General features: G+C 71.5%; 100 protein-coding genes, 2 pseudogenes and 1 riboswitch (2 of these 103 only partly in view). Of the genes and pseudogenes, 50 read left to right on the top strand and 52 right to left on the bottom strand.

From position 1 onward, the window contains the following. The 14 genes and pseudogenes from gap to ACIQPR_RS33725 all read right to left on the bottom strand — a co-directional run. A protein-coding gene (gene gap / locus ACIQPR_RS33790) for a type I glyceraldehyde-3-phosphate dehydrogenase (RefSeq protein ID WP_403656039.1) crosses the window boundary here: on the bottom strand, positions 1-174 show its beginning. 840 nt of this gene lie to the left of the window's left edge; the window shows 174 of its 1014 coding nt (coding positions 1-174); it begins with the start codon at positions 172-174; the stop codon falls past the left edge of the window. 31 nt (positions 175-205) lie between these two features. After that, positions 206-2587, bottom strand: coding sequence for a phosphoketolase (locus ACIQPR_RS33785; RefSeq protein WP_403656036.1), 2382 nt, complete (start codon positions 2585-2587; stop codon positions 206-208). 90 nt (positions 2588-2677) lie between these two features. Continuing rightward, the gene (locus ACIQPR_RS33780) at positions 2678-3550 is read right to left on the bottom strand and encodes a universal stress protein (RefSeq protein WP_403656033.1); all 873 of its coding nucleotides are present in this window, start codon (positions 3548-3550) and stop codon (positions 2678-2680) included. A gap of 8 nt (positions 3551-3558) precedes the next feature. Then, positions 3559-4578: pseudogene (locus ACIQPR_RS33775) on the bottom strand (zinc-dependent alcohol dehydrogenase); the annotation flags it as partial. A gap of 23 nt (positions 4579-4601) precedes the next feature. Next, positions 4602-5507 carry a universal stress protein gene (locus ACIQPR_RS33770; RefSeq protein ID WP_403656030.1) on the bottom strand — a complete coding sequence of 302 codons (906 nt, stop codon included), beginning with the start codon at positions 5505-5507 and terminating at the stop codon, positions 4602-4604. 152 nt (positions 5508-5659) lie between these two features. Further along, positions 5660-6289, bottom strand: coding sequence for a hypothetical protein (locus tag ACIQPR_RS33765; protein WP_403656027.1), 630 nt, complete (start codon positions 6287-6289; stop codon positions 5660-5662). A gap of 112 nt (positions 6290-6401) precedes the next feature. Beyond that, positions 6402-7524 (bottom strand): annotated as a pseudogene (locus ACIQPR_RS33760) (APC family permease). Between the two features lie 27 nt (positions 7525-7551). Then, positions 7552-8280 (bottom strand): pyruvate formate-lyase-activating protein, encoded by a 729-nt coding sequence (gene pflA / locus ACIQPR_RS33755; RefSeq protein ID WP_403656024.1) that lies wholly within the window; start codon positions 8278-8280, stop codon positions 7552-7554. Positions 8281-8285: 5 nt separating this feature from the next. Continuing rightward, entirely contained in the window at positions 8286-10544 is a 2259-nt protein-coding gene (gene pflB, locus ACIQPR_RS33750) for a formate C-acetyltransferase (protein ID WP_403656021.1), read from the bottom strand. Positions 10545-10693: 149 nt separating this feature from the next. Continuing rightward, positions 10694-11617: a carbamate kinase gene (locus ACIQPR_RS33745; RefSeq protein WP_403656018.1), complete on the bottom strand. Its 924-nt coding sequence runs from the start codon at positions 11615-11617 to the stop codon at positions 10694-10696. Between the two features lie 4 nt (positions 11618-11621). Further along, positions 11622-12623 (bottom strand): ornithine carbamoyltransferase, encoded by a 1002-nt coding sequence (argF, locus tag ACIQPR_RS33740; protein WP_403656015.1) that lies wholly within the window; start codon positions 12621-12623, stop codon positions 11622-11624. 19 nt (positions 12624-12642) lie between these two features. Further along, the gene (locus ACIQPR_RS33735) at positions 12643-13857 is read right to left on the bottom strand and encodes an arginine deiminase (protein ID WP_403656012.1); all 1215 of its coding nucleotides are present in this window, start codon (positions 13855-13857) and stop codon (positions 12643-12645) included. Positions 13858-13893: 36 nt separating this feature from the next. After that, entirely contained in the window at positions 13894-15387 is a 1494-nt protein-coding gene (locus tag ACIQPR_RS33730; protein WP_403656009.1) for an APC family permease, read from the bottom strand. A gap of 201 nt (positions 15388-15588) precedes the next feature. After that, complete coding sequence (locus ACIQPR_RS33725; RefSeq protein WP_403656006.1) at positions 15589-16491, bottom strand: universal stress protein; 903 nt, start codon at positions 16489-16491, stop codon at positions 15589-15591. A gap of 138 nt (positions 16492-16629) precedes the next feature. On the opposite strand from ACIQPR_RS33725, the gene ACIQPR_RS33720 reads away from it, so the two are divergent. From ACIQPR_RS33720 to hypE, 11 genes are all read left to right on the top strand, one after another. Continuing rightward, entirely contained in the window at positions 16630-17118 is a 489-nt protein-coding gene (locus tag ACIQPR_RS33720; RefSeq protein WP_403656003.1) for a hydrogenase maturation protease, read from the top strand. Next, positions 17115-19400, top strand: a complete 2286-nt coding sequence (hypF, locus tag ACIQPR_RS33715) for a carbamoyltransferase HypF (RefSeq protein WP_403656000.1) — start codon at positions 17115-17117, stop codon at positions 19398-19400. The genes ACIQPR_RS33720 and hypF overlap by 4 nt, the downstream gene beginning before the upstream one ends. 6 nt (positions 19401-19406) lie before the next feature. Next, entirely contained in the window at positions 19407-19664 is a 258-nt protein-coding gene (locus ACIQPR_RS33710; RefSeq protein WP_403655997.1) for a HypC/HybG/HupF family hydrogenase formation chaperone, read from the top strand. A 157-nt stretch (positions 19665-19821) separates the two neighbouring features. Further along, entirely contained in the window at positions 19822-20958 is a 1137-nt protein-coding gene (locus tag ACIQPR_RS33705; RefSeq protein WP_403655994.1) for a 4Fe-4S dicluster domain-containing protein, read from the top strand. Continuing rightward, positions 20958-21422 (top strand): Crp/Fnr family transcriptional regulator, encoded by a 465-nt coding sequence (locus tag ACIQPR_RS33700; RefSeq protein ID WP_403655992.1) that lies wholly within the window; start codon positions 20958-20960, stop codon positions 21420-21422. Before ACIQPR_RS33705 ends, ACIQPR_RS33700 begins: the two co-directional genes overlap by 1 nt. Beyond that, entirely contained in the window at positions 21419-22225 is an 807-nt protein-coding gene (locus ACIQPR_RS33695; protein WP_403655989.1) for an FAD/NAD(P)-binding protein, read from the top strand. The genes ACIQPR_RS33700 and ACIQPR_RS33695 overlap by 4 nt, the downstream gene beginning before the upstream one ends. 1 nt (position 22226) lies before the next feature. Beyond that, positions 22227-22985 (top strand): oxidoreductase, encoded by a 759-nt coding sequence (locus tag ACIQPR_RS33690; protein ID WP_403655986.1) that lies wholly within the window; start codon positions 22227-22229, stop codon positions 22983-22985. Beyond that, positions 22982-24343 carry a Ni/Fe hydrogenase subunit alpha gene (locus ACIQPR_RS33685; protein WP_403655984.1) on the top strand — a complete coding sequence of 454 codons (1362 nt, stop codon included), beginning with the start codon at positions 22982-22984 and terminating at the stop codon, positions 24341-24343. The genes ACIQPR_RS33690 and ACIQPR_RS33685 overlap by 4 nt, the downstream gene beginning before the upstream one ends. After that, entirely contained in the window at positions 24336-24956 is a 621-nt protein-coding gene (locus tag ACIQPR_RS33680; protein ID WP_403655982.1) for a CBS domain-containing protein, read from the top strand. Before ACIQPR_RS33685 ends, ACIQPR_RS33680 begins: the two co-directional genes overlap by 8 nt. Beyond that, entirely contained in the window at positions 24953-26068 is a 1116-nt protein-coding gene (gene hypD / locus ACIQPR_RS33675; protein ID WP_403655980.1) for a hydrogenase formation protein HypD, read from the top strand. Before ACIQPR_RS33680 ends, hypD begins: the two co-directional genes overlap by 4 nt. Continuing rightward, complete coding sequence (gene hypE, locus ACIQPR_RS33670) at positions 26065-27099, top strand: hydrogenase expression/formation protein HypE (RefSeq protein ID WP_403655978.1); 1035 nt, start codon at positions 26065-26067, stop codon at positions 27097-27099. Before hypD ends, hypE begins: the two co-directional genes overlap by 4 nt. Positions 27100-27139: 40 nt before the next feature. Here hypE and ACIQPR_RS33665 read toward each other — a convergent pair whose 3' ends face one another. Next, a complete protein-coding gene (locus tag ACIQPR_RS33665; protein WP_403655975.1) occupies positions 27140-28129 on the bottom strand; it encodes an Acg family FMN-binding oxidoreductase in 990 nt (329 codons plus the stop codon). A 275-nt stretch (positions 28130-28404) separates the two neighbouring features. On the opposite strand from ACIQPR_RS33665, the gene ACIQPR_RS33660 reads away from it, so the two are divergent. After that, entirely contained in the window at positions 28405-29376 is a 972-nt protein-coding gene (locus tag ACIQPR_RS33660; RefSeq protein WP_403655973.1) for a GerMN domain-containing protein, read from the top strand. Positions 29377-29478: 102 nt separating this feature from the next. Here the strand turns inward: ACIQPR_RS33660 and ACIQPR_RS33655 are convergent, their stop codons facing one another. Genes ACIQPR_RS33655 through ACIQPR_RS33645 form a run of 3 tightly spaced genes read right to left on the bottom strand, consistent with a single transcriptional unit; the run spans position 29479 to position 33455 of the window. Continuing rightward, entirely contained in the window at positions 29479-29997 is a 519-nt protein-coding gene (locus tag ACIQPR_RS33655) for a flavodoxin domain-containing protein (RefSeq protein WP_403655970.1), read from the bottom strand. A 21-nt stretch (positions 29998-30018) separates the two neighbouring features. Next, entirely contained in the window at positions 30019-30750 is a 732-nt protein-coding gene (locus tag ACIQPR_RS33650) for a CBS domain-containing protein (RefSeq protein WP_403655968.1), read from the bottom strand. 11 nt (positions 30751-30761) lie between these two features. Next, positions 30762-33455: a GNAT family N-acetyltransferase gene (locus tag ACIQPR_RS33645; protein WP_403655965.1), complete on the bottom strand. Its 2694-nt coding sequence runs from the start codon at positions 33453-33455 to the stop codon at positions 30762-30764. Between the two features lie 258 nt (positions 33456-33713). Here ACIQPR_RS33645 and ACIQPR_RS33640 point away from each other — a divergent pair, with 258 nt between their 5' ends. From ACIQPR_RS33640 to ACIQPR_RS33620, 5 genes are all read left to right on the top strand, one after another. Further along, positions 33714-34178 carry a cyclic nucleotide-binding domain-containing protein gene (locus ACIQPR_RS33640; RefSeq protein ID WP_403655963.1) on the top strand — a complete coding sequence of 155 codons (465 nt, stop codon included), beginning with the start codon at positions 33714-33716 and terminating at the stop codon, positions 34176-34178. Next, positions 34175-34837 carry a CBS domain-containing protein gene (locus ACIQPR_RS33635; protein ID WP_403655960.1) on the top strand — a complete coding sequence of 221 codons (663 nt, stop codon included), beginning with the start codon at positions 34175-34177 and terminating at the stop codon, positions 34835-34837. Before ACIQPR_RS33640 ends, ACIQPR_RS33635 begins: the two co-directional genes overlap by 4 nt. Before the next feature lie 133 nt (positions 34838-34970). Next, complete coding sequence (locus ACIQPR_RS33630; RefSeq protein WP_403655957.1) at positions 34971-35672, top strand: response regulator; 702 nt, start codon at positions 34971-34973, stop codon at positions 35670-35672. Between the two features lie 383 nt (positions 35673-36055). Further along, on the top strand, positions 36056-36568 hold the full coding sequence (locus tag ACIQPR_RS33625; protein ID WP_403655954.1) for a hypothetical protein: 513 nt from the start codon (positions 36056-36058) through the stop codon (positions 36566-36568). A gap of 398 nt (positions 36569-36966) precedes the next feature. Next, on the top strand, positions 36967-37152 hold the full coding sequence (locus tag ACIQPR_RS33620; RefSeq protein ID WP_403655951.1) for a dsRBD fold-containing protein: 186 nt from the start codon (positions 36967-36969) through the stop codon (positions 37150-37152). Between the two features lie 24 nt (positions 37153-37176). On the opposite strand, the gene ACIQPR_RS33615 is transcribed toward ACIQPR_RS33620, so the two are convergent. The 4 genes from ACIQPR_RS33615 to ACIQPR_RS33600 all read right to left on the bottom strand — a co-directional run bounded on the left by ACIQPR_RS33615 (position 37177) and on the right by ACIQPR_RS33600 (position 42440). Continuing rightward, positions 37177-37833, bottom strand: a complete 657-nt coding sequence (locus tag ACIQPR_RS33615; RefSeq protein ID WP_403655948.1) for a potassium channel family protein — start codon at positions 37831-37833, stop codon at positions 37177-37179. Further along, a complete protein-coding gene (locus tag ACIQPR_RS33610) occupies positions 37830-38489 on the bottom strand; it encodes a potassium channel family protein (RefSeq protein ID WP_403655945.1) in 660 nt (219 codons plus the stop codon). The genes ACIQPR_RS33615 and ACIQPR_RS33610 overlap by 4 nt, the downstream gene beginning before the upstream one ends. Then, positions 38486-41275, bottom strand: coding sequence for a cation-translocating P-type ATPase (locus ACIQPR_RS33605; protein ID WP_403655943.1), 2790 nt, complete (start codon positions 41273-41275; stop codon positions 38486-38488). The genes ACIQPR_RS33610 and ACIQPR_RS33605 overlap by 4 nt, the downstream gene beginning before the upstream one ends. Positions 41276-41450: 175 nt before the next feature. Then, entirely contained in the window at positions 41451-42440 is a 990-nt protein-coding gene (locus ACIQPR_RS33600; protein WP_403655941.1) for an Acg family FMN-binding oxidoreductase, read from the bottom strand. A 579-nt stretch (positions 42441-43019) separates the two neighbouring features. Between ACIQPR_RS33600 and ACIQPR_RS33595 the strand changes: the two genes are divergently transcribed. Continuing rightward, entirely contained in the window at positions 43020-43247 is a 228-nt protein-coding gene (locus tag ACIQPR_RS33595; RefSeq protein ID WP_403655939.1) for a hypothetical protein, read from the top strand. A gap of 104 nt (positions 43248-43351) precedes the next feature. Next, positions 43352-43861 (top strand): universal stress protein, encoded by a 510-nt coding sequence (locus ACIQPR_RS33590; protein ID WP_403655937.1) that lies wholly within the window; start codon positions 43352-43354, stop codon positions 43859-43861. Between the two features lie 55 nt (positions 43862-43916). On the opposite strand, the gene ACIQPR_RS33585 is transcribed toward ACIQPR_RS33590, so the two are convergent. From ACIQPR_RS33585 to ACIQPR_RS33575, 3 genes are all read right to left on the bottom strand, one after another. Then, a complete protein-coding gene (locus tag ACIQPR_RS33585; RefSeq protein WP_403655935.1) occupies positions 43917-45353 on the bottom strand; it encodes an MBL fold metallo-hydrolase RNA specificity domain-containing protein in 1437 nt (478 codons plus the stop codon). Between the two features lie 180 nt (positions 45354-45533). Continuing rightward, positions 45534-45956, bottom strand: a complete 423-nt coding sequence (locus tag ACIQPR_RS33580) for an Hsp20/alpha crystallin family protein (RefSeq protein ID WP_403655933.1) — start codon at positions 45954-45956, stop codon at positions 45534-45536. Positions 45957-46055: 99 nt separating this feature from the next. Then, entirely contained in the window at positions 46056-46652 is a 597-nt protein-coding gene (locus ACIQPR_RS33575) for a hypothetical protein (protein WP_403655931.1), read from the bottom strand. A gap of 370 nt (positions 46653-47022) precedes the next feature. On the opposite strand from ACIQPR_RS33575, the gene ACIQPR_RS33570 reads away from it, so the two are divergent. The 6 genes from ACIQPR_RS33570 to ACIQPR_RS33545 all read left to right on the top strand — a co-directional run bounded on the left by ACIQPR_RS33570 (position 47023) and on the right by ACIQPR_RS33545 (position 54533). Then, the gene (locus tag ACIQPR_RS33570; protein ID WP_403656476.1) at positions 47023-48903 is read left to right on the top strand and encodes a PAS domain S-box protein; all 1881 of its coding nucleotides are present in this window, start codon (positions 47023-47025) and stop codon (positions 48901-48903) included. A gap of 190 nt (positions 48904-49093) precedes the next feature. Then, positions 49094-49984, top strand: coding sequence for a universal stress protein (locus ACIQPR_RS33565; RefSeq protein ID WP_403655929.1), 891 nt, complete (start codon positions 49094-49096; stop codon positions 49982-49984). 104 nt (positions 49985-50088) lie between these two features. Continuing rightward, positions 50089-50679 carry a 2-oxoacid:acceptor oxidoreductase family protein gene (locus tag ACIQPR_RS33560; protein ID WP_403655927.1) on the top strand — a complete coding sequence of 197 codons (591 nt, stop codon included), beginning with the start codon at positions 50089-50091 and terminating at the stop codon, positions 50677-50679. Next, a complete protein-coding gene (gene porA / locus ACIQPR_RS33555; protein WP_403655925.1) occupies positions 50663-51904 on the top strand; it encodes a pyruvate ferredoxin oxidoreductase in 1242 nt (413 codons plus the stop codon). Before ACIQPR_RS33560 ends, porA begins: the two co-directional genes overlap by 17 nt. Then, positions 51901-52911: a thiamine pyrophosphate-dependent enzyme gene (locus tag ACIQPR_RS33550; protein WP_403655923.1), complete on the top strand. Its 1011-nt coding sequence runs from the start codon at positions 51901-51903 to the stop codon at positions 52909-52911. Before porA ends, ACIQPR_RS33550 begins: the two co-directional genes overlap by 4 nt. Next, a complete protein-coding gene (locus ACIQPR_RS33545; RefSeq protein WP_403655921.1) occupies positions 52908-54533 on the top strand; it encodes an NAD(P)-binding protein in 1626 nt (541 codons plus the stop codon). The genes ACIQPR_RS33550 and ACIQPR_RS33545 overlap by 4 nt, the downstream gene beginning before the upstream one ends. 428 nt (positions 54534-54961) lie before the next feature. Here ACIQPR_RS33545 and ACIQPR_RS33540 read toward each other — a convergent pair whose 3' ends face one another. The 6 genes from ACIQPR_RS33540 to ACIQPR_RS33515 all read right to left on the bottom strand — a co-directional run bounded on the left by ACIQPR_RS33540 (position 54962) and on the right by ACIQPR_RS33515 (position 61277). Beyond that, entirely contained in the window at positions 54962-55579 is a 618-nt protein-coding gene (locus ACIQPR_RS33540) for a hypothetical protein (RefSeq protein ID WP_403655919.1), read from the bottom strand. Between the two features lie 161 nt (positions 55580-55740). After that, entirely contained in the window at positions 55741-56595 is an 855-nt protein-coding gene (locus ACIQPR_RS33535; RefSeq protein WP_403655917.1) for a universal stress protein, read from the bottom strand. Positions 56596-56778: 183 nt separating this feature from the next. Next, a complete protein-coding gene (locus ACIQPR_RS33530) occupies positions 56779-57582 on the bottom strand; it encodes a universal stress protein (RefSeq protein ID WP_403655915.1) in 804 nt (267 codons plus the stop codon). Between the two features lie 276 nt (positions 57583-57858). Then, positions 57859-58806, bottom strand: a complete 948-nt coding sequence (locus ACIQPR_RS33525) for an alpha/beta hydrolase family protein (protein ID WP_403655913.1) — start codon at positions 58804-58806, stop codon at positions 57859-57861. Positions 58807-58882: 76 nt separating this feature from the next. Continuing rightward, positions 58883-59824, bottom strand: a complete 942-nt coding sequence (locus ACIQPR_RS33520; protein ID WP_403655911.1) for an alpha/beta hydrolase family protein — start codon at positions 59822-59824, stop codon at positions 58883-58885. A gap of 370 nt (positions 59825-60194) precedes the next feature. Further along, positions 60195-61277: a DUF5937 family protein gene (locus ACIQPR_RS33515; RefSeq protein ID WP_403655909.1), complete on the bottom strand. Its 1083-nt coding sequence runs from the start codon at positions 61275-61277 to the stop codon at positions 60195-60197. 115 nt (positions 61278-61392) lie between these two features. Between ACIQPR_RS33515 and ACIQPR_RS33510 the strand changes: the two genes are divergently transcribed. The 15 genes from ACIQPR_RS33510 (at position 61393) to ACIQPR_RS33440 (ending at position 78264) form a co-directional block, all read left to right on the top strand. After that, entirely contained in the window at positions 61393-62151 is a 759-nt protein-coding gene (locus tag ACIQPR_RS33510) for an amino acid ABC transporter permease (RefSeq protein WP_403655907.1), read from the top strand. A 3-nt stretch (positions 62152-62154) separates the two neighbouring features. After that, positions 62155-62928, top strand: a complete 774-nt coding sequence (locus tag ACIQPR_RS33505; RefSeq protein WP_403655905.1) for an amino acid ABC transporter ATP-binding protein — start codon at positions 62155-62157, stop codon at positions 62926-62928. Positions 62929-63036: 108 nt separating this feature from the next. After that, positions 63037-63906: a substrate-binding periplasmic protein gene (locus ACIQPR_RS33500; RefSeq protein WP_403655903.1), complete on the top strand. Its 870-nt coding sequence runs from the start codon at positions 63037-63039 to the stop codon at positions 63904-63906. After that, a complete protein-coding gene (locus tag ACIQPR_RS33495) occupies positions 63906-65792 on the top strand; it encodes a CocE/NonD family hydrolase (RefSeq protein WP_403655901.1) in 1887 nt (628 codons plus the stop codon). The genes ACIQPR_RS33500 and ACIQPR_RS33495 overlap by 1 nt, the downstream gene beginning before the upstream one ends. Next, a complete protein-coding gene (locus ACIQPR_RS33490) occupies positions 65785-67158 on the top strand; it encodes a CapA family protein (RefSeq protein WP_403655899.1) in 1374 nt (457 codons plus the stop codon). The genes ACIQPR_RS33495 and ACIQPR_RS33490 overlap by 8 nt, the downstream gene beginning before the upstream one ends. A gap of 10 nt (positions 67159-67168) precedes the next feature. Beyond that, positions 67169-68203, top strand: coding sequence for a LacI family DNA-binding transcriptional regulator (locus ACIQPR_RS33485; protein WP_403655897.1), 1035 nt, complete (start codon positions 67169-67171; stop codon positions 68201-68203). A 183-nt stretch (positions 68204-68386) separates the two neighbouring features. Further along, a complete protein-coding gene (locus ACIQPR_RS33480) occupies positions 68387-69298 on the top strand; it encodes a carbohydrate ABC transporter permease (RefSeq protein WP_403655895.1) in 912 nt (303 codons plus the stop codon). Continuing rightward, positions 69295-70134 carry a carbohydrate ABC transporter permease gene (locus ACIQPR_RS33475; RefSeq protein ID WP_403655893.1) on the top strand — a complete coding sequence of 280 codons (840 nt, stop codon included), beginning with the start codon at positions 69295-69297 and terminating at the stop codon, positions 70132-70134. Before ACIQPR_RS33480 ends, ACIQPR_RS33475 begins: the two co-directional genes overlap by 4 nt. An 82-nt stretch (positions 70135-70216) precedes the next feature. Beyond that, positions 70217-71611 (top strand): ABC transporter substrate-binding protein, encoded by a 1395-nt coding sequence (locus ACIQPR_RS33470; RefSeq protein WP_403655891.1) that lies wholly within the window; start codon positions 70217-70219, stop codon positions 71609-71611. Next, positions 71608-72279, top strand: a complete 672-nt coding sequence (locus ACIQPR_RS33465; RefSeq protein WP_403655889.1) for a hypothetical protein — start codon at positions 71608-71610, stop codon at positions 72277-72279. The genes ACIQPR_RS33470 and ACIQPR_RS33465 overlap by 4 nt, the downstream gene beginning before the upstream one ends. Positions 72280-72324: 45 nt before the next feature. Beyond that, entirely contained in the window at positions 72325-73056 is a 732-nt protein-coding gene (locus tag ACIQPR_RS33460) for an MgtC/SapB family protein (protein WP_403655887.1), read from the top strand. A 92-nt stretch (positions 73057-73148) separates the two neighbouring features. Beyond that, a complete protein-coding gene (locus ACIQPR_RS33455) occupies positions 73149-73475 on the top strand; it encodes a hypothetical protein (protein WP_403655885.1) in 327 nt (108 codons plus the stop codon). Between the two features lie 121 nt (positions 73476-73596). Further along, entirely contained in the window at positions 73597-75255 is a 1659-nt protein-coding gene (gene boxC / locus ACIQPR_RS33450) for a 2,3-epoxybenzoyl-CoA dihydrolase (protein WP_403655883.1), read from the top strand. A 5-nt stretch (positions 75256-75260) separates the two neighbouring features. Beyond that, positions 75261-76682 carry a benzoyl-CoA 2,3-epoxidase subunit BoxB gene (boxB, locus tag ACIQPR_RS33445; protein WP_403655881.1) on the top strand — a complete coding sequence of 474 codons (1422 nt, stop codon included), beginning with the start codon at positions 75261-75263 and terminating at the stop codon, positions 76680-76682. 10 nt (positions 76683-76692) lie between these two features. Beyond that, positions 76693-78264 carry a benzoate-CoA ligase family protein gene (locus ACIQPR_RS33440; protein ID WP_403655879.1) on the top strand — a complete coding sequence of 524 codons (1572 nt, stop codon included), beginning with the start codon at positions 76693-76695 and terminating at the stop codon, positions 78262-78264. Between the two features lie 82 nt (positions 78265-78346). Here the strand turns inward: ACIQPR_RS33440 and ACIQPR_RS33435 are convergent, their stop codons facing one another. Together ACIQPR_RS33435 and ACIQPR_RS33430 are read right to left on the bottom strand one after the other, a co-directional pair. Further along, positions 78347-79204: a PaaX family transcriptional regulator C-terminal domain-containing protein gene (locus tag ACIQPR_RS33435; RefSeq protein WP_403655877.1), complete on the bottom strand. Its 858-nt coding sequence runs from the start codon at positions 79202-79204 to the stop codon at positions 78347-78349. A 139-nt stretch (positions 79205-79343) separates the two neighbouring features. Further along, entirely contained in the window at positions 79344-80054 is a 711-nt protein-coding gene (locus tag ACIQPR_RS33430) for a FadR/GntR family transcriptional regulator (protein ID WP_403655875.1), read from the bottom strand. Positions 80055-80369: 315 nt separating this feature from the next. Between ACIQPR_RS33430 and ACIQPR_RS33425 the strand changes: the two genes are divergently transcribed. Then, positions 80370-82604 (top strand): alpha-L-fucosidase, encoded by a 2235-nt coding sequence (locus ACIQPR_RS33425; protein ID WP_403655873.1) that lies wholly within the window; start codon positions 80370-80372, stop codon positions 82602-82604. A gap of 188 nt (positions 82605-82792) precedes the next feature. Continuing rightward, positions 82793-83464, top strand: coding sequence for a PASTA domain-containing protein (locus ACIQPR_RS33420; RefSeq protein ID WP_403655871.1), 672 nt, complete (start codon positions 82793-82795; stop codon positions 83462-83464). Positions 83465-83603: 139 nt separating this feature from the next. On the opposite strand, the gene ACIQPR_RS33415 is transcribed toward ACIQPR_RS33420, so the two are convergent. The 12 genes from ACIQPR_RS33415 to glnT form a co-directional block, all read right to left on the bottom strand. After that, positions 83604-84140: a hypothetical protein gene (locus tag ACIQPR_RS33415; protein WP_403655869.1), complete on the bottom strand. Its 537-nt coding sequence runs from the start codon at positions 84138-84140 to the stop codon at positions 83604-83606. Positions 84141-84311: 171 nt separating this feature from the next. Further along, a complete protein-coding gene (locus ACIQPR_RS33410; protein WP_403655867.1) occupies positions 84312-85085 on the bottom strand; it encodes an ABC transporter ATP-binding protein in 774 nt (257 codons plus the stop codon). After that, positions 85082-86095, bottom strand: coding sequence for a FecCD family ABC transporter permease (locus ACIQPR_RS33405; RefSeq protein ID WP_403655865.1), 1014 nt, complete (start codon positions 86093-86095; stop codon positions 85082-85084). The genes ACIQPR_RS33410 and ACIQPR_RS33405 overlap by 4 nt, the downstream gene beginning before the upstream one ends. Further along, positions 86092-87141 carry an ABC transporter substrate-binding protein gene (locus tag ACIQPR_RS33400; RefSeq protein WP_403655863.1) on the bottom strand — a complete coding sequence of 350 codons (1050 nt, stop codon included), beginning with the start codon at positions 87139-87141 and terminating at the stop codon, positions 86092-86094. Before ACIQPR_RS33400 ends, ACIQPR_RS33405 begins: the two co-directional genes overlap by 4 nt. A gap of 54 nt (positions 87142-87195) precedes the next feature. Then, a riboswitch (cobalamin riboswitch) is annotated at positions 87196-87374 on the bottom strand. A gap of 192 nt (positions 87375-87566) precedes the next feature. After that, a complete protein-coding gene (locus tag ACIQPR_RS33395) occupies positions 87567-88418 on the bottom strand; it encodes a MarR family transcriptional regulator (protein WP_403655861.1) in 852 nt (283 codons plus the stop codon). Positions 88419-88601: 183 nt separating this feature from the next. Continuing rightward, on the bottom strand, positions 88602-89267 hold the full coding sequence (locus ACIQPR_RS33390) for a helix-turn-helix domain-containing protein (protein WP_403655859.1): 666 nt from the start codon (positions 89265-89267) through the stop codon (positions 88602-88604). 92 nt (positions 89268-89359) lie between these two features. After that, positions 89360-90661, bottom strand: a complete 1302-nt coding sequence (locus ACIQPR_RS33385) for an ammonium transporter (RefSeq protein WP_403655857.1) — start codon at positions 90659-90661, stop codon at positions 89360-89362. Positions 90662-90750: 89 nt separating this feature from the next. Beyond that, a complete protein-coding gene (locus tag ACIQPR_RS33380) occupies positions 90751-91851 on the bottom strand; it encodes an FAD-dependent oxidoreductase (protein ID WP_403655855.1) in 1101 nt (366 codons plus the stop codon). Then, the gene (locus ACIQPR_RS33375) at positions 91848-93167 is read right to left on the bottom strand and encodes an FMN-binding glutamate synthase family protein (RefSeq protein ID WP_403655853.1); all 1320 of its coding nucleotides are present in this window, start codon (positions 93165-93167) and stop codon (positions 91848-91850) included. The genes ACIQPR_RS33380 and ACIQPR_RS33375 overlap by 4 nt, the downstream gene beginning before the upstream one ends. 15 nt (positions 93168-93182) lie before the next feature. Beyond that, positions 93183-93857 carry a glutamate synthase gene (locus ACIQPR_RS33370; RefSeq protein ID WP_403655851.1) on the bottom strand — a complete coding sequence of 225 codons (675 nt, stop codon included), beginning with the start codon at positions 93855-93857 and terminating at the stop codon, positions 93183-93185. Further along, the gene (locus tag ACIQPR_RS33365) at positions 93845-94711 is read right to left on the bottom strand and encodes a glutamine amidotransferase family protein (protein WP_403655849.1); all 867 of its coding nucleotides are present in this window, start codon (positions 94709-94711) and stop codon (positions 93845-93847) included. The genes ACIQPR_RS33370 and ACIQPR_RS33365 overlap by 13 nt, the downstream gene beginning before the upstream one ends. 11 nt (positions 94712-94722) lie before the next feature. After that, entirely contained in the window at positions 94723-96051 is a 1329-nt protein-coding gene (gene glnT / locus ACIQPR_RS33360) for a type III glutamate--ammonia ligase (protein ID WP_403655847.1), read from the bottom strand. Between the two features lie 225 nt (positions 96052-96276). Between glnT and ACIQPR_RS33355 the strand changes: the two genes are divergently transcribed. Further along, on the top strand, positions 96277-96930 hold the full coding sequence (locus tag ACIQPR_RS33355) for a TetR/AcrR family transcriptional regulator (RefSeq protein WP_403656473.1): 654 nt from the start codon (positions 96277-96279) through the stop codon (positions 96928-96930). A gap of 67 nt (positions 96931-96997) precedes the next feature. After that, positions 96998-97423 carry a hypothetical protein gene (locus tag ACIQPR_RS33350; protein ID WP_403655845.1) on the top strand — a complete coding sequence of 142 codons (426 nt, stop codon included), beginning with the start codon at positions 96998-97000 and terminating at the stop codon, positions 97421-97423. A gap of 75 nt (positions 97424-97498) precedes the next feature. Here ACIQPR_RS33350 and ACIQPR_RS33345 read toward each other — a convergent pair whose 3' ends face one another. Next, positions 97499-98968, bottom strand: coding sequence for an MFS transporter (locus tag ACIQPR_RS33345; RefSeq protein WP_403655843.1), 1470 nt, complete (start codon positions 98966-98968; stop codon positions 97499-97501). Positions 98969-99166: 198 nt separating this feature from the next. Here ACIQPR_RS33345 and ACIQPR_RS33340 point away from each other — a divergent pair, with 198 nt between their 5' ends. Then, entirely contained in the window at positions 99167-99814 is a 648-nt protein-coding gene (locus ACIQPR_RS33340) for a TetR/AcrR family transcriptional regulator (protein WP_403656470.1), read from the top strand. 31 nt (positions 99815-99845) lie between these two features. Here ACIQPR_RS33340 and ACIQPR_RS33335 read toward each other — a convergent pair whose 3' ends face one another. Then, complete coding sequence (locus tag ACIQPR_RS33335) at positions 99846-101924, bottom strand: WD40 repeat domain-containing protein (RefSeq protein WP_403655841.1); 2079 nt, start codon at positions 101922-101924, stop codon at positions 99846-99848. Positions 101925-102011: 87 nt separating this feature from the next. After that, positions 102012-103595 carry a hypothetical protein gene (locus ACIQPR_RS33330; RefSeq protein WP_403655839.1) on the bottom strand — a complete coding sequence of 528 codons (1584 nt, stop codon included), beginning with the start codon at positions 103593-103595 and terminating at the stop codon, positions 102012-102014. Positions 103596-103767: 172 nt separating this feature from the next. On the opposite strand from ACIQPR_RS33330, the gene ACIQPR_RS33325 reads away from it, so the two are divergent. Beyond that, positions 103768-105939 (top strand): beta-glucosidase, encoded by a 2172-nt coding sequence (locus tag ACIQPR_RS33325; protein WP_403655838.1) that lies wholly within the window; start codon positions 103768-103770, stop codon positions 105937-105939. A 22-nt stretch (positions 105940-105961) separates the two neighbouring features. Here the strand turns inward: ACIQPR_RS33325 and ACIQPR_RS33320 are convergent, their stop codons facing one another. Continuing rightward, positions 105962-106966 (bottom strand): LacI family DNA-binding transcriptional regulator, encoded by a 1005-nt coding sequence (locus ACIQPR_RS33320; protein ID WP_403655836.1) that lies wholly within the window; start codon positions 106964-106966, stop codon positions 105962-105964. A 242-nt stretch (positions 106967-107208) separates the two neighbouring features. Here ACIQPR_RS33320 and ACIQPR_RS33315 point away from each other — a divergent pair, with 242 nt between their 5' ends. The 3 genes from ACIQPR_RS33315 (at position 107209) to ACIQPR_RS33305 (ending at position 109110) form a co-directional block, all read left to right on the top strand. After that, positions 107209-107826 (top strand): DsbA family protein, encoded by a 618-nt coding sequence (locus ACIQPR_RS33315; protein ID WP_403655834.1) that lies wholly within the window; start codon positions 107209-107211, stop codon positions 107824-107826. Between the two features lie 64 nt (positions 107827-107890). After that, positions 107891-108697, top strand: a complete 807-nt coding sequence (locus ACIQPR_RS33310; RefSeq protein WP_403655832.1) for an MBL fold metallo-hydrolase — start codon at positions 107891-107893, stop codon at positions 108695-108697. 2 nt (positions 108698-108699) lie between these two features. After that, complete coding sequence (locus tag ACIQPR_RS33305) at positions 108700-109110, top strand: nuclear transport factor 2 family protein (RefSeq protein ID WP_403655830.1); 411 nt, start codon at positions 108700-108702, stop codon at positions 109108-109110. A 49-nt stretch (positions 109111-109159) separates the two neighbouring features. On the opposite strand, the gene ACIQPR_RS33300 is transcribed toward ACIQPR_RS33305, so the two are convergent. The 3 genes from ACIQPR_RS33300 to ACIQPR_RS33290 all read right to left on the bottom strand — a co-directional run bounded on the left by ACIQPR_RS33300 (position 109160) and on the right by ACIQPR_RS33290 (position 113419). After that, positions 109160-110491 carry a cation:proton antiporter gene (locus ACIQPR_RS33300; protein ID WP_403655828.1) on the bottom strand — a complete coding sequence of 444 codons (1332 nt, stop codon included), beginning with the start codon at positions 110489-110491 and terminating at the stop codon, positions 109160-109162. Positions 110492-110630: 139 nt separating this feature from the next. Further along, positions 110631-112559: an NAD(P)/FAD-dependent oxidoreductase gene (locus tag ACIQPR_RS33295; RefSeq protein WP_403655826.1), complete on the bottom strand. Its 1929-nt coding sequence runs from the start codon at positions 112557-112559 to the stop codon at positions 110631-110633. Next, positions 112556-113419, bottom strand: a complete 864-nt coding sequence (locus tag ACIQPR_RS33290; protein ID WP_403655824.1) for a DUF1932 domain-containing protein — start codon at positions 113417-113419, stop codon at positions 112556-112558. Before ACIQPR_RS33290 ends, ACIQPR_RS33295 begins: the two co-directional genes overlap by 4 nt. 232 nt (positions 113420-113651) lie before the next feature. Here ACIQPR_RS33290 and ACIQPR_RS33285 point away from each other — a divergent pair, with 232 nt between their 5' ends. Continuing rightward, a protein-coding gene (locus ACIQPR_RS33285; RefSeq protein WP_403655822.1) for a hypothetical protein crosses the window boundary here: on the top strand, positions 113652-114043 show its beginning. It continues 565 nt past the right edge of the window; only the first 392 of its 957 coding nucleotides appear in the window; the start codon lies at positions 113652-113654; its stop codon lies beyond the right edge, outside the window.

Genomic DNA, 114043 nt, shown 5'->3' with positions numbered 1-114043 from the left:
GCGGCCGAAGGTCGAGTCGTACTCCAGCAGATGGGCCAGGGTCGCGGGTGAGGTGATGTCGTTGATGGCGACCACCTCGACGTCCTGGGTGCCCGCTTCGGCGCGGTCCAGGGCGGCGCGCAGGTAGGTGCGGCCGATACGGCCGAAGCCGTTGATGCCGACGCGTACGGTCATGGCGGTGAACTCCTTCCGGAAGCAGTGGTGTTCAGGCGTTCCAGGTCCAGTCGGCGACCTCGGGGAGGTCGGTGCCGTGTTCGCGGATCCAGGCCTGGTGGCGGGTGCGGGCGTCGGCCATCTGCTGGCGTACGGCGGCTGCGCGCACGGCGAGGCCGGGGACGCGGTCGATGACGTCCATGACCAGGCGGTAGCGGTCGAGGTCGTTGCGCACGACCATGTCGAACGGTGTCGTGGTGGTGCCGGACTCCTTGTAGCCGCGCACATGCAGGTTCTTGTGGCCGGTGCGGCGGTAGGCGAGGCGGTGGATCAGCCAGGGGTAGCCGTGGTAGGCGAAGATCACCGGCTTGTCCTGGGTGAACAGACCGTCGTACTCGAAGTCGCTCATCCCGTGCGGGTGTTCGTCGCGCGGCATCAGCCGGGCCATGTCGACCACGTTGACCACGCGGACGGCCAGGTCGGGAAGATGGCGGCGCAGCAACTGGGCGGCTGCCAGGATCTCCAGGGTGGGTACGTCACCGGCGCAGGCCAGCACGACGTCGGGTTCACCGCCGTTCTCGGTTCCCGCCCACTCCCAGATTCCGGCGCCGCGGGCGCAGTGGGCGCGGGCCTGTTCCATGGACAGCCAGTCGAAGCAGGGCTGCTTGCCGGCCACGATCACGTTGACGTAGTCGCGGCTGCGCAGGGCGTGATCCGCCACCGAGAGCAGCGTGTTGGCGTCCGGCGGCAGGTAGACGCGGACGACCTCGGGGCTCTTGTTGAGGACGTGGTCGACGAAGCCGGGGTCCTGGTGGGAGAACCCGTTGTGGTCCTGGCGCCACACGTGCGACGTGAGCAGGTAGTTGAGGGAGGCGATGGGCGCCCGCCACGGCAACTCCCTTGACGTCTTGAGCCACTTGATGTGCTGGTTGACCATCGAGTCGACGATGTGGACGAACGCCTCGTAGCAGGAGAACAGTCCGTGCCGGCCGGTGAGCAGGTACCCCTCCAGCCAGCCCTGGCAGGTGTGTTCGGAGAGGATCTCCAGCACCCGCCCGTGGTGTTCGAGGTGTTCGTCCACCGGGAGGTGCTGTGCCTGCCAGGCCTTGCCGCTGATGTCGAAGACGGCCTGGAGCCGGTTGGAGGCGGTCTCGTCGGGTCCGACCAGCCGGAAGTCGCGGCGGTGGCCGGTGTCCTTCATCACCTGGGCGAGGAGGTCGCCGAGCACGCGGGTGGGTTCGTGGAGGGTCGTGCCGGGCTTGTCGACGGGCACCGAGAAGTCGTCGAGCGAGGGGACGGGCAGATCGCGGACGAGGAGGCCGCCGTTGGCGTACGGGGAGGAGCCGAGCCGCCTGGCTCCGTCGGGCACGCAGGCGAGCACGTCGGCGACCGGGCTTCCGTCCGGGCCGAAGAGCTCGTCGGGCCGGTAGGAGCGCAACCAGGCCTCCAACTGCCGCAGGTGTTCCGGGTTTTCGCGTACGCCGGCCAGCGGGACCTGGTGGGCGCGCCAGGTGCCTTCGACGGGGACGCCGTCGACCTCGGCGGGGCCGGTCCAGCCCTTGGGTGTGCGCAGCACGATCATGGGCCAGTGGACGCGTTCGGTGACGCCGTCCTCGCGGGCGCTCTGCTGCATCGCGGCGATGCGGTCCAGCGCGTCGTCCATCGCCGCCGCCATCGCCCGGTGGACCTGGAGCGGGTCGTCGCCGGTGACGTGGATCGGCTCGTGGCCGTAGCCCCGCAGGAGTTCGTCGAGTTCGGACTCGGGGAGACGCGAGAGCACGGTCGGGTTGGCGATCTTGTAGCCGTTGAGGTGCAGGATCGGCAGCACCGCGCCGTCGTGGGCCGGGTCGAGGAACTTGTTGGAGTGCCAGGAGGCGGCCAGCGGTCCGGTCTCGGCCTCGCCGTCACCGATCACGCAGGTGACCAGCAGGTCCGGGTTGTCGAAGGCGGCACCGTAGGCGTGGGACAGGGAGTACCCGAGTTCACCGCCCTCGTGGATGGAACCGGGTGTCTCCGGGGCCACGTGGCTGGGCACGCCGCCGGGGAAGGAGAACTGCCGGAACAGCCGCGCCATGCCCTGTCCGTCGCGCGCCACGTCCGGGTAGGTCTCGCTGTAGCTGCCCTCCAGCCAGGAGTTGGCGAGCACGGACGGGCCGCCGTGTCCGGGCCCCCACACGCACAGTGCGTCGAGGCCGCGCGCCTTGATCACCCGGTTGAGGTGGGTGTACACGAGGTTGAGGCCGGGCGAGGTGCCCCAGTGGCCGAGCAGCCGGGGCTTGATGTGCTCGGGCTTCAGGGGCTCGGTGAGCAGCGGGTTGGACATCAGGTAGATCTGGCCGGCCGCGAGGTAGTTGGCGGCGCGCCAGTGCGCGTTCAGTGTGCGCAGTTCGTCGTCGGACAGTGGGTTGGCGTCCTGGTGTTCGACCGTGGACATGGGTGCGTCTCCGGAAGTCGTGGGCGTGAGAGCCGTCAGGGGTCTTCGACGGCCGTGGGGGCGCGGGGCGGTGCGGGTGGTCGTGGGTGCTCAGCCGCGTTCGGGCACGACGGCGACCGGGCAGGGCGCGTGGTGCAGCACCCCGTGGGCGACGCGCCCGAGTTGGAGTCCGAAGCGCTCCGGGCTCCGCCGGGCTCCGACGACCAGCAGGTCGGCCTCGTGCGCGGCGGCGAGGAGTACCTGGCGGACCGGGCCCTCCAGCGTGCGCCGGCGCGGTTCCAGGTCCGGCGGTACGTCCTTCAGCGCGTCCGCCAGGACCTCGACGGCGTGCTGTTCGTGCAGCCGTGCGGGTTCGCCGGCCATCAGCGGATGATCGGTGCTCTCGTGGGCGGGGCACCGCCAGGCGCGTACGACGTCCAGTGTCGCGCCGCGGAGCCTCGCCTCCTGGACGGCGAACCGCAGGGCGGCGGAGTCCGTCCCGTGCTCGCCGACGCCCAGCAGGACGCGGCCGTGCCGTCCCGCGCGGACCTGGTTGTCGTGGCTGCCGCGCAGCACGATCACCGGGCAGGCCGCGTGGGAAGCCACGGTCAGGCTGACGGATCCGAGGAGCATCTCGACGAAGCCGCTGCGGCCCCGGGTACCGAGCACCATGGCGATGGCCTCACGGCTCTCGCGGACCAGCGCGTACTCGGGTTCCTCCGGCAGTACGTCGGTGGAGACCTTGACGCCGGCCTGGCGCAGGCGCGCCCGTTCCGCGGCGACCCGGACGATGTCCTCGGCCATGACCTGCTCGGACGGCTTGACCAGGTCCTGGGCCAGTGAGACGCCCTCGTAGCGTTCCCAGAGCGAGGCGTAGACGAGCCGCAGCGCTACTCCGCGCAGGGCGGCCTCGTCGGCCGCCCAGTCGACGGCCCGCATGCTCGGTTCGGAGCCGTCGACGCCGACGACGATCGGGAGGTCCATCGTCGTCGCCGTCCCGCGTCCAGGTCGAAGACGATCCGGGCCTTGACCTCGCCGCGCAGCACGTCGGCGATGGAGTCGTTGACGGAGTCGAGGGCGCGCGTCTCGGAGACGACGCGGGTGCGGCCCGCCGCGTGCAGCTGGAAGACCTCGGCGAGATCCTGCCGGGTACCGACGATCGAACCGATCACGCTGGTGCCGTTCAGGACGGTGTCGAAGATCGGGACCCGGACCGTGCCGTGCGCCGGCAGGGCGACCATCACCAGCTTGCCGCCGCGCCGCAGACCGGAGTTGACGGCCTCGAAGGCGGCGTCGTTGACGGCGAGGGCGATAGCGGCGTGCGCTCCGCCGTGCCGCTTGAGGACCTCGCCGACGTCGTCCTTGCGGGCGTCGATGACGAGGTCGGCGCCCAGTTCGGCGGCGAGTTCGAGCTTCTCGTCGGTGACGTCGATCGCGGCCACCGTCGCACCGGCGATCTTCGCGTACTGCACGGCCAGGTGGCCGAGTCCGCCGACGCCCGAGATCGCGACGAGCTGGGTGGGCTTCACGTCGGCGACCTTCAGTGCCTTGTACGTCGTCACCCCCGCGCAGGTCAGCGGCGCGGCGTCCAGGGCGCTGACGCCCTGGGGCACGGGTTGCGCGAAGTCGGCCCAGGCGAGCATCTTCTCGGCGTAGCCGCCGTCGCAGCCGTAGCCGGTGTTGATCTGCTGCTCGCAGAGGGTCTCCCAGCCGGACAGGCAGTGCTCGCACCGTCCGCAGGCCTTGCCGAGCCAGGGGACCGCGACCCGCTGTCCGAGGGAGAGGTGGGTGACGCCCTCGCCGAGCGCCTCGACCAGGCCGACGCCCTCGTGCCCGGGGACGAACGGCGGGTTCGGCCTGACCGGCCAGTCGCCGTGCGCCGCGTGGATGTCGGTGTGGCACAGCCCGGAGGCCTCCACCCGGACGCGGACCTGGCCGGGGCCGGGCTCGGGGTCGGGACGGTCCTCGATGACGAGGGGCTCACCGAATGCTCGTACGACTGCTGCCTTCATGGTCGGTTCTCCTGAGGGGTGGGTCAGCCGTGGGGGACGACGGCGACCGGGGCGGTGGAGTGGTGGAGCACGGCGTGCGTGACGTGGCCGATGTGGGCGCCGAAGGGGCTGCGCCGGATGCGCCGGCCGACGACCACGAGGGAGGCGGTCCGCGCGGCCTCGACGAGGAGGACGGCGGGGCTGCTGTAGCGGGACTCCTCGATGATCCCGACGTCCGGGTACTTCTGCCGCCAGGGGCGCAGCACCTCGGCGAGTGCCTGCCGGTCGCCCAGCGCGAGCGCCTCGTGCAGGGGCGGGTTCACGGGTGTCCCGTAGGCGTAGTACGGAGGCGGGAACCAGCCGTGCACGACGTGCAGGGAGGTGGCGCGGAGTTCGGCGGCGCGGAACGCGAACGCGATCAGCGTGTCGTCCGGGTGGTCGATGTCCAGGCCCAGGACGACCGGGCGGAAGGGTGTCGCGGTGGAGGGGCTTCCCGCCGGGTCCGCCTCGTGCTCGTCGGCGGCCTGTTCCCCGGCCCTGACCAGGACCACGGGCCGCTCGGTGTGGGCCACGGCGCTCAGGCCGACGGAGCCGACCATGAAGCCGCCGATCCCGCCGAGGCCGCGGGAGCCGAGGACGAGCAGTTCGGCGTCCTTCGCCGCGTCGGCGAGCACGTCGCCGGGGTGCCCGGACAGCTGCTCGGTGGTCACCTCGACGCCGGGATGCCGCAGGCGGAGGGCTTCGGCGGCCTCGCGCGGGACCCGCTCCGTCCAGTGCTGCTGGGTCTCGGCGCCGATCAGCGGTGCCTGGGCCATCGGCTCGGGGACCGGTTCCCAGACATGGACGATCCTCAGCGGCAGGCCGCGCAGTCGCGCCTCTCGGGCCGCCCATTCCGCGGCGGTCCGGCTCTCCGGTGATCCGTCCAGGCCGATCGTGATGGTGCCGGGCATGATCTCCACCTCCTGGGGCGAGAACTCTGATTCCAGCGTCGTCTTCGAGGGGTCTGCCGTGCAGGGGCCACTGGTCCCTCATCGGGTCCGACCGTCCCCCGCGCGCGGCTGAGCGCGGTGGGCCTCGGGTGGGGCCCACCGCGTCGCGGTGCTCAGCGCAGCCAGCTGTGGTCGCGGACGACCGGCAGCTTGGCCCAGAGCCGGCCGAGGCCCAGGGCGTCACCGGCGGCGACGGCCGCCAGGACGATCAGGGAGACGGCGTAGATGACGTGGTAGTCGGCGAACGGGTTGGTGGACATGCTCGCCGTGCCGTCGGAGAGGTGCTTGGCGGGCGGCCACTCGGCGATCCACATGAGGGCCATCATCACGGTGCCGGCGACCGCGGCGAACCGCAGTGCGACGCCCGCGATCAGGGCCACACCGATGCCGAGCAGACCGAGCATGAACAGCCAGTCCGCCCAGGTGTCGCCGGCCCAGGAGTGGAACGTGGACTGCATGGGTCCGGCGGCGACGGAGCCGAGGAAGCCCTTCGTCGGCGAGCCGCCGTCGATCCAGCCCTTGCCGGAGGGAGTGGCGTAGCCGAAACCGAAGGTCTTGTCGAGGAAGGCCCACAGGAAGACGAATCCGGTGAGCAGACGCAGGGACGCGAAGGCGTAGGCCCGCGCGGTGTGCGTGTCGGTGGCCGCCGACACCGCCGGCTCGGAGGCGGAGGCGGTCCGGCTCCGGCGGAACGACGGCAGGTGGAAGCCGGAGGTCCGGTGCGGGTGCTCGTGCAGGGCCATGGTCGTGATTCCCTTCGGGGCGGTAGGGGTGTTGCTTGACATCCCTTACTTTCGTCCGCGACGCGGGGCGTCGCCGGATGCCGAAGGTCTGCGGCCAGGGGGCTGAACGGCCCTATCCCGAAGGGCTGTTGGGGCCGGCGCGGCGCATGTGCCGGTAGGCCGCTCGGGCGAAGAGCGTGCGCAGGCCGTAGGCGGCGGCGCCGGCCAGTACGGAGGTGACCGGCAGGGCGAACGCCAGGATCAGGCAGCCCGCCGTACCCACGATCGGCACGAGGCGGGGCGGGCGGCCCTCGCCGGGGGGCAGGGTCCAGGCGGAGACGTTGGCGATGGCGTCGTAGGCCAGCACACCGAAGGAGGAGAAACCGATCGCACCGCGCACGTCCGTGGTCGCGGCCAGGACATGCGGAAGGTTCCGGTCGCGGGCCATCGCCAGGGTGGTGCGCGAGACGCCCGGGATGAGCGCGAGGAGCGATCCGAGGGCGGCCACCGCCGCTCCCGTCCGCACGACCGGCGCCGGCTCCGGAACACCGGCCGCGCGCACCCCATCCACCAGCGGGGCGGCGGTGCGGGCGAGCCCGCCGGGCCCTGCGACCAGCAGGGCGGAGACGGCGACGGCCGCGTAGACGGTCAGGGCGATACCGAGCGCGAGCGGAAGGGCGCGGGGGATGGTCCGCCGCGGATCACGTACCTCCTCGCCCGGGGTCGCGATGCGCGCGTATCCGGCGAAGGCGAAGAACAGCAGGCCCGCCGCCTGGAGCACGCCACCGAGAGAGGCGTCCGTGCCGATGTCCGGGCGGGCGGGTTCGGTGGCGTCCGAGGTGAGACAGACGGTGACCACGGCGGCGAGCACGGCCAGGACGATCACGACGACCGCGCGGGTCATCAGCGCGGACTTGCGCACCCCGCCGTAGTCGACCGCGGTCAGCGCCGCCACGGCCGCGACCGCATGGGTATGGGTGGGCCACACATAGGACCCGACGGTCAGGGCCATCGCCGCGCACGACGCGGTCTTGCCGACCACGAAGCCCCAGCCGGCCAGGCAGCCCCAGAAGTCGCCGAGCCGCTCCCGGCCGTGGACGTAGGTGCCGCCGGACTGGGGTACCGGCGGCCAGCCGTGCGGAGGAGGTCGCGTTGCAGTAGGCGACCACCGCAGCGAGCGCCAGACCGGTCAGCAGCCCGGACCCGGCGACGGCCGCCGGCGGGGCGAGGGCGGCGAAGATCCCGGCCCCGAGCATCGAGCCGAGGCCGATCACCACGGCGACTCAGTAGGCCATCATCCCCTGTCCTCGGAACTGTTCCCGCACCCGCTCGACGACCTCTGCCGACGGGCCGGGGGTGTCCCGCAGGGCGAAGGGGATGCCGAGGGCGTCGTACTTCGCGGCGCCGAGTCTGTGGAAGGGCAGGACGTCGACGCGTTCGACCGTGCCGAGGCCCGCGACGAAGCGGGCCAGGGCGTCGACGCGTCGGGGGTCGTCGGTCCACCCCGGGACCAGGACGTACCGGATCCACGTCGGGACGCCGAGCCGGTTGAGGCGGGTGGCGAAGTTCAGGGTGGGCGTGAGGTCGCCGCCGGTCAGTCTCCGGTAGGTGTCGAGGTCGAAGGACTTGATGTCCAGCAGGACCAGGTCGGTGTGGGAGAGGAGCTCGTCGGTGGCCCGTGCGCCGAGGAAGCCGGAGGTGTCCAGGGCGGTGTGGAGTCCGGCCTCCCGGCAGCGGCGCAGCACTTCGCCGGTGAAGGCGGACTGGAGCAGCGGTTCGCCGCCGGTGAGGGTCACTCCCCCGCCGGCCGTGGTGACGAAGGACCGGTACTTCTCGATCTCCGCCATCACCTCGTCGACGCTCGTCTCCTTGCCGTCCCGCATGTGCCAGGTGTCGGGATTGGCGCAGTAGAGACAGCGCAGGGGGCAGCCACTGAGGAAGAGGACGAACCGGGTCCCGGGACCGTCCACGCCGGTGGACAGGTCCCAGGAGTGGATCCGGCCGGTGCTCATGGCCGTCACAGCGATCCGTGGAAGGTGCGGCCGATCACGTCGAGTTGCTGCTCGCGGGTCAGGCGGACGAAGTTGACGGCGTATCCGGACACGCGGATCGTCAGGTCGGGGTACTTCTCCGGGTGCTCCATCGCGTCCTCCAGGGTGGCGCGGTCGAGCACGTTGACGTTCATGTGGAAGCCGCCGGACGCCGTGTAGGCGTCGAGGATGCCCACCAGGTGTCCGGCCCGCTCGTCCGGGTTGTGGCCCAGCCCCTCGGGCGTGATCGTCGTCGTCAGTGAGATCCCGTCCCGGGCCTGTTCGTAGGGCAGCTTGGCGACCGAGAGCGCGGAGGCGGCGACCCCGTGCCGGTCGCGGCCGTTCATCGGGTTGGCGCCGGGCGCGAAGGGCTGTCCCGCGCGGCGCCCGTCAGGGGTGTTGCCGGTGTGCTTGCCGTAGACGACGTTCGAGGTGATGGTCAGCACCGACTGGGTGTGTTCCGCCTCCCGGTAGGTGGGGTACTGGCGCACCTTGCCCATGAAGGACTCGACCAGGCCCACGGCGATGTCGTCGGCACGGTCGTCGTTGTTGCCGTAGGCCGGGAAGTCGCCCTCGGTGCGGAAGTCGACGGCGAGGCCGGTGGCGTCCCGGAACACCTTCACCCGGGCGTACTTGACGGCGGAGAGACTGTCGGCGGCGACCGACAGGCCGGCGATGCCGCAGGCCATGAAGCGGTGCACGGGATAGTCGTGCAGGGCCATCTCGATGCGCTCGTAGGCGTACTTGTCGTGCATGTAGTGGATGACGTTGAGCGCGTTGACGTAGGTCCGGGCCAGCCAGTCCAGGACGCGGTCGTACGCGGCCGACAGTTCGCCATGGTCGAGGTACTCGCCGGTCAACGGCGGTGCTTCTGGGGCGACTTGTTCCCCGGTCATCTCGTCCTTGCCGCCGTTGACCGCGTAGAGCAGCGCCTTGGCGAGGTTGACGCGAGCCCCGAAGAACTGCATCTGCCTGCCGACCTCCATCGCGGAGACGCAGCAGGCGATGGCGGTGTCGTCGCCGGTGCGCGGGCGCAGCAGGTCGTCGGACTCGTACTGGACGGCGCTGGTGTCGATCGAGACCTGGGCGCAGAACTCCTTGAATCCGGCGGGCAGCCGGGGCGACCAGAGCACGGTGAGGTTGGGTTCCGGGGCGGGGCCGAGGTTGTAGAGGGTCTGCAGGAAGCGGAAGGAGGTGCGGGTGACGAGCGGGCGTCCGTCCTCACCGATGCCGCCGATGGATTCCGTCACCCAGGTGGGGTCGCCGGAGAACAGGGCGTCGTACTCGGGGGTGCGCAGGAAGCGTACGACGCGCAGTTTGATCACGAAGTCGTCGATGAGTTCCTGGGCGCCGGTCTCGTCCAACACGCCCTCGTCCAGGTCGCGTTGGAGGTAGACGTCGAGGAAGGTGGAGGTGCGGCCCAGCGACATCGCCGCGCCGTTCTGCTCCTTCACCGCGGCGAGATAGCCGAGGTAGAGCCACTGGACGGCCTCGCGGGCGGTGGCGGCTGGGCGGGAGACGTCGCAGCCGTAGGTGGCGGCCATCCGGGTCAGCTCGCCCAACGCCGTTATCTGTTCGGCGAGTTCCTCCCGGTCCCGGATGATCTCGGCGACGGACGCGCAGCCGTCGAGCTTGGCCCGCTCGGTCTTCTTGGCCTCGATCAGCCGGTCCGTGCCGTACAGCGCCACGCGCCGGTAGTCGCCGATGATCCGGCCGCGGCCGTAGGCGTCGGGCAGTCCGGTGATGACGCCGGCCCTGCGGGCGGCGCGCATCTCGGGCGTGTAGGCGTCGAAGACACCGTCGTTGTGGGTCTTGCGGTAGGTCCCGAAGACCTTGGTGACGAACGGGTCGGGTTCGTAGCCGTACGCCCGCAGGCCGTTCTCGACCATCCGCAGGCCGCCGTTGGGCATGATCGCGCGCTTGAGCGGGGCGTCGGTCTGCAGGCCGACGATCAGCTCGCGGTCGCGGTCGATGTAACCGGGGGCGTGCGAGGTGATCGTCGAGGGGGTGGCCGTGTCGACGTCGAGGATGCCCTTGCGCCGCTCCTCCGGGAACAGGGCGCCGACCTTCTCCCAGACGGCTCTGGTACGGCCGGTGGGGCCGCTGAGGAACGTGGCGTCGCCCTCGTACGGGGTGAAGTTGGCCTGGATGAAGTCGCGCACCTCGATCCGCTCGCGCCAGGTGGTTCCGGCGAAGCCTCGCCAGGCGCCGGAGACCCGGTCGCCCATTGTCACGGTGGTGGTCATCGCCGTTCCTCTCCTGTGATCACGGATGTGCCGCGCTTCGATGCTCGTCGTTCGTGCGGGCAGCGGGGAGTGCCGGGCGGTGCCCGTGGGCGGTCCGTCCGGCTCACCCGCCGGGGCCGAAGGGCCCGGCCGGTTCCCGGGCCGGCGCGTCAGCCGGCCGTGAGGTCCGGGCGGATCAGCGTGCCCGACCGGCCGTGCACGATCTCGTAGGCCGCGTCCAGCGCCCCGATGGCCGCGAGCCCTCCGGTGCGTTCGACGAACCGGGCGGCGGCCTCGGTCTTGGGTCCCATGGAGCCCTCCGGGAACCCCACCCGCCCCAGTTCGGCCGGGGTGGCGTCGAGGATGGGCCGCTGGGTGGGAAGCCCGAAGTTCTCGTACACGCACGGGACGTCGGTGAGGACGAGCAGGAAGTCGGCCTTGATCTCCTCGGCGAGCAGGGCGGCGGTGAGGTCCTTGTCGACTACCGCCTCGACGCCGGTGAGGGCCCCGGTGTCCTGGTCGGCGACGACGGGTATGCCGCCGCCGCCCGCGCAGATCACCAGGGTTCCGGCGTTGAGCAGTTCGTGGACCGTCTCGGTCTCGACGATGCTCTGCGGCTTCGGGGAGGGCACGACGCGGCGCCAGCCCTTGCCGTCGCGCACTATGGTCCAGCCGCGGTGCCGCGCGAGGGCTTTCGCGATGTCCTCGCCGTAGACCTGGCCGACGAACTTGGTGGGCCGGTCGAAGGCCGGATCGTCGGCGTGCACGAGCGTGTGGGTGACCAGGGCGGCGATACGGCGGCCGGGCAGCGCGTTGTAGAGGTCGCGGGCCAGCAGCGCGCCGATCATGCCCTGGGTCTCGGCGCCCAGCACGTGCAGGGGATAGGGCCGGCTGAGTGCAGGGTCGGCGGCGCTCTCCATGGCGAGGAGGCCGATCTGGGGGCCGTTGCCGTGGGTGATGACCAGTTCGTGGTCGTGGGCGAGAGCGGCGAGCGCGGTGACGACCCGGTCCACGTTGGCCTGCTGGACGGCGGCGTCGGGACGGTCGCCCCGCCGCAGCAGGGCGTTGCCTCCGAGGGCGACGACGATACGCATGACTTCAGTCCTCCAGGGTGGCGACCAGTACGGCCTTGATGGTGTGCAGCCGGTTCTCCGCCTGGTCGAAGACGATCGACGCGGGTGAGGAGAACACCTCGTCCGTGACCTCCAGCCCGTCGAGGCCGTAGGCGTCGAAGAGGTCACGGCCCAGGCGGGTGCGGCCGTCGTGCAGCGCGGGCAGGCAGTGCATGAACTTCACCCGCGGGTTGCCGGTGAGGGCGAGGGTCTTGGCGGTCACCTGGTACGGCAGCAGCAGTTCGATCCGTTCCCGCCAGGTGTCGGCGGCCTCGCCCATGGAGACCCATACGTCGGTGTGCAGGAAGTCGGCTCCGCGCACGGCGGTCTCGACGTCCTCGGTGAGGGTGATGCGGGCGCCACTGCGTTCGGCCAGTCGCCTGCACCGGGTGACGAGTGCGGGGTCGGGCCACAGCCGGGCCGGCGCCGCGATCCGTACGTCCATGCCGAGCAGGGCGCCCATGGACAGCAGGGAGTTGCCCATGTTGTTGCGGGCGTCGCCGAGGTAGCAGTAGGCGGTGTCCGGCAACGGCTTGGCGGTGTGCTCGTGCATGGTGAAGACGTCGCACAGGCTCTGGGTGGGGTGGGTGGTGTCGGTGAGCCCGTTGTAGACGGGGACGCCGGAGTGGGCGGCCAGTTCGGTGACGAGGCTCTGCGCGGAGCCGCGGTATTCGATGGCGTCGAACATGCGGCCCAGTACGCGGGCGGTGTCGGCGACGGACTCCTTGCCGCCGATGTGGGTGTCACCGGGGCCGAGGTAGGTGGTGGACGCTCCCTGGTCGGCGGCGGCGACCTCGAAGGCGCAGCGGGTGCGGGTCGAGGTCTTCTCGAAGATCAGGGCGATGTTCCGGCCGCTCAGCCGGGGCCGTTCGGTACCGGCGCGTTTGGCGTCCTTCAGACGGGTCGCGAGATCGAGGAGGTGGTGGATCTCCGGTGCGGTGAAGTCGAGTTCGCTCAGGTAGGAGCGGCCTCGCAGGTCGACGGTCATGGTGGACTCCTCCCTGGTCTCAGACCACGGGGTCGCGTTCGACGGGGCAGCTCATGCAGCGCGGACCACCCCGGCCGCGGCCGAGTTCGGCGCCCGCGATGGTGACGATCTCGATGCCCTGCTTGCGCAGGTAGGTGTTGGTGGTGACATTGCGCTCGTAGCCGACGACGACTCCGGGGGCGACGGCGAGGAAGTTGCTGCCGTCGTCCCACTGCTCGCGTTCGGCGTTGCGGATGTCCTGCGGGGCGGAGAGCATCCGGACCTTGTCGAGGTCGAGTGCCTCGGCGAGGGAGGAGGCCAGGTCGGCGTTCGGGGCGACATCGAAGCCGCACTCACGTGCGCCGCTGGGTGTGAGCGTCCAGGAGCGCAGGGAGTCGGCCAGGCCCGGGTAGACGACGAAGGTGTCGCGGTCGAGCATCGTCAGCACGGTGTCGAGGTGCATGTAGGCGCGGGCGGGCGGCAGTTGGACCGCTATGAGGCGCCGCGCGGTGCCCGCGCCGAACAGTCGGCCGGCCAGGGTCTCCACGGCCTGCGCGGTGGTGCGTTCGCCCATGCCGACCATGACGGCGCCGTTGCCCAGGACGTGGACGTCGCCGCCTTCGAGGGTGCCCGCACAGGCGTCGAGGATCGGCGTGGGGGCGGTGCCCGCGAACATCGGGTGGAAGCGGTAGATGGCCTCCGCGTGCAGGCTCTCGCGTCGGCGTGCGGTCTTGGCCATCGGGTTGACCGACAGCCGGTCGTACACCCAGCAGGAGTTGTCGCGCGGGAAGAGGTGGTTGGGCAGCGGGGCGAGGGCGAAGTCCTCGGCGTCCAGCGCGTTCCAGACCAGGCTGTGCGGGGTGGCCAGCGGCAGTTCGCTCTTGAGGAGTCCCCCGATGAGACTTCCGGCGAGGGTCTCCCCGTCGAGGTCGAGGCACAGCTCGCGCACGGGGTCGACCAGCGCGGGGCCGACGGTGGCCGGTGTGACGACCCGCTCCAGCAGCCAGTCGCGGGCTTCCGGAGAGGCGAGGGTCTGCGCCAGCAGCTCGGCGAAGTAGTGCACACGGGTGCCGTGGTCGCGCAGCACCTGGGCGAAGGCGTCGTGTTCCTCGCGGGCGCGCTTGGCCCACAGGATGTCGTCGAAGAGGAGCGCGTCGACGTTGCGCGGGGTGAGGCGGGAGAGTTCGAGGCCGGGGCGGTGGAGGACGACCTGGCGCAGGAGACCGACCTCGGAGTCGACGTGGAAGGGTTTCATGGCGTGACTTTCTGCTGGTGCGGCCGGGGGCGGAGGTCAGTCGTGCTGCGGTGTGTCGTTCCGCTTCCGGCGGCCACTGGTCCGGTTCGTGGGCAGTCCGCGTGAGAGTCGTGGTGCGGGCGGGGGCGTCTCCGGGGCCCGCCGCTCCCCGGGCGGGGCCGAAGTGGTCCGGTCCGGCGCGGTCAGGTCGCCGTAGACGCCCTGGCCCCGCTTCAGCCAGACGTAGACCGGTACTCCCAGCAGGAGGACGAACAGGCCGTAGTAGACGGTCTGGTAGCCGCTGCCCTGGATCGACCAGTAAGAGAAGGCGAGCGCGAGGGCGGCCACGGTGACGTCGCGGGCGAGGCGGCGCGGGCCGAGGTTCTCGCGCCCGCGCACCAGCAGCCAGTACAGCTGGGCGGCGGCGGAGAACAGGTAGGGGACGACCGCGGTGAGCACGCTCAGCAGGACGATCTTCGTGAAGACGTCCTCGAAGCGGGTGTAGCTGAAGACGGTGATCAGCGAGGCCAGCACGGTCGAGGCGACGATGCCGAAGGCGGGGGCGCCGTTCTCGCGGCGGAGCCGGGCGAAGGCGCCGGGGAACAGGCCGTCGCGGGCGGCTGCGTAGGGCATCTCGGCGCACAGCATGGTCCACCCGTTGAGGGCGCCGATGCCGGAGACGATGGCCGCGACGGCCACGACGTCACCGGCCCAGGTACCGCCGAAGATGTTGTTCGCCGCGTCGGTGAAGGGCGCGGTCGAGCCACCGAGGCCGCCGTGCGAGACGGTGCCGAAGACGGCGAGTGTGCCCAGGATGTAGATGACGGCGCAGACCAGGGTTCCGTAGACCGTGGCACGTGGCACGTTCCGTCCCGGCTCCCGTACCCGGCCGGCGACGACCGAGGCGGCTTCGAGTCCGATGTAGCTGAAGAGGGCGATGGCACCCGCGGCCGAGATCGCGCCCAGGGCCGACTGCCCACTGGCGTTGAAGGAGCCGAAGTTGTCGGGGTCGATGAACAGCAGCCCGACGGTGGCCATGAAGACGAGCGGGACGAACTTCACGACGGTGGTGATCACCTGGAAGGCTCCGGTGTTGCGCACTCCGGTGAGGTTGATCGCGGCCGGGATCCACAGTCCGATCAGGGCGAGGAGGATCGAGATCCCCGTCCTGTGGCCGGTGTTGACGAAGACCTCGACGTAACCGACCCAGGCCACGACGATCGCCGCGTTCCCGGCCCAGGCGCTGATCCAGTACGACCAGGCGTTGAGGAATCCCACGAACTCGCCGAAGGCCTCACGGGCGTAGACGTACGGGCCGCCGCTGGCCGGGACCCGCTTCGACAGGGCGCCGAAGGTCATCGCCAGCGCGAGGGCGCCGAGGGTCACGACGGCGAACGCCACGAGCGAGATGGGGCCGTAGGGCGCGAGTGCGGAGGGCAGGGCGAAGACTCCGGTGCCGACGATGCTGCCGATGACCAGTGCGGACGCGGCGGGCAGACCGAGCGCGGCTCTGGGCGCCGCGGGTTTCCCGCTGGTGGGTGTCCTGGGCATGGTGGTGCTCCTTGTGCGAGGTTGCTGCGGATGAGTCGATCCGTCACCGATGGTTCTGTGTCATGGCAGTTCACGGGCAGTGGCCGAACGGCCCACGAGGGTCCCGGAGGTCCCGGCGCGGGAGGGCCGAGCCGGCTCGACCCGGGCCGGGCGGAGTCCTGTGGGGCGCTCCGCGGGCCGTCGGCTGTTCGCGGAAACCCCTCAGACGTGCGGAACGACCGCCACGGGGCAGCCGACATGGTGGATCGCGGCGTGGGCGACGGGGCCGGTGCGCGGTCCTGCCGGACGTTCGGTCAGGTGGCGGCCGACGACGAGCAGGCCGGCTCCGGAGGCTGCGCGGACCAGCACGGACTCGGGCCGGCCCTGCGTGACGGTCTCCATGACCTCGACCCCGGGGTACTTCTCGCGCCACACCTGGAGGACGGCGGTCAGGAAGCCGAGCCATTCCTCGGCCCGCTCCGGCTCGCTCAGCAGGCCGATCTCGCCCGGGGCCAGTCCGAGAGGAGAGAGCCGCCGCCAGGCGTGCACCACCTTGAGGCGGGCCCCGCGCAGCCGGGCCTCCTCGAACGCGAACTCGATCACCTCGTCGCAGGGGTCGGCGAGGTCGATGCCCAGCACCACCTCCCGGTATCCGGTGAGGACGGACGCGCCACCGCCGGCACCGGGAAGGTGCTCGTCGGCCGCTTCCTCACCGGCCCGGACCAGGACGACCGGGCGCTCGGCCCGTGCCACGACACCGAGGGCGACCGAGCCGACCAGGAACCCGGTGAATCCGCTCAGTCCGCGTGATCCCAGCACCAACAGGTCGGCCTCCGCGGCCGACTTCAGCAGCGCGGCGGTGGCCGGTCCCTCGACCTGCTCGTCGTCGAGGCGCACATCGAGCCCGGTACGGCGGACGCGTTCCTCGGCCTGACGCAGTGAGCGCCGGGCCAGATACCGCTGGGCCGCGGGGGACTGTTCACCGGTCTCCTGGCGGGGCTGCCGGTTCCTGGCGTGCACGAGACGCAGCGGCCGGTCCCGGCGTGCCGCCTCACGTGCCGCCCATTCGGTGGCGGCAAGGCTCTCCTCGGATCCGTCGACTCCGACGATGACGGGCGCAAGCATGGCGGACACCTCCTGTGCTCTGACTGCTGTCGGCGTCAGCGTCTTGCCTCGGCCGAGCACCGGACATGGGCCGCCGGGGCCCGATCGGGCCCGTTCGGCCCCTGTGGGCTCCCGTCGGGGCGGCCCACGCTGAGCGACATGAGGACACGCACCGCAATCGCCGTCATCGGCGTCGGCAACGCGTTCCGGCGGGACGACGGGGTGGGCCCGGCCGTGATCGCACGGCTGCGGGAGCGGGCCACCGACCGCCCGCTCCCGGCGGACACCGTGCTGTCGGCATGCGACGGCGACCCCGGCCGGCTGATCGGTCTGTGGGAGGGTGCCCGGCTGGCCGTGGTCGTGGACGCGGCCCACGCCCACCCGGGCACGCCCGGCCGGGTACACCGTCTCGAACTGGACGCCGGGCATCTCGCCCCGCCGTCGTCGACCAGCTCGCACGGGCTCGGACTCGGCGAGGCCGTCGAACTCGCCCGGGTTCTGGGCCTGTTGCCGCAGCATCTGGTCGTGTACGCCGTGGAGGGCGCCGACAGCGAGTTCGGCGCCGGCCTCTCCCCCGCCGTCGCGGCCTCGGTGGAACCCCTCGTCACCGCGATCCAGGACGACGTGCTGACCGGGAGGCGGGTATGACCGTGCGGCGCTTCCACGTCGAGGGCACCGTCCAGGGCGTCGGCTTCCGGCCGTTCGTCTACCGCACCGCCGTCGGGCTCGGTCTGGACGGCTGGGTGGCGAACGTCAACGGGCACGTCGAGGGCGAGGTGGCCGGACCGACCGGGGACATAGAGAGGTTCGCGGCCCGGCTGCGGACGAACTCCCCGGCCCTCGCCCGGGTGCGCCGGGTCCGGCTGGCCGAGAGCGTGCCCCGGTCCCTCCCCCGCCATGGCTTCCAGGTCCGCAACAGCCCACCCGCCAGCGCGGACCCCGCGCCGCACGAGATCCCGCCCGACGCGGCGATCTGCGAGGCCTGCCTGCGCGAACTGCGTGATCCGCGAGACCGCCGGCACCGCTACCCGTTCATCAACTGCACGGACTGCGGGCCGCGCGCCACGATCATCGAGGACCTGCCGTACGACCGCGTCCGCACCACCATGCGCCGCTTCCCGCTCTGCGCGGACTGCGCGGCCGAATACGCCGACCCGGCCGACCGGCGCTTCCACGCCGAGCCCATCGCCTGTCCGGCCTGCGGACCGCGCGTGGCGTGGGGCGAGCTGCGCGGTGAGGAGGCCCTGCGTGCGGCCGTGAAGACCGTGGCCGAGGGTGGAATCGTCGCGGTCAAAGGCCTGGGCGGCTACCAACTGGTGTGCGACGCGGGCGAGTCGGCGGCCGTGGCCCGGCTCCGGCGGCACAAGCACCGCCCGACGAAGCCGTTCGCCGTGATGGTCCGCGACCTCGCCACGGCCCGGCGGCTGGCACGGGTCGGTGCCACGGAGGAGGAGGCCCTGACGTCTCCGGAACGGCCCGTGGTGCTGCTCGCCCGGCGCCGGTTGCGGAGCGCGCCCCCGCTCGCGCCCGAAGTGCACCCCGGCTCGGCGCGCGTCGGTCTGTTCCTGCCCACGACCGGCCTGCACCACCTGCTGCTCGCCGACTCGGCCCGCCCGCTCGTCGTCACCAGCGGCAATCCCGGCGGCGAGCCCATCGCGATCGACGACGAGGCCCGTCGCGCGCTGGGCTCCGTCGCGGACGGCTTCCTCACCCACGACCGGCCCATCCGCTCCCGCTACGACGACTCCGTGGTGCAGTTCGCCGGCCGGACCCGGATCACCGTGCGCCGGGCCCGTGGGCTGGCTCCCGGCGCCCTACCGCTGACGGTTCGGGAACCGGTCGCGGGCGTGGGCGCCCAGCTGAAGCACACCGTCACCCTGGCCGCCGACGGCCGGGCCCATCTCGGGCCGCACACGGGCGACTTGGCCGACCTGGCGACGCACGAGGCGTTCGTGGCGTCGTACGAGCACCTGAAGCGGCTGACCGGCATCGAACCCGTGGTCCTGGCCCACGACCTGCATCCGGGCTACCTCTCCACCCAGTGGGCCGAGCGGCAGCCGCTTCGCAGGATGCCGGTGCAGCACCATCACGCGCACGTCGCGGCCTGTGCCGCGGAGCACGGAGTGCGGGGGCCCTTCATCGGAATCGCCTACGACGGGATGGGGTTGGGCGACGACGGCACCCTCTGGGGCGGCGAGATCCTCGTCGCCCGCCTCAGCGGCTACCGTCGCTCGGGACGCTTCGCGACCGCGCCCCTGCCCGGCGGCGACGCGGCCGTACGTCGTCCCTCCCGTGCGGCGCTGGGACGGCTGCTCGGTGGTGAGACGCTGGGCTCCCCACGGCCCTACCCCTGGCTCACCCGGACGTTCACCGAGCGGCTCGACCCGGCCGAGGTCGCCGGCGTGCGCGCGATGGTGGACCGGGACGTCAACTGCCCGCGGACCTCCAGCGCCGGACGGCTCTTCGACACGGTCGCCGCGCTGCTCGGGCTGTGCGACCGGGCCGGGTACGAGGGCGAGGCCGCCGTCCGGCTGGAGGCCGCGGCGGGCGAGCTGCACGCGGTGCCGCTGGACCACCGGATCGTACGGGCGCAGGGTCTGTGGGTCTACGACCCCGCACCGACCCTCACCGACCTCCTGGAGCGGCAGCTGAACGGCGAGCCGGTGGGCCGGCTGGCGGCGGCCTTCCATCTGACGGTGGCCGTCGCCACGGCGGAGCTGGTGGCCCGTGCGGTGGCCGACGGCGCGCCGCGCACGGTGTGTCTGGGCGGCGGCTGCTTCGTGAACGGGCGGCTGGTGACCGAGGTGAAGCGTCACCTGCACGCGCAGGGACTGCGGGTGCTGGTCGGTGGTCAGGTCCCGGTCGGGGACGGTGGCATCAGCTACGGCCAGGCGGCGGTGGCCGCCGCACGGCTGGCCGGGGAGAGGTGAACGCGGATGTGTCTCGGTGTCCCGGGCCGGATCGTGGAGATCCATGACGACGCCGGGCTGCGGATGGCCACGGTGGACTTCGGCGGAATCCGGCGCGAGGTCTGTCTGAGCTGCACCCCCGACGCCGGTGTCGGGTCGTATGTCGTCGTGCATGTGGGATTCGCGATCACGCGGGTCGACGAGGCGGAGGCGCACAGGACTCTGGCGGTGCTGCGGGCGATGGCGGGGGCGGTCGAGGGCGAGTTGGGTGAGCCACTGCCGTAGCGGGGCGTACCCGGTGCCGTGCGGGGCGCTCTCCGTCTCGCGGCGGGATCCGGTCGGCTCGTCCGTCAGGGCCGGTCGGCCCCTGCCGTGGGGGCCGGGCCTGCCGGAGTCTGAGGTGGAGACGCACGATCCGCCCGGGACGACGAGGAGGACCGTCATGACCGCCGCTTCGGCTTCGGCCGTGCTCGACCGGGACGGCCTGGACGCGCTGGTCACCGTACTGGTGGCGCAGGGACGGACCGTCGTCGGGCCGACCGTGCGCGACGGGGCGGTCGTCCTCGCGGAGCTGACCTCGGCGGACGAGCTGCCCTACGGCTGGGGTGTCGAACTGGACGCCGGACGCTACCGGTTGGTGCCTCGCGAGGACGGGGCCGCGTTCGCGCACAGCGCGGGACCGCAGTCCTGGAAGAACTTCCTGCATCCGGCGCACGAGCGGCTGTGGAGCGCCGACCGGACGCCCGAGGGCCAGGTCGCCTTCACCGCCGAGGAGCCGGCCGCCCCGTCGTACGCCTTCCTCGGTGTGCGCCCGTGCGATCTGCGGGCCATCGCGATCCAGGACCGTGTCCTGGCCGGCGGGCGGTACGCGGACTCCGGGTACGGCAGGCGCCGGTCCGGAGCGCTGCTGATCGCCGCCGAGTGCACCGAGCCCGGCGCGACCTGCTTCTGTGTCTCCACCGGCGGCGGGCCCGCCGCGGACACCGGCTACGACCTGGCGCTGACCGAGGTGGTCGACACGGACGGTCACCGCTTCTTCGTGCGCGTCGGCAGCGAGGCGGGGGCGCGACTGCTGGAGCAGGTGCCCCGCCGCACGGCCGACGAGTCCACCCGGACCAGGGCCCTGACCTCGGTCGAGGCGGCCCGCGACCGCATGGGCCGCTCGCTGCCCCCGGTCGACCTGCGGGCCCTGATGGGCTCCAGCATGGACGCCGAACGCTGGAACGACGTCGCCGCCCGCTGCCTGACCTGCGGCAACTGCACCATGGTGTGCCCGACCTGCTTCTGCACCACCACGGAGGAGGTCACCGACCTGACCGGCGACCACACCGAGCGGTGGCAGCGCTGGGACTCCTGCTTCGACCTGGACTTCTCATATCTGCACGGCGGTCCGGTGCGCCGCTCGGCCCGCAGCCGCTACCGCCAGTGGCTCACCCACAAACTCTCCACCTGGCACGACCAGTTCGACAGCTCGGGCTGTGTGGGCTGCGGGCGCTGCATCGCCTGGTGCCCGGCCGGCATCGACATCACGGAGGAAGTGGCCGCGCTGGAGAGCGAAACCGGAACGGAGACGGACTGATGGCCCCCTCGATCGCCCTGCGTATGAACCACGCGCTGCCCGCCGAGCACCGCGAGCGGCTGCTCCACGTCGGCCGCGAGGTCACCTTCCAGCCGGACACCCGCCTCTTCGAGGAGGGCGCGCACGCCGACCGCTTCTGGATCATCCGCAGCGGCACGGCCGCCCTCGACATGCATGTGCCGGGCCGCCGACCGCCGGTCGTCGAGACGCTCGGGATCGGCGACCTGGTCGGCTGGTCCTGGCTGTACGAGCCGTTCGTCTGGCAACTCGGCGCGGGTGCCGTGACCCAGTTGCAGGCCTACGAGTTCGACGCCGTCGCCATCCGTCTGATGTGCCTGGACGACGCCGAGTTCGGACGGGCCGTCGAGCACTGGGTCGGGCGGGTGCTGGCCCACCGGCTGAACGCGGCCCGCGCCCGGCTGGTCGACCTGTACGGGATCTACGAGACCAAGGAGGAGCCGTGACCGCTCTCCCGGTCCCTCATCGCGTGGTGGCCCGCCGGGCGGAGAGCGCGGACACGGTCACCCTGCGGTTCGAGCCGGTCGCCTCCGCGCTCCCCGACTTCCTGCCGGGGCAGTTCGCGATGGTACACTCCTTCGGGCGCGGGGAGATACCGGTCTCGGTGAGTTCCGTACAGGCCACGGGCGGACTCGCGCACACGGTCCGTTCGGTGGGCGCGGTCTCCGACGGTCTGTGCTCGGCCCGGGTCGGCGACGTGATCGGCATCCGCGGTCCGTACGGCACCGGTTGGGACCTGGAGCGGGCGCGCGGCCGGGACGTGGTGGTCGTGGCGGGCGGTATCGGTCTCGCCCCGCTGCGGCCGTTGGTCCTGGGGGCGCTGGCCGACCGTGCGGCCTACCGCCGCGTCAACGTCCTGATCGGGGCCCGGACCCCGGGCGACCTCATCTCCCGCACCGAGATGCAGGGTTGGGCCACGGCGTACACCGGAGTGACGGTGGACCAGCCGGACGCGGACTGGCGCGGGGACGTCGGTGTGGTCACCCAACTGCTGGGCCGGGCGCGCTTCGAGCCCGGGGGCGCGTGGGCGTTCGTCTGCGGACCCGAGCCGATGATCCGCGCGACCGCCCGCGAACTCGCGCACCGCGGGGTCCGTCGCGACCGGATCCGGGTCTCGCTGGAACGGAACATGCGCTGCGCGACCGGGCACTGCGGGCACTGCCAGCTCGGCCCCCTGCTGGTGTGCCGGGACGGTCCCGTCGTGGACTGGAAGCGGGCCGAACCGCTGCTCTCCGTAAGGGAGTTGTGAGATGGCGCCCAAGCCTGGACTCGCCGTGTTCAAGCTGGCCTCCTGCGACGGCTGCCAGCTCACCCTGCTGGACTGCGAGGACGAACTCCTGGCGCTGGCGGGCCAGGTGGACATCGCGCACTTCCTGGAGGCGTCCAGCGCGGTGGCGGCCGGACCGTACGACCTGTCCCTGGTCGAGGGATCGGTGACCACGGCCGCCGACGCCGAACGCGTCCGGGAGATCCGCGCCGCCTCCCGCCGTCTGGTGACCATCGGCGCGTGCGCGACCGCCGGCGGCATCCAGGCCCTGCGCAACTTCGCGGATGTCGACGAGTTCCGGCGCACGGTCTACGCGCACCCCGAGTACATCTCGACGCTGGCCACCTCCACCCCCGTGTCGGCGCATGTGGACGTCGACTTCGAACTGCGCGGCTGCCCGGTCGACCGGCGGCAGCTCATCGAGGTCGTCACCGCGTTCCTCGCCGGCCGCAAGCCGGACGTCCCCGACCACAGCGTGTGCTTCGAGTGCAAGCGGCGCGGCACGGTCTGCGTCACCGTCGCGCACGGCACCCCCTGTCTGGGTCCCCTCACCCACGCCGGATGCGGGGCACTGTGTCCGGCGTACCACCGCGGCTGCTTCGGCTGCTTCGGGCCGTCCGGTTCGGTGAACCTGCCCGCGCTGATCCCGCTGCTGCGCCGCGACGGCCTCGACGAGGACGCCGTGCGGCGCTACCTGCACACCTTCAACGCCCTCGCGTTCGACAAGGAGTTGGACCAGTGACACACCGCGGATCCCGTGTCCTGCACGTCGGCTCGCTGTCCCGGGTCGAGGGGGAGGGCGCGCTCAGCCTGCATGTGCACGACGGCACGGTCACCGAGGCACGGCTGGAGATCTACGAGCCGCCGCGCTTCTTCGAGGCCTTCCTGCGCGGCCGTTCGTACACCGAGCCGCCGGACATCACGGCCCGCGTGTGCGGGATCTGCCCGGTGGCGTACCAGATGAGCGCCTGTGCGGCCATCGAGGACGCGTGCGGAGTGACGGTCGACCCGGCGGTCCGGGATCTGCGCAGGCTGTTGTACTGCGGCGAGTGGATCGAGAGCCAGGCACTGCACATCTACCTGCTGCACGCCCCGGACTTCCTGGGCCGCGCGAGCGCGATCGAACTGGCCCGCACGCACCAGGCCGAGGTCGAGCGCGGTCTGCGGCTGAAGAAGGCGGGCAACGACCTGATGGAGCTGGTCGGAGGCCGGGCCGTCCATCCGGTCAACGTGCGCCTCGGCGGCTTCCACCGGGCTCCGTCGCGGCACGAACTGCGTGCGCCGACCGAGCAGTTGAAGCGAGCCCTGGACGACGCCTGGGAGACCGTGCGCTGGGTGGCGGGCTTCGAGTTCCCCGACGCGCGCACCGACGCCGATCTGTTCGCGCTGGCCGCCGCCGACACCTACGCGATCGAGACCGGCACACCGACCGTGCTGCGCGCCGACGGCACCAAGGGGAGTTTCCCCGTAGGAGTGTTCACCGAGCACGTCACCGAGACCCATGTGCCGCACTCGACCGCGCTGCACTCCCGCCTGGACGGGCGGCTGCATCTCACCGGCTCGCTGGCCCGGTTCGCGATCAGCGGCGCGCGGTTGTCGCCGGTGGCACGGGAGGCGGCCGTGAGCGCGGGGTTGGGCGATCCGCGCGAGGGCGCCGTGTGCCGCAATCCGTTCCGGTCCATCCTGGTCCGGGCGGTGGAGACGGTGTACGCCCTCGACGAGGCACTGCGCATCATCGGCTCCTACGAGCCGCCCGCGCGCCCGTTCACCGAGGTGCCGCCGGTCGCCGGTGTCGGGCACGGTGCCACCGAGGCGCCGCGCGGAATGCTCTACCACCGGTACGCCCTCGACGGCGACGGGATCGTCACCAGCGCCACGATGGTGCCGCCGACCGCGCAGAACCAGGCCGCGATCGAGGACGACCTGCGCCGTCTCACCCAGGCCGCCGTCCGTGAACACGACCCGGACGACGCCGAGTTGACGGCCCTGTGCGAGCGGGCCATCCGTAACCACGACCCGTGCATCTCCTGCTCCACCCACTTCCTCGACCTGAGGATCGTCCGTACCCCGCAAGACACCGTGGGAGGCCGCCATGCCTGAATCCCCGTACACCGTCAGCGATGTGATGACGCACACCGTCGTCGCCGTCGGCAGCGAGGCGCCCTTCAAGGAGGTCGCGAAACTGCTCGACCAGTGGAAGGTCAGTGCCCTGCCGGTGCTGGCCGGTGAGGGACGGGTCGTCGGGGTGGTCTCCGAGGCCGACCTGCTGGCCAAGGAGGAGTTCCGCGACACCGAGGAGGGCGACTCCGCCGCACGGACGAAGGCCGGTGCGGTCACCGCGGGCGAGCTGATGAGCACCCCGGCCGTGAGCGTGCACCCGGACGCCACCGTCGCCGAGGCCGCCCGCATCATGGCCCGCCGGCACGTGAAACGACTGCCCGTCGTGGACGGCGTCGGACTGCTCCAGGGGGTGGTCAGCCGCGGCGACCTGCTCAAGGTGTTCCTGCGCCAGGACGGCGAGATCGCGGCGGAGGTCCGGCACGACGTGCTGAACCGGCTCCCGGTCACCAGCCCGCTGACGGTCGGGGTGAGCGACGGCGTGGTGACGCTCGGCGGCTCGCTGCCCGACCGGCAGCTCGTGCCGGTGATCGCCCGCGCCGTGCGCGCCGTGGAGGGGGTCGTCGACGTACGGCTCGACCTGACGCACCGATGAAGTACCTCGACGAGTACCGCGATCCCGTGCTCGCCCGGCGGCTGCTGGACGAGCTGCGGCGGACGGCCACCTCGCCCTGGCGGATCATGGAGGTGTGCGGCGGCCAGACCCACACCCTGGTCCGCCAAGGGATCGACGAGCTGCTGCCCGCCGGGATGCGGATGATCCACGGCCCCGGCTGCCCGGTGTGCGTGACCCCGCTGGAGACCCTGGACCGGGCCATGGCCGTCGCCGCCCGGCCCGGTGTGATCCTCACCAGCTTCGGCGACATGCTGCGTGTGCCCGGCACCGGCACGGACCTGCTGTCGCTGCGGGCGCGCGGCGCGGACGTCCGCGTGGTGTACGCCCCGATGGACTCCGTACGGCTGGCCGCCGCCCACCCGGACCGGGAGGTCGTCTTCCTGGCCGTCGGCTTCGAGACGACCGCGCCCGCCAACGCGACGGCGGTGCTGCACGCGGCCCGCCTCGGCCTGACGAACTTCTCGATGCTGGTCAGCCATGTCCTGGTGCCGCCCGCGATGACCGCGCTGCTCGACGACCCGGACTGCGAGGTACAGGCGTTCCTCGCGGCGGGGCATGTGTGCGCGGTGATGGGCTGGCGCGCGTACGAACCGATCGCCGCCCGCTACCGGGTGCCGGTCGTGGTGACCGGTTTCGAACCCCTCGACCTGCTGGAGGGCATCCTGATGACGGTCCGTCAGCTGGAGTCCGGACGGGCCGAGGTGGAGAACCAGTACGTGCGGGCCGTGCGGCGTTCGGGCAACACCGCCGCCCAGGACGCCGTGCGCGAGGTCTTCCGCGTCACCGACCGTGCCTGGCGCGGTATCGGCGTGCTGCCCGACAGCGGTCTCGAACTCGCCGCGAAGTACCGGGAGTTCGACACGGCCCAGCGGTTCGACGTGGGCGGGCTGAGCCCGGTGGAGGACCCCGAGTGCATCGCGGGCGCGATCCTGACCGGGGCGAGGCTGCCCACCGACTGCACCGCCTACGGGACCCGGTGCACCCCCCGTCGTCCCCTCGGCGCGCCGATGGTGTCGTCCGAGGGCACCTGCGCCGCCTTCCACGCGGCCGGACGCACCGCCGGCCCAGCGCCTTCGAGGAGCACGCCATGACCATCGACTGCCCCGCCCCCGTCCACGAGGACGAGGTCGTGCTGCTGGGCCACGGCGCCGGCGGCCGGCTCAGCGAGGAACTGCTGGACCGGCTGATCCTGCCCGCACTGGGCGAGACCGCCGGACCGCTGGAGGACGCGGCGCTGCTGCCGGGTCACCGGGAACTCGTGATCAGCACCGACAGCTTCGTGGTCAGCCCGCTGTCCTACCCCGGCGGGGACATCGGCTCGCTCGCCGTGCACGGCACGGTCAACGATCTCGCGATGCGCGGCGCGTGGCCGATCGCGCTGTCGGTCGCGCTGATCGTCGAGGAGGGGCTGCCGCTGGCCGAACTGCGTTCCGTCGTCGCCTCGTTGGGGAAGGCGGCCCGGGAGGTGGGGGTGCCCGTGGTCACCGGTGACACCAAGGTCGTGGGCCGTGGTGCCGCCGACCGGCTCTTCGTCAACACCACCGGCGTCGGGCAGCGGCACGGCTCCCTTCACCCGTCCGCCGCGCTGGCCCGCCCGGGCGACGCGGTGCTGCTGTCCGGGCCGGTCGGACTGCACGGCACGACCGTGCTCAGCACCCGGGAGGGCCTCGGCTTCGAGAGCGACATCGCCTCCGACTCCCGGCCTCTGCACCGCCTGGTGCGTGCCCTGGCACCGATCGGTCCCGCCGTCCACGTACTGCGCGACCCGACCCGGGGCGGGCTCGCCGCCTGCCTCAACGAGATCGCCCGCGACTCGTCCGTCGCCGTCGAGATCGAGGAGCGCGCCGTACCCGTGCCGGAGGCGGTCGCCGCCGCCTGCGACCTGCTCGGCCTGGACCCACTGGTCGTCGCCAACGAGGGCTGCATGGTCGCCTTCGTCTCCGCGGACGCCGCCGAGGACACGCTGGCCGCGATGCGGTCAACGGGCGAGGGCGCGCAGGCCGTACGCATCGGCGAGGTACTGCCCGCCGGCCCGCCGGGACGGGTGACGCTGCGGACGCTGGTGGGCGCCCGACGCATCGTGGACATGCCGCTCGGGGAACAACTCCCCCGCATCTGCTGAGCACGGGCCCCTCTTCCCGCAACACCCGCCGAGGCGGTCGTCACCGCCCGGCCGGGGCGCCGTCACGCACGAGCACGTCGGAGGGCGCACGACGCGGGCTGCTCCACGTCTGCGCGGGGTGTCCGAGCCGCAGCACCAGCTGCGGGAAGTTCCCGGCCGTCACTCGACGGCGCAACACCGCCCGCAGCGCGGGCAGTTCGAGCGGCTGCGTATGGAACGCGGCCATGACGCCCCGAGCGGCCGAGGCCAGCAGGACGCGCTGCAGCGCCTGTCCCGACCGCAGCCAGTCCTGACGGTCGTCGCGCGGGGTGGACAGCGTGGCGACGACGCCGGTCCCCTGGCCTCGCCTGCGGGCCGGGACGAGGTAGCGGCGGGCGAGGTCGAGGTAGTCACGGCCGGCGAGGAGAGTGCAGTCCGGGTGGTAGCGGCAGGCCTCCACGGGTATGCCGTCGGATCCCACACCGCGCCTCACCTCCCAGATGTGCCCCGGATCCGCGCGGTGCACGTCCTCGGCGGTGCGCACCAGCTGGGCGAGCACGTCCAGATCCTCGGGCTCGTCGAGGACCCGGAGGACGGCGCCCTCGACCCGGGCGTGCTCGTGCAGGTCGTCCAGAAGGCCCTCGGGCAGCGGTGCGCAGGTGAACGGGCCCCGGTGGGTGTGGCGTTGGGCCATCGCGGCGGCGAAGGCCGCCTCCTCGGGCGTGCTCGGCGCGTGCGCGGCGAAGCGCACACGGGCGAGGAAGCCCGGGTTCCCGGGTTCCGGCAGCAGGTCGACGGCCGGCTGGAAGCCCAGGTGCCGTACGGCCGTCCGCGCGTTGAAGAGCGCCGCCCCGCAGGCGATGACCATCTCCCTGCCGCCGGGGTCGGTGAGAAGCATGCGGTGCCCGGCGTCGGCGTGCACCTCGAAGCCGTGGTCGTGGCCCTCCTCGGCGAAGAACCAGGGCTGGCTGTTGTGCGGGGAGGGCGCCAGGGAGGCGGCGCGGGCCAGGTGCATCACCGCGTGACCGGAGTTCTCGTACGACACGGACATGGTGGATCCCGCCTTTCGCGAACCGTCCACCCTTCGTGAACCGTCCGATCTCAGCGTCCCCTCCCGTGCCGCGTCGGGGCATGGGCCGACGGTCCCGCCACCCGGTCCGGGCAGCCCTCGCCGATGCGTCGACCACCCCTCCCGCGCCTCGGGACGGACCCGCCGGGGCCGAACGGCCCCGGGCCGCCCGGCCGTTCGGCGGGACGACGGGCACCGGCCGACACTGGAGGCCGTCCTCGCCGAGCGGTTCGCTGGAAGTGTCGGAGGAGGATGCCATGTCCAGCGAAACACCGGCCGCCCGCCGCCACCGCCCGGTCCTGGTCGCGGCGGTGCTCGCGCTCCCACTGCTCCCGCTCTCCGCCTGCGGCACGACCATCGCGCCCGGAACGTCCCCCGGAACGTCGTCTCCCTCGGACACGGGAACCTCGGGCGGTACGAGCGGGGGCCCCGCACGCTCCACGTCGGTCGCGCCGGGGACAACCGCGCCGAAGCCCTCGTCGGGCGATCGCAGCGGCTCCAGCACCTCGGCGGCGAAGCAGGTCCGTACCGCGGTGTACTTCCTGCACGCCGACAAGGTCTCGGCCGCGCCGCGTACCGTCACGGCGCCCGCGACCGCCACCGCGGCGGTGCGCGCCCTGCTGGCCGGCCCCACCCGCTCCGAGCGCGTCCGGTTCCGCACCACCGCGATCCCGTCCGGCACCGCTCTGCGGTCGGTGGCCGTCCACGACCACATCGCGACGGTCGACCTCTCCGCTCGCTACGACGACGGTGGCGGGAGCCTGTCGCTACGGGAGCGCCTGGCCCAGGTCGTGTTCACGCTCACCCGCTTCCCCGGCGTGCACAAGGTGGCCTTCGAGATCGAGGGCAAGCCGGTCGCACGCTTCGGTTCCGAGGGAATCGTGCTCAACGGCCCGGTCGGCCGCGCCGACTTCGAGGACGTGTCGCCGTCCGTCCTGGTCGAGTCGCCGCTGCCGGGCGACTCGGTCCGTACCCCGTTGCGCGTGTGGGGCAGCGCCAACACGTTCGAGGCCGTGTTCCGGCTCAGGGTGACCGACGCGGCCGGGCACAGGGCCGCCGACGTGCAGGTCCGTGCCACCTCCGGCACCGGTACCCGCGGCACCTTCGACGTCACCGTCCCCTACCACGCCACCCGCACCGGTCCGGGCCTGCTCACGGCGTACTTCGTGTCGCCGAAGGACGGCCGTCCGGTGACCGTCGACACCGTGCCCCTGACCGTGAACCGCTGACACCGGTCCCCGGCACGTGAGAACCCCGGCGCGTGTCACGCGCCGGGGATCGTCCACGTCGGGTCGAAGGTGCCGTCCGCTCAGGGTCCGGTCAGAGTCCGCTCAGACCGCGCCGGCCGCGTTCCGCAGCCCGAGCAGTTCGTCGGCGATCCCTGCCGCCCACGCCTCGATCGCGGCGAAGTCGCGGAAGTCCCCGCCCTTTCCGCCCCGTACGATCGACCGGGCGAGGCGCCCCTCGGCGTCCTCCCCCAGGCAGCCGCCGAAGGTGGTGTGCCCTCGGGCGTCGAGCCGGATCATGGCCCGCCGCACACCGGGCACCGGCGGGATGTCCCGCTCCGAGGCCGACGCGTCGAGCGGGCCGCTGCTGAACAGCCACACCGGCCGCCCGGCCAGGGCCCGGCGGTGCCGGCCCAGGAAGCGGCGCGCGTCCCGCTGCCAGTGTCCCGCGTACAGGGCGCCGCCGATGACGACGGCGCCGTAGGGTTTCACGTCGGGGACGGTGGCCGCGGGCAGCGCCTCGGCGGTGACGCCCGCCTTGTTCAGGACGTCGGCCACCGCCTCGGCGATCCCGGCCGTCGATCCGTTCTTCGTTCCGTAGGCGACCAGCACGCTCGCATGCATGACGGTCCGCCTCCTTTCCTTTCACCTGCCGCGCGGCCAGCCGTCGGCGACGCCGTGGACGGCGGGCGGCTCGGGCCGCGTGTGCGAGTCGTCGAGCCGGAAGGTCAGGTTGTCGACCACTGCGACCACGCCGTCGATCTGTTCGGTCATGGACACGGCGATCTCCGTTTCGCTCCTACGCTCCATCTGGCCGACGAGGGTGACCACTCCGTCGACGACGGAGACCTCGACGGTGTGTGCCGGCACCCACAACGCCCTTTGCAGTACGTCCTGTTCGACCACGGTGCGGATCTCCGCGTCGGGCCGCAGGAACACCGTCAGCAGGTCGCGGCGGGTGACGATGCCGACGAGCCGGTCCTCCTCGTCGAGGACGGGCAGCCGCTCGATCCGGTGCTGTGTCATGGCCCGGGCGGCCTCGACGATGGTGTCCTCGGCGTGCACGACGACGGGCGGCGCGGTCATCAGGCGGCCGGCGGTACGGGCCCCGGCCTTCACGGCCCGGGCCCGGCCCCGGCGCGTCAGGGCGGCGAGCCGGACGCGCTTCCTGGACTCGTAGGGGTCCGGTGTGTCGGCCTGCCGGATCATCAGGTCCGTCTCGGAGACGACTCCGATGACCTTCTCGTCCTCGTCGACCACCGGCAGTCCGCTGATCCGGTGCTCTCCGAGCAGTCGGGCCACTTCCTTGAAGGGCGTGCCGTACACGGCGTGCACGACCTCCGTGGTCATCACGGAGCCGACCTTGTTGTGCTTCATGGTTCTCCTCCTCAGCGGAGCCGGCGCAGATAGGGGTCCTGCGGCCGTCGGGGCAGCAGGCGCACGCGCGCGTCGAGCACGGTGACCCGGCCCGGCGTCGCGAGAACGGGGTTGAAGTCGGCCTCGGCCAGCTGCGGCAGGTCGCTCGCCATCCGGGACAGTCGCAGCAGCAGTTGTTCGAGGCCTTCGAGGTCCACGGGTCCGGCGCCGTCCGCACCGAAGAGCAGCGGGGCGCAGCGCGGGGACGTGATCAGGTCGTGCACGTCGTCGTCGGTGAGCGGGGCGAGCCGTGCCGCGTGGTCGGCGAGGATCTCGGTCGCCGTGCCGCCGAGTCCGAACAGGACCAGCGGTCCGAAGACCTCGTCCTGGACGACCCCCGCGAACAGTTCGGTGCCGCGGTCGGCCAGGGGCTGGAGCACCACGCCCGTCAGGCGTCCGGCGAACCGGGTCTCCAGGTCGCGGAAGGCGGCACGGATCTGGGAGTCGCCGCGCAGGTCGAGGTGGATCGCGTGCTCGACGGACTTGTGCACAAGACCCGGCCAGTGGCCCTTCATGACCACCCGGCCGTCGGCACCCCGGAGCCGGTCGGCGGCGAGGACGGCGTCGTCCTCGGTCTCGGCCCAGGCCCACGGGGACTGCGGGATGCCGTAGCAGCTGAGCAGTTCGGCGCACACCCGCGGTTCGAGCCAGCCGCCGTCGGGGTGGCCGTCGAGGTAGACCTCGGCCACGGCGTGGGCGCGCTCGGTGTCGACGTCGTCGAGGACGGGGACGGTGCCCACAGGCCGGGCGAGCCAGGCCGCGCGGTGCGCCGCGTGTGCCAACGCCCGCGCCGCCGCCTGGGGTTCGGCGTACGAGGGGATCGCGCCGCCGTCCGTCGCGGGCAACAGCTCGACGGGCAGGGCCTGTTCGAGCCGGACCACGACAACCGGCTTGTTCCGTCGGGCCGGAGCGCGGGTCAGTGCCCGGGTCAGGTCGTCGCCGGTCGCCTCGGCGACCGCCGTGGGGACCAGTGCCACGAGGACGGCGTTGAATCCGCCGTGCCGCATGATCCGGTCCACGCAGTCCGCGAGTTGCTCCTCCGTGACGGCCGCGGTGGCGTCGACGGGGTTTCCCGCCGCGGCACCCTCGGGCAGTACGGCCAGCAGGTCGTCGATCAGCTGCGGGGTCGGCGCCGACAGGCTCAGCCCGGCCTCGGCACAGGCGTCGGCCGCGAGCACACCGGCGCCGCCCGCGTTGGTCACGATCGCCACGCGCGCGCCGACGGGCAGCGGCTGGGCGTGCATCAGGGCCGCGGCTTCGAGGAGTTCGCCGACCGAGCGGGTGGCGGTGATGCCGGCCTGCGTGAACAGGGCCCCTCGGGTCATGGTGCGGGTGGCCGCCGCCGCGGTGTGCGAGGCGGCGGCGCGACGGCCCGCGTCGGTGCGGCCGGCGTCGACGGTCAGCACGGGCATGCGGCGGGTCACTCGCCGGGCGGTCCGGGAAAAGGCCCGCGGGTTGCCGAAGGACTCCAGGTGCAACAGGGCCAGGTCGGTGCGGTGGTCGCTCTCCCACCACTGGAGCATGTCGTTGCCGCTGACGTCGAACTTGTCGCCGAGGGAGACGAAGGAGGAGACGCCTATGCCGAGGCGGGACATGCCGTCCAGGAGGGCGATGCCCACTCCCCCGGACTGCACGGCGACACCGGCGGTGCCGGGGCTCGGGTGGTCGGCGGCGAAGGTGGCGTCCAGGCTCAGGGCCGGATCGGTGTTGGAGACGCCGAGACAGTTCGGTCCGACGAGCCGCATGCCGTACGTCCGGCAGAGGGTCATCAGGTCCCGCGCGTGGTCGGCGTCGAGACCCGCGGTGATCACGAGGAGGGCGCGCACCCCCGCCTTGCCGCACTCCTCGGCGGTCGCCGGTACGGCGGCGGCGGGCACGGCGACGACGACCAGGTCGGGGGTCCTGGGCAGGGCGGACACCGAGGGGTACGAGGGCACGCCGAGGATCGTGGTCGCGGCGGGGTTCACGGCGAAGAGGCGACGGGTGAAGCCGCCGGAGCGCAGATGGTGCAGGATCGCCCGGCCCACCGAGCCCGCCGTGCGGCCGGCGCCGACGACGGCCACCGCGTCCGGCCGCAGCAGCGGTTCGAGGCTGGCGACGTCGGCCGCCCGGCCCCGCTCCTCGGTGGCCGACAGGTACCCCTCGCTCTGGTCGAGGGCCAGGGTGCAGCGCGTCTCGGGTCCTTCGAAGCGGCGGACGGTACGCAGTCCGAGATCGGCGAAGAGCCGCAGCACCTCGCGGTTCTCGCTGAGCGCGTCGGCCGTGAACATCGTGATGCCCTCGGTCCGGGCCGCTGAGACCAGGTGTTCGACCAGCAGCGTGCCGACACCCCGGTGGTGCAGTCCGTCGGCGACCGCGATCGAGATGTCGGCCACCGTCCCGGTGCCGGAGGTGTCGTACTCGGCGAGTCCGACGATCCGGCCCAGGGTCTCGGCCACGAGGGCCCGGTATCCGGGGTGCGGCGCCGCGCACGCGCGGTCCGCGGCCATCTCGCCCGCGCGTCGGCTGATCCCGAAGAAGCGCAGCCGCAGGTTCTCCGGGGACATCTCCTCGTAGAAACCGCGCAGTTGCTCGTGGTCGCCGGGCCGTGCCTGTCGGATGCACACCGTGGTGCCGTCCGCGAGCAGGGCGTGGACGGTGGGCCTGCCGAGCGCGTCGTGCGTCATCGCGGAACCCCTTCCAGATCTGTGGACACTCCGAGGGTCCGCCGGAACGGGCCGCGCTCCCATGGGCTGTCCGGGGGCGGACCGGGGGCCGGTCGGCCCCTGATACGGGCCCGGTCCGGACGTTCCGCGGCCGGGGCGGCACGGGAGCGGTGACCTGCCGGACGGCCTCCCCGCTGGGCCGGGTGGCCCATGGTCCGGGCCCTGCCGGCGGGCCCACCCTGGAGGTGGCAGTTCCGTACGCCTTACTGGAGGCACGCCATGAACGGTCCGGTAACCATGAGCCTGCCGCGCGCCCTCCCCGCCGAGTACCGGGAGCGGTTGATGGGGATGGCCCACGAGGTGTCGTATCCCCTGGGCACCCGTCTCTTCGAGGAGAACCAGCGCGCGGACCGGTTCTGGATCATCCGCAGCGGCACCGTCGACCTCGACATGCACGTGCCGGGTCGCCGGGCGGCCGTCATCGAGTCCCTGGGCCACAACGAACTCGTCGGCTGGTCCTGGCTGTTCGCCCCGCACACCTGGCATCTGGGCGCCGAAGCGACGACCCCGCTCAGGGCCTACGAGTTCGACGCCCAGGCCGTGCGGGCCGCGTGCCGGCAGGATCCGCAGTTCGGCATCGCCGTCGCCGAGTGGGTGGGCCAGGTCGTGGCGCACCGGCTGCGCGCGGCCCGTACCCGGCTGCTGGACCTGTACGGCCCCTACGGCAGCGGGAGCGGGCGATGACCACCGGATCCCCGCACGTCGTGAGCGATGTGATGACCCGGTCGGTCGCCACCGTCGACGGCGCGGCGTCCTTCAAGGACATCGTGCGGGCCATGCAGGAACGCAGGGTGAGCGCGCTGCCCGTGCTGGACGCGGCGGACCGGGTCATAGGCGTGGTCTCGGAGGCCGACCTGCTCCCCAAGGAGGAGTTCCGCGACAGCGACCCCGACCGGTACACGCAGTTGCGGAGGCTGTCCGACCTGCGCAGGGCCGGCTCGGTGACGGCGGACGAGCTGATGACCTCCCCCGCCCTCACCGTCCCGGCGGACGTCACACTCGCGCAGGCCGCGCGGGACATGGTGCGGGCCCGGGTGAAGCGGCTGCCCGTCGTCGACGACGACGGACGGCTGCTGGGCATCGTCAGCCGGGCCGACCTCCTGAAGGTGTTCCTGCGCGAGGACGAGGAGATCGCGGAGGAGGTCCGCCGGGAAGTGGTCGCCTACCTCTTCCCCGCACCGGACTCGCAGGTTCGGGTGGCGGTCGGTGACGGCATCGTCACGTTCGGCGGCCGGGTTCGCGACACCTCTCTGGTGCCCGCGGCGGCCCGCCTGGCGCGAGGCGTCGAAGGAGTGGTGGACGTACGGTTCGAACTCGACGGACAGGATCCGCCCATGGTCTGACGGGGCGGGCTCCGCAGGGTGCACCATGGCCGAAGAGGGGCCGGTCGGCCCTAGCGCGACCGGCCTCGGCAGGTGATGATCACGAGCACGGACGTCCGCAGCACGTCTCACACCCGGGGAACAAGGGGTCGTCATGACCGAGTCACGTACCTTCACGGCGCAGGACCCGATCCGCGTCTTCCTGCTGGACGACCACGAGGTCGTCCGGCGTGGTCTGTCCGACCTGCTGGACTCCGAGCCGGACATCAGCGTGGTCGGCGACGCGGGCAACGTGGAGCACGCTCTCGTACGGGCTCCCGCGGTACGGCCGCACGTGGCCGTGCTGGACGTGCGGCTGCCGGACGGCGACGGCATCTCCGTCTGCCGTGAACTGCGCAGCAACATGCCGGAGCTGGCCGTCCTGATGCTGACGTCGTTCGACGACGAGGAAGCGCTGCTGGACGCGATCATGGCCGGTGCGTCCGGCTATGTGCTCAAGCAGATCAAGGGCTCGGACCTGGTCTCGGCGGTGCGCACGGTCGCCTCGGGCCAGTCGATGCTCGACCCGGCGACCACGGCCCGCCTGATGCGTTCCCTGCGCACCGAGCCGGCCGCCGCGCCGGAGGTGGCACCCGAACTGGCGGGCCTGTCGCCGCGCGAGCGGGAGATCCTGGCGCTCATCGGGGACGGTCTGACCAACCGGGAGATCGGCAAGAAGCTGTACCTGTCGGAGAAGACGGTCAAGAACCACATCTCCCGGCTGCTGGCCAAGCTGGGCGTCCAGCGCCGGGTGCAGGCCGCGGTGATCGCCTCGCACCTGGAACAGCCCGAACAGGACGCGCCGCGCCCCCGGTGACCTTCGGCTCAAGGCGGGGAAGCCTCTCGCCCCGGCACCGTGCTTCTCGACCGCCGCCTCGGCGGACCCACACGATTCTCGTTGACTCCGGGGTCGTACGACGCGGTTCGGAGCGGGCCCACCGCTGCTGCCGCCTGCCGCCTTCCAGCTTCCGCCTTTCCGAACTCGCTTTGCCCACCGCCCTGTTGAACGCGTCGTCCGGGATCGAATCCAGCGCCCACGTCCGGCGTTGGGCCCTACCGGCCTGGGCAACGCGCCGAACGGTCCACGAAGGCAAGCCACTTGGCCCTCGAAAACGCCCGCACGGCGCGATCCACTGAAGGTGACGACTTCTCGGACTTCCCCAGGAACGACCAGAAAGGACAGGAAGGGAGGGGACCTCCATGGCCAAGTCCCTCACAGTGCGCCACATCACACCCGGTGCGACGGTGCCACCTCGGCGCTCGCGCGTGCCGGCGTCCGCCACCCGCACGGCAGCCGGACGCGAGGGCGCGCCGCTGTCCGCCGTCGACCACGTCGCCGACTTCTACGGCGCCTACACCGACGCACTGCGCGACCGGGGCCGCGGACAACTCGCCGAGGCCCTGCGGCACCACTACCTCACACCCGACCTGCGGCGCAGACTGATCAGCTGGGAAGCGGTCCACGCCAGGGACGGTGTACTGCGCTCCACCGATGTGCCGACCTCGTGGCGCGTGGACTACGACAACAGCGGCACGGGGCACTGCTGGAGCCGGGTCACCCTGGTCCGGGAGGACGGGGACGGACAGCCCCGCCGCACACACCTCGTGGTCCGGTCCGACCTGGCCACGCGCCGCATCTCCGATATCCGGACGGGGGTCGCCGGACCGGTACGCGGATCACGGGAGCGCCCCGCTCCTCCGTCCCGTACGTGACACCGCGGAGCACGACAGTCAATGGCCCCATGGTCCTGAGCCTTGCCCCCCACCGTCCCCCTGCTTCACTCAAGTGCACAGACGAGTATGGAAAGTGACACGGAGGCAGTTCCCCCCAACGCCCCGTGTCGGACGTCCCGGTGGGTCGGTGCACCGGGACGGTGTCCGCCAAGCGCGGGAGCAGGCGGATGCGTGCCCGCGCGGTGATACCGAACCGCGCGGGCATTTCCCGGGCGCGGCTTCGACCAAGTGCCGCACCCCTCGGCGTCCGCGCCTGCACTGTGCGCCCGGGTCCCCTCCGCCCCGGGAGTCCAAGCCCGGCAGAGGCAGTTCGGGGCCTGCAACCGCGCCGGCTTCCGTTCCAAGCTGGAGGGAGAGATTCCCGAGAGGGGGAAGTCATGGCGTCCGTCACCTTCGAAAAGGGCACCGGCCGCGGCGTGGCCCGGCGCAACCCGATCGACCGTTCCGTCCCAGAGGTCGGTGAGGAACTCGCCGCCAGCCGAGCGCTGAAGGACCTCGCCGTACGACTCCACGACGTCGCCCGCGACGACATCACCGAGTTGACGGGTCCCGCCGCACAGTGACGACGGGCCCTTCGATCGGCCAGGTCACTGGAAGGCCGCCCGCACCTCGCTCTCCGTCGTGGCGTGCGAGACGACGAGGATCTCGTCCGCGGCTTCCAGGACGAGGCCCGGTGCCGGTGTGACAGGTCCGCCGTCGCGTACGACCGCGGCGACGACCGTGCCCTCGGGAAGCGTTATCTCCGTGAGGGGTCTGCCGACCGCGCGGGAGTGGGCGGTGATGGTGGTCTCGATGACGTTCACACCCGCCTTGCCGAGGCGCAGCAGGGCCACGGTGTCGGCGGCTCCGGCCGCCTCCTCGATGAGCGAGATCAGGGGCATCGCCGCGGGTACGGCGGCGTCCACGCCCCAGGTCCGGTCGAACAGCCAGGCGTTCTCGGTGTCGTTGACCCGGGCGATCACGCGGTCCACGGCGAACTGGCGTTTCGCGAGGAGGCTGATGACGAGGTTGTCCTCGTCCTCGCCAGTGGTCGCGACGACGAGGTCCGCCGTGTACGCGCCGGCGCGTTCGAGGACCGAGGGTTCGCACGCGTCGCCGTTCTCCAGCCTGACGTGCGGCCGGTCACGGAGGGCGGCGACGCGCTCGTCGTCCTGGTCGATGACGGTGACCTGGTTGTCGCCGGCCGCCATCACCTGGGCGACCTGCCTGCCGAGCCGGCCCGCGCCGGCGACGATGACCTTCATGTACCGAGCTCCTTGTCGAGGAAGCCGCGCAGCCGGGAGAGTGCCTCGGCGGACACGGCGAAGGTGACGAGGTCGTCCGGCTCCGCCGGAGTGGTGTGCGTCGGCAGGAACGAGCGTCCACCGCGGGTGACCTCGACGAGCCGGATCTCGCCGTCGACCTCCAACTCGCCCAGTTGTCGGCCGGTGAGGTGCGCGGGCAGCTGCGAACGCAGCAGGAGCGTCTCGCCGTTGCCGAAGTCGAGTTCGGGGGTGAGGTGACGGTGCAGCAGCATCTGGTACAGCTGATGCACCGTCCAGCGGACACTGGCGATCGTCGGGATGCCGAGGTCGCGGTAGATGTCGGCGCGCCGCGGATCGTAGATGCGGGCCAGGACGACGGGTACCCGGTAGGTCTCCTTGGCCGTGCGGGCGCTGACGATGTTGGTGTTGTCGCCGGAGGTGACCGCGACGAACGCGTCCGCGTGCTCGATGCCCGCGGCCTCCAGCAGGGTCCGGCTGAAGCCGTTGCCGTGCAGGACCTGGCCGGGGAACCCGGCGGGCAGCAGGGCGCGAGTCTTCGGGTTGCGGTCGATGACGCGGACGTCGTGTCCCTCGTTGACCAGCCGGGTGGCGAGGTCGGAACCGACACGGCCGCAGCCGACGATGACGACCCTCATGGCTGTTTCCTCTCTGCTTGTCGCGGCGGGGTTCGGCGCGACCACGCCTTGCGGGCCTCCTCGGCGCACAGCAGCAGGAGTCCGAAGGCGGTGAGCACGGCCCAGTCGGTGGCCGAGATCGGCGCGGTGTGGAAGACGGCCTGTAGCGGTGGCGCGTAGCTGATGGCGGCCATCAACCCGATGCCGAAGCAACCGGCGGCCAGCAGCAGGGGGTTGGAGAACAGACCGACGCTGAAGACGCTCTCGTGGTCGGTGCGCACGGCCAGGGCGTTGAAGAACTGGCTGACGACGATGGCGGCCTGGGTGAGTGTGATGGCCTTGCGGTAGGCGGGCGTGCCGGCGGTGAAGTCGGCGAACGGGATGCCCGAGGCGTGCACCTGCCAGAAGAAGACCGTGCACACGCCGATGGACTGCACGGCCCCCAGGAAGAGGAAGCGTCGCACGAGTGCCGCGGAGAAGAGCCGTTCGCGGCGTCCGCGGGGCGGGCGCCTCATGGTGTCGGGCTCGGGCGGCTCGGCGCCGAGGGCGAGGGCGGGCAGGACGTCGGAGCCGAGGTCGATGGCGAGGATCTGCACGGCGGTCAGCGGGACCAGCGGGAAGCCGACGAAGGTGGCGGCCAGGATGGGCGTCAGCTCGGCGATGTTGTGGCTGAAGAGGTAGGCGAGGAACTTCCCGATGTTGCGGTAGACGGACCGGCCCAGTTCGACGGCCGCGGTGATGGAGGCGAACGAGTCGTCGAGCAGCACCATGACCGAGGCCTCCCGGGCCACGTCCGTGCCACCGGCACCCATGGAGACGCCGATGTCGGCGTGTTTGAGCGCGGGCGCGTCGTTGGCGCCGTCGCCGGTGACGGCCACCACCTCGCCCCGGGTCTGCAGCGCGGCGACGACCCGCATCTTGTGCTCGGGGCTGACCCGGCACAGGAGCAGTTCCCCCGGAGCCGCGAGCACGGCGTCGAGCGCTTCGTCGTCCATGTCGTTGAGCCGGGCGCCGGTCACCACGGTGGGTGCGGGGCCGGTGACGATGCCGACCCGGCGGGCGACCGCCTCGGCGGTGAGCGGGTGGTCGCCGGTGACCATCACGATCCGGATTCCCGCGCGCCGGCAGGCCGTCACCGCGTCGGAGACCTCGGGCCGGGGCGGGTCGAACATGCCGATCAGGCCCAGCAGTGTCAGACCGGACTCGGCCTCCTCGCTGTCGGCGGGTGTCACCGCCGCAGGACGGAACGCCACGGCCAGCACACGCAGCCCCTGCGCCGCCATCGTGTCGTTCGCCTCGACGACCGAGGCGCGCACCTCGTCGGTCAAAGGGACGGAGGCTCCGTCCAGCATGAACTCCCCGCAGTGGACGAGGAGTTCCTGCGGCGCGCCCTTCGCGCACACGATGTCGCCCCCGGACGTGCGATGGACGGTGCTCATCAGCTTGCGGACCGGATCGAAGGGGAACTCGGCGATCCGCGGTGCCGCGGCCCGCTGCGCCTCCGGGTCGAGCCCGGCCTTGCCCGCCACGACGAGGATCGCCCCCTCCGTGGTGTCGCCGAGGACCCGCCAGTCGGTCTGCCCGTCCGGGGCCAACAGCCGGGCGTCGGAGCAGAGGGCGCCGACGCGCAGCAGCTCCCGTACGGCGTCGGGGGCCTCGACGGCGCCGACGGGGGCGTAGCCGATGCCGGACACCTCGTGCCAGGTGCCGGCGCTCCACAGGCGGGTGACGGTCATCTCCGCCTGGGTCAGCGTGCCGGTCTTGTCGGTGCAGATCACCGTGGTGGAGCCCAGCGCCTCCACCGCGAGGAGGCGTTTGACGAGGGCCTGGCGGCGGGCCATGCGCCGTACTCCGATGGCGAGGGACACCGACAGCGTGGCGGGCAGCCCCTCGGGCACCAGCGCAACCATCACCCCGAGGGCGAAGACGAAGGTGGAGACCAGCGGCTGGCCGCTCTGCAGGCGGACGGCCAGCACGAGGAGGCCGATCGCGACGGCCAGCGCGGCCACCCTGCGGGCCATGGAGGCGACTTGGAGCTGCAGCGGGGTCTTCTGCTGGGGTGCTTCCTGGGTGAGCCGGTAGATCCGGCCGAACTCGGTGTCGGCGCCGATGGCGAACACGACCGCCTTCGCCGATCCGGAGACCACCGTGGTGCCCATGAACACACAGTTGCGGGAGTCGAGGAGGGTCGGGGCGGCCGTGGGCTCGTCCACGCGGCTCACGGCCGCGCTCTCGCCGGTCAGCGACGCGTTGTTCACCGTGAGTCCGTGCGCCTCGACGACCCGGCAGTCCGCGGGGACGGCGTCCCCGGCCTCCAGGACGACGAGATCGCCCGGGGTCAGCGCGGTCGTCGGCAACTCCAGTCGCTCCCCGTCCCTCAGCACTCGGCACGTGTGCGGCACCATCGCCTGAAGCGACTGGGCGGTGCGCTCCGCCGAGTACTCCTGGACGAAGCCGATCACCGCGTTGAGCACCACGACGCCCAGGATGGCGAACGCCAGTTGCAGGTTGCCGCTGTCGCGGGGGTCCTGGAGCCCGTAGGCCAGGAAGGTCAGTGCGGAGGCCACGACGAGGACGAGCGCGAAGAGGTCGGTGAACTGGGCGAGGAACCGTCGCCACAGGCTTCTGGGCCGAGGCCGCGGGAGTTCGTTGGCCCCGTGTCGCTGTCGGCGTCGCTCGGCCTCCGGTGCGGTGAGACCACGGCGTGAGGTGTCGAGTTGTGTCAGCACCTCGTCGGCCCGCTTGAGCGCGAGTGCCGGACCGGGCTCGCGCGGTGCGGGAACTCCGTCGGCCTGAGGCTCGGACACCAGACGTTCCACGACGCTGTCGTGATGCACGGGAAGCCCTCCGGTCGTCGGGACGATGTCGATCCAGCTTGGGCTTCCGGCCGCCCCGTCGGCATAGGTCGTCCGACCCCACGGTGAGGGCCGGACGGGTCCCGTACTCCGAGGCGGCGCCGGCCGTTCGCGCCGGCGCGGACCGTCAGACGATCTCCAGGACCTGTTCCACGGGCCGCCGTGGGCTGACGACGCCCGACGGTCCGTAGCCCAGACGCAGGATCATGTGCACGAAGCCCATGTCGGAGGCGGGGTCGCGGGCGAGTTCACGCAGGTCCGGTTGTTCGAGGGAGTGCGAGGTCAGGGAAGTGGCCAGCCCGTTGCGGACGGCAAGCAGCAGGACACGCTCCATCGCCTGTCCGGCCCGCAACCAGTCCGCGGGGCGGTCGTGGACGGTGCCCAGCAGCGCCAGGTTCGGGGTGGCCTCGAAGACGGCTGTGGGCCGACCGGGCACGGCGCGGCGCCCCGCGAAGTCGCGGACCGGTGCCCGGCCTCCCCGTCCGGCCGGCCCGAAAGCACGCGCCGGGACCCCGTCGACGGCCGTGCCGGTGTCCTCCGCACCGACACGCGTCCACCTGTGTACGTCCTCCGAGGAGACGGGATCGAGGCTGTCGCGTCCCTCGACGTCACGGATGTGGTCGAGCAGTGCCTCCACGTGCCATCCGTCGGGGAACACCAGCTGCGCGCCTTCTCGTGCGGCGGCGGCGCGCAGCGCGTCCCGTACGTCGGGCGGAACCGCTCTGTCCTCGAAGGGGTGGCGGCTGGTGTGCCGGCGGTCGATCGCCGGGTAGCAGCGGGCCAGTTCCCGGTCTGGTCGGTCGGTGTCGATGATGCGGACGGTGGCCAGCAGGAGCCGGTCCGCCGGTACCGGAAGCAGTTGGACGTCCGCGTGCCGGCCGGCGGCGGCCACGGCGACCCGCAGGTTGAACAGGGCCGCTCCGCAGCCCACGTGCAGACCTCGGTTGTCAGGGTCGGTGCGCGGCATCGCCCGGTCGAGGTCGGCGCGCAGTTCCAGGGTGCGTGTGCGGGTGAGACAACGGAACCGCCAGGGCTGCGCGTTGTGCAGCGAAGGGGCGGCGGTGGCCGCGGTGACCAGCGCCGTGACCGTGCGGGTGTCGAGTGGTCGCGCCGCCATGGGGCGCACCTCCCCTCGGAGGGCGGGCAGACCGCCCTTGGTCTGTGTCGGATCAGCGACTGCTCCGGGGCCGGGGTGTCACGCCGTCCGCGAGCGTGGGCCGGGACGGCGTCGAGCGAATCGGGGTACCTCTCGGTCGCCGGGCCTTCTCCTCAGGGCAAACCTCACCCCGCCGCCCGACGTACGGCAGGGGCCGTCAGGCCCGCTTCCCGATCCGTCCGGCCCCATTTCTGGAGGGCCGATCCAGGATGCGGACCTCATCGGGGCGGGCGGAGTGCGTCGCCCCGCTTCGGGACCTTCGGCCCCCTCGGGCAGTACGGCGGACGGCGGACGGGACGGCTGAGCAACCGTGTGGCACCGGGCCGGCCGGACGAGGGGCCATTCGGGCCGCTGACCTGCCCGTACGACCCCTGGAACAGGTCACGGCCGACGCGGAAGCTGGAAGTGAGGGACGGAGGTCGTGCGTCATGACCGGAGTCCGGCGGTCGCCCGGGCGGCGAGCCCGGGCAGACCCGTCGGACCGGGTCGGCTCATCGGTATCGGGTCCGCCCGCGGGCGGAAGACAGAAGGAAGGCAGCGATGTTCCCCTTCTTCCTCGTGGGCGCGGCCGTCGTGGGCGCCTGCATGGTGTTCGGCTACAGCCAGTTCGTCGTCGGCTTCGCGCTGATGGCCGTCGGCATCCTCGGTCTGATCATGTTCCTGTCCACGGCGGGCGCCGTCCGGCGCCCCGGCGAGCGCGGGACGGTCATCGAGGAGCGCCACTACATGGGGACGGGCGCTCAGGACGACTCCCGGCACCATCGGTGAACTCCGCAAGGGGCCGTTGGGCAGAAGTCCGTCACCGTCCGGCCCGAGCCCCGGCCCCTCGGGCCGGGGCACCATGGGCGCAGAGGCAGACCGGGGAGGCAGCCATGACCGCAGACACCGGCGGCACCGGCATCGTGGTGGGCGTCGACGGGTCCGAGGGGTCCCTGTCGGCGCTGCGTTGGGCCGAGGACCAGGCGCGCGCCCTGGGCACCGAGGTCGTCGCCGTACACGCCTGGCAACCCGCCGCCGCACCGGCGCCCTATGCTCCGGTCGCCGGTCGGCCGACAGTGGCCGAACAGCGGGAGCGGGCCGCCGAGCTGCTCGCCTCGGCCGTGCGCAGCGCCTTGGGCGAGCGGGTCGGCCCCACAGTGCGTGCAGTCCTCGTCGAGGGTCCACCGGCCCGGGTGCTGCTCGGGCGGGCGCGCGAAGCCACGCTGCTGGCGCTCGGACGGCGGGCCCACGGTCAGTGGGAGTTGCCCGCGTTGGGCACGGTCGGCCGCGAGTGTCTGCGCTACGCGCGGGTGCCGGTGGTGACGGTGCCCCCTTCGGAGGACGAGGTCGACCGACCGCTCATGGCAGTGGAGACGTCCGTCACGCCGAGCCGAGTGGCGTAGGCCGGACGGGGATGCGGGTCGCCCGACAGCCCGCGCACCGCGGGACGGTCACCCGTCAGCGGACCAGTACCCGTTCCCCGGACCGCGGCACCACGGCGGTCCAGCCAAGCGTGCGGTCGATGCGCTCGCGCAGTGCCTCGGCCGCCTCGGGCTCACCGTGCACGACGTACGTGGCGTGCGGTGCGGGCGCGTCGCGCAGCCAGTCGACGATCTGCGCGGCGTCGGCGTGCGCGGAGAAGTGCGGTACATCGGCGACCTGGGCCCGCACGGGAACGTACTCGCCGAACATCTTGAGCGCCGTCGCGCCGTCCACCAGGTCGCGGGCCCTCGTCCCCCGCGCGGCGAAGCCCACCACGACGACCGCGTTGCGGGGGTCGGGCAGCAGCCGCCGCAGATGGTGCAGGACCCGTCCTCCGGCGGCCATGCCGGACGCCGAGACGATGACGGCCGGTCCGCCCCTGCGGCCGAGTTCCACGGACTCCTGGAGCGACCGTACGGCGTGGAACGGCTCGGGGCTCAGCGCGGCCGTACCGGCGGCGCCGAGGTTCGGCCGCAGCTCCGGATCGCCGGTGTGGAGGGCGTCCCGGTAGACGTCGAGAGCGGCCAGCGCCATCGGGCTGTCGACGTACACCGGTACGGCGGCCGGAAGGCGTCCGGTCCGGCGCAGTTCCGCCAGTTCGTGCAGGACGACCTCGGTGCGGTCGAGGGCGAAGGCCGGGATGACGACGGTGCCGCCGCGGGCCAGTGTCCGGGCGATCACGTCGGCGAAGTGGGCCCGGCCCTCCTGTTCCTCGTGCCGCCGGTTGCCGTAGGTCGACTCCACGAGCAGCACGTCCGCCCCGGAGAAGGGCTCGGCGGGGCGCAGCAGCGGATGGCCGGGGCGGCCCAGATCCCCGCTGACGGCCAGGGTGTGGCCGTCCTCCAGGGTGAGCCGGGCCCAGGCGGAGCCCAGAATGTGGCCCGCCGGGTGAAAGGTCAGCCTCGTGCCGGTGGCGATCTCGACGTGGGTGTGCGGCGGCACGGTCTCCACGAGTTTCAGTGTGCGGTCGACGTCGGAGTCGTCGTACAGAGGCTGCGCGACGCGGTGTTTGGACCAGCCGTGCCTGTTGGCGTGCTGCGCCGTCTCCAGTTGGAGCCTGGCGCTGTCGCGCAGCACGATCTCCATCAGCCGTGCCGTGTACTCGGTCGCCAGGATGCGGCCGTGGAAACCGTGGCGCACCAGACGGGGCAGGTAACCGCAGTGGTCGAGGTGTGCGTGGGTGATCACGACGGCCTCGATGTCGGCGGCGTCGCAGGGCAGCTCGCGCCAGTTGCGGCGACGCAGGTCGGCCATGCCTTGGAAGAGTCCGCAGTCGACGAGGACGCGGGCGTGGTCGCTCTCGACCAGGAACTTGCTCCCGGTCACCGTTCCGACGGCGCCCAGGAAGGTCAGCAGTGCCGGTCGGCTTCGCGGTTCCGGCCGGTCGTCGGGGTTGGCGGGCACGGTGGTCATGGCTCGGTCTCCTTCGCACGTGGGGCCGGTCGCCCCTGGTCGCCCGGGACGAATGCGCGGTGCCGGTGGGGGCCTCACGTCCTGCTCGTCCCGCGTATGCCGTTCGTCGCCGGGAAACGTGTGCGCGACCGGGGCCTCCCCGGTCGCGCACACACCGTGCGTCGTGGCGAGCCCCTGCGCTCAGCCGGTCCGCACGGGGATGGTCCTGGTGCTCGCGGTCTTCTCCGGCACCGGGACCGTGATGGTCAGGACACCGTCCTTGTACTCGGCGGTCGCGTCGTCGCCCTTGGCGCCGGCCGGCAGCCGCACGGAGCGGGTGAAGGTGCCGTAGCGGAACTCGGTGTGGTGCTTCTCCTTGGTCTCCTCGGTGCGCTCGGCCCGCAGGATCAGGAGGCCTTCGGCGACGGTGATCTCGACGTCCTTGGCCGGGTCGATGCCGGGCAGTTCGGCGCGCAGCAGGTAGGTGTCCTCAGTCAACTTCTCCTCGATACGGATGCCGTGCGTCCCGGGGACCGCGTGGGCCGTCGGGATTCCGGACTCGACCCAGCCGAACAGGTCGGGGAAGGCCGGCCAGCCGGGCAACCGCTCGATCATGCTGCTCATGTCACCCTCCTTCTCGTTGCTTCCTGATTCCAGGGTCGTCCGCCGTGGCAGGTGTCCGCGTGGGCCGATCGGTACCGAGCCGGACCCCGTAGGTCCCTGTCAGCCGTTCATCCGTTTCCTCCACTGCGGACCGATCCGCTCCCACTCCGTGGCCCACTCGGCCAGCCGCCGTCGCTCCAGGCGAACGCACACCAGCCGGCCGCAGACGAGCACGACGGACCAGGCGGCCAGCCCGGTCGACGCGCCCAGGCAGTCGCTCTGGAAGCGGGCCTCCGCGGCGGAGGGCGGCGTGCCCACCAAGCCGCCGTCCGCATCGGTCCACACCGTCACCCGGTCGCCCACCACACTCGCGGGTGCGACCTGGGCGCTGCCCGTCCGCGTCGTTCCGTCGGCGGCGGTCCAGCGAACCGTCGCCCACACCGTGTGGTCGCTGTGGAACCTCGCCACGACGGTGGGCCGCGGCGCGTTCTCAGTGAGTACGGCCCGCACCGGGACCAGTTCCGCACGACGGGCCTCAAGGCTCCGCTCGACGTGTGCCGCGGTCATCGACCCCGCGAGCAGTCCCGCGGCGAGAGCGAGGAACCACGCTCCGAGAACGATCCGGGCCTCCACCCGGTCGCCCGGGCGCCGCAGCTGGTTGCGGCGCCACCGCCAGAACAGCGCCTTTCCCGTACGCGTACGTCGTGTCGTCACCATCGGTCTGCGCTCCTCTGCGCTGCGGCACACGGTTGTGGTCGGCAGCCGGAAACGTCTCATCCCGTGTGCCCACGGCGGAGGGGCCGACAGGCTCCGATCAGCGGGCCTTCCGGCTCCCACGCGGGGCCGAGCGGGTCTCCCCCTCCCGGTGGGCACTTCTGCCTCGACCCGCCCATACGGTGCGCCACCGGCGGGCAGGTTCAGACGGTTGTGAGCACTAAGCGACATTCAGGCGCGAAGACGCCGCGAACGGGTGTGAGATGTCCGAATCGTCGTCGGGGGTGGAGGTGAGGCGCAGGTGGCCGACCAGGTGGGGACGCAGCACGCGCCGGCAGCGGGCGGGCCGGAACGGTGCCGGTGCGGCGGCACGGTGGCCGGCTCGGGCGAGCCGGGGCGGGCCGAGGAAAGGTTCCGGGGGCTGCTGGAGGCCGCGCCGGACGCCATGGTCATCGTCGACGACACCGGCACCATCCGGCTCGTCAACGCCCAGACCGAGGCCCTCTTCGGCTACCGGCGCGAGGACCTGCTCGGGCGTCCGGTGGAGTTGCTGATGCCGCACCGCTTCCGCCCCCAGCACACCGTGCACCGGGACGGATACGCGGCGAACCGCCAGGTCCGGCCCATGGGGGCGGGTTTCGACCTGCACGGGCTGCGCAAGGACGGCACCGAGTTCCCCGTCGAGATCAGCCTCAGCCCGCTGGAGACGGCGGACGGTCTGCTGGTCTCCGCCGCCGTGCGGGACGTCAGCGACCGCAAGGCCGCCGAGGCCCGCATCAACGAGCTCGCCGCGCTGGTCGAGTCGTCGCAGGACGCGATCCTCGCCAAGACCCTCGACGGGTACATCACCTACTGGAACGCCGCCGCACAGGACCTGTACGGCTACACCGCCGAGGAGGCCATCGGCCGCCACGTCTCGCTGCTCGCCCCGCCCGAACTCGACGACGAGATCAGCGCGTTGCTCGAACGGCTGCGGCACGGCGAGAAGGTCGAGCACTTCGAGACGCTGCGGGTCACCAGTACCGGGGCCCTGCTGGACGTCGACGTCACCCTGTGGCCTACCCGCGACACCCGCGGCACGGTGGTCGGCGCGTGCGCGATCGTGCGGGACATCAGCGACCGCAAACGGGCGGAGGCCGAACTCACCGTCCTGTACGAGCAGCAACGGCACATCGCCCTCACCCTCCAGCGCTCCCTGATGGGCACCCCGCCCGCACTGCCCGGACTGGCCACGGCGAGCCGGTACCGGCCGGCCACTCAGGGGGCCGGTGTGGGCGGCGACTGGTTCGACCTGATCCCGCTGGGCGCCGACCGGGTGGGCGTGCTGATCGGTGACGTGATGGGCCGAGGCCTCGAAGCCGCCGCCGTGATGGGGCAGTTGCGCTCCGCGGCGCACGCGCTGGCCAAGACCGGCATGCAGCCCCGGCAGTTGATGCAGGCCCTCGACACCTGCGTGGCCGACCTGGACGTGCCGGACCAGCTCGTCACCTGCTGCTACCTGGTCATCGCGCCCGACAGCGGCACCGTGACGGTGTGCTCGGCCGGGCACCTGCCGATCCTGGTGGCGGGCCCGGACGGGGCGGTCACCAGCCTCTCCTCCCCCGTCAACGCCCCGCTCGGCGTGGGCGGCATCCTGTACGAGCAGTCCTGTACGGCTATACCCCCGGGCGCGACCCTCGTGCTCTACACCGACGGGCTGATCGAGACGCCGGGCAGCGACATCGAGGAGCGGGTGGGCGAACTCTCCGTCGTCCTGGACGAGTTCCTCTCCGACACCCCGTGTCTGGAGGCCACGGCCGACCATGTCCTGGCCAGCCTCCTGCCCGACCCGGACAGCCACAACGACGACGTCACGCTCCTGCTGGCCCAGCTGCCGGCCGCGCCGCTGGCGGCCCTCGGCCTCGATCTGGCGGCCGACCCGGCCTCCGTTCCGGAGGGACGCGCGTTCCTGCACAAGGCGCTCACCTCGTGGAACTGCACCGACAGCACCGACGAGGCCCTGCTCCTGCTGTCGGAGACCCTGACCAACGCGGTACAGCACGCGCAGGGGCCCATCGGCCTCCATCTGCACCGCACGGCGACCGATCTCACGGTGGAGGTCAGCGACCACAGCCCGCAACTGCCCCAGCCGCGCCTGGCGGGAGAGGACGAGGAGTCCGGACGGGGTCTGATCCTGGTGCGGGCCCTCGCCGACACCTGGGGCGTACGGCCCACCGACGAGGGCAAGACCACGTGGTTCACCCTCCGGCTGTGACATCGCGCCGTCGGACACTCGACCGTCCCGGACGGCAGGCTGTGGGACCGGCGTCGGGCTGAGAGGCCCGTTCGGCCCGGGGAGGGGCCACGTGGCCCCTCCCCGGGCCTCCGGCCGAGCACGGAAGCTGAAAGTGACGAGCCCGTGTCGGAGCGGACCAGGCGGGCGTCGGACCGGGGAGGTGTCGTTCATGCTGCGCCCCGTTGTCGTAGGACTGGACGGTTCACGCGAGAGCCTCGCCGCCGCGGAGTGGGCGGCCCGGGAGGCGTTGCGGCGCGGGCTGCCGCTGCGGCTGGTGCACGCGTACGAGGGGCTGGCTCCCGGCGCGTGCGACCTGCCGGAGCTGGAGGCGCCCCGCTTCTGGGCGCAACGCATCCTGCGCGACGCGATGGACCGGGTCAACGAGCGGTATCCACAGGTCTGCCTGAGCGCCGACCAGATCGCGCGGCCCGCCGCGGAGGCGCTGGTACAGGCCGGTGCCCAGGGCGAACTGCTGGTGCTCGGCAGCCGTGCGTTCAGCGGTTTCGGCGGTTTCATGGCCGGGTCCGTGGCACTGGCGGCGGTGGCCCGTGCGACGGGGCCCGTGGTGCTGGTGCGCGCCGACTGGAGGCCCGAGGACGAGCACGTCCCGGACGCGGGCGGCCGGCCGTCGGTCCGCGAGCGGTACCGCGACATCGCCGTGGGCGTGGACATCGCCCACCCGGACGATCGGGTGCTGGAATTCGCCTTCTCCTCCGCAGCGTCGCGCAACGCTCCGCTGCGGGTCGTGCACACGTGGCAGCCGCAGTACGCGCTCGCCGCGCCGCCTCCCAGGGCGGGTGACACGGCCCGGCGGACGGCCGGGCAGGCTCTGACCGTGCTGCTGGACCCGTGGCGGGAGAAGTTCCCGGCGGTCGGGGTGCGCGAGGTGGTGGAGAACGGACGTCCCGCGCAGCGCGTGGTGGACTCGACGAAGGACGCCGGACTGCTGGTCGTCGGCCGGAAGACCCGTGCGGCCAGGCTCGGCGCGCACACCGGACCGGTCGCGCACGCGGTGATGCACCACGCCCGCTGCCCTGTGGTGATCATCCCGCACGGATGACCGGCCCGGCCCGGTCGGCCGCCGAGGGGGACGTTCGGCCCCTGCGGCGGTCTGCCGCCACGGAGGTAGGACTGGAGGACACCGGACTCCCGAAGGAGGGTGCCGTGTTCCAGGTACGCATCCACGGCAGGGGCGGCCAGGGTGCCGTCACCGCGGCGGAGCTGTTGTCGGTGGCGGCGTTCTTGGAGGGCCGTCACGCGCAGGCCTTCCCGAGTTTCGGCTCGGAGCGCACGGGTGCGCCGGTGATGGCGTTCTGCCGCATCGACGACCGCCCCATCCGGGTACGGGAGCCCGTCATGCGGCCCGACGCCCTGGTCGTCCAGGACGCCACGCTGCTGCACCAGGTCAACGTCTTCGACGGGCTGCGGCCCGACGGCTCCGTACTGATCAACTCGCCAGGGAGGATCGAGGAGTTGGGGCTCGCCGACCTCGCCGCGAGCGTGCCGCACGCCGTCGCGCTCACCGTGCCCGCCACCGTCCTCGCCCTACGTCACTTCGGTCGGCCGGTCCCCAACGCGGTCCTGCTGGGCGGTCTCGCGGCCCTGACCGGATGTGTACGTCTCGATTCGCTGACGGCGGCGATCGAGGAGCGCTTCCCCGGAGAACTCGGCACCGCCAACGCGGCAGCCGCCCGGGAGGCGTTCGCCCATGTCGCCGCGGAACGTGAGGAGTACGTCCGTGCTGAAGCAGACTGAGGGCTCGCGGGCGGTCGCCGAGACGGTGGCGTACTGCCGTCCCGAGGTGATCGCCGCCTACCCCATCTCGCCGCAGACCCACATCGTGGAGGAGCTGAGCCGGCTGGTGAAGTCGGGCGCGCTCAGGCCGTGCGAGTACGTCAACGTCGAGTCGGAGTTCGCCGCGATGTCGATGTGCATCGGGGCCTCGGCGGCCGGCGCCCGCGCCTACACGGCGACCGCGAGTCAGGGCCTGCTGTACATGGTGGAGGCGCTGTACAACGCTTCCGGGCTCGGACTGCCGATCGTGATGACGGTCGCCAACCGGGCCATCGGCGCGCCCATCAACATCTGGAACGACCACAGCGACAGCATGTCCCAGCGCGATTCGGGCTGGATCCAGTTGTACGCACGCGACAACCAGGAGGCCGCCGACCTGCACCCGCAGGCCTTCCGGCTGGCCGAGGAGCTGTCGCTGCCGGTGATGGTGTGCATGGACGGCTTCGTCCTCACGCACGCCTGGGAGCGGATCGAGGTGCCGGAGCGGACCCAGGTCGACGCGTTCCTGCCCGCCTATGAGCCCCGTCAGGTCCTCGACCCGGCCGATCCGGTGTCCATCGGCGCGATGGTCGGCCCGGAGGCCTTCACCGAGGTGCGGTATCTGGCGCACGCCAAGCAGATGCAGGCGCTGGAGGCGATCCCGCGGGTCGCCGGGGAGTTCCGGGAGGTCTTCGGACGCTCCTCCGGCGGGCTGGTCCATCCGTACGCGTGCGAGGACGCCGAGACGATCGTCGTCGCGCTGGGATCCGTGTTCGGTACGGTGTGCGACGTCGTCGACGAGATGCGTGAGCGCGGAGTGCGGATCGGTGCGTTGGCGATCACCTCGTTCCGCCCGTTCCCGCTGGAAGCGGTACGGACGGCCCTGCGCGGCGCCCGCCAAGTCGTCGTGCTGGAGCGGGCGTTGGCGGTCGGCATCGGCGGGATCGTCTCCTCGAACGTACGAACCGCCCTGTCCGGCGTCCAGCTCGACGGGCACACCGTGATCGCCGGGCTGGGAGGACGGCCGATCACCAAGGAGTCCCTGCACCGGCTGTTCGACGACGCGGTCGCCGGGCGGCTGGAGCAGTTGACCTTCCTGGACCTCAACACCGAGCTGGTGGAGCGGGAGTTGGCGCGGATGGCGAGGACCAGGCGGTCCGGTCCGTCCGCGGAGAACATCCTGCGCGATGTGGGGAGCAACCGATGAGCGCCGCACCGCAGGTCAGGTTCTACCAGGTGGGCAGCTACGCGGCGGGCAACCGGCTGCTGGGCGCGGACGCCCAGTCCGACCAGGCCGATCCCGGGCGTTCCAACACGATCACCTGCGGGCATCGCGCCTGCCAGGGCTGCGGCGAGGCGCTCGGCGCCCGGTACGCCCTGGACGCGGCCCAGCGGGCGGCCGGCGGCAAGGTCGTCGCGGTCAACGCGACCGGCTGCCTGGAGGTCTTCTCCACGCCCTATCCCGAGACGTCGTGGCAACTGCCGTGGCTGCACTCCCTGTTCGGCAACGCACCGGCGGTCGCCGCGGGTGTCGCCGCCGCGCTGCGGGCCAAGGGCCGCACGGACGTCCGGGTGGTCGGCCAGGGCGGTGACGGCGGCACCGTCGACATCGGGCTGGGCTGCCTGTCCGGCATGTTCGAGCGGAACGACGACGTGCTGTACATCTGCTACGACAACGAGGCCTACATGAACACGGGCGTACAGCGCTCCGGGGCCACTCCCCCGACCGCGCGCACGGCCACCACCCAGGCGGTCGGCGAGGAGCCCGGCGCGCCCTTCGGGCAGGGCAAGAACCTGCCGCTGATCGCGATGGCCCACGAGATCCCGTACGTCGCCACGGCCACGGTCGCGGGACTGCGCGACCTGGAGGCCAAGGTGCACCGCGCGATGGAGTTGCGCGGCGCCCGCTATCTGCACGTCCTCGTGCCCTGTCCGCTGGGCTGGGGCACCGCGTCCCACGACACGGTGCGCATCGCGCGGCTGGCCGAACAGACCGGGCTGTTCCCGGTGTTCGAGGCCAGGGACGGCGAGGTCACCGATGTCACACCGATCCGGCGCCGCTTGCCGGTCGAGGAGTACCTGCGTCCCCAGAAACGGTACGCGCACCTCTTCGAACCGGAGCCGCGCACCGATGTCATCGCCCACCTCCAGCGGACCGCCGACCGCAACATCGCCCGGTTCGGACTGCTGGCGCACGAGGAGGCCTCGTCGTGAAGGAGAAGCCGTTCGCGATCACTCTGGACGTCGGCTCCAGCCTGTCAAACCGCACGGGCGCCTGGCGCACCGAACGCCCCGAGTACGTCGACCGGATGCCACCGTGCAACCAGGCGTGCCCGGCCGGCGAGAACATCCAGCAATGGCTGTTCCACGCGGAGAGCGGCGACTACGAGTCGGCGTGGCGGCAGTTGATGCGCGACAACCCCCTGCCCGCCGTGATGGGCCGGGTCTGCTACCACCCCTGCGAGACCGCCTGCAACCGCGTCCAGGTCGACAACGCGGTCGGCATCAACTCGATCGAGCGGTTCCTCGGCGACGAGGCGATCAGGCGGGGCTGGAGCGTCGAGACTCCGTCGGTGTCGAGCGGCCGGCGGGTCCTGGTGATCGGCTCCGGCCCGGCCGGCCTGTCGGCCGCCTACCACCTCCGGCTCCTGGGCCACGAGGTGACGATCCGCGAGGCCCAGGACAAGCCCGGCGGGATGATGCGCTACGGCATCCCGCGCTACCGTCTGCCGCGCGAGGTACTGGACGCGGAGACCGACCGGATCCTCGCGCTCGGCGTCGCACTGGAACTCGGCACGAAGGTCGACGACGTGCTCGCCGCGCAGCGGGACGGCGCCTTCGACGCCGTGTTCCTCGCCGTCGGTGCGGGCATCGGCAAACGCGCCTACATCCCGGCCGGAGACAGCGCCCGCATCCTGGACGCGGTGGCCCTGCTGGGCAGCACGGAGAAGGGCGGCCCGCCGCTGCTGGGCCGCAGGGTCGCCGTCTACGGCGGCGGGAACACCGCCATGGACGCCGCCCGCACCGCGCGCCGACTGGGCGCCACGGACGCCGTGGTGGTCTACCGGCGCACCCGGGACCGTATGCCCGCGCACGACGTCGAGGTCGAGGAGGCGCTGGAGGAGGGCGTGCGCGTCAAGTGGCTCTCCACCATCAAGCACGCCGACGAGGGCCGCCTGACCATCGAGCGGATGGAGCTGGACGAGACCGGATTCCCGCGTCCCACCGGTGAGTTCGAGGAGCTGGCGGCGGACAGCGTGGTGCTGGCACTGGGCCAGGATTCGGATCTGTCCCTGCTGCGGGACGTGCCGGAGCTCGCCGTGGACCACGGCACAGTGCGGGTGGCCGACGGATTGATGACGGGCCGTCCGGGCATCTTCGCCGGCGGGGACATGGTGCCCGCCGAACGCACGGTGACCGTGGCCGTGGGGCACGGCAAGAAGGCCGCGCGGCACATCGACGCGTATCTGCGCGGCACGGCGTTCGAGCCGGGCGAGAAGCACGCTCCCGCCACCTTCGAACGGCTCAACACCTGGTACTACTCCGACGCGCCCGCCACGGTCCGGCCACGGCTCGAACTCGCCCGCCGTGTCTCGACGTTCGACGAGGTCGTGGAGGGGCTCGACGAGTCCACCGCACTGTTCGAGGCCCGGCGCTGCATGTCCTGCGGCAACTGCTTCGAGTGCGACAACTGCTACAGCGTCTGCCCGGACAACGCGATCACCAAGCTGGGGCCGGGCAAGGGGTTCGCCATCGACCTGGACTACTGCAAAGGGTGCGGTCTGTGTGCCGCCGAGTGCCCCAGCGGGGCGATCGAGATGGTGCCGGAGGAGTGATCGGCTCGCTCCCCCGGTGACGAGGGAGAAAGGCGCCGCCGGCCGCCTGGATGCGCCGCCAGGATGTCCCCCTCTCGGCCGGTCAGCCCAAGGCAGCGCGTCCGGCTCCCCTCCTTCTGCTGGTCCTTGCGCAGCCGCGCCATGAGCCGCGTGGTGGCGCGCGGCCCGAACTCCGTTCCTGTGACGGTCAGACACGGATCGGCAAGGTCAGCGCACACCACGTCGAACAGCCCTGGACGGCCCGGACCGGAATCCGGGTGGGGACCGGTCGGCCACCCAGGCCCGGGAACCGGTCCGCCGCCGGGCAACCGTCGAGACACCACAGGTCAAGAGACTGCGGGTGGTACGGCCGTGACGTGAAAGGGCGCCGCCGCTGCGGGAGTTGCTCCCTCAGCGGCGGCGCCCCTGATGCGATGTGCTCCGAGCGGTCAGAGCAGCCAGCGGTTGCGGCTGACGAAGGGCAGTCGCGCCCACACCTTGCCCAGGCCCCAGGTGGCGCCGGCGCCCGCCGCGGCCAGCGCGATCAGCACGACGGCGTAGACGAGGTGGTAGTCGGCGAACGGGTTGGTCGACATGCTCGACGTGCCGTCCGACAGGTGCTTGGCCGGAGGCCATTCCGCGATCCACATCAGCGCCATCATCGCGGTGCCCGCCACCGCGGCGAACCGCAGCGCGACGCCCGCGACCAGCGCCAGACCGATGCCCAGCAGACCGAGCATGAACAGCCAGTCCGCCCAGCCGGCCCCGGCCCAGGAGTGGAACGTGGACTCCATCGGACCGGCGGCCACCGAGCTGAGGAATCCCTTGGTCGGCGAGCCACCGTCGATCCAGCCCTTGCCGGACGGGGTGGCGTAGCCGAAGCCGAAGGTCTTGTCGAGGAACGCCCACAGGAAGACGAACCCCGTCACCAGACGGAGCCCGGCGAGGACATGCGCACCGGTCACCGTCGCCGTCGCGGTGTCCGTGGCCTGCGGAGCCGTTGCCGCCCTGTGCCGGGACGGAAGGTGGAACCCCGTATGACGTTGCGGGTGGTCGTGCACTGCCATGATCCTCATCCCCTCCGAGGAGTGTCACGCGAGGGCCGTCGCGGCCCTCGTCGCGTCTTCAATGTCCCGCCTGTGCGATGGCCGTCCGAGGGGCCGCAAGGGCACCGCCCACGGTCCGAACGTCCCCTTCGGCAGCGCCACTTGGCGGCCGGCCACGCGGATCACCGGGTCGTGGGCACCAACACGACCGGGCAGTGCGACCGGTGCAGCAGTGTGTGGGCGACCGGGCCGAGCCGCAGGCCGACGTGTCCGTTGCGGCGGTGGGCGTCGATCACCACGACCGCCGCCTGGCGTGTCGCCTCCAGCAGGGCGCGGGAGGGCCCGGTGCGCACCGTGCGGGCGTCCACGCCCACGGTGGGGTGGTGCTCCCGCAGCCGGGCGAGGCTGAAGCGCGGCACGGCCTCTTCGGCCCGGTCCCGCTGTGCCATGCGCTGTTGACCGGGACTCGTGGCGGAGATCAGGGAGGGCAGTTCAGGGGTGACGTGCCGCTGGGTCTGTGCGTGCAGGACACGCAGCCACGCTCCACGACGCTCCGCCTCGGCGAACGCGTAGACGGCCGCGTCGACGTCGGTGTCGCTCTCCAGACCGAGCAGGACCGCCGGTCCCCCGGCCCACGGAACGGTACCCGAGTCGCACCTGTGGTCCTCGCGTACGACCATCAGCGGCCCGTGCGCATGGGCCGCCAGCCGCAGGCTCACCGATCCGAGCAGCGTGCCGACGACCCCGCCGAACCCGCGCGTGCCCACGACGGTGAGGGCCGCGCACTTGCTCTCCTCGGTCAGCACCCGCACCGCGGGGCCTTCCACGGCTTTGGTCATGACCCGCAGGTCGGGGTGGCGTTCGTGGACGCGGGTGACGGCCGACGCCAGGATCGGTCCGGCCTCGTCGCAGTCGGACACCGCATAGACGACGCGCAGTTCGCTGTGGCGCCGGGCGGCCTCGTCTGCGGCCCGGTCCAGGGCCCGTACGGAAAGCAGTGAACCGTCCACGCCGACGGCCACGTGATGGAGTGTCATGGTCCCGTTCCCTTCTCTGCCGCGCTCTGTCGAGCGACATCCCGCTGTGGCTCCGTGCAAGATGCTCGTTCCGCGCGGGCGCCGGGGGCAGGGACCGTCAGAACCCGGCCGGGCGCCGTACGGCCCCTTTCGGCAGGGCCGTACGGGACCCGCTGTGGGCCGGGCGCCTGTGCCCGGCAGAACTCATCGCCGGCCCGAACGGACGACGGCGACCGGGCACGCCATGTCCCGGAGTACCGCCGGGTCGAGGGGACCGGACGCGCCACCTCGGCCGCGCGAGCCGGCCACGACGAGCTGAGCGTCGGCACTCAGCCTGATCAACGACCGCTGGATCCGGCCCTTCACGACCTGTCGGCGCACTGCCACCTCGGGGTGGCGTTCCCGCAGCCGGATCAGGAGCGAGGCCGGCAGCGAGTGCGAACGCCGCTGCCAGATCCTGCGTGTGTCGAGCAGCAGCAGCGGCACCCCGCGTGCCTCGGCCTCGGCGAACGCGAACTCGGCCGCTTGCCGGGCGGCGGTGGATTCGCCGCCGACCAGTACGACCGGTCCCGCGGGTTCTTTCCTGCCGCAGACCACCAGCACCGGTCGAGGACCGCGCGCGAGCAGCTGCCCGGCGACGGAACGGTGAGGATGTCCGCCGGTCCCCATCGGCTGATGACCGACAACAGTCAGTCCGGCGTCCCACGACTCGGACTCAAGTACCTGCGCGGGCTCGCCCATGAGGACCTCGCACCTGACATCGACCCTGGGCGCGGCCCGGCGGGCCCGTCGTTCGGCCTCGGCCAACGCTCCGTTGGAGCCGGTGTGGTCTCGCTCCGGCCTCAGACCCCAGGCCCCCGCGCCGTCCTTCGGCGGTCCGGCGGGCCAGTCGACGGCGTGGACGAGTTGCAGTTCCACACCCTGGCGTTCGGCGGTCCGTGCCGCGGTCTCCACCGCGACCAGACTCGACGGTGAACCGTCCACTCCCACGACGACCGGACCGCGCATGACGGCCCCTCCCCTCTGCACAGACTCTGTCCGGGACAGGGACCGCACGCCGTCAGGGCCGTCGGCCACGTCCCGCTTCCGCTGCCAGACTCCTGCGCCCGGCGGGGTCCACACAGGGGCCGTATGGGAGTCGGCGCGGGTGCCGTCCGGCCCTGTGCGGGGCGATGGTGTGGTCCGGATCGCGGATCCGTGAGTTCATCACGCCGTGCGGCCCAGGTGCCAGGTCACCGGCGACGGCGACGGCTACCCACGAAGGCCGGTCAGGCGGCGGACGCGCTACTTGGTCTCGACGCGTCCGACCGGGTCGGTTCCGGCTGTCAGGGCCTCGCAGGCCGTCTGCCACGCGGTGTCGCCGGGGTGGAGCCGACTGTGGAGGTAGGCCGCGGTGAGCCGGGCGACTGCCGCGACCAGGCCGGGGTCCTCGTCGGTGGTCTCGGCGGCGTCGTACCCGGCGATCCCACCGAGTCCGTGTTCCGCGCCGAACAGGGTGAGCAGGGTCTTGGGGCCGGGGGCGAGGGTGTAGGGGTCGGCGTGCCAGGCCGGGCCCATGTCGGTGAAGTGCCGGGAGTCGTCCTTGTCGCCCGCGACGACCAGTGCGGGTGTGGTCATCGTGGAGAAGTCCGTGGTCCGGAAGAACGGCGTCTTCTCGGCCATGAAACCGGTCAGGGCCTCGCCGCCCCGGCCCGGCGCGGCGAGCAGCACGCCCGCGTTGATGCGGGGCTCGACGAGGTTCGCCTCCTGCCCGGTGTCGGGGTCGGTGATCCGGGCGCCCAGCAGCTGGCTCGCGGTGAAGCCGCCGAGGGAGTGTCCGGCGACGGCGACCCTGTCGTGGTCGATCCGACCGCCGAGCAGTGGCACGGCCTGCTCCAGCGCGTCGAGCCGGTCGAGGATGTACGTCATGTCCTCGGCCCGCGAGCGCCAGAAGAAGGGGGCGCCCGGGGCATCGGCCAGCACGTGGCCCAGGGTCCTGGAGTTGAGGTGGGTGGGCTGGACGACGACGAAGCCGAGGGCCGCCCAGAGGTTGGCGATCGGTCCGTAGCCGTTCAGGGAGGAGAGGTTGTTGGAGGGGCCGTGGCCGTGGGAGAGGAGGATCACGAGCAGGCCGGTCCCGGTCGCGGGCGCCGTGACGCGCACCTGGAGGTCGACGGGCCGTCCGGGCACGGACAGGACCACCGGGCTGTACGACAGAACGGGAGCGGGCGGGTCGATGGTGGACGCGCTCATGAGGGCGGGTTCCTTTCTGCTGTGCGGGCCGCCGCCCGGCCGAATCCGGGAGGCGGGAAATGACGGACCGGGCGCGCTACTTGCTCTGGAGCGTGCCGAGCGGGTCGGGGTCCTCCTCCAGTGCCGTGACCGCCTCCTTCCAGGCGGTGGCGTCGCCGTACAGGGCGCCACGCAGGTAGGCCGTGGTGAGTTGCTGGATCAGGGCGACGCGTGCGGGGCTGGCGTCGGTCGTCTCGGCGACCTCGTAACCGGGGATGCCGCCGAGGGAGTGCTCGGCGTCGAACAACGTGAGCAGGCTCTTGTTGCCGGGGCTGTAGGTGTAGGGGTCGGTGAACCAGTCCGGTCCACGGGTGGACAGGTGGGACTGGTCCTTGTCCCCGGCGACGATGAGCGCCGGCGCGGTCATGGTGTCGAAGGACGGCCGCATGAAGGGGAAGTGCTCGACGGCGAACGGCACCAGGTCGTCGCCCAGGCCGGTCAGGGCCAGCAGTACTCCCGCCTTGACCCGGGGGTCGGACATGTCCTCCCCCGGCTCGCCGTCGGCGTCGAGGACCCGTGCGCCCAGCAGCGTGCTCGCCGACTGGGCTCCCCAGGAGTGGCCGGCCACGGCGACGCGGTCCCGGTCCAGGCGCCCGGCCAGGCCCGGCACGGAGGCTTCCAGGATGTCGAGTCCGTCCAGGACGCGGGTGAGGTCCTCGATGCGCAGGCGCCAGATCCGCGGGGTGCGGGGGTCCTCGGCGGGGACACCCAGGGTCCTGGAGTCGAGGTGCGTGGGCTGGACGACCACGAAGCCGTGGGCGGCCCAGTGCTCGGCCAGCGGGGCGTAGCCGTCCATCGACCAGCCGAAGCCGTGCGAGAAGACGACGACGGGCAGGCCGGTGCCGGTGGCAGGGGCGGACACCCGGACCTGGAGGTCGTCGCCGCGGCCCGGGGCGGGCAGGACGACCGGCCGGGCGGACACCACCGTGGCGGGTATGCCCGCGGTCTGTCGCGCGTTCGCGGTCTTGGATTCGGACATGGAGGTGCCTTCCGTTCGGTGCGCGCGTGCGCACGCTCGGGTTCGGTGGGCCCTGCGGGCGGCGCCGCGGGCACGGGTCGGACGGGACCGTTTCTCATACGGAGCCGGAGTCGGAGCAGGCCCAGGGCAGCGATGGGCCGCAGGCGTGCCGGTCCGGCGGTCTAGTGGTCTGGTGGTCTGGTGGTCTGGCGGTCTGCCATGACCAATGAAACGGAACCTTGTTCCGGAAACAATACGGAACGGCGATCCGTTTCGCAAGATCGGTCATGAAGAGCTGCCGCGGCGAACGGTGAACAAGGCATCCGGAACGGCCCGTTCCGGGGCCGGGCAGGTCACCGCCGCGCGCCCTTGCCGAGAGGCTCGCCGAGGTTCAGCGGATGATCGAGGTCAGCACGTCGACCCCCAGGCGCATGAGGCAGTCCGTGTCGAGACGGTGGTAGACGAGGCGGCCGTCCCTGCGGGAGGTCAGCAGGCCCACCTCCCGCAGCCGTCCGAGGTGCCGGGAGACCTGCGGTGCCGTCATGCCGGTGCGGGCGGCCAGGTCCGACGTCGTGATCGGTTCGTTCACGAGGTGCCGGCAGAGTTCCAGCCGCGCGGGCTCGGCGAGGATCGCCAGCCGGAGCCGTACCTGTGCCAGGGTGGCCCGTTCCGCGAGGCCCGCGCCCTCGACGGGGAAGTGCACGACGACCGGGTACGACGTGTCGTCCTTGACGATCAGGTGCGGGCGCGCGTGCACGGACGGCACCAGCAGACAGCGCCGGCCGCGCGGGTCGGCTCGGAGCGACTGCAACTTGTCGAAGACGACGGCTGGCGGATTGCGGCCGACGGTGGCGTTCGGACTGAGGGAGGCCAGTGCCTCGGGCAGCGGCAGCGCCTGGATACGGGCCCGTACGCGGGCGCACTCGCTCTCCAGCCGGTGCCGCACCCGGGCCCACTCGGCGTCGAAGAACTCGGCGGCGCAGCGCCGCAGCAGGTCCAGCAGCCCGGCCCTCACCTGCTCCGGTGTCTCCACCAGCCGGCGGGCCAGCTCGCCCCGGCTGAAGGAGCGCCGCTCGCACGACAGCACGTAGGCACCGCGCACGCTCTCGTCGGTGAGCAGGTCCCCGGTGTCGAAGAAGCCGCCGTGGACACCGGGCGCGACCACGGTCACGAACTCGTCGAGCGGCAGCGCCTCCAACCGCGCGAGTTCCTGCTCCAGTGTTCGCCCCAGCGGCAACTCCAGTGGCAGCAGCGCCCGGCAGCGCCGCCGGTTCCACAGCGGCGCGTAGACCGCGAGCAGGCTTCTGGTCTCCTCGGACAGGGCCGTGCTGACGTGTTCCAGCCAGGGGCGTACGTCGAGGTGGTGCTCGGGCTCGGCGACGGAGTGCAGGCACGCCATCAGCTCGGCCAGCGGTGAGAGCCCCACCGCGATGTCGGCCGGGACGACTCCCTGCAAGGTGATGATCACCGCCATGTTCCGCAGGGTACAGCCGATGCTTACCGCGCTCGCGGTAAGCATCGGCGCCATGGCCGACCGGCAGACCTAGGCTGCGTCCAATTCCGCTCCGAGCAGCGAGAGGCTCCGGCCGATGCACCTGTTTCTGCAAACGTTCTTCGACCCCGACGAACTGTTCAAGGCGTTCCCCGTCCTGCTGACCGAGGGCCTGCGCAACACCCTGCTGATCGCCTCGCTGGCGATCGTCATGGGGGTCGCGCTGGGCGTACTGCTCGCGATGCTGCTGCTGTCGCACCGCCGCTTCGTGCGACTGCCCGCCCGGCTCTACGTCGATGTCTTCCGGGGTCTGCCCGCGATCGTGACCGTCAGTCTGGTCGGCCTGGGCCTGCCCGCCGCCGGCATCCGGCCGTTCGGGCGGGAACCGCTGGGCTACGCGGTCCTCGCCATCGGTCTCATCTCGGCGGCCTATCTGGCGGAGATCTTCCGGTCCGGCATCCAGGCCGTGCCGGCCGGGCAGTTGAGCGCGGCGCGCAGCCTCGGCATGCCGTATCTGACGGCGATGCGGGTGATAGTCGTCCCGCAGGGCGTTCGGAACGTACTGCCCGCGCTGGCGGGCCAGTTCATCATCGACATCAAGGAGAGCGCGCTGGTGTACCTGCTCGGCCTGGGGGTCGGGCAGCGCGAGCTGTACTTCATCGCGCAGGAGCGCCAGGCCGCGACGTACAACTCCTCGGCGCTGGTGGCCGCCGGGGTCTGCTATCTGATGCTCACGATCCCGCTCACGTACCTGGTGAACCGGCTGGACCTGCGCCTGCGCGGCGGTGGCGGCGCCCGGAAACCGAAGAAGCCCGCGCCCACCGCGCCCGCCGTCCCGTCCCCGCTGGAGGTCTGAGCGATGTCCGACACCCTCTCCGAGCAGAACTCCCGCACCCGGGCGACCGGGACGGCGGTGGGCGTGCGCGCCCTGCACAAGAGCTACGGCGACGTGGAGGTGCTCCGCGGTGTGGACCTCGATGTCGCCGTGGGTGAGACCGTGTGCGTCATCGGCAGATCCGGGTCCGGGAAGTCGACCCTGCTGAAGTGTGTGAACCTGCTGGAACCGCCGACGGCGGGCGAGATCCGCCTGGGCGGTGATCTGATCACCGGGCCCGGTGTGGACGTCGACGCGGTCCGCACCCGGGTGGGCATGGTCTTCCAGCACTTCAACCTGTTCCCGCACCTGAGCGTGCTGGACAACGTGACCGTGGCCCCGCGCAAGGTCCTGAAGCTGGACCGTGCCGCCGCCGAGGAAAAGGGCATGTCCCAGCTGGAGCGGCTGGGTCTCGCGGGCCTCGCCCACTCCCGGCCGAGCCAGTTGTCCGGCGGCCAGCAGCAGCGCGTGGCGATCGCCAGGGCGCTGGCGATGGAACCCGAGGTGATGCTCTTCGACGAGGCCACCTCCGCGCTGGACCCCGAACTGGTCAAGGACGTCCTCGACGTCATGCGGCTGCTCGCCGGGTCCGGCATGACGATGATCGCCGTCACTCACGAGATCGGCTTCGCCCGCGAGGTCGCGGACCGGGTGGTCTTCATGGACGACGGCCGCGTCGCCGAGTCGGGCCCGGCCCGGCAGACGCTGGAGCACCCGGAGACGGGCCGACTGCGGGAGTTCCTCGCGCGCGTTCTCTGACGCCGACCCCTTCGACTCCTCGGATATCGGGCCTCCCACCCGCACATCCCTTTCCCGTTCCATTTCCCTCTTTCTTCCCTTCTCCCTTTCTCCTGCTAGGAGTTCGCCATGCCCGCCACACCCCTTTCCTCCCGCTATCTCCTGAGATCCCGCCGCTCACTGCTGGTCACTTCCGTCGCCCTCACCGGTCTCGTCCTGACCGGCTGCGGCAGCGGGGAGAGCGGCAAGGCCAACCCGTACGGCCTCATCTCGCCCGGCACCATCCGCTCCGCCACCCAGACCGGCCAGCCGCCGTTCGCGTACGCCGAGGACTCCGGCGAGCCCACCGGCTTCATCGTGGACGTGACGGACGAGGTCGCGAAGCGGCTGGACCTCAAGGTCGACTACAAGTCCACGTCGGTCACCGGTTCCCTGTCCGGTCTGACGGCCGGCCAGTACGACCTGGCCTCCTCCGGTCTCGGTGTCACCGAGGAGCGGGCGAAGAGCGTCGACTTCACCAAACCGCTGTTCTGGAGCACGGTCGTCGTCCTGACCACCGACAAGAGCAAGATCTCGACCTTCGACGGCTTCAACGGAAAGCGCGTCGGCGTGGTGACCGGCTCCTCCCAGGAGGCCCAGCTGCCCACCCGGATCCCGAAGGCCTCGCCGGTCCGTTTCCAGACCCAGAACGCCGCGGTGAGCCAGTTGCTCAACGGCAGTATCGACGCGTTCCTGGTGGGTGGACCGGACGCGACGGAGTTCGTGAAGCAGTACAAGGGACTGCGCGAGGCGGTGTCCGCCCCGATCGACCACCCGACCTCGATGGCCGTGCCCAAGAACCACACCGCCTTCCTCAAGGCCGTGGACAAGGAGATCGGCGCCATGGTCGCGGACGGCACCTACGCCAAGCTGTACCGCAAGTACTTCGACACCCAGCCGGAGCCCGAACTCCTCGCCGCTTGGCCCGCGTTGAAGTCCCAGTTCCCCGGGGCCAAGTGATGCCGCCCACCGAGGAGGCCTGGCAGCGGGTGTCGCTTCCCGGCGGCCGGTCCTGCTGGCGGCAGGTGCTGCGGGTGCCGGCCAGGGACGGTGTCCTGCTGATCGCCGACGTCTACGCGGACCGCCCCGATCCCGGACCGGGCCCGGTGGTCCTGGAGCGCACCCCGTACGGCCGCCGCGAGGCGCGCGGCTCCGACGGCGCGCTCGGCGGGGAGAACCCGCCCGCCCCCGAGACCGCGGCCGAGGTCTTCACCCGGGGCGGCTACCGGGTCGTACGGCAGGACTGCCGGGGCCGCGGCGACTCCGAGGGCACCTTCGTGAAGTACCTCAACGAGGCGACCGACGGGTACGACACCGTCGAGTGGCTCGCCGAACAGCCGTGGTGCGACGGCCGGGTGGCGACCATGGGCGTCTCCTACTCGGCGCACGCCCAGGCCGCCCTCGCCTCCCTCGGCGCCCCGCACCTGGCGGCGATGTTCCTCGACTCCGGCGGATTCGCCAGCGCGTACGAGGCGGGGACCCGGATGGGCGGGGCCTTCGAACTCAAGCAGGCGACCTGGGCGTTCCACCGGGCGAAGGTGAGCGAGACCGTACGGGCCGACCCGGCCCTGCGGGCCACCCTCGACTCGGAGGATCTGGCGGCCTGGTTCACGCGCATGCCGTGGCGGCGCGGGGCGAGCCCGCTGCGGTTCGTGCCGGAGTACGAGGACTACCTGCTGGAGCAGTGGGAGAACGGCTCCTTCGGCCCGTACTGGCAGCAGCCGGGCATCTACGCCCGCGGCTACTACGACGCGTTCCCGGACGTGCCCAGCCTGCACATGTCGAGCTGGTACGACCCCTACGTCCGTACGGCCACGGAGAACTTCCGTGAGCTGGGCCGCAAGAAGGACAGCCCCGCCTATCTGGTCCTCGGTCCGTGGACGCACGGCAGGCGCAGCGACTCCTTCGCCGGGGACGTCGACTTCGGGCCCGCCGCCCGGCTGGACGGCAGCCTGGCCGAGAACTACGCGGCGATGCGGCTGAGTTGGCTCGACGCCCACCTCGCCCCGCAGGGCATGGCCGAACCGCCGCCTGCCGTACGGTACTTCCTCATGGGCGGCGGCTCCGGACGGCGTACCGCCGAGGGCCGGCTCGACCACGGTGGCCGCTGGTACACCGCAGGGTCCTGGCCTCCGGAGGACACCGGCATCCGCACCCTGGCGCTGGGCGCGGCGGGCACCCTGTCCGAGCGGGCGCCGCAGGACCCCGTGCCGTTCCTGGAGTACGACTTCGATCCCCGCGACCCGGTGCCGACCCTCGGCGGTCAAGTCACCTCCGGTGAACCGGTGATGAGCGGGGGTGCCTTCCACCAGCACCCGGACGCGCGGTTCTTCGGCGCGAGCGAACCCCATCTGCCGCTCGACAGCAGGCCCGACGTCCTCGTCTTCCAGACACCGCCGCTCACCGAGGACCTGGCGGTCGCCGGGCCGATCAGCGTGCGTCTGACGGTGTCGTCGAGCGCCCCGGACACCGACTTCACGATCAAGCTCGTCGACGTGCACCCGCCGAGCGAGGACTATCCGCAGGGGTTCGCGATGAACCTCACCGACGGCATCCTGCGCTGCCGCTACCGGAACTCCTTCAGCGATCCCGAGCCGATGGTGCCGGGAGAGCCGTACGAGATCACGGTGGAGGCTCCGGACATCGCGAACCTGTTCCTCGCCGGGCACCGGGTCCGGCTCGATGTCAGCTCCAGCAATTTCCCCCGCTTCGACGTCAATTCCAACACCGGAGGCAACGAGGTCGGCGAGCGGCGCAAGGTCGTCGCCACCAACCGGGTCCATGTGGACGGCAGTTCGTGGCTGACGCTGCCGGTCCTCGGCCGGAAAGGCACCCCGTATGCATGACGGAACGCTCTCCCCCACCTGGCGGGACGCGGGTGTCCGTGACGGCTTCACGCTGGCCGCGGTCGGCGACCTGGTCCTCGACGACGCGCTCGCCCCGCTCCTTGAGGCCCGCTCGCCCCGCATGCTGGAACTGCTGCGCGCCGCCGACGTGGCCTTCGGCAACTTCGAGAGCACGGCCGTCGACCCGGCGTCCTTCGGCGGCTGGCCGGAGGCCGAGTCCGGCGGCTCGTGGCTGATCAGCACCCCGCGGGTCCCCGCCGACCTGCGCCGGATCGGCTTCGACATGGTGGCGCGGGCCAACAACCACACCACCGACTGGGGCGTGGCCGGCATGCGAGCCACCGACCGGCTGCTCACCGAGGCGGGCATCGTGCACGCGGGCACCGGCGACACCCTCGCCGACGCCCGCGCCCCCCGTTTCCTCACCACCCCGGCCGGCCGGGTCTCGCTGGTCTCCGTGGCCTCCCGCTTCGAGGCCATGTCCCGCGCGGCCGACCCCCTGGGCCGGGTTCCGGGCCGCCCCGGCGTCAACGCCCTGCGCGCCACCCGCCACGTCGCCGTCCCGGCCGTCCGGCTGCGTGAACTCGCCCTGATCCGGGACGCGTTGCCGCCCGGCTCGGTCCGCGCCTCCGTCCTGGAGGCGGACCGTCGCGACGACACCGTCACGCTCTTCGGCACCCGCTACACCGCCAAGTCCGGCCCCGGCCCGCACACCGACGACGTCGAGTTCCGCTTCACCGTCCACGCGTCGGACCGCGCCGAGGTGCTGCGTTCGGTCCGGCAGGCCAAGCAGACCTCCGACTTCACGATCGCGACCATGCACACCCACGAACCGGGCAACTACAGCCAGGAACCGCCCGACTTCCTCCCCGTCCTCGCCCGCGAGGCCATCGACCACGGCGCCGACGCCTTCATCGGCCACGGCCCGCACCAGCTCCGCGGCATCGAGATCCACCGGGGCCGCCCGATCTTCTACTCCCTCGGCAACTTCTTCTTCATGGAGAACACCCAGCAGCCGCTCACCCCGGGCGCCTACGACAAGGACCCCGCCCGGCCCGACGAGACGGAGGCCGAGTTCCTCGAACGCAAACGCGTCCACGGCGTCTTCGGCGAGCGGATCTGGTACGAGTCCGTCATCGCGCTCAGCCGCCACGACAGCCGCGGCGCCCTGCGCGCCGTAGAACTGCACCCCGTCGAACTCCACTGGGACGGCCCGCGCGACGCCGACCGGGGCATCCCGCGCCTCGCCGACCCGCCGGCCGCCGACCGTATCCTCCAGCGGCTGGGACGGCTCTCCGCGCCCTTCGGCACGGAGATCGACATCGAGGAGGGGATCGGTCTCCTCAGGCTCCCGGCCCCGGTGTGATACTTGCGCGGTGACCGGGAACAGGCAGGCCAAAGCACCGACGATCATCGACATCGCCCGCGAGGCAGGGGTGTCGAAGTCGGTCGTCTCCAGGGCACTGCTGGACCAGGGCGGGGTCAACGAGGACACCAGGCGCCGCGTCGCGGAGGTCGCCGAACGCCTCGGATACGTCAAGAACGCCATGGCCCAGGGCCTGGTCGCCCAGCGCACCCACACCATCGGGGTACTGGTGCGCAACGTCACCAACCCGTTCTACGGCCACCTCCAGGCCGCGCTGGAGGAACGGGCCGCCGAGCGGGGCTACCGGGTCGTCGCGACGACGGGCACCGGAGCCTTCGAACTCACCCAGGAACGGCTGGCGTTGCGCACACTGCTGTCGCTGCGCGTCGAGGGGCTGGTGGTGTGCAGCGGTCTGCTGGCCGCGGCCGACATCACCCCGTTCGTCCAGCAGGTGCCCACCGTGGTCGCCGGACGGCCGGAACTGGACCCGGAACTCGGCAGCGTCTACTGCGACGAGCAGGACGGCGCGGCCCAGCTGGCGGCCCATCTGACCGGCCTCGGCCACCGGCGGGTGGCGGTTCTCCTGGTCCCGCTGCGGCTGTCGATCACGCAGTACGAGCGGGGCACCGCGATGATCCAGGAGTTGCGCGCGGCGGGCGCGGAGCCGGTCGTGGTGGAACTGGACGAGCACGCGGACAGCGTGCCGCGCGCGGTCCACACACTGCTGGCGCGGGACGCGGCCGAGTCGGTGACCGCGGTCATGTGCCCGTCCGACCACGCGCTGCTCAAGGCGATGGAGACCTTGCAGCAGCAGGGGCTCAGTGTGCCCGGTGATGTGTCGCTGACCGGGTTCGACGGGGTCGCGCCGCTGGCGACGCCGGTGCTCGGGCTGACGACGCTGCGCCAGCCGGTGCCGGAGATCGGCCGCCGGGCCGTCGACCTGGTCCTGGACCGGGAGCGGCCCGTCGACGGGGACGCCCCGCACCTCCGCCTGCGCGGCACACTGATCGCCGGCCGCACCACCGCGCCGCCGCTCCACGGCTGACCCTGAACCGCCGCCCGGAATCACCGGCGCCGAACCACTGATCGTCCCCGGACAACCGCCCTCCTCGGAGTGGCGGTTATTCGTCGTCGCGCCGCCCGCGTGCCTGCCGGTTTAGCGACGTTCAGGAGATATTCCCGTGTCACCTCTTGCCCGTTCATTTCAGCCGTGCCTATTCTCCGCCCCATGTTCGGGAACGTTCCCTATCTTCGTGAGCAGCGCAAACGACGAGCCTTCGGGCTGGGTCCCTGGCTGCTGGCACCAGCCGCCGTGCTGCTGCTCGTCTTCCTCTACCGGCCACTTCTGGCCACCGTCGGGCTCAGCTTCCGGGGCACCGACCTCCTCGGTAACCCCACCGCCTTCGTGGGATGGGACAACTACCGGGAGCTGATCACCGATCCGGCCAGCCGCCGGGTCCTGGTGACCACGCTGCTGCTCACCGTCGGCAGTACCGTCCTCGCCCTGGCCGGTGCGCTGGCCGCCGCGCTGCCGCTGCGCCGCAGGATTCCCGGCGACGGGGTGTTCCGGACGGTCCTGTCGGTGCCGTTCGCCTATTCGGCGGCGACCGCCGCCACCTGCTTCGCCGGTCTCTTCGCACCCTCCGTCGGCACCCTGAACCAGGTGCTGGGCTGGTTCGGGGTGTCCGGGCCGGGCTGGCTCCAGTCACCGGCCCTGGCGCTGGTGTGCGTCGCGGTCACCACCGCCTGGTACGAGTTCGGCTTCGCCTTCCTCGTCCTGCTCGCCGCCCTGAAGGGCCTGCCCCAGGAAGTCCTGGAAGCCGCCGAACTCGACGGCGCCGGCGGCCTCCGGCTGGTCCGCGCGGTGATCGTGCCGCTGGTCTCGCCGAGCCTGTTCTTCCTGGCCGTGACGCAGACCGTGAGCGGCCTCCAGATCTTCACCCAGGTCCAGGTCCTCACCCGCGGCGGCCCGTCCGGTTCGACGACGACCCTCGTCTACGAGCTGTACCGGCGCGCCTTCGGGGCCGGACTGCCCGACTACGGCCGGTCGTCCGCCGTCGCCGTCGTGCTCGTCGTCCTGGTGGCGCTGGTCACCGCCGTCCAGTTCGCCTCCTGGAACCGCAAGGTGACCACCTCATGACGACCGCCCTCCCTCGCCCCGCAGCCGTCCGCGACGCACGCACCACGGTCCGCTGGCTCTGGCTGCTGGCTCTCGCCCTGGTCGTCGGCTTCCCCGCCTACGTCAGCGTGATCAGCGCCTTCCTGCCCGCGCAGGACGTCGCACGCGGCGTACTGCTGCCCCACCGGCTCACCCTGGACAACTTCCGCACCGCGCTGCACAGCGTGCCGCTCGGCCGGCAGTACGCCGTCAGCTCGGCGGTCGTCCTCCTTCAGACCTCGGCACAGCTGCTCACCTCCGCGTTCGCCGCCTACGCCCTGGTCTTCCCCCGCTGGCGAGGCCGCGCCCTGGCGTTCGCGCTGATCGTCGGGACCCTCGCGATCCCCAGCGAGAGTCTGGTCATCCCCAACTACACGCTCACCAGCGACCTGGGACTGCGCGACACCCTGCCCGGCATCGTGCTGCCCTTCCTGGCCGCCGGATACCCGGTCTTCCTGCTGCGCCAGGCCTTCGTGTCCCTGCCGCGCGAGGTGTGGGAGGCCGCCCGGCTGGACGGCTGCGGCGACCTGCGCTGTCTGTTCCTCGTGATCCTGCCCATGGCCCGCCCGCAGGTGACGGCCGCGGCCCTGTGGAGCGCGCTCAGCGCCTGGAACGGCTACCTCTGGCCCCTCCTGATCACCGACTCGCCCGACCGCCGCACCGTCCAGGTCGGGATCGCCCAGCTCACCAGCGCCGAGTCCACCAGCCCCGCGGTCCTCTACGCCGGTCTCGTGCTCGTCCTGCTCCCCACCCTGATCCTCGTCACCGCCGGCCAGCGCTTCCTGGTCCGCAGCCTCGCGGCGGGCAGCCACCGCTGACCACTGCTACCGCGCTCACCTTCGCCTTCGCCTTCTCCTTCTTTCCCTCTCCTTCTCCCTTGCCTCTTCCCGGAGCACAGCCATGAAGAAAACGACGTCCGCGACCCTGACCGCGGCCTGCGCGGCCCTGGCCCTCACCGTCCTCACCGGCTGCGGCTCGTCCGCCACCGGCTCCACCTCGGCCGCCGCCACCGCCCCCGGTCCCAAAGCCCTCGCCGACCACAAGGGCGAGGTGACCGTCACCCTCTGGCACGGCCTGGACACCAACTCGGCGGCGGCGCTGGACGACCTGCTCGCCCGGTTCAACGCGGCGCACAAGGGCAGGATCAAGGCCACCGCCGTCTACCAGGGCAGCTACGCGGACGCGCTGGCCAAGTACACCGCCGCCGTACGGGACAAGAGCACGCCCAGCGTGCTGCTCTCCTACGACGTCAGCACCGGCTACCTCGCGGACGCCGGGCAGACCGTCAGCGCGACCGCCCTGAACAAGGCCAACCCCGGCACCGTGGACACGAGTTCGCTCCGCCCGGCCGCCGCCGGCTACTACAGCGCCGACGGCAAGCTGCTCGCCGTCCCCTTCAACACGTCCACCCCGCTCCTCTACGTCAACACAGCGCTGCTGCGCAAGGCGGGACTGCCCGCCGACACCCCGTTGAACACCCTGGCCGAGGTCGCCGCAGCCGCCCGCACCGTGCACGCGAAACTGCCCGGAGTGAAGGGTCTCGACCAGCCCTTCGACGGCTGGTGGACCGAGCAACTGACCGCCGCCGCGGGGCAGACCTACTGCACTCCCGGCAACGGGCGCGGCGGCAAGGGCACCACCGCCCTCACCCTCACCGCCCCCGCCCAGAAGGCGGCCATCAAGACGGTCGCCGACCTCTACACCAGCGGTGCCGCGCTCGACACCGGGACCGCGGGCGCCGACGCGGTCAAGGCGTTCCAGGCCGGCAAGGTCGCCATGATCTTCGGCAGCAGCGGAGCGGCCGACACCGTCACCTCGGGCGCCGACTTCACGGTCACCGCCCATCCCTACCCGCTGTCCGCGCCGAAGGCCTCGGCGGGCCCGGTCATCGGCGGCGCCGCCCTGTGGGTCAACGGGCCCGGCCACAGCAGCGCCGAACAGGTCGCCTCCTGGCAGCTGATCGGCTTCCTCACCTCCGCCTCGGCGCAGCGGGAGTTCGCCGAGAAGACCGGCTACCTGCCGATCAACCGCAAGGTGGACACCGACAGTTCCTGGAAGTCCTTCCTCACGAAGAACCCGATCGTGAAGACCGCCGTCACCCAGCTCGACGGCACCCCCGCCGTCCCGGCCACCGCCGGCTGCCTCACCGGGGCGCTGCCGCAGATCCGGACCGACGTGGTCAGCGCCCTCCAGAGCGCGTTCTCCGGCCGCACCCCGCTGGACACCGCGCTGAAGAACGCGCAGACCGCCGCCGACAACGACATCGCCCAGTACCGGAAGCAGGCCGGCCAGTGACCCACCACCCCCTCGCCGACGAGCACTCCGGCCACCGCGGCTACCGCTACGGCGTCTTCCTCCGCCCGGACGCGGCCACCAGTCTCGCCGTCACCACCATCACCACCGCCGTACGACAGCAGTACGGCTTCGTCTCGGCCGGTGCCTTCCCTCCCCACGCCACTCTCGCCGGACACATCGTCATCGGGGGCCGCGACACCGCGGGCGCGGACCGAGCCGTCGTCGACCATGTCTCGGCCGCCCTGGGCAACGCGGGGACGACCGCGTTCGACGTCCACAACCCCGCCACTCTGATCCGTGTCGGTCTCACGATCGCCTACGGCCTGCGCACGGACCCGGCCAAGGCGTGCCACCAGCGGCTGACCGACCTCGCGGCCACCGTCTGCACCGCCCTCGCCCCGCTCCAGAACCCCGACGACCCCTACCCCCACCGCTTCGCACCGGACACCTACCGCCCGCACCTCTCCCTGGCCTCGCACGACCTGTACCCACGGCCCGAACTGACCGACGAGGTCGCGGAGTTCATCGACGCGCTCCCCGTCGCCCCGAGCCCCGTCTTCACCGCACGCACCGTCAGCGCGTACCGCTTCCACAGTCCCGACTGGGCACCCGGCTGGTGGCACACGATGACCTGGGAACACCTCCATTCCTGGACGCTGCCGACCTAGCCCACCCCCGTCCCTGTCCCCGGCCACCGATCAGAAGGGCACCCCGTGCAGCACCTCACCACCTTGGAATTCCTGCTCCGGCTGGCGACAGGGGTGGGGTGCGGTGCGCTCATCGGCGTCGAACGGCAGTGGCGGGCCCGCACAGCGGGGTTGCGCACCAACGCCCTCGTCGCCACCGGCGCCACGCTGTTCGTGCTCTACAGCGTGGCCGTCGGCGACGCCAACAGCCCCACCAGAGTGGCGTCCTACGTCGTGTCCGGCATCGGCTTCCTCGGCGGCGGGGTGATCCTCCGTGACGGAGCGGGCGTACGCGGACTGAACACGGCCGCCACCCTGTGGTGCTCGGCCGCCCTCGGTCTGCTGGCCGCGGGCGGTCAGCTCCTGTTCGCCGTGCTCGGTACCGCGGCCATCCTCACCGTGAACCTCGCGCTGCGCCCGGTCGCCCGCCTCCTGAACCGGGCCCCGGCCGCCGGCAGCGACCCCGACGCGGCGCTGCGCGCCACCGTCCACGTCGCCTACGAGCACCGCGCGGAGACCCATATGCGCGCGCTCCTCCTCCAGTCCCTGGCCACCAACGGCCTCACCCCCACCGGGCTGCGCGCCCGCCGCGACCACGGCGAATACGCCAGCCTGCGCGCCACGGTGACCTTCACCGGCGACGTCGCCCAGAGCCTGGAACCCGTCATCGCCCGCCTGTCACTGGAGTCTGGGGTACGCAACCTGCACTGGCACCTGGAAGGCGAGGAGTCGCCCGACAACACCGACGTCATGGCTTGAACCGGGCGGCCGACCGCAGCGGCTCCCGGCACGGTACGGTGCCCGTCCCAGTGCTCGCCGGGATGGCGATGTCGTAGGCGGAGAGGTACGCAGTGGCCGAGACCGAACTAAGGGTTCCCGCTTCCCTGGTGGCCCTGTGGCGCGTGCGAGACGGTCTGCTCACCGACTCCGGTGTCTGCGTGTACTCGGCGGCTTGCGTCGGCGAACGCAACGCCACCTACGAAGTCGCGCGGTACGCGCCCGGTTTCCTCCTCATCGGCGACGACAGCGGTGGCCGCGGGTTCCTGGTGCCCGCCGACGGTACGGACTCCGCCGTACTGGCTTCCGGTCTGGGCGATCTGAGGCCCGCACACTTCGAGGTCGTGTCCGCCGACCTCACCTCATGGATCGAGTCACTCTCACCCGACACCTCGCGCTGACAAGAGCGTGCAGGGGCGCCGCACACCCGCGATTGATATTCTACACAACCTTGACGCACACCGGAATCGATGTAGAAGATTCATCAATCGATATCCGTGCAAGCGCGAGGAGGCGCTCGTCATGGTGATGGTGTCCTTCGACCGGAGTCCGGACCGGTACCGGCACTGGAAGCTCCGGACGGACGGTCCGGTCGCCTGGCTGGAGATGGATGTCGACGAGCGGGGCGGACTGGTCCCCGGTTACGAGCTGAAGCTCAACTCCTACGACCTGGGCGTGGACATCGAGCTCTACGACGCCCTTCAGCGCCTGCGGTTCGAGCATCCCGAGGTCCGGTCGGTGATCGTGACCAGCGCCAAGGAGAAGGTCTTCTGCGCCGGGGCCAACATCCGGATGCTGGCCGCCTCCTCGCACGACTGGAAGGTGAACTTCTGCAAGTTCACCAACGAGACCCGCAACAGCATGGAGGACGCGTCCGAGCACTCCGGTCTGACCTTCATCGCCGCCGTCAACGGCTCCTGCGCGGGCGGTGGTTACGAACTGGCGCTGGCCTGCGACCGGATCCTCCTGATCGACGACAACTCCTCGACGGTGGCGCTGCCCGAGGTGCCGCTACTCGGTGTGCTGCCGGGCACCGGCGGGCTGACCCGGGTCACCGACAAGCGAGGCGTGCGCAAGGACCTGGCCGACCTGTTCGCCACCCGCAGCGACGGCGTCAAGGGCAAGACGGCGGTGGACTGGCGGCTGGTCGACGAGGTCGTCCCGCGCCGGGACTTCCGTACGACCGTGGAGCGGCGCGCGCTGGAGGCCGCCCGCGACCACCCGCGCCCCGTGAGCGTCCAGGGGATCGAACTGCCCCCACTGGAGCGCGAGTCCGCCGATGACGGCCTCGTCTACCGCCATGTCCGAGCCGCATACGACCGTCCGCTGGGGCTGGTCCGCGTCACCGTACGAGGACCCGACGGGGACGCGCCCGGCTCCTTCCACGAACAGGGCGCCGACGGCTGGCTGTTGGCCCTCACCCGTGAACTCGACGACCTGATCCTGCGCCTGCGGACGAATGAGAACGAGTTGGGTACCTGGACCGTACGGACCGAGGGCGACCCGGAACTCGTACTGGCCCACGAGCGGGCCCTGCTCGGTGCCGTCGCCGAGGGCGACTGGCTCGCGGGCGAGATCCTGCACTACTACAAGCGCACCCTGAAGCGGCTCGACGTCACCAGCCGCAGCCTCGTCGCGCTGATCGAGCCGGGCAGTTGCTTCGCCGGGCCGCTGCTGGAACTCGCCCTGGCCTGCGACCTCCAGTACATGCTGGACGGCCCGCCGATCGAGAACCCGGACAGCGACGAGCGTGCGCGTCTCACGCTCTCCGAGGGGAACTTCGGCTCCTTCCCCATGGGCAACGGCCTCACCCGCCTCCAGTCCCGCTTCTACCGGCGGGACGACCATCTCGACTGGCTGCGGCGCGAGTCCGGCCGTCCGCTCGGCGCGGCCCAGGCGCGCGAACTCGGCCTGGTCACCGACGCGCCCGACGACATCGACTGGGAGGACGAGGTCCGGATCGTCCTGGAGAACCGGGCCGCGCTCAGCCCGGACGCGCTCACCGGCATGGAGGCCAACCACCGCTTCGTCGGCCCGGAGACCCTCGAAACGAAGATCTTCGGACGGCTCACCGCCTGGCAGAACTGGATCTTCACCCGCCCGAACGCCTCCGGCCCCGAGGGCGCGCTGCGCCGTTACGGCACCGGGCGGAAGGCGGTCTACGACCGGAAGCGAGTGTGACCTCGATGCCCACGAACATCGACTACGACGCCCGGATCCCCAACAACGTCGCGCTGGCCGACGACCGCAGGCTCCAGCGCGCGCTGGAGGGCTGGCAGCCCAAGTTCCTCGACTGGTGGGGCGAGATGGGTCCGACGCTGGAGAACCACGGTGTCTACCTCCGCACGGCGGTGTCGGTCGGGCGGGACGGCTGGGCCCACTTCGACCATGTCGACGTGCCCGACTACCGCTGGGGCATCTTCCTCGCCGAGCCCACCCCCGACCGCCGGATCGCCTTCGGTGAGCACCAGGGCGAACCGGTCTGGCAGCAGATACCCGGCGAGTACCGCGCCGACCTGCAACGGCTGATCGTCGTCCAGGGCGACACCGAGCCCGCGTCGGTGGAACAGCAGCGGCTGCTCGGACTGACCGCGCCCAGCCTGTACGACCTGCGCAACCTCTTCCAGGTCAACGTCGAGGAGGGCCGCCATCTCTGGGCGATGGTCTATCTGCTGCACGCCTACTTCGGGCGCGAAGGCCGTGACGAGGCCGAGGCACTGCTCTTCCGCAACTCCGGCAGCCCCGACTCGCCGCGCATCCTGGGCGCGTTCAACGAGGAGACCGCCGACTGGCTCGCCTTCTACATGTTCACGTACTTCACCGACCGGGACGGCAAGTACCAGCTCGGCTCGCTCAAGGAGAGCGCGTTCGACCCGCTGTCGCGCACCTGCTCCTTCATGCTGAAGGAGGAGGCCCACCACATGATGGTCGGTACCACCGGTGTCGACCGGGTGGTGACCCGCAGCGCCGACCTCATCCGCGAGCACGACACCCTCGACATCGCCGCGTGCGGCGGCATACCGCTCGACATCATCCAGAAGTACATCAACTTCCACTACACGGTGTCGCTGGACCTTTTCGGCAGCGAGACCTCGACCAACGCGGCCAACTACTACACCGCCGGGCTCAAGGGTCGCTGGCAGGAGGAGCGCCGCAAGGACGACCACAGGCTCACCGACGACGGCTGTCTTCTGGACAAGCCCACCCGGGACGGCACCTGGGCCGTCGACGAGGTCCCCACCCTGCTCGCGCTCAACCTGGATCTGCGCGACGAGTACATCGCGGACTGCGAGACAGGCCTCAAGCGCTGGAACCGCATCCTCGCCGAGCACGGCATCGACTTCCGCCTGAGGCTGCCCCACCCCGGCTTCAACCGGAACGTCGGCCTCGCCGCCGGCCACCACGTCACTCCCGACGGCACGATCGTCGACGAGGCGACCTGGGAGGCAAGCCGCCCGCACTGGCTCCCGACCGCCGAAGACCTCGCGTTCGTACGGTCCTTGATGCAACCGGTGTACGACCGCGGCAGGATCGCCCATTGGGTCGCGCCGCCGGTCAACGGGATCAACGGCAAGCCGTTCGACTACGAGTACGTCCGCCTGGTGTGAGGTGAGCGGGATGCCTGAGGTGTTCAACGCGACGGACTACCTGGTCGACCGCCATCTGCGGGAGGGCGGCGGCGCCCGCACCGCGCTCGTCACTCCGACCCGTTCGCTGACGTACGAGGAACTGTCCCGCGAGGTCCGCAGGGTGGCCGCCGGGCTGCGCGCCCTCGGTGTCCGGCCAGAGGAACGCGTCCTGATGTGCATGGTGGACGACGTCGAACTGTTCACCGCCGTCCTCGCGGCCTTCCACATCGGCGCCGTCGCCGTGCCCGCCTCGACCATGCTCACCGGGGCGGAACTCGGCCAGCTGATCGCCGACTCGCGCTGCCGGGTCCTGCTGGGCTCCGCGGAGTTCGCCCCGGTCGTCCGCGCGGCACTCCGGCAGGCGCCGGAGGTCAGGCACACCGTCCTCACCGGGGACGACAGTTCGGGACTGCCGCCGCACGTGCGGGGTCACACCTGGCGGCAACTGTCGGCGGCGGACGCGGACGACGGACCGTACGCCACCTGGCCGGACTCCCCCGCCCTGTGGCTCTACACCTCGGGCACCACGGGCAAGCCCAAGGCCGCCATGCACCGGCACATCAACATCAAGTGCGTCGCCGAGAACTACGGGCAGCGAGTCCTGGGCATCGGCCCCGAGGACCGCTGTCTCTCGGTGGCCAAGCTCTTCTTCGCCTACGGCATCGGCAATTCGCTCTTCTTCCCCCTGGCCGCGGGCGCGACGGCACTGCTGGAACCGTCCAGGCCGTCTCCCGCGCTGTTCGCGAAACGGGCCGCCGGGGACCGGGCCACGATCCTGTTCGGCACCCCGAGCTTCTTCGGACCGCTGCTGGCGGGCGCCGACATCCCGGACGACGCGTTCGGGACGGTCCGGCTCGGTGTGTCGGCGGGCGAGGCACTGCCCGCGCGCATGTACGAGGGGATGCTTCGGCGGTACGGCGTCGAGGTGCTCGACGGCATCGGGTCCACCGAGATGCTGCACATCTTCGTGTCCAACCGCACCGGCCGGGTCCGTCCGGGCTCCTCCGGCACGCCTGTTCCGGGGTATGCCGTGGAACTGCGCGATGCCGAGGGTCAGTTGGTGGAGGGCGAGGGCACACCAGGTGAGCTGTACGTCCGGGGCGAGTCCGCCGCCACCGGCTACTGGTGCCGGGCCGCGACCAGCCGTCAGGTCTTCCTCGGCGACTGGGTACGTACCGGCGACACCTACGTCCGCAACGCCGACGGCACCTACACCTGCATGGGCCGCACCAACGACCTGCTGAAGGCGGGCGGGATCTGGGTGTCGCCCGCCGAGGTGGAGGAGCGGCTGCTCGCTCACCCGGACGTGGCGGAGGTCGCCGTGGTGGGTGTACCGGACGCGGACGGGCTGGACAAGCCGGTCGCGTGCGTCGTGCCGAGGCCGGGACGCGAGGTCGACGCGGACGCGCTGGTGGCCTGGTGCCGTGAGGGACTTGCCTCCTTCAAGCGTCCGCGCGGGGTGATCGGTCTGGCCGAGCTGCCCCGCACGCCGACAGGGAAGATCCGGCGGAACGTCCTGCGGGACATGGCGCGGGACGGATCTTGGGCGGAGGCACGGTGATCGGCGGTGAGCCCCGGCGCCTCCGGCACTTCACCGGCCGTCGCCGCTCGGAGCGGTTGCCGACCCCACCCGCGCCCTCGGCTCAGGTCCGGCCATGTCCCTCGGTCAGTTCGTCCCAGCGTCGCAGGGCCATCGGGCTCCATCCGGCGTGCCTGCTGTGGAACAGCTCGGCCGCTTCGGCACCGCGCCAGCCCGCCGGCAGCAGTCCGGTCGGCAGGCGCGGGTCGAGGAAGGGGAAACGGCGCCACTCGTGCACGAGCATGGTCTGCGCGCGCAGGACGGCATCGCCGTCGACCGGGCTCAAGCCGGTGAACTCGTCGATGAACGTCCGGTAGCGCTCCGCCACCTGGCTGAGTTCCCAGGCTCGGGAGACCATCGCCGCCTCGCTGCCCACCGTTCCGTAGCGGGCGGTGAACGACATCGCGCCGTCCGCGAGCCCGAGTTCCTTGAGCACGCCGAGCGCTTCCGCCTCACGGTCGGTGTGCGGGGTGATCCACACTCCGGGCTCCGGCGAACCGAGCCCGGCCCAGCTGAGCCTGGTACGCACCCGGTGTCGCAGATCCCGCTTGGTCTCCGGCACCGAGACCAGGACGACGAGCCAGGTGCCGTCCCAAGTCCGCGTACCGCTGCCGAAGTCGTATATCCGCTGCGCGCCCTCCGTCAGCAGTCGCCGCCCCGGCGGTGTGAGCGCCCACCGCACCCGACGCCCCGACCGCTCCGAGGCCAGCCAGCCCTCCCCCGCGATCCGGGCGAGCGCCTGGCGGGCCGACTTCTCCTCGACGTCGAACATGGCCAGTGCCTCCACCAGCGCCGACGTCCACACCGGACGGCCCTGGGGCAGAACGTACTCACCGAGCATGGTCATCAACAGCGACCGCGCGCTGATGTCACCGAGTTCCCGGCGCCGGCTGACCACGGGCCGCGCCGCACTCTCCGCCATGGCCTTCGTTTCCTCACTCGCGCCGATCCGATGTGTCACGCGGTCACGCTTCTCCTTACACGTCATTTTTATGATCCGTGAAGTATCAGTAGAGCATTGCTCTCCGGTCTCCACGACCGTGCCACCCGTGTCCGGTGGTTCAGTCGGACGGTGCGCCGGACTCGCCGACGCTCAGGTGCTCCCGCAGCCACTGCTCGGTGCTGCTCACGTGCAGCAGGGCCGCCGCCTGGCTGAGGGCGGCGTCACGCCGGGACAGGGCCGCGAAGATCGCCTCGTGCTCGGCGAGGGTACGGCCCGCGGCCCGCGTGTCCACGAGGCCGCGCCAGATGCGGGCGCGGAGCGTGCGGCCGGAGATGCCTTCCAGCAGGGTGAGCAGGGACTCGTTGCCGGTGGCCGAGACCACCGCGCGATGGAAGGCGGCGTCGTGGGCGTTCAGCTGCTCCACGTCGTCGCGGGCCTCCCGCATGGCGTCCAAGTGGCTCTTGATCTCGGCGAGTTGCGCATCGCTGATACGGGTCGCGGCCAGCCCGGTGGCGACCGGTTCGAGGAGCCGGCGTACCTCCATCAGGTCCCGCAGGGCGCCCGAGTCGCCCTGGAGGAGTTCGACCGCGCCGCCGAGTCCCTCCAGGAGAAGGCTCGGCTGGAGGCTGGTGACGTAGGTGCCGTCACCCCTCCTCACCTCCAGGACGCGCGCGACGGCCAGCGCCTTGACCGCCTCGCGGGCGAGGTTGCGCGACAGGCCCAGCTGGGCCGCGAGGTCCGGCTCCGGGGGCAGCTTGGAGCCCGGCGGCAGCGCTCCGGTGCGGATCAGCTCACGGATCCGCTCGATGGCCTTGTCCGTCAGCGACACCGCGCGCTCCTTCCCGGACTCCGCATGCCGAAGGTGACGTTGATGATACGGGGACGCACGAAGGCAAGAGAGATGGGACGTATGTCTACGCAGACGATCAAGACAGCCCTCCCTCTGGCGAAGAATATGCCGCTCAGCTGCAACTTTATACGCCAGGCCCACCGGAACGAACCTTGACGACCGAGCAGCCACCCGAAATCCATCCCATTAATAAGACGCACACCTGTTGACATGGACGGGATACGTGAACGACCTTCGTGCCTAACATCCGGCGCCCGGATCCCCCCGTCCCCCCTCCGCAACAGGGATGACCCCATGCCGAGTTCACTCAGCAGACGCCAGCTCCTGGCGGGCACCACGGCCGTCGTGGCGGCGGCCGTCGCCGCCGACGTGTTCACCGCCGGCGGCGCCCGGGCCGCGACCACCGCCTACACACCCACGTGGAACTCCGTGAACCAGCACACCGCCTCGCCCGAGTGGTTCAAAGACGCCAAGTTCGGCATCTACTTCCACTGGGGCGTCTTCAGCGTCTCCGCGTACGACAGCGAGTGGTACCCGCGCAACATGTACGACGCGGGCAGCAACGCCAACAAGCACCACATCGCCACCTACGGCGACCCCTCGGTCTGGCCCTTCCACAACTTCATCAACGGTGCCGACGACCTGGCCGGCAACCACGTCGAGTTCGCACCCCAACTCAAGTCCGCCGGCGGGAAGTTCGACCCCGCCGAGTGGGCGCAGCTGTTCGTCGACGCCGGAGCCCGGTTCGCCGGGCCGGTCGCCGAGCACCATGACGGCTTCTCCATGTGGGACAGCCAGGTCAACGAGTGGAACTCGGTCGACAAGGGCCCCGGCCTGAACCTGCTGAAGCTGTTCACCGACGCCATCCGCGCCAAGAACCTCAGGCTGCTGGTCGCGATGCACCACGCCTACAACTTCACGGGCTACTACGAATACGCGCCCGCCCAGTCGGACGCGAGCCTCAAGAAGCTGTACGGGCAGCTGAGTTCGGCTGAGGAGAACCAGCTCTGGTACGACAAGCTCAAGGAGGTGGTCGACCTCGCCGAGCCCGACATCCTGTGGCAGGACTGGCGCCTGGACCACGTCGACGAGACCCAGCGCCTCAACTTCCTCTCGTACTACTACAACCAGGCCGAGAAGTGGGGCAGGGACGTCGTCGCCACCTACAAGGACGGCCTCGACAGCCACGGCGAGGTCTACGACTACGAGCGCGGCGGCCCCGCCGACCTGACCGCGCCCTACTGGCTCACCGACGACAGCATCTCCAGCTCCAGTTGGTGCTACACCCAGGGCATCGGCTACTACTCGACGCAGCAGATGCTGCACGCGCTGATCGACCGGGTCAGCAAGAACGGCAACATGCTGCTCAACATCGCACCGATGGCGGACGGCACGATCCCGCAGGGCCAGAAGGACGTCCTGCTCGCCATCGGCGACTACCTCGGGCGCTACGGCGAGTCCATCTACGACACCCGCGCGTGGACGGCGTATGGCGAGGGCCCGACCAAAATGGGCGGTGGCTCCTTCACCACCCCCACGGCCGGCACGGCGACGGACATCCGCTTCACCCGCGACAAGGCGAACACCGTCCTGTACGCCACCGTCCTCGGCTGGCCCGGCAGCTCGCTGACGATCAAGACCCTCAACTCGGCCCGGATCGACGTCTCTTCGCTCCAGTCGGCGAAACTGCTGAACTCCACCGCCGGCAGCTATGTCAGCCTGGCGACTCCGACGCAGGACTCCACGGGCCTGACACTCGCTCTGCCGTCGTCGTCGGCGCCGTTCACCGCGAACGCCTACGTCCTGAAGCTGACCTTCACCGGCGAGATTCCCAGCCTGCGGCCCAGCACCGGAGCGGTGGCCTTCATGGACGTCGGCTACTCCGGCACCGGCACCGTCCTCTCGGTCGGCGACTACACGGCGGACGACCTGACCCTGGCCGGCCTCACCCCGGACACCCTCTCCTCCCTACGACTCGCCCCCGGCCACCAGGTCATCGGCTACTCCGGCGACGACTTCACCGGCACCGCCTGGACCTTCACCGCCGACAACGCCGACCTCAGGACCACCGGCAACAACGACAAGGTGACGTCCCTCAAGGTGCAGTTCGACCCGGCCGCGTACTTCAAGATCCTCAACGTCACGGACGGCCTGGCCCTGGACAGCGGCGGCAGCGTCTCCTCCGGCTCCAACCTCAAGCAGTGGACCTGGGACGGCAGCACCAACCTCCAGTGGCAGGCGGTCGAAGTCGGCGGCGGCTACTACAAGTTGGTCAACCGCACCAACGGCATGGTGGCCGACGGCTGGGGCGCCACCTCCGACGGCTCCGCCGCCCGCCAGGCCGCCTGGAACGGCGGAACCAACCAGCAGTGGCTGATCACCCACCGCGGCGACGGCCGCCACTCCGTCGCCAACCGCACCACGGGCCTGGTCCTGGACGGCGGCGGCAACGTGTCCTCCGGCTCGGTCACCAAGCAGTGGACCTACGGCACCAGCACCAACCTGCTGTGGACGTTCACCGCCCTCTGACCTTCACGGAGCCAGTCCCTGCCAACCTCCGGACACTCCCTCGCTCCCACCCGGTCCGCTCAGCGGATCCGTGGGTGACAGCCGGATGACGGTGCATCAGTCTGGCCATCGGTCGCCGACGGCCACCGGCCGCTCGGTATGCAGAGAGCAAGCATCCAGGGGGAGTTATGAGAGAAGCCTCGAAACCGGTGCGTCGCCACCTACGCGCGGGAGTGACTGCCGGGCTGCGGAGGTGGGCGGTCGGCGTAGCACGCTCGCCCAAGGCGGTGGTGCTGGTCGTCGCGGCGCTGGTGGCCACCGCGTTCGCGGTGACACCCGCCTACGCGGACGATCCCGGACTGAACTGCGCGGCCACCGCGACCGCCACGATATCCGTGACACCCAACCCCGTGACCTTCGGCCGTACCGCCTTGGTGCAGTGGAGCGCGGACTGCGTCGCCAACACCCCCGAAGATGTCCTTCAGATCACCGGTCCGGGCTTCAACCCGACGACCACGGTCTTCCCGGTCGGCGGCGGATCGCAGTCGGTGCTCATCACCCAGACCGGCACCGTCAGTTGGGGCGTCACGGTGATCGACACATCGTCGGACACCGGATTCAGCCGTGGGCTGGCCTCCGTGTCGGCCTCGGTCACGGGTGTGACGACCGTGCCCAACCTCTCGGGCGACACGCAGGTGGAGGCCGGACAGGCGCTCTCGGCCGCCGGATACGTGCTCGGCGCCGTCGGCAGTGTCGTCGACTGCGACAACGTCAACAGGGTGAGTTCACAGAGTCCGCACGCGGGCACCGTGCTGCTCCCGGGATCCTCGGTCTCGATCAAGATCGGCAAGAAGCCCGCACCGCCTGCCCAGTGCGAGTGATCCCGTCCGTCCGCACCTGTTCGCTCCGCCTTCGTGCCGGGACCTCTTCCTGCGGTCCCGGCACGTCCGGCCATGGTTTGAGGGGTCGTGGCCGACGGGACACTCAGGTCCGGTCTTGACGCCACCGTGAACCCCGCGGTCAGGTGGTGCGGTCGAGGACCGGCGCGGGCCGCGTGCCCGAGGGGGCCTCGTGTTCGACCATGCGGCTGCGGACGAAGATCGTGGCCAGCCGTGTCACCACCTCGGTGAGCGCCATCAGGACGAACGCCGCGACCCAAGCCTGCCCGGTGGTGATGTCGTGCGTGACGCTGAAGCGGGCCACGTCGTCGGCGCCGCCGTGGTCGGTCCACACCTGGAATCCCATCCGGGCGCCCATGCCCAGCACCCACAGCGCCGCCGACACCGCGCCCGCCTTGATGAACAGGTCTCCGCCCACGCTGCGGATCCGGGTGTAGACACCGCCCGCGATGCCGAGCACCGCACCGGCGGCGACCAGCGCGCCGATCAGCACCAGGTCGTTGCCCGCGGTGGGCACGGAGCGCAGGTAGTGGGAGGACACGAAGGCCACGATCCCCAGCGGGATCAGGTAGGACATGCGGTCGAGGCGCCCCTCGCGCAGCTGGCGGAAGACGATCAGGACGAGCGCGATGTCGGTGATCCAGTCCGTTGTGTTCATGTCCTCAAGCGTGCTGTCCGCGGCCCTCTCACACCTGGACCCATGGGTGGAACTGAGGGTGGAGATCCCGGCGCGACGAACGTGGACCGACACGTGCGGTTCGGTGCTCGGGAGGATCGGAGAAACACCTCACCGGTCTCTTCCTCCGAGTGTGCTCCGCTCCACGGGGGCTCAGTGCGGCTGCGCCGGGCGCAGGAAGCGGATCACGGGGTGGCAGGGGTCGTGGGTGACCTCGGCGTGGACGCCGTAGACCTGTTCGATGAGGGTCGGTGTGAGGACCTCGGCCGGGGTGCCCTCCGCGACCGCGTGGCCGTCGCGGAGAACGAGCAGGCGGTCGCAGTACATCGCGGCGAGGTTGAGGTCGTGCAGGGCGATCACGGCGGTGACCGGGAGGCCGGCGATCAGCTCCAGGAGGTCCAACTGGTGCTGGATGTCGAGGTGGTTGGTGGGTTCGTCGAGGAGGAGTTCGCGGGGTTGCTGTGCGAGGGCGCGGGCGATCTGGGTGCGCTGGCGTTCGCCGCCGGAGAGTGTGTGCCAGGACTGGTCGGCGCGGTCGGTCAGGCCGGTGCGCGCGAGGGCCTCGGTGACGGCCTCCGTGTCGGCCGTCGTGGCGGGTGTCCAGGCGCGGCGGTGTGGGATGCGGCCGAGGGCGACGACGTCGCGGACGGTCAGTTCGGTCTGGGTGTCGGCGTGCTGTTCGACGGTGGCGATCCGGCGGGCGGTGGCCCTGCGGCCGATCTCGGTGAGCGGGCGCCCGTCCAGGGTCACGACTCCGGCGGTGGGGGCGAGGACTCCGGCCAGAAGTCTCAACAGGGTTGATTTTCCTGAGCCGTTGGGACCGAGGAGGCCGACGGTCTCGCCGGGACGGAGGGTGAGCGTGACGTCGTCGACGACGACCTTGTCGCCCAGGCGCCGTACGACGCCGTCCGCGTGCAGGCTGATCATGTTCTGCTCCGTCCTCGGTAGAGCACGGCCACGAACGCCGGTACGCCGATCAGGGACGTGACCACGCCCACCGGAACCTCCTGGGGGTCGAGGACGGTACGGGCCAGGGTGTCCACCCACACCAGGAACACGGCGCCGGTCAGGGCCGTGACGGGCAGGAGGCGGGCGTGTCCGGCCCCGGTCAGCGCGCGGGTGGCGTGCGGCAGGACCAGGCCGACGAAGCCGATCGCGCCGGCGCAGCTGACCAGGGCGGCGGTGAGCAGCGCGGTCGCGCAGAGCAGGACCAGGCGGGTACGGGCGACGTGGACGCCGAGTCCGGCGGCGGCCTCGTCGCCGAAGGCGAAGGCGTCGAGGGTACGGGAGTGGCCGAGGCAGACGGCCAGGACCGCGGCGAGGACGACCGCGCACAGCGTCACCTGGCCCCAGTCGGCGCCGGTGAGCGAGCCGAGCAGCCAGAACAGCACACCCCGGGTGGTCTCCGCGTCGGCGGAGGTCAGGACGACGAACGAGGTGAGCGCGGAGAACAGTTGCATGGCCGCGACCCCGGACAGGACGACCCGGTCGGTGCTGCCGCCGAGGGTGTGGCTGAGCAGCAGCACCAGGGCGAAGGAGAGCAGCGCGCCGAGGAAGGCGCCGGCCGACAGGGACAGCGCTCCCCCGCCCACCCCGAGGACGACCACCGCGACCGCCCCGGTGGACGCGCCGGAGGAGACCCCGAGCACGAAGGGGTCGGCGAGCGGGTTGCGCAGCAGCGACTGCATCACCGCGCCGCACACCGCGAGTCCGGCCCCGCACACGGCGGCGAGCAGGGTGCGGGGCATCCGCAGGTTCCACACGATGCCGTCCCGCAGCGGCGCCAACGTGCTCTCGCCGAAGCCGAGATGGGCCGCGACGGACGCCCACACGTCGCCGGTGGAGATGTCGGCGGGCCCGATCGTCACGGCGACGGCGGTCGAGGCGAGCAGCGCGGCCAGTCCGCCGCCGGTCAACAGGACGGTGCGGAGGCTCACTTGTCGAGCCCGAAGTCGCGCAGACCGGCCGCGACCTTCTCGATCCCCTCGATGGTGCGAATGGACGGGTTCATCGCCTGCCCGCTCAGCAGGACGTACCGCTTCTTCTTCACGGCGGTCAGGTTCTTGGTGGCGGGGTTGGTCTCCAGGAAGCGGATCTTCGCCTTGGCGGTCTCCGCGGTCTGCTGCTTGCGGGTCAGGTCGCCGATGACGATGACGTCGGGGTCACGGTCGGCGACGGTCTCCCAGCCGATCTGGGGCCACTCGTCGTGGGTGTCGGCGAACGCGTTCTTCGCGCCGACGGCTCGGGTGATGGCGCCCGGAGCGCCGCAGCAGCCGGCCAGGTAGGGCGACTGGGAGTTGGCGAACCAGTACATGAGGGACACGTCGGACGCGTGCAGCCCGGCGGTGGCCGTGCGCACCCGTTCCTTCAGTCCGGCGACCACCGTCTCACCGCGCTTCTCGACACCGAACGCCCGTGCCAGATCGCGTATTTCGCCGTACACGGCATCCAGCGTGAGGGGTGTGGAGCGCGATCCGTCGCCGCCGCTGTCGTTGTCCTTGCCCGCCGAGCAGTCGGAGGGCGAGACGTACGTCGGTACGCCGAGCTTCTCGAACTGCCCGCGGGTGGCGACGCCGCCCTTGCCGAGGGTGGAGACGAACGAGGCGGTCACGAAGTCGGGGTCGGCGTCCAGGACCTTCTCGAAGGAGGGCGCGTTGTCGGCCAGCCGGGGCACGGACGCGTTGGCCTTCTCCAGGCCCTTCATCACCGGGTCGGTCCAGGTGGCCGTACCGGCCATGCGGTCGGCGAGGCCGAGGGAGAGCAGGATCTCGGTGGTGCCCTGGTTGAGGGAGACGGCCCGCTTCGGAGCCGACGTGAGGGTGACCTTGTCACCGCAGTTGTCGATGGTGACGGGGTAACCGGCGGCGGTCTTCCCGGTGTTCGCGTCCGACTCGTCGGAGGCGCCGCAGGCGGTGAGCAGGAGGGCGGACGCGAGGAGAAGGGCCGGAGTACGAAGGAGAGCGGGGGTGCGGAGCACGGGCATGCCTCAGGGGTCGGGGCTCGTTCGCGGAGCCTGGCCTACGGACGTCCCTCCGCGCGGGGGCGCGAAGGTGCCAGCAGGTCTTCGGACTCGGGTTCGTCCGGACGGGACGCCTTCCCGGTCTCCCAGTGGCGTGGTGTGCCCCGCCCGTCCCCCTCACCGCTGCGCGTCAGTTCCGGGTTCGCACCGGATTCCCTGGCCTCGGATGTGGCTCGACTGGCCCGATGAGGCTATCAAGATCGGCGTACGGCCGGTCCGTGCGATCGGTCACGGGGCGCGCTCGGCACATGGGGAATCCGTGGGTCGTCCCGTTCGCCTCCGGGCGCCCCACCACCGGACCACCCGTCACCGCGTAGGCCAGACGGAGCGGTCACAGCCCGGCTGAGTCTCTCCCCGAAGGCTTCACCGGACGCGAAAATGCCTGCGGGTCACTGCGAGCCTGCGGCCACCACGGCAGCCGTGATGGGTTCGAGCGCGGCGATCAGTTCGGTGAGTTCGGCCTCCGACAGGGCCTCGTACGGTGGGGTGGCGAGTTCGTCGGTCAGGGCTTCCACGCGCCGCTTGGTCTCGCGGCCCGCGTCGGTGAACCTGCCTTCGATGTCGACGAGCCCGCGCTCGCGCAGGCCGTCCATGACCGCGGCCAGTCGCTCTTTCGGCAGGTGATGGACGCGCCCGAACGACTCCGGCGGATGGATGCCCATGTCCAGCGCGGACAGCACATGGGCCTCCGTGCCGCCGATGCCCGCACCGACGAGAGCGGCGATGTGCCCGTCGCCGCGGTGCTCGCGCAGCATGGTCGCGGAATGCCACAGCCGGGCGACCGGGTCGCCCGGCACCGGGAGGCTGCGCATCCCGGCGTACATCACCCGGCCGACCATGGGCGCGTTGGTCGCGGCCTTGGTGGTCAGGTCAGCGGCGCGTACCAGGCCCGGGGAGTCGGCCAGTTCGTCACCGAGGATCCGCCGCAGTGAGGCCGCACTGCCCCGCTCGCGCGCGGCGAGGGACGCCTCGGGCGGAATCGTCTCCCAGGCACTCGGGATGTGCCGCGCGACCTCTCCGTCGGCGAAGTTGTAGAAGGCCGCGTGCACGACCTGTGCCGGCACCCGCCCCAGCGGTGCGGCACGGCTGGCGAAGTAGCCGTCCCAGTAGGTGCGGTGGCCGAGCGCGGCCAGTTCGTCGTTGCACTCGTCGGCGAAGAAGGTGACCAGGCAGATCGGCTCCAAGAGCTCGAACATGCGGCGGGCGATGTGGGTCATCGAATGCGGGCGCGTCTTGCTCATCGGTCTCTCCCTCTGCCAGGCGTGCCTGCTTTGACGGTCCGGCACACCGAAACTCATCGGCGTGCCGTGGACCCGCCCGTCGGTCACAGCCCGGCGATCCGGTACTCCGCCACGGTCGAATATGGGCAACGCCCTCTCCGCGCACGGCAGTTGACCTGGTTCCGGTCGGCGGGGCGGGCGCGGTCACTCCGGCGCGTGGTCGCCGAACGCGGTGACGGACAGGAAGCGGATGGGCAGGGTCACCAACTCCTGGGGGCCGTGGGGCCCTTCGCCGTCGAGTTGGAGGGCGTCGCCGGGGCGCAGGGTGTAGTCCGCCTCTCCGTGGCCGTAGACCATCTCGCCCTCCAGCATGTACAGGAGTTCGGTGCCGGGGTGCTGGAAGAGAGGGAAGACCTCACTCCGTTCGGTGAGTGTGACGAGGACGGCTTCCATCCGCTTGTGCGGTCCGCGCAGGGCGCCGAGCAGTTCGTAGAGATGTCCGACCCGGCTGCCCCGGCGCACGATGCGGGCGCCTTGCCCGGCCGGGACGAAGACGGCCTCGCGGTCGGCGTCGACGCCTCGGAAGAGCGCGGTGACGGGGATGCCGAGGCCGGTGGCGAGGCGGCCGAGCGTGGTGAGGCTACAGGAGGTCTGCGCGTTCTCGATCTTCGAGAGCATGGCCTTGGAGAGGCCGACACGGGCCGCGGTCTCGGCGATGGACAGGCCTGCGGCGGTGCGGTACTCCCTGACCTGGCGGCCGATGACGACTTCGAGTTCCAGGGCCCGCGCCGCCTCGACCGGGTCGATCTCCCGGTCGGGCAGCGCGGCGGCACGGTCCTGGAGGTCGGCGGCATCCCGATCAGTCGTCATGGTGGCCATTCTGCCGTGCCTGTTCAGAAGCGGACTCGCCCGACCGGGCCGGGTCCGCGGACGGTGGTGCGCCGTCCGCGGTGGCCCGGCTGCTAGGTCGTGGTGGACACAGTGCCGCGCGCGGAGTCGGCGGGAACCGCGTGCAGCAGGTCGTAGGCGCTCTCGGCGTGCAGGTGGACGTCGATCCCGCCCTCCTCCACCTCGGGGCGGACGCGCAGGCCCATCGTCTTGTCCAGGACCACGGCGATGATCCAGGTGACGGCGAAGGAGTACAGCAGGACGGCGAAGGCGCCCACGGCCTGCTTGCCGAGCAGGGAGAGGCCGCCGCCGTAGAGGAGGCCGTCGACGCCGTTGGGCGCGTCCGAGGTGGCGAGTACGCCGACGAGGAGGGTGCCGGTGAGTCCGCCGACGAGGTGGATGCCGACCACGTCGAGCGAGTCGTCGTAGCCGAATCTGTACTTCAGGCCGACGGCGAGCGCGCAGACCGCGCCGCCGATCGCGCCGAGCGCGAGGGCGCCGACCGGTGAGACCGCGCCGCAGGACGGGGTGATGGCCACCAGGCCGGCGATGGCTCCGGAGGCGGCACCCAGGGTGGTGGAGTGGCCGTCGCGGAGCTTCTCGACCAGGAGCCAGCCGAGCATCGCGGAGCAGGTCGCGGTGAAGGTGTTCAGGACGACTACGGACGCGGCGTTGCCGGCCGTGAGCGCGGAGCCGCCGTTGAAGCCGAACCAGCCGAACCACAGCAGGCCCGCGCCGAGCATCACCAGGGGCAGGTTGTGCGGTCGTTCGCCGCCCTTGGTCTCCTTGCGCCAGCCGATGCGCTTGCCGAGGACCAGGATCATCGCGAGGGCCGCCGCGCCGGAGTTGATGTGGACGGCGGTGCCGCCGGCGAAGTCGATGGCGCCGAGCTTGTTGACGATCCAGCCGCCGGTGACCCCCTTGCCGTCGAAGGCGAACACCCAGTGGGCGACCGGCAGATAGACCAGGGTCACCCAGATCCCGGTGAAGGCCATCCAGGCGCCGAACTTGATGCGGTCGGAGATCGCGCCGCAGATGAGGGCGGCGGTGAGAGCCGCGAACAGGGCCTGGAACGCGGCGAACACGGAGAGCGGGATCACCGCCTTGGGGTCGTCGGCCATGATGCCGTTGAGGCCGAGGTACTCGGTGACGTCACCCAGCAGGCCGGCTCCGCCGATCGAGTCGCCGAAGGAGGCGGAGTAGCCGTAGAGGACCCAGATGCAGCCCACCAGGGCGACCGAGCCGAAGGTCATCATGATCATGTTCAGTACACTCTTCGCGGCGACCATGCCGCCGTAGAAGAGGGCCAGTCCCGGCACCATCAGACAGACGAGTGCCGTGCTGGCGAGCATCCAAGCGGTACTTCCGGTGTCCATGCGCACGCTCCACGGAGAGGTCCAACAAAGGGAAACGGTGTTTCACCGCAGTAGACAGGTGGAGCGTTACGGGACGCTCACGCGCCGAATTAAGGGCGGGTTTCGGCCTTCAGCCGGAAGCGGGGGTGCGGTTCGGCCCGGCCGGCGGCCAGGTCGGCGGCCATCGCGCCGATGAGCGGGGCGAATTTCGCGCCGTGCCCCGAGCAGGGCGAGGCGATCACCAGGGGGCCGCGCCGGTCCAGGACGAAGTCCTCGTCGGGTGTGGTGGTGTAGAGGCAGGTGGCCTCGGCGACCGGGTCCGGGTCCAGGCCCGGCAGCCGGTCCCTGACGAACGCGGTGATCCGTGCCCGGGACGCCGGGTCGACGACGCCGGTACGGGTGTCGGCCGTGGTGGGGGTGCCCCGGTCGTGCTCGGCGACCTTGACGGCGGGCAGCGGGCCGCCGTCCCCGCCCGAGGGCAGTGCGAACACCTGCATGGTCGCGTCCTTGGAGACCATCACCGGCCAGCGGGCGGCCGGGTCCCGCTGCCTGAAGTGGAAGACCTGCTGCTGTGTCACCCGCAACTCGGGCAGTACGACGGGCAGTTCGAGGTCCGGGAGCCAGGAGCCGGCGGCCACGACGACCGTGTCCGCCGTGATCTCCCGCCCGTCGTCCGTCCGGATCCGGACCGTGTCCCCCGCATCGGTCACGTCGATGCCGACCACCCGGGTTTCCGTGATCACGCGGACACCCAGCCCGGCCGCCCGCCGCACACAGGCGGCGACCGTCGCGTCCGGGTCCACCACGCCCGCGTCCGGGTGGTACAGCACCGGACCGGTGAAGCGGACGAACGGCCAGCGCGCCGACGCGTCCCGGGCGCCCAGGAGTTCGTGCGGCACCCCGGCCGACTTCAGTACGGCGGCCAGGCCCTCCGGGTCCCGCCCCTCCCCCAGGTCGAGGCCACCGGTGGTCCGCAGCAAGGGAGTTGCGGTGTCGCGCTCCAACTCCCGCCACTCCTCGTACGCCCGGCCGGTGAGGCCGACGTAGAAGGGGTCCGCGTAGGCCCTGCGGAAGATCCGGGAGCTGCCGTGCGAACTCCCTTGCCGGTGGCCGATGTCGAACGCCTCGATCAGGGTGACCGGATGGCCCCGCCGGGCGAGCTGCCAGGCGGTGGCCGCGCCCGTCAGCCCGGCGCCGACGACGGCGATCACAGCCCGGCCCCCGGGATCCAGTCCGTGCCCGCGAGCGGGACGCGGGCCATCGCGGCGGCCTCGATGGTGAGGGCGACCAGGTCCTCGGGCTCCAGGTGCAGGAGGTGGGCCTTGCCGCAGGCGCGGGCGAGGGTCTGGGCCTCCATGGTCATCACCCGGAGGAAGTTGGCGAGCCGCCGGCCGGCGTCGACCGGGTCGAGACGGGCGGCGAGTTCCTCGTCCTGGGTGGAGATGCCGGCCGGGTCGCGGCCGTCCTGGTAGTCGTCGAAGTAGCCCGCGGCGGAGCCGAGTTCGCGGTAGTCGGCGTCGTACTTCGGGTGGTTGTCGCCGAGCGCGATGAGTGCCGCCGTCCCGATGGCGACCGCGTCGGCCCCCAGTGCCAGCGCCTTGGCCATGTCGGCACCGTTGCGGATTCCGCCGGAGACGATCAGCTGGACCTCGCGGTGGACGCCCAACTCCTGGAGCGCGCGGACGGCTTGGGGCAGGGCGGCGAGGGTGGGGATGCCGACGTGCTCGATGAAGACGTCCTGGGTGGCGGCCGTACCGCCCTGCATGCCGTCGACGACCACGACGTCGGCGCCCGCGTGGACGGCGAGCTTCACGTCGTAGTACGTGCGGGTCGCGCCGACCTTCACATAGACCGGCTTCTCCCAGTCCGTGATCTCGCGCAGTTCGAGGATCTTGATGGCGAGGTCGTCCGGGCCGGTCCAGTCGGGGTGGCGGCAGGCGCTGCGCTGGTCGATGCCGACGGGCAACGTCCGCATGCCGGCGACCCGTTCGGTGATCTTCTGCCCGAGCAGCATGCCGCCGCCGCCCGGCTTGGCGCCCTGCCCGAGGACGACCTCGATGGCGTCGGCCCTGCGCAGGTCGTCGGGGTTCATGCCGTAGCGGGACGGCAGGTACTGGTAGACGAGGTGCTTGGAGTGGCCGCGCTCCTCGGGTGTCATGCCGCCGTCGCCGGTGGTGGTGGAGGTCCCGACCTCGCTGGCGCCCCGGCCGAGTGCCTCCTTGGCCTGGGCGGACAGGGCGCCGAAGCTCATGCCGGCGATGGTGACGGGGGTGGCGAGGCGCAGCGGGTGCTTCGCGTGCCGGGCGCCGAGGACGACGTCCGTGTCGCAGCGCTCGCGATAACCCTCCAGTGGATAGCGGGACATGGAGGCGCCGAGCAGCAACAGGTCGTCGAAGTGCGGGAGTCGACGCTTCGCGCCCCAGCCGCGGATGTCGTAGATGCCGGTCTCGGCGGCGCGCTGGATGGCGTGGATGGTGGCACGGTCGAAGGTCGCCGACTCGCGCAGGCCGTGGGATGCGGGTTCCATGTGGTTCGAACTCCCTCAGTACGCGGTCGTGTTGTCGACCTTGAAGTGGTACAGCTCGCGGGCCGATCCGTAGCGGCGGAAGTCCGCCGGGTTCTCGTCGCGCTCGGCGGCCTTCAGCAACTCGGCCAGTTCGGCGAGGTGTTCGGGGCTCATCTCCTTCTCCACGCAGTCCGCGCCGAGGGACTTGACCGTGCCGCGGACGTAGATCCGGGCCTCGTAGAGCGAGTCGCCCAGCGCGTCCCCGGCGTCGCCGCAGACCACCAGCCGCCCGGCCTGTCCCATGAACGCGCTCATGTGGCCGACGTTTCCGCCGACGACGATGTCCACGCCCTTCATCGAGATGCCGCACCGGGCGGACGCGTCCCCGTCGACGACCAGGAGACCGCCGTGGGCGGTGGCGCCGGCCGACTGGGACGCGCTGCCGCGCACGCGTACCGTGCCGGACATCATGTTCTCGGCGACTCCCGTACCGGCGTTCCCGTGGACGGTGACCGTGGCGGACTGGTTCATGCCGGCGCAGTAGTAGCCGACGTGGCCCTCGATGTCGACGACGAGATCCTCCCGGATGCCGCAGGCCACGGCGTGCGCGCCGCGCGGGTTGAGGATCCGCCAGCTGGTGGCGTCCGGGGCGTGCAGGGCCTGGTTCAGCTCGCGCACGGGCGTCTGGGCCAGGTCGATCAGCGTCGCCATACGTACACCTCTTCCGGCTCGGGTTCGAAGATGCGGGCGTTCTCGATGCCCGGCAGGACGTCCAGCGCCCGGTACTCGGAGGCCATCGCCACCCAGGCGTCGGTCTCGGCGATCAGCGCGGGCTTGCAGGCGATGGCGTCCCGGACGACGGCGAAGGAGTCTCCGGTGGACACGAGGAGGGTGTAGAAGCCGTCGAAGCGTTCGCACAGCAGCTTCAGCGCCTTCTCCAGGTCGGCGCCCTGGGCCAGTTGGTGGGCGACGAAGCGGGCGCCGACCTCGGAGTCGTTCTCGCTGTCGAACTCGACGCCCTGGGCACGGAGTTCGCGCCGTACGGTGGCGTGGTTGGCGAAGGAGCCGTTGTGCACCAGGCACTGTCCGGGGCCCACGGAGAAGGGGTGGGCGCCCTCGGGGGTGACGGCCGACTCGGTGGCCATGCGGGTGTGCCCCATGCCCTGCCAGCCGGTGACGGAGGCGAGACCGAAGGACTCCGCCAACCGCACCGGGTTTCCGGTGCCCTTGAGGACGGCCATGCCGTTGCCGGAGCCGATCACGGTGGCCTGCGGCAACGCCTTGGCGACGGCGGCCGGCAGATCGCCGGTGCCGTGGACGACGGTCGTCGCGTCGGCGGCGAGCGCCACCGCGCCGGGCAACGCCGCCTCCGCCTCGGCCGGGGTCACTCCGAGCAGGGAGACGACGGTGCGTCCCGGCGGGGAGAGCCTCGGGTCGCCGTAGACCGCGACACCCGCCGAGTCGGGGCCGCGCTCGACGACCTGCCCCAGCATCGCGGTCAGCAGCTCACCGAGGCGTGGTTCCAGTGAGGGCTCGCGCAGATGCAGCCCTACGATTCCGCACATCCCAAGTCCCTTCAGAACGCGGTCAGATAGCGGTCGAGCTCCCAGGAGCCGACCGTGGCGTGCCAGTCGAAGAACTCCTCGCGCTTGAGCTCCGCGAAGTAGCGGCTCACTCCCGGCCCTACGGCGTCCAGCGCGCCGCTGATCACGTCGTCGGCCTGGAGTGCCTCGACGGCGTGCAGCAGGGTGGGCGGGAGTTCGGGGCCCTTGCCGGCCGCGCCGGGCTCGCCCGGGTCGAGGCCGCGCTCGATGCCGTCGAGTCCCGCGGCCAGGGCGGCGGCAGCGGCGAGATAGGGGTTGGCGGCGCCGTCGCCGCCGCGCAGTTCGATCCGGTTGCCGTCGGGGACGCGGACGAAGTGCGTGCGGTCGTTGCCGCCGTAACCGGCCAGTCGGGGCGACCATGTGGCGCCGGAGCGGGTGGAGAGGGCGCCGGTCCGCTTGTAGGAGTTGACGGTCGGCGCGATCACCGCCTGGAGGCCGCGGGCGTGTTCGAGGATGCCCGCGACGAACGAGTAGGCCAGCGGCGAGAGTCCGAGGCCGCGCGCGTCGCTCGCGTCGGGGAACGTGGGCTCGCCCTCCCGCCACAGCGACATGTGCAGATGCAGTCCCGTGCCGGTGCGGTCGGTGAACGGCTTGGGCATGAACGTGGCCGTCATTCCGCGCTGTTCGGCGAGGACGGACACCAGATAGCGCAGGGTGATGACCCGGTCGGCGGTGGTCAGGGCGTCGGCGTGCTTGAAGTTCTGCTCGAACTGGCCGTTGCCGTCCTCGTGGTCGTTGGCGTAGTTGCCCCAGCCGAGGCTGTTCATCGCGCCGGAGACGGCGGTGAGGTGGTCGTACATCCGGGTCAACCCGCGTGCGTCGTAACAGGGTTGGGCGGCGGTGTCCTTGCGGTCGGCGACGCGCAGCGTGCCGTGTTCGTCACGGTCGACGAGGAAGTACTCGACCTCGGCGCCGACGGACAGGGACAGTCCCCGGTCGGCGGCCCGCGCCAGCAGGCTGCGCAGGACGACGCGCGGGGCGTACGGCCATGGCTTCCCCTCCACGTACGGGTCGCAGTGGACGAGGGCGAGGCCCGGCTTGACGAAGGGGATCGGCGTGTACGAGGCGGGGTCGGGCCGGGCGACGACATCGGGGTCGCTGGGCTGCTGGCCGAGCGCGCCGGCCGCGTACCCGGCGAAGCCGACGCCCTCGTCGCGCAGTTCCTCGACGGCCTGGGCGGGCACCAGTTTGGCGCAGGGCTTGCCGGTCAGGTCGACGAAGACGGCGAGGACGAACTCGATGCCGTCGGCACGGACCAGTTCGGCGAGGTCGGGTGAGTCTGTTTCCGGGCCGGTCGTCATGGGGGCCTCCCAGCTGTCCACTCTAAGGAAACTATGTTGCACATCAGTAGACAACCCATGCGTTACGTCGGGATTTCCGCGAGGGAAGCTCCGCGTTAGAGGTCGAGGCCGCCCGCCGACGGCACTGGTCTCCCCGCTCAACACCCGCTACATTTTGAGCAGTTGCTCAAATCATTCACTCGAATCGGTCGCCTGAACGGCCCACCGAGGACAACCGGGGTGGACATGGCCAAGGCCGGACCCAGAAGTGACGGCGGATCGCGCGGAGCCCGAGGTTCGGCGGAGACCCGCGCGGCTCTCGTCGCCGGGGCCGTCACCGCGCTGCGGGAGAAGGGCTACGCCGGGGCCAGCGCGCGGGAGATCGCCAGGAACGCGGGCTGCAACCAGTCGCTGGTCTTCTACCACTTCGGAACCGTGGTCGACCTGCTGCTCGCCGCCCTCGACCACGTCAGCGACGAGCGGTCACTGCGCTACCGCGAAGCCGTGGAACGGTCGGGCAGCCTGGGTGAACTGATCCACACCGCCCGGACCGTGTTCGACGAGGACCTGGACAAGGGCTATGTGACCGTCCTGGTCGAGATGATCGCCGGCGCGCAGTCGACTCCCGGGCTGGGCGCGGAGGTCGCCGCACGGATCGGGCCCTGGCGCGACTTCACCACCGATGTCGCCCAGGACGTACTGTCCGCGTCCCCGCTGGCCCTGCTGCTCCCGGCCCGCGAGGTCGCGCACACGGTCGTGGCGCTCTACCTCGGCCTCGAAATGCTGGCGTCCCTCGACGGGGACCGCGACTCGGCGCTCGCCCTCTTCGACCGGGCCGGCCTGCTCGCCGTCCTCGCGGACGCCTACCTCGCACGGCAGGACACCGCGCCCGACGCATAGGCCCACCACCGCCCGACCAGGCACCACCGCTGTCCGACCTGACGACGACCAGGAGGGAAAGACAACCGTGAACGGCACATACGGCGCGACCGGTCCCCGATTCCGAGGAGTGCCCGACAGCTCCCGGGGACGGACCTGGCCCTGGTTCCTCGCCTGGCTCGGCATCGGCGCGGCGGGCAGCCTCGCCCTGCTGACCATCCCCACGATCGGCCTGTACCTGTTCCCGCTCGCCGCCGTGGCCGCCGGCGCGGCGGCGTTCCGCCGGGGCGCGCGGCACGGGCTTCCCGGTCTCCTCTCCGGCCTCGGTCTGCCGCTGCTCTACGTGGCCTACCTCAACCGGCGGGGTCCGGGCACCGTCTGCACCACGACCGCCACCAGCCAGTCGTGCGTCGACGAGTGGAGCCCCTGGTTGTGGCTGGCGGCCGGGGTGGTCCTGTTCCTGGCGGGTCTCGGGTGGTTCACCGTGCTGAAGCGGAGGCGCGCGGCGAGGTGAGCCGGACACCGCGCCCGGCCCGGACCGCGCGGGCCGCATCGCCGGGACAGGCGCGTTCGCGCGGCTGCGGCCACGTCACACGGCTTCGTCAGCGGGGTGTTCCTCGACGCTGTGGGAGTCGGTGAGGCTGAGCGCGCCGCCGGCGGCGATGACTCCGACGACGACGGCGAGGAGGGCGTAGGTGATCCGCTCGCCGTGGAAGAACGACGACACCAGGCCCTCGCTCCAGGTCCCGGCGGGCAGTTGCGTGGTGACGAGGGCGGCGATGAGGGTGCCGACCACGGCTGTGCCGACGCTGGATCCGACCTCCTGGGCGGTGTCGTTGAGGGCGGCGCCGATGGAGGTGCGGTTGGCGGGCATCGCGTCGACGAGCGCGACCGCACAGATCGTCATCACGGTGCGCAGTCCTACGGTCATGACCACCATGCAGACCGCGATGGCGAGGTATCCGTGGTCGACGCCCCAGGACAGTCCCGCCAGTGAACCGGCGAGGCAGGCCGCGCCGACCAGGCAGGCGACGCGGTGGCCGAAGCGGCGGCCGAGCCATTCGGACAGCGGGGTGGCGACGAGCATGGTCACGATGATCGGCAGGTTGGCGAGACCGGCCCGTACCGGGCTCCACCCGTAGGCGTACTGGAAGTGCAGGATCAGGCCGAACATGATGCCGGCCATCGCGATGGACGTGCCGATCTGCGCGAGGGCGGCGCCTCGGACGGTGCCGTTGGTGAACAGGCCCAGATCCAGCATGGGGGCGGCGCTGCGGCGCTCGTGCCGGACGAACGCGACGGCGGCCACGACCGCCCCGGCGATCGACGCGAGGGTGACCGTGGAGAGCCAGCCGTGCTCGACCCCGCTGGTCAGCGAGTAGCAGGCGAGCCCGATGGCCGCGACGCTCAGGACCGCGCCGGGCACGTCGAGCGCGTCCTTGGTCAGGTCCTCGGGCCGGTCGGCCGCGACACCGAGCCGTACGCCGACGCAGGCGATCAGCGCGATGGGGGCGTTGACGACGAGCAGCCACTCCCACCGCACATGGGCGAGCGCGGTGCCGCCGAGCAGCGGTCCCAGGACGAAGCCGGACATGCCCACGACGATCATCACCGTCATGGCGCGCATCCGCAGCGCCTTGTCCTCGAAGAGGCGGAAGACCAGGGAGTTCGTGATCGGGGCCATCGCGGCGGCGGCTATGCCGAGCGCGGCCCTGAGGGCGATGAGTTCGCCCGCCGTGCTGACGAAGACGACGCACAGGCTCAGCGAGCCGAAGACGGCGAGCCCGATCAGCAGCACCCGGCGGCGGCCGAACCGGTCGGCCATCGACCCGGCGGTGAGCAGCAGTCCGCCGAAGGTCAGTGAGTAGGCGCCGGTGACCCACTGCAACGCGGTCGTGCCGCTGCCGAGGTCGCGGCCGATCGTGGGCAGCGCGATCGACAACAGCGTGTTGTCGACCATCTCGACGAAGAAGGCCAGGCAGAGAGCTGCCAGGGGGATCCACGCCGCGCGCAGCGACGGGTAGACGCGGGAGGGGGCGTCCAGCGTGGTGGTGGTCATCGCAGCCCTTTCGGTCGAACGCCGTTCGGTGATCGAACGACGTACGGGTATCGAACGCCGTACGATGAAGCACGATAGAACAACGTTCGATACGATGCAAGGCACAACGTGAGCAGCGATGTGAGCAGCGAGGGGACGACAGCCATGGCACGCCTACAGAGCCGTTCGGGCACAGGACGCCGACGGGCCTCCCACTCGATGGAGTCCGTCCTCACCGAGACAGTGGCTCTGTTGGACGAGGCCGGGGCGCCGGCCCTCACGTTCCGGGCACTCGCCCAGCGCCTCGGCGGCGGCGTGGCCAGCATCTACTGGTACGTCGAGAGCAAGGACGAACTCCTCGACCGCGCCACCGACCACGTCATGGGCACGATCCTGGCCGACATCGAGAAACTCCCCCACCAGGACGACCCGATCGACGCCCTGCGCGAGATGGCCCTGACGCTCTTCGACGCGATCGTCCAACGCCCTTGGCTGGGCGCCTACTTCATGCGCAACACCGACGTCCAGTCCAACGCCCTGTGCCTCTACGAGAGGCTCGGTCAGCAGACACTGCGCCTCGACCTCACCGCACTCCAGCGGTTCCACGCCGTGTCCGCGGTCGTCGGCGTCGTCGTCGGCTCCGCCGTCGACCTGGGGCAGGAGCCGCCCCAGGAGGTTCTTGACGGCGCCACGACCCGCGAGGAGTTCCTCGGGCGCTTCGCACGCACCTGGCGCGGACTCGACCCCGAGGCCTTCCCCTTCGTGCGCGAGATCGTCGACGAGTTCGACGGCCACGACGACGTCGACCAGTTCCGCTCCGCACTGGAACTCACCCTGACCGGACTGCGCCTCCAGGCCGGAACCTGAACCGCCCGCCCTCCGCGAACGCCCCTGACCGTCACTGCCTGGTGAGCGGCAGACCGAGCACTCCGCGGTCATGTCCGACGATCAGGTCCGCGCCGACCGCGGCCAGACAGGTCAGTGCCACGTCCAGGGCGATGTGCCCGACCGCGCCGGTCTCCGGCTCCCATATCCGCAGTCGGTGACCGTGACGGGTGCCGGCGACCACGACCGTGCGGCCGTCCTCCAAGGTGGTGCCGGTGATGAGCGGCGAGCCGCCGGTACCGGTCGAGAAGGGCAGGGCGTCGCCGATCGGGGCACCGGTCGCGGGGTCCCACAGCACGACCACGCCACGGTTGTCCGCCGTCGCCAGCACGGTTCGGTCGTGGGCGGGCACGGCGGCCACTGCGGATATCCGGTGGTCGGCATCGGCCAGCGCGCGTGCGTTCAGCTGCACGGCCGCGCCGGTCGCCCAGGGGTCGTCGACGGCCGGATCCCACACATGCAGGCGGCCCGCGGTGTCGGAGGCCGCGATCAGCGTGTGGTCGGCGGCGATCGGAACGGCCGCGATCGACTGGATCGGGCTGCCGTAGGGATTGAGCCGCCCCACGCACTCACCGCCCTCCGCGTCCCACAGCCGGACCGCTCCTCGGGGCGTGGCGGTGACGAGCAGCGTGCGCCCGTCGGGGATCGTCGCGGCGCACATCCCGGTCACACCTCCGGGCCAGTCGCCGACCGGTTCACGAACCGGCTGCCCGGTGACCGGGTTCCACACGGCGACCGTCCCGCTGTCGCCTCCGCTCGCCAGCAGGACACGGCCATCGGGCAACGACAGAGCAGTCAACGAACGGATACGGTCCCGATGCCCTGGCAGCGGATCATGGACGAGCCGACCGTCGACCGCGTCCCACAACCACACCGAGCCCCCGTCCCCGGCACCCGCCACGAGCTTCGCCAGGCCGGGTCCGGACACCACCGCCAGTGCGTCGACACCCCCCGACGCACCGGACGCGGAATCGGCGAACACCGCTGTACGACCCCAGGGTGTGCCGTCGGCCGCGAGCACCACGTCCCCGTCCCGCCGAAACCGAGTCGCTGCCGCGCCCGCCGGGACGACCACCGTCGAATCCGCATCGGCGGCCGAGCCGTCGCGGTCCACCGACGCCTCTGCCGGATGCGTATCCGGACGCGTATCCGGACGCGTATGGGGTCGCGCACCGTCCGGATTCTCCGCGAGGCCGTCCGCGATCGTCCACGTCTGTTCGCAGTCCCAGCAGCGGAAGTACCCGGTGAGCGACATCAGTTGGCGGGCCTGTTCCCTGTCCGCCTGTTCCCTTTCGGCCTGTCGCAGCGGGGCGTCGACTACGCTCACGCCCGCGACCAGGCAGAGCACAGCCCACCCGGGTGTCTCGGCAACTATCCCTGCCGACGCGACCGCACGCGCCACGCGCAGGAAGGGCTCCCACTCCTCCCCCAGCGCCTCTTGCCGCACCGCCTCGGCGACCGCGCCCCACGGATGCGCTCCTTCACGGACAGGGACGGGATCAGGCAACTCCGGAGCATCGGAAGGTACAGGCGCCGGATCCGCGAGGAACTCGGCAACCTCGGTGTCGCTCCCGCACTCGGGGCACACCAACAGGAGCCCACTTACCCCGAGTTCGAGGACCCCGGCGAGTGCCTCGCCCATGTAGTGACCGGCGAAGGCCACGGCGGCGAGCGCGAGATGCGCGCGTACCCGCGCGGGAGTCCCGGCGGCAAGAAGACTCCGTACGGCCGCCTGCTCGGCCGTACTCAGCGCGGCGCCGAACCCCGCCGCCAGATCGGCCGGGACGGGTGGCCGGTAGTCGGCGGTCACGATGCGGCCCAGGTCCACCCAGAAGTCCACGGACTGTCCCGGAGGCAGGGCCGCCGCCGCCTCCACCAGATGCGGCAGAGCCGCATAGGCGCCATCGAAAACGACTCCGTCGTCCATCAGGCCGCCCGCCAGGTATGTCCAGCCCTGCTTCCACGCCTCACCGCCCCCGGAGGCGGATGCGGATGCGGACTCCATCTGTGTCAGGAGTACCTCGACCTCCTCGGCCTTCACACCGTCAAGATCGCGCCAACGAGGGCTGTGCAGGGGCAGCTTCGACGTCATGGAACGAGTCTCGCAGTCGGCAGTGACAACGCAGCGACCAGCAGGAGGCGACGCCCTGTGACGCCCGCCCTCTCCCCACGCCACGCATCAGCTCGTCATCCGATCCACGATCAGCGCGAACGCGCGAGGCGCGATCCGCTCCAGAACCGGCGCGACGGTGCGCCAGCCGTCGAGAGCCACGGCCTGCGCGGCGAGCCTGCGGGCCTCGAACGGCTCTGCCAGCTCAGCGAGTTCGGCCAGTGCGCGGGCGCGTGTCGCCCGGTAGGCGATCGAACGGGCGAGAGTCTCGGCCCGACCCGGATCACCGTGCCGGGCCGTCTCCCGGACGACCGCGACCAGCGCCTCACCCTGCGCCCAACGGTCGTTGATCGAGTGCACGAGGGTTTCCGCCCGGCCCAGATCCCCACGGTGAGCCAGTTCCCGGACCACCGCGATCAGCGCCCTGTCCTGCGCGCGGCGGTCGCTGATCGCGCGAGCCAGCGCCTCGGCCCTTCCCGTGTCACCGGAGCGGGCCACCTCCGCGACGACCTCGACACGCCGTGGCACGGACAGATCGGGGTCGAGGAGTCCGACGAGCGCCATGGCCCGCTCGGCCTGACCGTGCCGGGCGAGCAGGAGGGTCACGGACCTCAGCAGAATGTCGTGATCACGGCCACCACCGCTCCCAAGCACCGTCTCGGCCCGGTCGGCGAGGGCAACGGCCACACCCTGGTCGGCGGCATCGGCGACAGCGTCCAGCACACACGCCAACTCCCAGGAGCCGAGCGGAGATTGAACGCGACTCGGCCGAGCCGCCGCCTCGTCCGGATCTCCCAGGAAGTCCAAGCCCAGGTCCCTGTCCTGGTCGAAGGCTTCACCGAGCGCCCACCCACAGAGCGCTCCCCCGCCGTCGACGGCGGGAACCGGCAGAGGACCCAGCAGCGCATCGAGCCGACCAAGGTCTCCCGCCAGCACTTCCCGGGCCAACACCGCTACCAGGGGCCGGGGTTCGGACCATGCCGCCGACTTGTCGGACCGCGCGAGGGCCGCCACACGGTCGGCCAGTACGACGGCCCGGTCATGGTCGCCGGCGGCGACGGCCACCTCCACGAGGAGGGCGAGTACCCGCTCGGTCCCTTCGACGGCGAAGGAACTCGCTTCGGCGTCGGCGCGAGCGGCGAATCCGAGCGCCGCGTCGGTGTCTCCGCCGTCCGCCACCGCCTTCGCCAACAGGGCCCACGCCCATGCCCAGTTGTGCGGGTAGCGGATTCCCTCCGCCAGAGCGACAGCCCTGTCACGCTCACCGGCACGCGCCCACTCCGGCACGAGGGCGACCAACGCCTGGTCCCGCAGCTGTCGTAGGGGAATGGATTCGGCCAACGCCTGGGCGCCGCGCAGGTCTCCGGCGCCCGCCCCGGCCCGCACCAGCGCCACGAGTTGCGTGCTCTGCTCAAGTTCGTCACTGATCGTGTACGCCAACTCGGCCGCGCGCACGAGGTGTCCGGTGCGGGCGAGCGTCCTCGGCAACCATCCACGGGTGAGGCCGGTGTCCGACTCCGGGCGCACCGACAGCCGTAGGACGGTCAACAGGCACGGCTCGTAGCCCCCTTGCTCGTACCTCCCTTGGAGGATGTCGCTTCCCCTGTGGTTCTCGGGTGCCGGGCCGCTCCGTCGCTCCCGTTCCCGCGTCATGTAAAGCTCCGGCCCCCACTGGGCCAACCCCTTCTGCACACCCTCACCCCCTGCTAGGTTGAGCGCGCCAGGCACTAGCACGTGCTAGTGACAGCGCCTCGCGCGCAGGACTGCGTATCGATTCCTCCGCCCCGACCGCCCCCTCTCTGTCTACAAGCTCAGGAGAGACGTCGTGACCGACTTCGCCAAGATGGTGGACGCCGTACGCGCCGGTGACCGTACGCCCGAGCAGGCCGCCGACGCGCTGTACGCCCTGCTCACGGACGACGAGCGGGTGGGTCTGCTGGACGGGGACACACCGTTCTGGGAGGGGCTCGGCATGATCCGTGCCGAGGGTTACAACGCCCGCCCGTACGTGCAGGGTTGTGTGGAGCGGGTCGGCATCCCGGGTATCCGTTTCGTGGACGGTCCTCGTGGGTGCGTCGCCGGACAGGGCACCGCCTTCCCGGTCTCCACGGCTCGTGGTGCCACCTGGGACACCGCGCTGGAGGAGCGGGTCGGCGAGGTCATCGGGCGTGAAGTCCGTGCCCAGGGCGGCAACTTCTACGGCGGTGTCTGTGTGAACCTGCCCCGGCATCCCGCCTGGGGGCGCCTCCAGGAGACGTACGGCGACGATCCGTATCACCTGGGCGAGTTCGGGGCGGCCCTCGTGCGGGGGACGCAGAAGTACGTGATGGCGTGTGTGAAGCACTACGCGCTCAACTCGATGGAGAACGCCCGGTTCACGGTCGACGTCACCGTGGCCGAGGACGTGCTGCACGACGTGTACCTCCCGCATTTCAAGCGGATCGTCGACGAGGGCGTGACCGGCGTGATGACCTCCTACAACTCGGTCAACGGCGAATGGGCCGGACAGCACCCGTACTTGCTCACCGAGGTGCTGCGCGAGCGGTGGGGCTTCGCGGGCATCACCGTCAGCGACTTCGTCTGGGGCATCCGTGATCCCGCCAAGTCCCTTGAGGCGGGCCTCGATCTGGAGGAGCCCTTCGCCCAGCAGCGCACCACGCAGCTGCGTGAGCGGCTCGCCGCCGGGGAGACCTCCTGGGCGTCCGTCGAGCGCTCGGGTGTGCGGCTGCTGGCTGCCCAACTCCGTTCCTACGCAGCCCGGTTGGACGGCGACTTCGGCCCCGGGACGATGGCGGCGGACGCCTCGCGCGCACTGGCCCGCACGGTCGCCGCCCGCGCGATGGTCCTACTGAAGAACGATCCGGTGCAAGGCGCGCCGGTGTTGCCGCTCGATCCGGCACGGGTCGGGTCCGTCGCCGTGATCGGCCGACTGGCGACCGCGCCGAACATGGGCGACCACGGTTCCTCCGACGTCCATGCGCCCAGCCACGTCACGCCGTTGGAGGGCATCACCGCCGCCTTCCCGGGCGCCGAGATCAGCCTGGTCGAGGACGACGATCCACGGCGGGCGGCCGAGGCGGCCCGTTCCGCCGAGGTCGCGGTCGTCGTCGCCGGGTACACCGCGCTGGAGGAGGGCGAGTACGTCGGCGCCGACGCCACCACCCGGCCCGAACTCCTCGCCCTGTTCCCGCCCGCGCCCCCGGAGGTGCTGGAGGCCATGAGGTCGGGCGCCACCGCGTCGGAACACACCGAGGCGATCACCGCGGGCGGCGGCGACCGCGTCTCGCTGACCCTGCGTCCGGTGGACGAGGAGATCATCCGCGCGGTCTCGGCGGCGAATCCGCGCACGGTGGTGTGCGTCGTGGCCGCCGGGGCGGTCCTCACCGAGAACTGGCGCCGCGAGGTCCCCGCGATCCTGCTCACCTGGTACCCGGGCATGGAGGGCGGCCACGCCCTCGCCGACATCCTGACCGGCGCCCACAACCCCTCCGGCCGCCTCCCGTTCGCCGTCCCGACCCTGCCGGAGCACCTGCCGCCGTACGACCGCGACGCCACCGCCATCACCTACGGCCGCCTCCACGGCCAGCGTCTGCTGGACGATCTCGGCGTGCGGCCCGCCTACCCGCACGGGTACGGCCTCGCCTACACCACGTACTCCGTCGACAAGGTCGTCACCGACGCGGCCGACGAGAACGGGACCCGGCTGAGGGTCCGGGTCTCCAACACGGGCGACCGCGACGGACGCCACGTCGTCCAGGTCTACGGGCGTCACCCCCAGGGTCCGCATCCGGACGAGAAGGTGCTCGTCGGGTTCGCCCCCGTGGACGTCCCGGCCGGTGCCTCGGCGGTCGTCGACGTGGACGTGTCCTTCGTGCCGCTGGCGCACTGGGACGCCACGGCCCGGTGCCGCGTGCTGCCCGCCGCCGAGGAGGTCGTCCTCACCGTGGGCTCCTACGCCCACGATCCGGACGCCCTGGTGGTGCGCGGCCGACGCTGAGGTCCCTCCGGCCGTCGTCGGCTCAACGCTGTGTGGACTCGCGGTCCACGACGGTGGCGGAGTCGGCCGGGAAGTCGAGGCGCGTCCGTGACGCCCCTTCGAGCCGCTGGACGATCATGCCGGCGAAGGCACGCCCCAGGGCCTCGGTGTCGATGCGGACCGTCGACAGACTGGGCACGAAGACCGCGGCGGGCAGGGTGTCGTCGTGCCCGATCACCGCGAGGTCGCCCGGCACCTGGATGCCCGCCCGCACGGCGGCGCCCACGACCACGGCGGCCACGTCGTCGTCGAAGCCGACGACCCCGGTGATCCCCGCGTCCCGCCAGGCGCGTACGGCCCGGTCGGCGGAGGCGTCGCGGTGGTCGACCCGCACGAGTTCGAGTGGCGGCAGGCCCAGGGTGCGGGCGCGTTCCTGGGCGGCGCGGTAGCGGGCGTCGACCAGGAACGGCGGGCGGGCGGCACGGTGGGCGACGTAGGCGAGTGTGCGGCAGCCGCGCTCGTGCAGGTGCTCCACCTGGAGCCGCGGGCCGGTGCTGACCGCGAGCGAGAGGTCCACCGACTCCGGGTCCTCGGGGTCGGGGAAGATCTCCAGCACCCCGCAGCGGCGCATCGAGGCGATGTCGTCCGTGCCGAACGGGGTGATGCCGTAGACGAGTTCGGGGTTCAGCGACTCCCACAGCGGCCGGCCGGGGCCGCCGGCCGGGCGTGTGTGGGTGACGAGGCAGTAGCCGCGCTCCTCCAGAGCGGACTCCGCCGCCTCGACATAGCCGCGCAGGGCGGTCACCATCGGCCAGTCCGGCAGGACCAGCAGCACCAGTCGGCTCCGGCCGCTGCGCAGGGTCACGGCGGCGCTGTTGGGGCGGTAGCCGAGCCGCCGCGCCGCGTCCAGCACCCGGTCCCGGGTGCTCTCGGAGATCGTCTGCCCGGCCGTGCGGTTGAGGACGAAGCCGACCGTGGCCCGGGACACCCCGGCTTCCCGGGCGACGTCCACCGCCGTCGCCCGTCGCGTCACGTCCGCCTGCGCCACGATCCCCGCCTCACTGGAAGGGGCTCTCCCCCGGCCTTCCGGTACTGCGCCCTTGCAGCGCCATGCTAGTTCGCGGGACCGCGCCGAGTCGCGGCCTCCGGTCCTCGCTGATGTACTGGCGCCGAAGGTGGAGTGTGTGACGGGGGTCACGCCGGGAGGGAAATATCTGAGCAGTCAGTTACTGTTCCCTCAGATGAATCGCTCGCATCAGGCGGGCACCGCACCCTTTGCCGAGGTCCTCGATGCAGCTCGTCTACGTCTTCGATGCCTACTGCGGCTGGTCGCACGGCTTCACCCCGACCCTGCGCGAGGTCGCCGCCCGGCACCCCGGACTGCCGGTCGAGGTGGTGTCCGGCGGCCTGTTCACCGGCTCGCGCGCGGTCCCGATCCGGGAGTTCGGCTACGTCCAGGGCGCCAACGCACAGATCGCCGAGCTGACCGGCGCCGAGTTCGGCGCGGCCTACGAGCGGCTGATCGCCGACGGCTCGTTCGTGATGGATTCCGAGGCCGCCGCGCGCGGTGTAGCCGCCCTGCGCCAGGTGGCCCCCGGCCGCGCGGCCGAACTGGCGGGCGCTCTCCAGCACGCCTTCTACGTCGACGGCCTGAGCCTGTCCGACCCGGCGACCTACCGGAAGGTCGCCGAGGCGGCGGGGCTGGACGCCGAGGCCGTGGTCGCGGCCTTCGAGTCCGCCCAGGGCGCGGCGGCCGAGGACTTCCACCGCGCCGCCGCACTGGGAGTCACCGGCTTCCCCACCCTGCTCGCCGTCGACGGCGAGCACGTCACCGTCCTGGCCCGGGGCCACGCGACCGCCGACGAGGTCGACCTACGGCTTGCCTCCCTGACCGGCCGCTCCGCCTGACCGGCCGTCAACCTCCTGATCCCCTCTCCCCCAACCCCCCTCATCACCTGCAAGGAGCCCTCTCGTGAGCACCCTCTCCTTCAAGATCCTCGACCTGGACTTCCCGGCCGGCAGCAAGAACAAGACCGCCACCCTCGTCACCGGTGAGAACGACGCGCTGCTGGTGGACGCCGCCTTCACCCGCGCCGACGGCCACCGTCTGGCCGCCGAGATCCTCGACTCGGGCAAGCGGCTGACCACCGTCTTCGTCAGCCACGCCGACCCCGACTTCTACTTCGGCGCCGAAGTCGTCGCCGACGCGTTCCCGGAGGCCGTGTTCGTCGCCACCCCGCTCGTCATCGAGCACATCAAGGACTCCTACGAGGGCAAGCTCAAGGCCTGGGCCGCGCTCGGCCCCAACCTCCCCACCCGCCTGGTCGACCTGGAACCGCTCACCGGAGACCTGACCCTGGAGGGCCACCGCTTCGAACTCAAGGGCGGCCCCGCGGCCCTGCCCGACCGCCACTACCTCTGGCAGGCCGAGTCCCGCGCCCTCCTCGGCGGCGTCCTCCTCTTCCAGCAGGAGCACGTCTGGGTCGCCGACACCCCCACCCCCGGCGACCGCGCGGCCTGGATCGGCCTGCTCGACGAAATGACCGCCCTCCAGCCGGAGTTGGTCGTCCCCGGTCACCGTCTGCCCGGTACGGCGGCCGACGCCTCCGCCATCACCGCCACCCGCGACTACCTCCTCGCCTTCGAGGAGGAGCTGGGCAAGGCCGCCGACGGCGCCGCGCTCACCGAGGCGCTCGTGGCCCGCTACCCCGACAACGGCATGCTGATCGCCGCCCAGATCGGGGCGAAGGTCGCCAAGGGCGAGATGAAGTGGGGCTGACCATGGGCGAGTTCACGACCTCCACCGCACCGGCCGACGTCGTACGCCGGCAGTATCTGGCCTCCGCGGCCGGGGACCTGGACGCGCTGCGCGCCACGCTCGCCCCGGACGTGGAGTGGACGGAGATGGCCGGCTTCCCCCTCGCGGGCACCTATCGCACCCCCGAGGGCGTCACCGCCAACGTCATGGAACGGCTCGGCGGGGACTGGGACGACTGGACCGCCCACGACGACACCTACGTCGTCGACGGCGAGAACGTCGTCGTCCTCGCCCGCTACACCGCCGTCAACAAGGCCACCGGCAGACCGATCGACGTCCGCGTCGCCCACCACTTCGTCGTACGCGGCGGACTCATCGTGCGCTTCGAGCAGTTCGTCGACACCGCGCTGGTGCGCGAGGCCATGAACGGCTGAGCCATCTGTCCGCCGTTCCCGATCACCGCGATCCGTACGCTCGCGTCGGTCACGCGGCCACCGGGTGCCCGGCCGCCTTGTCGGAGCCGGGCACCCGGTCGCGCGCGGGGTTCGCGCGATGGCCGAGGGCGGACAGCAGCGGACCGGTCATCAGTGTGGTGATGACGGCCATCAACACCAGGACGGTGAAGAGGCGTTCGTGGATGATGCCCGAGGCCAGGCCGAGGTTGAGGGCGATGAGTTCGGTCAGGCCGCGGGTGTTCAGCAGGGCGGCGACGGTCGCGCTCGCCTGCCGGGGCAGGCCGCCGAGGCGGGCGCCGAGGTAGCCGCCGCCGAGCTTGCCCGCGCAGGCGACGGCGCAGAGCACCACGAGGAGCACGAAGTCGCCGAAGCGCAGGGAGCCGACGTCGAGGGCGAGGCCGGTGGTGACGAAGAACAGCGGGAGGAGGAGGGATTCCACCGCGTGGATGGCGGCGTTCAGGAAGGGGACCTGGGCGCGGTCGGTGCGCGGAGCGGAAGCCGGTGCGGTGTCCTCGTGCGGGTGGGGCATGGCGGCGCCCGCGAGCAGGCCGCCGAAGACCGCGTGCAGTCCGAGAGCGGTGGTGGCCGCCGCCGCGCCCGCGGCCAGGGCGAACGCGACGGGCAGGTGGTACGGCGCCGTGGCCGGGTTGCGCGTCCAGCGCCGCAGCAGCGGCCTGACGACGCCGAGCAGCGCGGTGGCCAGCGCGAGCAGCAGGACGATCCGCAGGCCCACCTGCCGGACGCCCGAGTGATGTCCGCCCGTGGTGCCGGCGCCGAGGGTGATCGCCGCGAGGGCGAACCAGGCCACCACGTCCATCAGGCCCGAGGAGGCCAGCGCCACCGTGCCCGAGCGGGTGCCGTCGAGCGAGCGGTCCCGGACGATGGCGGCGAGGACCGGAAGCGCGGTGATGGAGACGGCCACCGCCATGAAGAGGACGAAGGTGCCGCTGCCCGCCCGCGATTCTCCGGTGGAGCCGAACCAGGTGCGCCCGATCGCGGCCAGGGCGGCGCCGAGTCCCATCGGCACCAGCAGCGCACAGGCCGTCACGGCGACCACGGCACGGCCGGCCGCCTGGCGGCGGTGCGCGGTCAGCTCGTGGCCGACGGAGAACATGAAGACCGTCACCGCGACCTGTCCGAGCATGGCGAGGAACGGCAGGACGTAGGCCGGGAACAGGCTCGCGGTCGGATCGCCGGGCAGTCGGCCGAGCAGGCTCGGGCCGAGCGCGATCCCGGCCAGGATCTGTCCGATCACCGGGGGCTGGCGCAGTGCGCGCGCCCCCGCGCCGAACAGCGCGCACGTGAACGCGGCCACGGCGATCGCGGCGAGCACCGCGGCTGTCGTCGAGTCGTTGGGCATCGTGGAACTGCCTCCTTGGTGAGGGGCGTGCGTGTCGGGGGGTGCGCGCTGGACCGGCCGGATCGATGCCAGGGCGGGTCGATGCGGCCGGTCCACCGGAGCGCCGGAGCGCTGTGTCGGGATCGGTCGGGTCAGGCCGTCACGAGGGGGTCGTGGCGTTGGGCGGGAGGGCTTCCGCCGGTACCGCGTCCCCGGTCGTTCCGGGGGTGGGTGCCTGGACCGGACCGCGGCCCGAGAGACGGTGGCGGATCTTGCGTACGGCGGTGTCCGCCGCGTCGAGCGCGTAGCCGTAGGCGAGGATGCCGATGACACCGTGGGTGCGGAGGTTGAGGACCCATTTCAGGCGGGTGTTGACGCTCATCGGGATGCGGTGCGCCAGGGGGCGGCGGGACGAGGGCCGGCGTAGCGCCGGGGGTGCGATCTGGTCGAGTGGGGAGACGTCGACCACGCCCTGCGCGCCGGACGTGAAGACCCGCCACAGGCGTGGCAGTGGGCGGGCGATGGAGATCTGGCAGTGGAAGCCGGGGACCTCACTGCCGTGTTCGAGCCGCCACCGCGCCCGTTCGGCGATCTTCCGTTGCATGTGCGACTGGACGCGTTGCACTGTCTCCGGGGGAAGCCAGGCCCACGGCTGGGACCTGCTGTAGAAGAGCCGCTTGCTGAGCCGGGCGCGCAGCCGCCGTTCGCTCGGGCCCTCGTTCTTCGTTTCGCCGTCGGTGCGCACGAGCCAGGTGGCGAAGTCCGAGCGCGCGGTTCCCGTCGACCAGAGCACGACCAGGTCCATCAGGTGGGTGAGCAGGAAGTAGCGCGGGTCCTGGATGGCGGGCGTGAACTTCTCGCGCAGCATGTTCCGGATCATCAGCCAGTCCTGGCGCGCGTTGCGGTTGATCCGGTCGATGTACGCGCGCTCCAGTGTGCCGCCCCGCACGTCCGACTCGATGACGTTGGTGAGGTGCCACAGCTGCTGGCAGGAGAGGCCTATGCCCTGGCTGTAGTAGGCGTCGATGATCGAGGAGGAGTCGCCGACCATGCCATAGCCGTGCGGGTGCACGAACGTGTCCGTCATGTACTGGGTGTTGCGGTACATCCGGAACTCCAGCAGGCGTTCCTCGGTCAGTACGTCGCGCAGCACCGGGTAGCGGTCGATGAGGCCGAAGAACTGCTCCCGGGGTGTGCCGCCGGACAGCGGGGTGCGCTGGTCGAAGATGACGCCGACGCTGATGCGGTCCTTGGACAGGCGGATGACCCAGATCCAGTAGCCCTCGCCCCACAGGTGGACGGTGTACTTGTCGCGCGGGGTCGATCCGCCGTTCGCCTCCCGGTACTCCCAGACGGGCGCGAACTGTTCGTCGGTGATGTCGTTGAACTGGCCCCAGATCGAGGTGGTTTGGAAGCCGTCCTCGGCGATGATCTCCTTCTCGATCGCGTGGCCGAACTTACGGGTGAGCATGCGGTTGCGGCCGGAGCAGTCCACGATCCAGTCGGCGACGACCTCGCCGGTCTCCGAGGAGCCGCGGTCGGCCCAGGTCACGATGTTCGGCGCGTCGGCCTCGACATGGACGTCCGTGACGCGGGCGCTGTCGAGGAAACGGATGCGCGGATGCGCGCGCACGGTGGCCCTGAGTTCGTCCTCGGCCTCGGGGCGCACGATCTGCTGGTCGACGGCCAGGCAGCGGAACCACAGCTTGTCCTCGGCGCTCTGGAAGAGGTAGTGGTCCCGGTGGTCCTCGGACTGCTCGGCGAGGGTGTGCTCGCTGAGCGGCGCGATGCTCCACTCGCTGCGCGGGGCGAAGGAATCGGCGCCCTCCATGCCCTCGGTGAACCAGACCCCGAGTTTGACGAAGCACTCCTCGTCGAGGAACTTGTCCAGCCGGCCGATGGTGCGCGGCAGGGCCGTGGAGACCAGGAAGGACTCGCCGACCTTGAAGCTGCGCTTCTGGTTGACGATGTCGTCGATGAGGACGACGTCGATGTCGCGCTGGGCCAGCGACAGCGCGGTGAACATGCCGATCAGTCCGGCCCCGACGACCACGGCCTCCGCGCGCTCGGGCGCGTGCGGCGCGCTCACAGCCGGCCGCCCAGCAGGTCGAGGGCTCGGCCGGTGTCCCCGTCGAAGGTGTCACGGGCGGGGTGCCAGCGCTCCAGCACCCGCACCGCGGCGTCGGCGAGGTCGCCCGGGAGGCCGTCCGCGCGCAACGCGTCGGCGCACTGCGCGAGTTCGGGCCCCCAGCGCCAGGCGCGTGACGCGACGCTGGGCAGCATTCCGTCTTCGAGTACTTCGGTCAAAGGCGAACGGGTTATCAACGATGCCTCCCCGACGAGGGGTTCGGTGACGCCGTGGGCGTCTGCGTATGCGAATGCGATGCCTGCCAGCACGTATGCGGTCTTCTGATACGTGGCATAGGACGTCTTGAGGGCGGAGGCGGCACCGAGCGGGCCGCCGGTGTCCAGTGCGCGAATTCCGGTCCCCTCGAAGAGCGAGACGATCCGGGCGACATCGTCCCTTTCACCGGCGAGGTGCAGCCGAACTCCCGGCGCGTCCTGGGGACATGGTCCGATGACACAGCCGTCGACGACGCGAATGTCGGCCGCCGAGAGTTTTCCGGCCAGTTCCAGCAGTATTTCGCGGGTCGTGCCGTTGGCGTCCAGGAACAGTCCCCGAAATCCGGTTCCGGCGATCGCGGTCGCGACGTCCGGAGCGTTGTGGGGCGGGCAGATCGAGACGATCACGTCGCTCTCGGCCGCGAGCCGGGTGAGGTCGTCCACCGCTTCGAGGCCGAACTCCTCGGCCCGGCGGGCCGTTTGGGCGCTTCGGTCCGCTCGGCACCACAGCACGCGGTGACCCGCGCCGGCCAGCGCGCCACCGAACCCGCCGCCCATCCGGCCGGGGTGCAACAGGCCGACCGTCGCGGTCTCGGCTTGGCTCATCCATGCTCTCCTTCCGAGCGGAAATCCCTTGCAGCCAGCAGTACATGACGCGAAAGCGGATATCGAGGAACTGCAACTTTCGGATACCTGGAGACACGCGTGGACCGGAAATTCGGCTACAGATCCCCGGGTTCTCTGGCCCGGCCGAGTGCCGTCGCTAGCCTCGAATCGCAATGGCTGTCCGTCGACGTGACGGCAGCCGGAGTCACTTCAGGACCCAGAAGGGGAAAAGATGTCGAACGACTTCGGATCCACCATCGTCCGCGGCGCGTCCCGGGCCCGCCAATACCTGATCGACAATGGCCTGCCCTACAGCGACGAGATCGAACTCCAGCCCTCCGGAGCGGAGTTCGCGGACGGCGGGCACTACGGCGTCGAGATCCCGGTCGTCAACAGCTTCAAGGTGCTCGAAGCGACGCTGCGCATGCTGAAGGACCAGGAACTACCGGTGACCCGCTTCAACGAGACGCTCGGCGCGATGCTGCTGTCCGACTCCGAGGTCCGGGACATGCTCGCGCTGTGCCGGGAGAACGGCGTCGGCATGCTGTTCGCGCTCGGCCCACGCCCGGAGTACGACCGCAAGGCGGCCTTCTACCGGGGCGGTTTCGGTGCCTCGCAGGGCCG

The organism is Streptomyces sp. NPDC091280, assembly GCF_044768565.1.
Classification (GTDB): Bacteria; Actinomycetota; Actinomycetes; order Streptomycetales; family Streptomycetaceae; genus Streptomyces.
Note: the sequence above shows the minus strand (reverse complement) of the source record. Positions and strands in the feature narration are given on the sequence as shown.

Excerpts from the sequence above, each read along its gene's own strand:
- ACIQPR_RS33785 (WP_403656036.1), bottom strand. The coding sequence starts at position 2,587 with ATGTCCACGGTCGAACACCAGGACGCCAACCCACTGTCCGACGACGAA.
- ACIQPR_RS33780 (WP_403656033.1), bottom strand. The coding sequence starts at position 3,550 with ATGGACCTCCCGATCGTCGTCGGCGTCGACGGCTCCGAACCGAGCATG.
- ACIQPR_RS33770 (WP_403656030.1), bottom strand. The coding sequence starts at position 5,507 with ATGCCCGGCACCATCACGATCGGCCTGGACGGATCACCGGAGAGCCGG.
- ACIQPR_RS33765 (WP_403656027.1), bottom strand. The coding sequence starts at position 6,289 with ATGGCCCTGCACGAGCACCCGCACCGGACCTCCGGCTTCCACCTGCCG.
- pflA (WP_403656024.1), bottom strand. The coding sequence starts at position 8,280 with ATGAGCACCGGCCGGATCCACTCCTGGGACCTGTCCACCGGCGTGGAC.
- pflB (WP_403656021.1), bottom strand. The coding sequence starts at position 10,544 with ATGACCACCACCGTGACAATGGGCGACCGGGTCTCCGGCGCCTGGCGA.
- ACIQPR_RS33745 (WP_403656018.1), bottom strand. The coding sequence starts at position 11,617 with ATGCGTATCGTCGTCGCCCTCGGAGGCAACGCCCTGCTGCGGCGGGGC.
- argF (WP_403656015.1), bottom strand. The coding sequence starts at position 12,623 with ATGACCGTCGACCTGCGAGGCCGCTCCTACCTGAGCGAACTCGACTTC.
- ACIQPR_RS33735 (WP_403656012.1), bottom strand. The coding sequence starts at position 13,857 with ATGAAACCCTTCCACGTCGACTCCGAGGTCGGTCTCCTGCGCCAGGTC.
- ACIQPR_RS33730 (WP_403656009.1), bottom strand. The coding sequence starts at position 15,387 with ATGCCCAGGACACCCACCAGCGGGAAACCCGCGGCGCCCAGAGCCGCG.
- ACIQPR_RS33725 (WP_403656006.1), bottom strand. The coding sequence starts at position 16,491 with ATGCTTGCGCCCGTCATCGTCGGAGTCGACGGATCCGAGGAGAGCCTT.
- ACIQPR_RS33720 (WP_403656003.1), top strand. The coding sequence starts at position 16,630 with ATGAGGACACGCACCGCAATCGCCGTCATCGGCGTCGGCAACGCGTTC.
- hypF (WP_403656000.1), top strand. The coding sequence starts at position 17,115 with ATGACCGTGCGGCGCTTCCACGTCGAGGGCACCGTCCAGGGCGTCGGC.
- ACIQPR_RS33710 (WP_403655997.1), top strand. The coding sequence starts at position 19,407 with ATGTGTCTCGGTGTCCCGGGCCGGATCGTGGAGATCCATGACGACGCC.
- ACIQPR_RS33705 (WP_403655994.1), top strand. The coding sequence starts at position 19,822 with ATGACCGCCGCTTCGGCTTCGGCCGTGCTCGACCGGGACGGCCTGGAC.
- ACIQPR_RS33700 (WP_403655992.1), top strand. The coding sequence starts at position 20,958 with ATGGCCCCCTCGATCGCCCTGCGTATGAACCACGCGCTGCCCGCCGAG.
- ACIQPR_RS33690 (WP_403655986.1), top strand. The coding sequence starts at position 22,227 with ATGGCGCCCAAGCCTGGACTCGCCGTGTTCAAGCTGGCCTCCTGCGAC.
- ACIQPR_RS33680 (WP_403655982.1), top strand. The coding sequence starts at position 24,336 with ATGCCTGAATCCCCGTACACCGTCAGCGATGTGATGACGCACACCGTC.
- hypD (WP_403655980.1), top strand. The coding sequence starts at position 24,953 with ATGAAGTACCTCGACGAGTACCGCGATCCCGTGCTCGCCCGGCGGCTG.
- hypE (WP_403655978.1), top strand. The coding sequence starts at position 26,065 with ATGACCATCGACTGCCCCGCCCCCGTCCACGAGGACGAGGTCGTGCTG.
- ACIQPR_RS33665 (WP_403655975.1), bottom strand. The coding sequence starts at position 28,129 with ATGTCCGTGTCGTACGAGAACTCCGGTCACGCGGTGATGCACCTGGCC.
- ACIQPR_RS33660 (WP_403655973.1), top strand. The coding sequence starts at position 28,405 with ATGTCCAGCGAAACACCGGCCGCCCGCCGCCACCGCCCGGTCCTGGTC.
- ACIQPR_RS33655 (WP_403655970.1), bottom strand. The coding sequence starts at position 29,997 with ATGCATGCGAGCGTGCTGGTCGCCTACGGAACGAAGAACGGATCGACG.
- ACIQPR_RS33650 (WP_403655968.1), bottom strand. The coding sequence starts at position 30,750 with ATGAAGCACAACAAGGTCGGCTCCGTGATGACCACGGAGGTCGTGCAC.
- ACIQPR_RS33645 (WP_403655965.1), bottom strand. The coding sequence starts at position 33,455 with ATGACGCACGACGCGCTCGGCAGGCCCACCGTCCACGCCCTGCTCGCG.
- ACIQPR_RS33640 (WP_403655963.1), top strand. The coding sequence starts at position 33,714 with ATGAACGGTCCGGTAACCATGAGCCTGCCGCGCGCCCTCCCCGCCGAG.
- ACIQPR_RS33635 (WP_403655960.1), top strand. The coding sequence starts at position 34,175 with ATGACCACCGGATCCCCGCACGTCGTGAGCGATGTGATGACCCGGTCG.
- ACIQPR_RS33630 (WP_403655957.1), top strand. The coding sequence starts at position 34,971 with ATGACCGAGTCACGTACCTTCACGGCGCAGGACCCGATCCGCGTCTTC.
- ACIQPR_RS33625 (WP_403655954.1), top strand. The coding sequence starts at position 36,056 with ATGGCCAAGTCCCTCACAGTGCGCCACATCACACCCGGTGCGACGGTG.
- ACIQPR_RS33620 (WP_403655951.1), top strand. The coding sequence starts at position 36,967 with ATGGCGTCCGTCACCTTCGAAAAGGGCACCGGCCGCGGCGTGGCCCGG.
- ACIQPR_RS33615 (WP_403655948.1), bottom strand. The coding sequence starts at position 37,833 with ATGAAGGTCATCGTCGCCGGCGCGGGCCGGCTCGGCAGGCAGGTCGCC.
- ACIQPR_RS33610 (WP_403655945.1), bottom strand. The coding sequence starts at position 38,489 with ATGAGGGTCGTCATCGTCGGCTGCGGCCGTGTCGGTTCCGACCTCGCC.
- ACIQPR_RS33600 (WP_403655941.1), bottom strand. The coding sequence starts at position 42,440 with ATGGCGGCGCGACCACTCGACACCCGCACGGTCACGGCGCTGGTCACC.
- ACIQPR_RS33595 (WP_403655939.1), top strand. The coding sequence starts at position 43,020 with ATGTTCCCCTTCTTCCTCGTGGGCGCGGCCGTCGTGGGCGCCTGCATG.
- ACIQPR_RS33590 (WP_403655937.1), top strand. The coding sequence starts at position 43,352 with ATGACCGCAGACACCGGCGGCACCGGCATCGTGGTGGGCGTCGACGGG.
- ACIQPR_RS33585 (WP_403655935.1), bottom strand. The coding sequence starts at position 45,353 with ATGACCACCGTGCCCGCCAACCCCGACGACCGGCCGGAACCGCGAAGC.
- ACIQPR_RS33580 (WP_403655933.1), bottom strand. The coding sequence starts at position 45,956 with ATGAGCAGCATGATCGAGCGGTTGCCCGGCTGGCCGGCCTTCCCCGAC.
- ACIQPR_RS33575 (WP_403655931.1), bottom strand. The coding sequence starts at position 46,652 with ATGGTGACGACACGACGTACGCGTACGGGAAAGGCGCTGTTCTGGCGG.
- ACIQPR_RS33565 (WP_403655929.1), top strand. The coding sequence starts at position 49,094 with ATGCTGCGCCCCGTTGTCGTAGGACTGGACGGTTCACGCGAGAGCCTC.
- ACIQPR_RS33550 (WP_403655923.1), top strand. The coding sequence starts at position 51,901 with ATGAGCGCCGCACCGCAGGTCAGGTTCTACCAGGTGGGCAGCTACGCG.
- ACIQPR_RS33540 (WP_403655919.1), bottom strand. The coding sequence starts at position 55,579 with ATGGCAGTGCACGACCACCCGCAACGTCATACGGGGTTCCACCTTCCG.
- ACIQPR_RS33535 (WP_403655917.1), bottom strand. The coding sequence starts at position 56,595 with ATGACACTCCATCACGTGGCCGTCGGCGTGGACGGTTCACTGCTTTCC.
- ACIQPR_RS33530 (WP_403655915.1), bottom strand. The coding sequence starts at position 57,582 with ATGCGCGGTCCGGTCGTCGTGGGAGTGGACGGTTCACCGTCGAGTCTG.
- ACIQPR_RS33525 (WP_403655913.1), bottom strand. The coding sequence starts at position 58,806 with ATGAGCGCGTCCACCATCGACCCGCCCGCTCCCGTTCTGTCGTACAGC.
- ACIQPR_RS33520 (WP_403655911.1), bottom strand. The coding sequence starts at position 59,824 with ATGTCCGAATCCAAGACCGCGAACGCGCGACAGACCGCGGGCATACCC.
- ACIQPR_RS33515 (WP_403655909.1), bottom strand. The coding sequence starts at position 61,277 with ATGGCGGTGATCATCACCTTGCAGGGAGTCGTCCCGGCCGACATCGCG.
- ACIQPR_RS33510 (WP_403655907.1), top strand. The coding sequence starts at position 61,393 with ATGCACCTGTTTCTGCAAACGTTCTTCGACCCCGACGAACTGTTCAAG.
- ACIQPR_RS33505 (WP_403655905.1), top strand. The coding sequence starts at position 62,155 with ATGTCCGACACCCTCTCCGAGCAGAACTCCCGCACCCGGGCGACCGGG.
- ACIQPR_RS33500 (WP_403655903.1), top strand. The coding sequence starts at position 63,037 with ATGCCCGCCACACCCCTTTCCTCCCGCTATCTCCTGAGATCCCGCCGC.
- ACIQPR_RS33495 (WP_403655901.1), top strand. The coding sequence starts at position 63,906 with ATGCCGCCCACCGAGGAGGCCTGGCAGCGGGTGTCGCTTCCCGGCGGC.
- ACIQPR_RS33490 (WP_403655899.1), top strand. The coding sequence starts at position 65,785 with ATGCATGACGGAACGCTCTCCCCCACCTGGCGGGACGCGGGTGTCCGT.
- ACIQPR_RS33480 (WP_403655895.1), top strand. The coding sequence starts at position 68,387 with ATGTTCGGGAACGTTCCCTATCTTCGTGAGCAGCGCAAACGACGAGCC.
- ACIQPR_RS33475 (WP_403655893.1), top strand. The coding sequence starts at position 69,295 with ATGACGACCGCCCTCCCTCGCCCCGCAGCCGTCCGCGACGCACGCACC.
- ACIQPR_RS33470 (WP_403655891.1), top strand. The coding sequence starts at position 70,217 with ATGAAGAAAACGACGTCCGCGACCCTGACCGCGGCCTGCGCGGCCCTG.
- boxC (WP_403655883.1), top strand. The coding sequence starts at position 73,597 with ATGGTGATGGTGTCCTTCGACCGGAGTCCGGACCGGTACCGGCACTGG.
- boxB (WP_403655881.1), top strand. The coding sequence starts at position 75,261 with ATGCCCACGAACATCGACTACGACGCCCGGATCCCCAACAACGTCGCG.
- ACIQPR_RS33440 (WP_403655879.1), top strand. The coding sequence starts at position 76,693 with ATGCCTGAGGTGTTCAACGCGACGGACTACCTGGTCGACCGCCATCTG.
- ACIQPR_RS33435 (WP_403655877.1), bottom strand. The coding sequence starts at position 79,204 with ATGGCGGAGAGTGCGGCGCGGCCCGTGGTCAGCCGGCGCCGGGAACTC.
- ACIQPR_RS33425 (WP_403655873.1), top strand. The coding sequence starts at position 80,370 with ATGCCGAGTTCACTCAGCAGACGCCAGCTCCTGGCGGGCACCACGGCC.
- ACIQPR_RS33415 (WP_403655869.1), bottom strand. The coding sequence starts at position 84,140 with ATGAACACAACGGACTGGATCACCGACATCGCGCTCGTCCTGATCGTC.
- ACIQPR_RS33410 (WP_403655867.1), bottom strand. The coding sequence starts at position 85,085 with ATGATCAGCCTGCACGCGGACGGCGTCGTACGGCGCCTGGGCGACAAG.
- ACIQPR_RS33400 (WP_403655863.1), bottom strand. The coding sequence starts at position 87,141 with ATGCCCGTGCTCCGCACCCCCGCTCTCCTTCGTACTCCGGCCCTTCTC.
- ACIQPR_RS33395 (WP_403655861.1), bottom strand. The coding sequence starts at position 88,418 with ATGAGCAAGACGCGCCCGCATTCGATGACCCACATCGCCCGCCGCATG.
- ACIQPR_RS33390 (WP_403655859.1), bottom strand. The coding sequence starts at position 89,267 with ATGACGACTGATCGGGATGCCGCCGACCTCCAGGACCGTGCCGCCGCG.
- ACIQPR_RS33385 (WP_403655857.1), bottom strand. The coding sequence starts at position 90,661 with ATGGACACCGGAAGTACCGCTTGGATGCTCGCCAGCACGGCACTCGTC.
- ACIQPR_RS33375 (WP_403655853.1), bottom strand. The coding sequence starts at position 93,167 with ATGGAACCCGCATCCCACGGCCTGCGCGAGTCGGCGACCTTCGACCGT.
- ACIQPR_RS33370 (WP_403655851.1), bottom strand. The coding sequence starts at position 93,857 with ATGGCGACGCTGATCGACCTGGCCCAGACGCCCGTGCGCGAGCTGAAC.
- ACIQPR_RS33365 (WP_403655849.1), bottom strand. The coding sequence starts at position 94,711 with ATGTGCGGAATCGTAGGGCTGCATCTGCGCGAGCCCTCACTGGAACCA.
- glnT (WP_403655847.1), bottom strand. The coding sequence starts at position 96,051 with ATGACGACCGGCCCGGAAACAGACTCACCCGACCTCGCCGAACTGGTC.
- ACIQPR_RS33355 (WP_403656473.1), top strand. The coding sequence starts at position 96,277 with ATGGCCAAGGCCGGACCCAGAAGTGACGGCGGATCGCGCGGAGCCCGA.
- ACIQPR_RS33345 (WP_403655843.1), bottom strand. The coding sequence starts at position 98,968 with ATGACCACCACCACGCTGGACGCCCCCTCCCGCGTCTACCCGTCGCTG.
- ACIQPR_RS33340 (WP_403656470.1), top strand. The coding sequence starts at position 99,167 with ATGGAGTCCGTCCTCACCGAGACAGTGGCTCTGTTGGACGAGGCCGGG.
- ACIQPR_RS33335 (WP_403655841.1), bottom strand. The coding sequence starts at position 101,924 with ATGACGTCGAAGCTGCCCCTGCACAGCCCTCGTTGGCGCGATCTTGAC.
- ACIQPR_RS33330 (WP_403655839.1), bottom strand. The coding sequence starts at position 103,595 with ATGACGCGGGAACGGGAGCGACGGAGCGGCCCGGCACCCGAGAACCAC.
- ACIQPR_RS33315 (WP_403655834.1), top strand. The coding sequence starts at position 107,209 with ATGCAGCTCGTCTACGTCTTCGATGCCTACTGCGGCTGGTCGCACGGC.
- ACIQPR_RS33305 (WP_403655830.1), top strand. The coding sequence starts at position 108,700 with ATGGGCGAGTTCACGACCTCCACCGCACCGGCCGACGTCGTACGCCGG.
- ACIQPR_RS33300 (WP_403655828.1), bottom strand. The coding sequence starts at position 110,491 with ATGCCCAACGACTCGACGACAGCCGCGGTGCTCGCCGCGATCGCCGTG.
- ACIQPR_RS33290 (WP_403655824.1), bottom strand. The coding sequence starts at position 113,419 with ATGAGCCAAGCCGAGACCGCGACGGTCGGCCTGTTGCACCCCGGCCGG.